Raw genomic sequence first — 112985 nt, forward strand, 5'->3', positions numbered from 1 at the left:
CAGTGCACCGGCCTGGCTCCGGTGTGCGCGAGGTCCGGGAGCGCGGAGGTCTGCACGCGGTGTGTCTCCTGTGGTCCTGGAGGCCTGGATGGGCGGTGCCGGCCGGGCTTCGGCGGGCGGGGGTGGCCAGCATCGTGCCACACCTCACACCCGAGGGGAACGGCGGGGTCGTCGAAAAGGCGCCGCCGCCGGCCTCCCGGGTCGGTCCGGGAACTCGGCGGCGGCGCCTGCGCGTTGCGGGAGGTCAGTCGCGGGCGGCGGACCCGCTCCGGCTGCCGGGGCCGTCGTAGTCCTCGCCGTAGGCCCCCTTGGACGGGCGACGACGGCGCAGCGGCGGCTCGACGCCGTCCGCGAGACGGCGGGCGGTGACGAGGAAGCCGGTGTGGCCGATCATCCGGTGGTCGGGCCGCACGGCCAGGCCCTCGACGTGCCAGTTGCGGATCATCGACTCCCAGGGCTGCGGCTCGGCGAAGCAGCCGATCTCGCGGATCGACTCGACGGTCCGCGAGAGCTGGGTCGTGGTCGCGACGTACGCGCAGAGGATGCCGCCGGGCACCAAGGCCTTGGAGACGGCCTCCAGGCACTCCCACGGAGCCAGCATGTCCAGGACGACGCGGTCGACGTCGGTGTCCGACAGGTTGTCCTGCAGGTCACCGACGGTCAGCTCCCAGGCGGGGTGCGGGGAGCCGAAGTAACGCTCCACGTTCTGCTGGGCGATCTCGGCGAAGTCCTCGCGGCGCTCGTAGGAGTGCAGCATGCCCTGCTCACCGATGGCGCGCAGCAGGAAGGTGCTGAGCGCCCCGGAGCCGACTCCCGCTTCGACGACGCGAGCGCCGGGGAAGATGTCGGCGAACGCCAGGATCTGCCCCGCGTCCTTGGGGTAGACCACGGCGGCACCGCGGGGCATGGACAGGACGTAGTCGGGGAGCAGGGGGCGCAGCGCGAGGTAGGCGACGTTTCCCGTGGTACGGACAACACTGCCCTCGGGAGCACCGATCAGCTCGTCGTGCGGGAAAGAACCCTTGTGGGTGTGGAAGTTCTTCCCGGCCTCGAGCGTGAAGGTGTAGTGGCGTCCCTTGGGGTCGGTGAGCTGGACCTGGTCCCCGACTTTGAATGGGCCGCGACGGCGGGCGGCACCGGTCGGTTCGGACATGTGACCAGCCTACCGGTATTTCGGGGGGCGTTTCCCGGGTGTCAGGCCGAGGGCCGGGCCATGGCCTTGATGAAGGCGCGCTCGACGTCGGCGGTGGAGAGGACGCCGTAGATCTCGCCGGTCTCCTCGACCACCAGGTACTCCGTGGCCGGGGTGGCCTTCAGCCGGTCCAGGAGAGCCTCGCCCGCGAGTTCGGCGGGCACCTTCATGCCGTCGGTGAGGTCCTGGGCGAGGCCGCTGACCGCCACCCAGGGCCGGCGGTGTTCGGGGACCCCCGCGATCGCCGCCTCCCGGACGACGCCCTTGGGGCTGCCCTGTCCGTCGACGACGACCAGGGCACGGGCACCCGCCTCGTTGGCGCGGCGCAGTGCCTCGGAGAGCGGGGTGGCGGACTCGACGGGCACGGCGCGCCGGGTGAGGGTGCGGGCTCGCAGTTCGGGGAGGTGTTCACGGAGCCGGGCCGTCCGCAGGCTGTTCCCCGCCCCGGTCCAGATGATCGCCGCGAGGATCGCCGCGAGGAGGGCGTCGGTGACGGTCTCGAACCCGCTGATCTCGCCGGTGGCGCTTCCGAGGGCGCCCGTGTGGGTGAGCAGGGGGAGGCCGACGAAGACGGTGATGGCCAGGCCCCGGCCGACCCATGCGGCGGCGACGGTGCCGCTCATCGGCTTGCCCGTGATCTTCCAGACGACCGCGCGGAGCATGCGTCCGCCGTCCAGCGGCAGTCCGGGCAGCAGGTTGAAGGCGGCGACGATGAGGTTGGAGATCATCAGTCCGGCCAGGAGCACGCCCGGAACGGTGCCTGCTTCGACGAACTGGAGCGGGAGGTAGAAGAGGCCGCCGAGGACGAGGGAGAGCAGGGGCCCCACGAAGGCGAGGACGAACTCACGGCCGGGGGTCTCGGTTTCCTTCTCGATCTCGGAGACGCCGCCGAAGAACTGGAGCTGGATGCGGCGCACCGGCAGTTTGTAGCGCAGGGCGGCGACGGTGTGGGCGAGCTCATGGACGAGCACGGACGCGTAGAAGGCGATCGCGAAGAAGAGCGCGACCAGGTAGCGGGCTCCGCCCAGCTCCGGCAGGACCCGGTCGAGCTGGCCGCCGAAGACCCAGGTGATCAGGGCCGCGACGACGAACCAGCTGGGCGCCACGTACACCGGCACACCGAAGGGGCGGCCCATGAGGAGGCCGCCGCCCGGATCTGCCGGGCGTCGCGGTCCGCCCTTGTCCGGCCCGGTGCCGGGGCCCGCGCCCCCTGCGCCGGGCTGCGGGCGCCCGCTGTCGCCGCTCTCGTCCACGGGGTCCCTTCGGTCGGTGGCTTCTGCCACGATCATGCTGTGTACGAGCTCTGCCGTCGATGGTATGCCGCTGGGTGTCGGTGGCGGGCCGTAGGGTCTGCGTCATGACGTCCGTACCGCGCCCGCCTCAGCCACCCTCGTCCCTGTCGCCGTCGCGCGCGAGCGATTTCATGCAGTGTCCCCTGCTGTACCGCTTCCGGGTCATCGACAAGCTCCCCGAGAAGCCCAGTGAAGCTGCTACCCGAGGCACGCTGGTGCATGCGGTGCTCGAGCGGTTGTTCGACGCCCCCGCGGTGGACCGTACGGCGCCGAGGGCCAAGGCGTTGGTCCCCGGCCAGTGGGACCGGCTGCTGGAGTCGAAGCCCGAGCTCGCGGAGCTGTTCGAGGGGGATCCCGGGGGAGAGCGGCTCGCGGGGTGGCTGGGCGAGGCGGAACGGCTCGTGGAGCGGTGGTTCTCGCTGGAGGACCCCACCCGCCTGGAGCCGGCCGAGCGGGAGCTGTTCGTCGAGACGGAGCTGGATTCGGGCCTGCGGCTGCGAGGAGTGATCGACCGCGTCGATGTGACCCCGACGGGCGAGGTCCGCATCGTGGACTACAAGACGGGTAAGGCCCCGCGGCCGGAATACGCGGAGGGCGCGCTGTTCCAGATGAAGTTCTACGCCCTGGTGGTGTGGCGTCTGAAGAACGTGGTGCCGCGCAGGCTCCAGCTGGTCTATCTCGGCAGCGGGGACGTGCTGACGTACGACCCCGTCCCGGCCGACCTCGAGCGGGTGGAACGCAAGCTGCTGGCACTGTGGGACGCGATCCGGCTGGCCACCGAGACGGGCGAGTGGCGGCCGAGGCCGACGAAGCTGTGCGGCTGGTGCGACCACCAGGCGGTCTGTCCGGAGTTCGGCGGGACTCCCCCGGTCTATCCGTTGTCCGTGCGCCCGGCGGAACCGGCGGATACTGCCCGGGGCAGAATGGAGCCGGCCCGGTCCGACGCCGGTCGGCCGGCGGCCCCCGAAGGCCCTTAAGGAGATTACGTGGCTATCCGCGTCCTGCTCGTCGATGACCAACCACTGCTGCGCACCGGTTTCCGGATGATTCTGGAGGCGGAGAGCGATCTCGCGGTGGTCGGTGAGGCCGGCGACGGTCTGCAGGCCATCGACCAGGTGCGGGCGCTGCAGCCCGATGTCGTGCTCATGGACATCCGGATGCCGCGGATGGACGGGGTCGAGGCGACCCGCCAGATCACGGGTCCCGGGCGGGACGGCCCGGCGAAGGTCCTGGTGCTGACGACGTTCGATCTCGACGAGTACGTGGTGGAGGCGCTGCGCGCCGGCGCCAGCGGCTTCCTGCTGAAGGACGCGCCGGCCAACGAGCTGGTGCAGGCCATCCGGGTGGTGGCCGCGGGAGAGGCGATGCTGGCGCCGAGCATCACCCGCCGCCTGCTCGACAAGTACGCGGACCATCTGCCCTCGGGTGAGGAGCCCGTCCCGGACGCCCTGCACACCCTCACCGACCGTGAGGTGGAGGTGCTGAAGCTGGTGGCGCGCGGTCTGTCCAACGCGGAGATCGCTGCCGACCTGTTCGTGAGCGAGACGACGGTCAAGACGCATGTGGGCCACGTGCTGACGAAGCTGGGCCTGCGCGACCGCGTGCAGGCGGCCGTCTACGCGTACGAGAGCGGGCTGGTGCGTCCCGGCGCCCAGTGAGGACGGGACGGGGACGAGACCGGCGCGGTCCGGGGCCGGCGGCCCCGGACCGCGCCGGTCTCCGCAGGGTGGCGCGTCAGGAGTCGCCGCGTCCGAGCTCCCAGAGCTGGAGGTCGGCCGAGGAGTTGACGGCCCACTCCACACCGGTCACCCCGTCGAGCGAGGCGACGTACTGCTTGCCCTGCCAGACCGGGAGCACGGGGACATCGCTGGCAACGATGTCCTGGAGCTTCTCGAAGGCCGGCGTCGCGGCGCTGCGGTCCGCCTCGCGGCGGGACTGCGGGATGAGCGTCTTCTGCGCCTCGGTCGACGCGTACGGCGAGTTGAGGAAGTTGTTCTCGTCGAGGAACGGCGCGATGTAGGTGTCCGGGTCCGGGAAGTCGGGGAACCAGCCCATGCCGTACACGGCGTAGTCGCCCTTCTTCTGGGCGGGGCGGAACTTGTCCCACGGCGTTCCCTGGACGTCGACCTCGAACATTTTCGAGTCGTTGAGCTGCTTCGCCAGCATCTCGTACTCGGCCTTGGTGGCGGGTCCGTAGTGGTCGGTCGTGTAGTGCAGCGTGAACTTCACCGGCGTGCTGATGCCGGCCTTCTCCAGGGTCGCGGCGGCCTTCGCGACGCTGGGCTCACCGTACTTGTTGAAGAACGAGTTGGTGTGGCTGGTGATGCCGGACGGGATCAGCGAGTAGAGCGGCTCGGCGGTGCTTCCGTACACCTTGCTCGCGATGGCCCCGCGGTCGATGATCTGCGCCATCGCCTGGCGTACGGCCTTGTCCTTCACCACGGGGTCCTCGGTGTCGAACGCGAGGTAGCTGATGGCGAGACCGGGCATCTCGGTGAGCTTGACGCCCTCCTTCGGCTCCGCCAGCATCTTCTGGGCCTGTTCGGGCGACATGTTGCGCGTCATCATGTCGATCTTCTTGTCGTCGAGCGCCTTCCCCATCGCCGCCGCGTCGGGGAACAGGTCCAGCTCGACCTTCTCGTTGTTGATCTTCAGGTCACCCTTGTACTTCGGGTTCCTGGTGAAGACCACCTTGACGATCTGGTTGTTCTTGACTTCCGGTTCCATGGTGTACGGGCCGGAACCGTCGACCTGGAAGCCCTTACGGGCGGCCTTCGCCGGGTACTTGTCCTTCTGGACGATGCCCGCGGGCGGTGTGGCGAGCTTGTAGGGGAAGGTCGCGTCCGGTGTCCCCAGGTGGAAGACGATCTCCTTCTCACCCTTGGTCTCGATCGTGTCGATGTTGGCGAACAGACCGACCGGGCCGCTCTCGTCCTTGATGTCGAGGACCCGCTGGATGGAGTACTTCACGTCCTCCGGAGTCACGGGGGTGCCGTCCGCGAAGGTGAGACCGTCGCGCAGCGTGCAGCGGTAGCTCTCGTTCTCCGTGTCCGTGAAGGTGCAGCTCTCGGCCGCCTCAGGCACCGGCTCTCCCCCGCCGCGAGGTATGCGGGTCAGGGTCTGCACGGTCTGGCGCAGCAGGTTCCACACGCCCGCCTCGTAGCCGATCGCCGGGTCGAGCGGGGCCGGGTTGTCCTTCGAGGCGATGAACTGGTCCGTTGTCCCGACCACGATGGCATCGCCCCCGTCGTCCGACCCGCCACAAGCGGCGAGCACGGGTGCGAGCAGGCCCACTACGGCCGGCAGCACCAGCGTCTTGCGGTTCATCTGGACGTTCTCCCTCATTCCGGCATGTGAGAAAACTGAGATTAGTAGGCGCCGAAGGAGGGCCTGACCGGTGCGGACCGGCTGCGTATTCACTCGGTGATCGCCGATGACGGGTTGTCCATGTCACGCTCGGGAATGATTCGTGCACGACTCCATGAATGCGGACGTATGGGGTCGCGAATCGGGCACTCGGATCTTCCTCCTGAAACCTGGAGCGCCCCATGAGGTGATGAACATCACGCCCGAACGGTATCGACCGCATTGACATGGACCTGATTCGAGCCGGAAAACGCGGACCGGCCGCATTTCGCGGCGGTCTCCCTGTCGCCTGCCGGCAGGCCACGTCAGGTGAGCCGGGGCTCACTCCTGGGCGACCAGGCCCCGCAGGAAGGCGAGGTCCACCTGCTCCAGGGAGGAGACGACGGCTCTCCCGGGCGCGGGGGCGATCGACGCCACGGACGGCACGGCGACGACGGGGCAGCCCGCCGCCTCCGCCGCGGCGACTCCCGTCGCCGTGTCCTCGATGACCGCGCAGCGCGACGGATCCGCCCCGAAACCCGCCGCCGCCGCGAGGTAGGGCTCGGGGTGGGGCTTCGTACGGCTCACCTCGTCCCCCGCGACCGTGAGCGCGAAGTGGTGACGGCCCACCGAGTCCAGGACACGGTCGATGATGCGTCGGTGCGAGGCGGAGACCAGGGCGGTGGGCACCTCGTGCACGGCGAGTTCGGAGAGCAGCCGGGCGGCACCCGGCATCAGCGGCACACCGCGGCCGATGCGCTTCTCGAAGCGGTCGTTGAGCAGCACGGTGAGTTCCTCGATGGCGATGTCGGCGCCGGTGACCTCGATGAGGTAGCCGGCGCTACGGGTCATCGGCCCGCCGACGACCACCTCGCGCCAGGCCGTCTCGAGCCGGTGACCGAGATCGGCGAAGACCTCGACCTCCACGTCCCACCAGAAGCCTTCGGTGTCGACCAGTGTGCCGTCCATGTCGAGAAGGACCGCTTGCAGCGCGGACCCTTCGGCCGTACGGATCAGGGACGCGGGGACCGTACTGGTCATCGGCACACCTCCATGAGGGACGAGAAGGCCGGCCGCCTTCCCGGTGGGAACGGCGACCGGCCTGCACTGGACCGACCAGTCTACGGCTCGTGGGCGTACGGCGCGCGGGATGGTTCCTTACCACGCGTCGAACGGCGTCCTACCGTGCGTTGAAGTATTTCGCTTCGGGGTGGTGGATGATGATGGCGTCGGTGGACTGTTCGGGGTGGAGCTGGAATTCCTCGGAGAGTGTGACGCCGATGCGTTCGGGTGCCAGGAGGTCGGCGATCTTCGCGCGGTCCTCCAGGTCGGGGCAGGCGCCGTAGCCCAGGGAGAAGCGGGCTCCGCGGTATTTCAGGGCGAACATGTCCTGGACGTCGGAGGGGTCCTCGCCGGCGAAGCCGAGTTCGCTGCGGACCCGGGCGTGCCAGTACTCGGCGAGTGCTTCGGCCAGTTGCACGGACAGTCCGTGCAGTTCCAGGTAGTCGCGGTAGGAGTTCGCTTCGAAGAGTTCGGCGGTGGCGCCGCCGATCTTCGAGCCGACCGTGACGACCTGGAGGCCGATCACGTCCCTCTCGCCCGATTCCTCGGGGCGGAAGAAGTCCGCGAGGCAGAGGCGGCGCCCGCGGCGCTGGCGCGGGAAGGTGAAGCGGGTGCGCTCGGAGCCGTCCTCGTGGAGCAGGATCAGGTCGTCGCCTTTGGAGACGCAGGGGAAGTAGCCGTAGACGACGGCGGCTTCCAGCAGGTTCTCGGTGTGGAGTTTGTCCAGCCAGCCGCGCAGGTGCGGACGGCCCTCACGCTCCACGAGTTCCTCGTAGGCCGGTCCGTCACCGGCGCGGGTCTGCTTGAGGCCCCACTGGCCCTTGAACAGGGCGCCCTCGTCCAGCCAGGAGGCGTACTCCTTGAGCTGGATGCCCTTGACGACCCGGGTGCCCCAGAAGGGCGGTTCGGGGACCGGGTTGGTGACCGAGACGTCCGAGCGCACGCCCTCTTCCGGCTCGTCGGCCTCGGCGAGCGGGGTGTCGCGTTTGGGGACCCGGCGTTGCTTGAGTTCGGGCAGCGCGGCGCCGGGGACGCCGCGCTTGAGCGCGATGAGGGCGTCCATGAGGCGCAGGCCCTCGAAGGCGTCGCGGGCGTAGCGGACCTCGCCCTCGTAGATCTCGTGCAGGTCCTGTTCGACGTAGGCCCGGGTCAGGGCGGCGCCGCCCAGGATGACGGGGTAGTCGGCCGCCAGCTTGCGCTGGTTGAGCTCCTGCAGGTTCTCCTTCATGATCACGGTGGACTTCACCAGCAGGCCCGACATGCCTATGACGTCGGCGCGGTGTTCCTGGGCGGCGTCCAGGATCGCCGAGACGGGCTGCTTGATGCCCAGGTTGACCACGTTGAAGCCGTTGTTGGACAGGATGATGTCGACGAGGTTCTTGCCGATGTCGTGGACGTCGCCGCGGACGGTGGCCAGCACGATGGTGCCCTTGCCCTGGTCGTCGGTCTTTTCCATGTGCGGTTCCAGGTGGGCCACCGCGCTCTTCATCACCTCGGCGGACTGCAGCACGAAGGGCAGCTGCATCTGGCCGGAGCCGAAGAGCTCGCCCACCACCTTCATGCCCGCCAGCAGGGTGTCGTTGACGATCTCGAGGGCGGGCCGGGTCCGCAGGGCCTGGTCGAGGTCGGCCTCCAGGCCGTTCTTCTCACCGTCGATGATGCGGCGCTGGAGCCGCTCGTCCAGCGGCAGGGCGAGGAGCTCCTCGGCCTTGCCCTGCTTCATCGACTTCATGTTGACGCCCTCGAAGAGCTCCATGAGCCGCTGGAGCGGGTCGTAGCCCTCCTGGCGGCGGTCGTGGATGAGGTCGAGGGCGACCTTGACCTGCTCCTCCTCCAGCCGGGCGATCGGCAGGATCTTGGAGGCGTGCACGATCGCGGAGTCCAGTCCGGCCTTCACGCACTCGTCCAGGAAGACGGAGTTCAGCACGAGGCGGGCGGCCGGGTTCAGCCCGAAGGAGATGTTGGACAGCCCCAGCGTGGTCTGCACCCCGGGACGGCGCCGCTTCAGCTCACGGATCGCCTCGATCGTGGCGATCCCGTCCTTGCGGGACTCCTCCTGGCCGGTGCAGATGGTGAAGGTCAGGCAGTCGATGAGGATGTCGGCCTCATGGATGCCCCAGTTGGTGGTGAGGTCCTCGATGAGCCGCTCGGCGATGGCGACCTTGTGCTCGACGGTGCGGGCCTGGCCCTCCTCGTCGATGGTCAGCGCGATCAGCGCGGCGCCGTGCTCGGCCGCCAGTGCGGCGACCTTGGCGAAGCGGGACTCGGGGCCGTCGCCGTCCTCGTAGTTGACGGAGTTCAACACCGCGCGGCCGCCCAGCTTCTCCAGGCCGGCGCGCAGGACGGGCACCTCGGTGGAGTCGAGCACGACCGGCAGGGTGGAGGCGGTGGCGAAACGCCCGGCCAGCTCCTCCATGTCCGCGACCCCGTCACGCCCCACGTAGTCGACACACAGGTCGAGCATGTGCGCGCCCTCACGGATCTGCTCGCGGGCCATCTCCACACAGTCGTCCCAGCGCGCCTCCAGCATCGCCTCACGGAACTTCCTGGACCCGTTGGCGTTCGTACGCTCACCGATCGCCAGATACGAGGCGTCCTGACGAAACGGCACACTCTGGTACAACGAGGCCGCACCCGGCTCCGGACGGGGCTCACGGGGGGTGAGCCCGGATCCGCGGACCCGCTCCACGAGCTGCCGCAGATGCTCCGGCGTCGTACCGCAGCAACCACCCACCAGCGAGAGCCCGTACTCCCGCACGAACGTCTCCTGCGCCTGGGCCAGGCCCTCGGCGTCCAGCGGGAAGTGCGCCCCGTCCTTGGTGAGGACCGGCAGGCCCGCGTTCGGCATGCAGAGCAGCGGGATACGCGAGTGACGGGTGAGATAACGCAGGTGCTCACTCATCTCCGCCGGACCGGTCGAGCAGTTCAGACCGATCATGTCGATACCCAACGGCTCCAGCGCGGTCAGCGCCGCACCGATCTCCGAGCCCAGCAGCATCGTCCCGGTCGTCTCGAACGCCAGGGAACACAGCACCAGGAGGTCGCTGCCCATCGCCTCCAGGGCCCGCCGGGCGCCCAGCACGGCCGCCTTGGTCTGCAAAAGGTCCTGCGTGGTCTCGATGATCAACGCATCGGCACCACCGGCGATCAACCCCTCCGCGTTCTGCTGGAACCCGTCACGCAACACCCCGTACGGGGCATGACCGAGCGTCGGCAGCTTGGTGCCCGGGCCCATGGAACCCAGCACCCAGCGCTGCTGCCCGCTCTCCGCGGTGAACCGGTCGGCCACCTCACGCGCGATACGCGCCCCCGCCTCGGACAGCTCATGAATCCTGCCGGCAATGTCGTACTCCCCCAGGGCGGAGGCGTTGGCCCCGAAGGTGTTGGTCTCCACGCAGTCCACACCGACCGCGAAATACTCCTCATGCACCGAACGCACGATGTCCGGACGGGTGACGTTCAAGACCTCGTTGCAACCCTCGAGATGCTCGAAGTCCTCGAGAGTCGGGTCCTGGGCCTGGAGCATGGTGCCCATGGCACCGTCGGCCACCACGACCCGGGTGGCGAGCGCCTCACGAAGCGCTGCGGCTCGGGTGCGGCTGTCAGCTGAGGGGGTCGGCAACGAGGCCATGGATGTTCTCCCTGGGATGCGACGGCTGTCGGCTTTGCGCCCTTCTGGCGGAGAGGGGCACGCGGCCAGCGTAGCCGGGAGGCGCACGGGCCGGTCGTCGTGTCCCACGGGGCGGACTGCATGCTGTGCGGGACCGGCTCCCTCACGGGATGACGCATAATCTTCGCGCCACCGGACAGAGGTCGGCATCGACCGATAGTGTTCAGCATTGTCGAACCGAGGTGGAGGAGTACGGCGCGATGGCGAAGAACATCCAGTCGCTCGAGCGGGCAGCGGCGATGCTGCGCCTGCTGGCAGGCGGCGAGCGCCGGCTCGGCCTGTCCGACATCTCGTCGTCACTGGGCCTGGCCAAAGGTACCGCGCACGGCATTCTGCGCACCCTCCAGCACGAGGGCTTCGTCGAGCAGGACACCGCGTCCGGCCGCTACCAGCTCGGTGCCGAGCTGCTGCGCCTGGGCAACAGCTATCTCGACGTGCACGAGCTGCGGGCCCGCGCGCTGGTGTGGACCGACGACCTGGCCCGGTCCAGCGGCGAGAGCGTCCACCTGGGAGTGCTGCACCAGCACGGAGTCCTGATCGTCCACCACGTCTTCCGGCCCGACGACAGCCGTCAGGTGCTGGAGGTCGGCGCCATGCAGCCGCTGCACTCCACGGCTCTGGGCAAGGTGCTCGCCGCTTACGACCCGGTCGCCCACAGCGAGGCCACCGAGGCGGAGCGGCGCTCCTTCACGCCGCGCACCGTCACCGGCGAGGAGGAGTTCGAGGCGCTGCTCGACCTGATCCGCGCGCAGGGCTGGGCCGCCGACGTCGAGGAGACCTGGGAGGGCGTGGCGGCCGTGGCCGCCCCCGTCCACGACCGGCGCAGGATGCCGGTCGGCGCCGTGGCCGTGACGGGCGCCGTGGAGCGCGTCTGCTCCGGCGGCGAGCTGCGGCCCGAGCTCGTCGCGGCCGTACGGGACTGCGCCCGTGCCGTCTCCCGGGATCTGGGCGCCGGACGCTTCTGAGCACCCTGCGGCGCCGGTAACGATCGAGTCGCGCGCCACAGACCTCTTGACGCACCCACCGACGGAGAGAAACATTGCCGCCTACCGGTCGGCATTGCCGAACACCTAACGGCAATACGCGTTAGAGTGTGACAGTGCCGAGGGCCGGTCAAGCCCTACAGGTGGTGTAGCCGTCCCTGACGGATACCCGCCTGGGGCGCGATCCACCGGAGGGACCCGGTGTTTCGCCTTCCCCTGGACGAAGGACAAAGGAGTCGCGGGTGTCCAGCTCCGACATCTTCATCGGCGAGACCATCGGTACCGCCGTACTCATACTGCTCGGCGGCGGTGTCTGTGCCGCCGTCACTCTCAAGCGCTCCAAGGCGCAGAACGCCGGCTGGCTCGCCATCACCTTCGGGTGGGGTTTCGCCGTGCTGACCGGCGCCTACATAGCCTCCGGCGTGTCCGGTGCCCACCTCAACCCGGCGGTCACGATCGGCCTCGCGATCCAGGGGGGCACCGCGTGGAGCGATGTGCCCCTGTACCTCGCCTCCGAACTGCTCGGCGCGATGATCGGTGCGGTGCTCGTCTGGGCCGTCTACTACGGACAGTTCCACGCGCATCTCACGGATCCCGGGATCGTGGAGGCGCAGCCGGCCGAGGAGGGCATGGTCGACCAGGCATCGGCGCCGAAGGCCGGCCCCGTGCTCGGTGTCTTCGCCACGGGCCCGGAGATCCGGCACGCGGTGCAGAACGTGGTCACCGAGGTCATCGCCACCTTCGTACTGGTCCTGGCGATCCTCACCCAGGGTCTCAACGACGAGGGCAACGGCCTCGGCGCACTCGGTGCCCTGATCACCTCACTGGTGGTCGTCGGTATCGGTCTGTCGCTCGGCGGCCCGACCGGTTACGCGATCAACCCGGTGCGCGACCTCGGTCCGCGGATCGTGCACGCGCTGCTGCCGCTTCCGAACAAGGGCGGGTCGGACTGGGGCTATGCCTGGGTACCGGTGGTAGGACCGCTCATCGGGGCCGCGCTGGCCGGCGGGCTCTACAACCTCGCCTTCGCCTGAGCCACACCTTGCACACCACACAGACTTCCGGGAGCCAACCGTGACCGACGCACACACCACCGGACCGTTCATCGCGGCCATCGACCAGGGCACCACGTCCAGCCGCTGCATCGTCTTCGACAAGGACGGCCGGATCGTCTCCGTCGACCAGAAGGAGCACGAGCAGATCTTCCCCAAGCCCGGCTGGGTCGAGCACGACGCGAAGGAGATCTGGGAGAACGTCCAGGAAGTCGTCGCCGGGGCGATCGTCAAGGCGGGCATCACCTCCGCCGACGTCAAGGCGATCGGCATCACCAACCAGCGCGAGACCACTCTGCTCTGGGACAGGCACACCGGTGAGCCGGTGTACAACGCCCTCGTCTGGCAGGACACCCGCACGGACGCGCTCTGCAAGGAGCTCGGCCGCAACGTCGGCCAGGACCGCTTCCGCCGCGAGACGGGACTGCCGCTCGCCTCGTACTTCGCCGGCCCGAAGGTCCGCTGGCTGCTCGACAACGTCGAAGGACTGCGCGAGCGCGCCGAACGGGGCGACATCCTCTTCGGGACCATGGACTCCTGGGTCATCTGGAACCTGACCGGCGGCACCGACGGCGGCGTCCACGTCACCGACGTCACCAACGCCTCGCGCACCCTCCTGATGAACCTGCACAAGATGCAGTGGGACGACAAGATCGTCCAGTCGATGGAGATCCCGTCCGCCGTCCTGCCGGAGATCCGGTCCTCCGCCGAGGTCTACGGCACCGCCAAGGGCGGCGTCCTCGACGGTGTCCCGGTGGCCTCCGCGCTCGGCGATCAGCAGGCCGCACTGTTCGGCCAGACCTGTTTCGCCCAGGGCGAGGCCAAGTCCACGTACGGCACCGGCACCTTCATGCTGATGAACACCGGTCACACCCCGGTGAACTCGTACAACGGGTTGCTGACGACCGTCGGGTACCGGATCGGCGACGAGAAGCCGGTGTACGCCCTCGAGGGTTCCATCGCCGTCACCGGTTCGCTGGTGCAGTGGATGCGTGACCAGATGGGCCTGATCAAGTCCGCGGCCGAGATCGAGACGCTCGCCTCGTCCGTCGAGGACAACGGCGGCGCGTACTTCGTGCCCGCGTTCTCCGGCCTGTTCGCGCCGTACTGGCGTCCCGACGCCCGCGGCGTCATCGCCGGTCTCACCCGCTACGTCACCAAGGCGCACATCGCCCGTGCCGTGCTCGAGGCCACCGCGTGGCAGACCCGCGAGATCAGCGACGCCATGACCAAGGACTCCGGCGTCGAACTGACCGCGCTCAAGGTCGACGGCGGGATGACCTCCAACAACCTGCTGATGCAGACCCTCTCCGACTTCCTGGACGCACCCGTGGTGCGCCCCATGGTCGCCGAGACCACCTGCCTCGGCGCCGCCTACGCCGCCGGTCTCGCCGTCGGCTTCTGGCCGGACACCGACGCGCTGCGCGCCAACTGGCGCCGGGCCGCCGAGTGGACACCCCGCATGGACGCGGCCACACGTGACCGCGAGTACAAGAGCTGGCTCAAGGCCGTCGAACGGACCATGGGCTGGATCGAGGACGAAGAGAGCTGAGGAGCAAACGACATGACCACCCTGCAGAGCGTCCCCGCCCTCGGGACGCATCCGGCCTCCGGCTCCCTCCCGAGCCGCGCCGAGACCCGGGAGCGGCTTTCCAAGGCGACGTACGACCTCCTGGTGATCGGCGGCGGCATCCTGGGCATCTCCACCGCCTGGCATGCGGCGCAGTCCGGACTGCGGGTGGCCCTGGTGGACGCCGGCGACTTCGCCGGCGCCACCTCGTCCGCCTCGTCCAAGCTGCTCCACGGCGGTCTGCGCTACCTGCAGACCGGCGCGGTGAAGCTGGTCGCGGAGAACCACTTCGAGCGGCGCGCCGTCTCGCGCCAGGTCGCCCCGCACCTGGCCAACCCGCTCACCTTCTACCTGCCGGTCTACAAGGGCGGCCCGCACGGCGCCGCGAAGCTCGGCGCGGGTGTCTTCGCCTACTCGGCGCTGTCCGCCTTCGGCGACGGTGTCGGCCACGTGATCAGCCCGGCCCGCGCCCAGCGTGACGTGCCGGAGCTGCGCACGGACAACCTGAAGGCCGTCGCCGTCTACGGCGACGACCAGATGAACGACGCCCGGATGGCGCTGATGACCGTCCGTGCGGCGGCCGACGCCGGCGCCGAGGTCCTCAACCACGCGGCCGTCACCGGGCTGCGCTTCACCAGGGGCCGGGTGACCGGCGCCGAGCTGAAGGACCGTCAGGACGGCACGGAGTTCGGCATCGACGCACGGCTGGTGCTCAACGCCACCGGGCCGTGGGTCGACCACCTGCGGAAGCTGGAGGACCCGGGCGCGGCGCCCTCCATACGCCTGTCCAAGGGTGCGCACCTGGTCCTCAAGCGCACCCGCCCGTGGAAGGCCGCGCTGGCGACCCCGATCGACAAGTACCGCATCACGTTCGCCCTGCCGTGGGAGGACATGCTGCTGCTCGGTACGACCGACGAGGAGTACGAGGGCGACCCGGCCGATGTGGCGGTCACCGAGAAGGACACGGCCCAGATCCTGGACGAGGCGGCGTTCTCCGTCCGGGACCAGCAGCTCTCCCGCGATCTGATCACGTACTCCTTCGCGGGGCTGCGGGTGCTCCCCGGCGGCCCGGGCGACACGTCCAAGGCCAAGCGCGAGACGGTCGTGACCGAGGGCAGGGGCGGGATGCTGTCGGTCGCGGGCGGCAAGTGGACGACGTTCCGCCACATCGGCCGCACGGTGATGAACAAGCTGGCCGAGCTGCCCGGGCGTCCCCTGGCCGAGGACATGGAACCGATGGCACGGCTGCCGAGGAAGATGCCGCTGCCCGGTATCGCCAACCCGAACGCGGTCGCGCACCGGCTGCTGGTCGACAGCGGTACGCCGGGGCCGCGGATGCCCGCCGACACGGCCCGGCACCTCGCCACCCACTACGGCTCGCTCTCCTTCGAGATCGCGCGGATGGCGGACGAGAACCCGGCGCTGGCCGAGCGCATCCACCCCGACGCCCCCGAGATCTGGGCGCAGGTGGCGTACGCCCGCGACCGCGAGTGGGCGGAGACGGCGGACGACGTGCTGCGCCGCCGGACGACGCTGACGATCCGTGGCCTGGCGACGGACGACATCCGGGCAGGGGTCGAGGACATGCTGGCCGACCGGCGCTGACGGCGGGCACACAGGGGCAGGGGGCGGTCTCCGGGTCGGAGGCCGCCCCCTGCCCCTGTGCGCTCCCTTCACGGGCCGGTGGGCCTCCCCCTCCCGCCATGACCGCATAATGACGGGATACATCGGATGTCTTGTGCGCGAGGAGGCCCTGCATGGCCGTCACCGACGAAGCGATCGAGAAGATCAAGGGGATGATCGTCTCGGGTGCCCTGGCCCCGGGAGACCGGCTTCCCAAGGAGAGCGAACTCGCGGCCGAGCTGGGCCTGTCACGGAACTCGCTGCGTGAGGCGGTGCGCGCTCTGTCGCTGATCCGGATCCTCGACGTCCGTCAGGGCGACGGCACCTATGTCACCAGTCTGGACCCGCAGCTGCTCCTGGAGGCGCTCAGCTTCGTGGTGGACTTCCACCGCGACGACACGGTGCTGGAGTTCCTCGCGGTCCGGCGGATCCTGGAGCCGGCGGCCACGGCGATGGCGGCTCTGCGCATCGGGGAGGAACAACTGGATTCGCTGAGCGCCCAGTTGGACGCACTGGGCCCCGATCCCTCGGTGGAGGCCCTGGTAGCCGGCGATCTGGAATTCCACCGCGGCATCGTCCAGGCCTCGGGCAATTCCGTGCTGTGCTCCCTGCTCGACGGTCTGTCCGGCCCGACCACCCGGGCCCGGGTGTGGCGCGGGCTGACCCAGCAGGACGCGGTCAGCCGTACGCTGCACGAGCACCACGCGATCCTTGCCGCGCTGCGGGACCGGGACGCGGAGGCGGCCCGGTCCTGGGCGACGGTGCACGTGGCGAGCGTGGAGCAGTGGCTGCGTTCAACCCTGTGAGGACGCGGCGGGGCGCAGACGCAGGCCCTGCATCCCGCCGTCGACGGCGAGCGCGGTGCCGGTGACGGACGCGGCGGCCGGGCTCGCCAGGTGGACGACCGCGGCGGCCACCTCGTCGGCGGACACCAGCCGCCCCAGTGGCTGACGGGCCTCGAGTGCGGCGCGCTCCGCGGCCGGGTCGTCGGCCTGCCCGAGCAGCCGGCCGATCCAGGGGGTGTCCACGGTTCCCGGATTGACGCAGTTGACCCTGATCCCCTCGCGGACGTGGTCGGCGGCCATCGCGAGGGTCAGGGAGAGCACGGCTCCCTTGCTCGCACTGTAGAGCGCGCGCTGCGGCAGCCCGGCGGTCGCGGCGACGGAACAGGTGTGGGTGACCGACACGGCCCCGGGCCGCCCGGCGGCGGCGCGGCGCAGATGGGGCAGCGCGTGGCGGGCGGAGCGGACCATGCCGAGCACATTGATGTCCAGTACGCGCGCCCATTCCGCGTCGGTGTTGTCCTCGACGGTGCCGATCGAGCCGGTTCCCGCGTTGGACACCAGGGTGTGGAGTCCGCCGAGCTCCGCGGCGGCCCGGTCGACCGCGTTCCGCACGGCGGCGTCGTCCGTCACGTCGGCCTGGAGAGCGAGTGTCCCCCCGGGAGCGCCCCCGGGGTCGAGGTCGAGCACCGCGACGCGTGCCCCGCGGGCGAGCAGCAGGGTGGCCACGGCGGCCCCGATGCCGGATGCGCCGCCCGTCACGAGGGCGGACAGTCCTTCGAAATCCTGCGTGAGGGTCATCGGCCGGTCTCCTCGGGGGTGCGGCGGGCCTGCCAGACAGGGCCCTGCGGGTAGCGGTGTCCGGCTATCGAGCCAGGGAGCATCCGGGCCGAGAAACCCGGTCCGCGGGGGGCGACGTAACGGCCGTCCTTGATGACGGCCGGGTCGGCGAAGTGCTCGTGGAGATGGTCGACGTACTCGATGACGCGGTCCTCCCAGCTGCCGGAGACGGCGACGTAGTCGAACATCGAGAGGTGCTGGACCAGCTCGCACAGTCCCACGCCCCCGGCGTGCGGGCAGACCGGGACGCCGTACTTGGCGGCGAGCAGCAGGACCGCGAGGTTCTCGTTCACTCCTGCGACGCGTGCGGCGTCGATCTGGACGAAGTCGACCGCTCCGGCCTGGAGCAGCTGTTTGAACACGACCCGGTTGGCGATGTGTTCGCCGGTGGCGACCTTGACCGGCTGGCCGGCGCGCACCGCGGCGTGCCCGAGCACGTCGTCGGGGCTGGTCGGCTCCTCGATCCAGTACGGGTCGTACGGGGCGAGCGCGTTCATCCACCGCACCGCCTCGGCCACGTCCCAGCGCTGGTTGGCGTCGACGGCGATCCGGATGCCGGGGCCCACGGCCCGGCGGGCCAGCGCGAGCCTGCGGATGTCGTCGTCCAGATCGGCGCCGACCTTCAGCTTGATCTGGGTGAAGCCGTCGGCCACGGCTTCCCCGGCCAGGCGCACGAGCTTGTCGTCGTCGTAGCCCAGCCAGCCCGGCGAGGTCGTGTATGCGGGATAGCCCTCGGCGAGGAGCCTCTCGGCGCGTCCGGCGCGTCCGGGCTCCGCGGCGCGGAGGATGCCGAGCGCGTCCTGCGGGGTGAGGGCGTCCGTGAGGTAGCGGAAGTCGACGAGGGAGACGAGCTCTTCCGGGGTCATCTCCGCGAGGAACCGCCAGACGGGCTTCCCCGCCAGTCGCGCCGCGAGGTCCCAGGCCGCGTTGACGACCGCTCCGGCCGCCATGTGCATCACGCCCTTCTCGGGGCCCAGCCAGCGCAGCTGGGAGTCATGCGTGAGCGCGCGGTACAGGGCGGCGAGGTCCGCGGCGGTGCGCGGAGCGGGACGGCCCGCCACGTAGGGCCGGAGCGTCTCGATGGCCGCGGCCATGACATCGTTGCCACGCCCGATGGTGAAGCAGAAGCCGTGTCCCTCCTCGCCGGCCCCGTCCGTACGCAGCACCACGTAGGCGGCGGAGTAGTCGGGGTCGGGGTTCATGGCGTCGGAGCCGTCCAGCTCTTCCGAGGTGGGGAACCGGATGTCGCCGACCTCGAAATCCACGACGGTCAGACTCATGTGCGCCCCCAGGCAAGAACATCGGATCTCTCATTGGTCATCCGATGTATAACCCCTCATGAGGCTCCCAGTCCAGGGCGAGGGCGAATTTCGATCAGTTCCGATCGGAACAGCTCGGATGAATCGGGCAGTGGCATGCTTCACCGCTCCGCGCAAACAAGCTGCTGCCCCACAGGGCGGAAGCCGTAAGGTTGGTCCGTAAACAAGGGAACTTCGGAAGGAGGCCTGGGTGATCGAGCTCGAGGGGGTACCCGAGCTGGTCGACCCGGTCATGGTGGCCGCGTTCGAGGGCTGGAACGACGCCGGTGACGCCGCCTCCACAGCGGTGGCACATCTGGACCGGGAGTGGAAGGGCGAGGTCTTCGCGGCGCTCGACGCCGAGGACTACTACGACTTCCAGGTCAACCGGCCCACGGTGTGGCTGGACGGTGGGACACGGAAGATCACCTGGCCCACCACACGGCTCTCCGTGGTCCGGGTGGGTGGCGAGAAGCCCCGTGACCTGGTGCTGATCCGTGGCATCGAACCCTCCATGCGCTGGCGTTCGTACTGCAACGAGATCCTGGGCTTCGCCCATGAGCTGGGCGTCGAGATGGTCGTCATCCTGGGAGCCCTGCTCGGTGACACCCCGCACACCAGGCCCGTGCCCGTCAGCGGGGTCACCTCGGATCCGGACCTGGCGAGAACCATGGACCTGGAGGAGACCCGGTACGAGGGGCCGACGGGCATCGTGGGCATCCTCCAGGAGGCCTGCGCGCACGCGGGGGTGCCCGCGGTGAGCCTGTGGGCGGCGGTGCCGCACTACGTGTCGCAGCCGCCGAACCCGAAGGCGACGCTGGCCCTCCTGAACCGGCTCGAGGATCTGCTCGGACTGCGGATCCCGTTGGGTGAGCTGCCCGAGGACGCCCGCGCCTGGCAGCTCGGGGTCGATCAGCTGGCCGCCGAGGACAGCGAGGTCGCGGAGTACGTGCAGACGCTGGAGGAGGCGCGGGACACCGCCGAGCTGCCCGAGGCGTCCGGGGAGGCCATCGCCCGGGAGTTCGAGCGGTACCTGCGGCGCAGGGACGGCGGCGGCCCGGGGCAGGCACCGGGCGGTCATGCCACCGAGAGCGGTGACGTGCCCTATCTCCGGGACACGTCCAGCGGGCGCACGAGGCCGCCGAAGCCGCAGCGTCCGGAGAAGGGCCGGCCGAAGGACGCCGACGGGGACCCGGCACCCGAGGACAAGCCGCCCGCCGGGCCGGACGAGGACGCCTCGGACGACTGACTTCTCGCCTCCGGCGTGGAACGGCCCCGGACCTCGTCGAGGTCCGGGGCCGTCCGGTGGTGTCCGCGGGTGCGGGTTACAGCGCGACGCCCAGCAGGGCGTCGACGGTGCGCGAAACGAGGCCGGGCGCGCCCTCGTCCGTGCCGCCGCCGGAGCTCTGCCGCGCGGCCCAGCGGTCCACGGCTGCGAGTGCGGCCGGGGCGTCCAGGTCGTCGGCCAGCGCCTCCCGGACCTCCTCGACCAGAGCGTCGGCGGAGAGCCCGTCGGGCCGGGAGACCGCGGCACGCCACCGGGCAAGGCGTTCGACGGCGTCGGCGAGCACCTGGTCGGTCCACTCCCAGTCGGACCGGTAGTGGTGCGCGAGCAGGGCGAGCCTGATCGCGGCGGGGTCCACGTCGTCCCGCCGCAATGCCGACACGAAGACGAGGTTGCCCTTGGACTTGGACATCTTCTCGCCGTTCAGGGCGACCATGCCGGCGTGCACGTAGGCGCGGGCGAAGGGATGTTCGCCCGTCAGCGCCTGAGCGTGCGAGGCGCCCATCTCGTGGTGCGGGAAGGCGAGGTCGGAGCCGCCCCCCTGGACGTCGAAGCCCATGCCGAGGTGGTCCAGCGCGATGGCGACGCACTCGATGTGCCAGCCGGGCCTGCCATGGCCGAGGGTGCCACCGTCCCAGCTCGGCTCGCCCTCACGGGCGGCCATCCAGAGCATCGGGTCGAGCGGGTTCTTCTTGCCGGGGCGCTCCGGGTCGCCACCGCGCTCGGCGGAGAGCAGCCGCATGGCCTCGGCGTCGAGGCCCGAGACCTCCCCGAAGTGCGGGTCGCACTCGACGGAGAAGTACACGTCACCGTCGAGTTCGTAGGCCGCGCCCGCGTCGCGCAGGCGTTCCACGAGCGGGACGATGCCGGGTATCGCCTCGACCGCCCCGATGTAGTGCTTCGGGGGGAGCATGCGCAGGGCGGTCATGTCCTCGCGGAAGAGGGCCGTCTCGCGCTCCGCGAGCTCGGTCCAGTCCTCGCCGTCGCGCACGGCCCGCTCCAGCAGCGGGTCATCCACGTCGGTCACGTTCTGGACGTAGTGGACCTGCCGCTTGGTGTCGAGCCACACGCGCTGGACGAGGTCGAACGCGTTGTAGGTCGCCGCATGACCCATGTGGGTCGCGTCGTACGGCGTGATGCCGCAGACGTATATGCGGGCGACGGGACCGGGGTCAAGGGTGATCCGTCCGCCGGTCGCGGTGTCGTGGATCCGAAGGTCGCGGCCCTTGCCAGGCAGGGCGGGGACCTCAGAAGCGGGCCAGGCATGCATGTCATGAGCGTAACCGGACGATGCTTCCGGATACGAACCGGATAGCAGATCGTGGCCGAAAGGGCGGTCTTTCGGCCGGGGAGGTGTTCCCCCCGCCCCTCCCCGGCCGGGGCAGGCAGGTCCCGGACCCCGGCCGGGGCCTGCGGCCAGGGGCGTCCCGGCCGCCGGACAGGTTCGGTTCACGGCCGGCAGGCCCTGAACGTCACACCGGCGGCCACGGGATCGGTGGCCATGCACCGCTCGGCTGTGGGTGCCGGCCGGACTTGCGGAGACTCTCCACCCGGCCGCGCAGGGCCTCGGTCTCCGCCGCGGTGATCAGTTCCCCCAACCGGGTGGCGAGCACCTCGCCCGGTTCCAGGCCGGCGGACAGCCGGTCGAGCACCTCGGTGGCCTCCGCCGGCAGCGGCTCACCCGCCCACCCCCAGAGGAGCGTCCGCAGCTTGTCGTCCGCGTTGAAGGTGACGCCGTGGTCGATGCCGTACAGCCGTCCGCCCGGTGCGGACAGCAGGTGACCGCCCTTGCGGTCACCGTTGTTGATCACCGCGTCCAGGACCGCGAGCCTGCGCAGCCGGGGGTCGTCGGCGTGCACGAGCAGGGCTGTCCTCCCCTCCCCCACCTCGGCGAGGCCCACGGCCTTCCAGCCGTCCCCCGGCTCCTCGTCCTCGACGAGAGCGAGCAGGGGCGGCAGTCCGCCGGCGGGCCGGTCACCGTCGGCGCCGTCCCGCTCCGTCTCGATCCACAGCTGGCACATCCCCTCGCCGTAGGGGCCGTCCCGCAGCACCGTGGGCGGCACGAGCCCCCAGCCGGTGGCCTCGGAGACCTCGTACGCCGCGACCTCGCGCTGGGCCAGGGTGCCGTCGGGGAAGTCCCACAGCGGCTGCTCACCGGCGACCGGCTTGTAGACGCAGGTGCGTTCCTCGCCCTCGTACGCGACCGTGCAGTGGAGCACGGCGTTCGACGCGCCCCGGACCCGGCCGAGGACCGTGAGTTCCCCCTCCGCGAGCAGGGCGCGCAGCCCGGCCTCCGTCAGGCCCCGCGACGGTATCCGTTCTGGCGCGGGCATACGTGTCCTTCCGGGTCGAGAGGGAGGCTGCACAGCGGGCAGGGCGGGCGGCCCGCGTTCACGACGTCCAGCGCGCGTTTGGCGAACGCCCGCGCCTGAGCTCCGCTCAGCCGGACACGCAGCATCGGAGGACCGTTCTCCTCGTCCTGCAGAAGCCTTTCCTCGGCCTCCGCGAGGTCGTCCTCGGAGTCGGCGTCCAGTTCGACGAGAGCCTGCGCCTCGATGATCATGCGCTGCTCCTCGCCGTCCCAGGCGAGTGCCATCGTGCCGACCCTGAACTCCTCCTCGACGGGGGCGTCCAGCGGCGCGGTGTCGGTGACGTCCATGGGGGCCACGGCGGGCACCGGTGAGTTGCCGCCGGTCCGCCGGACGACCTCGTCGAGGAGCTCGTCGATCCGTTCGGCCAGTGCGGAGACCTGGGCCTTCTCCAGGGCCACGCTCGTGACCCGTCCCCGCGAGGATGCCTGCAGGAAAAACGTACGGCGTCCAGGCAGCCCGACCGTACCGGCCACGAAACGGTCCGGTGGGTCGTAGAGGAACACCTGACGGGACACGTCCTGTCTCCCTTGAGAATGTGATGGCGGATGGGGGCGGCCCCGGGGCCCCGCGGGATGTCCCGCAAGGCCTCTACGGCGCGTCCACCCTACTGCGCGGAGCGATCACGGTGCCCCAGCGCCGCCCCCGACGGCCGCATCCGTCGCCGTGTCCCCCGCCGCGTCGGCGCCGATGGCCTGTTCGCGCGGGGCGAGGGACGCGAGGTCACCTGTGTCGCCGAGGCGGAGAAGGAAGGGACGGAGCCGGGTGTAACGGATCGCGGTGACGGAACACGGATCGGCCTGGATGCGCTGGAAGAGGTCGAGGTGCATCCCGAGCGCGTCGGCGACGAGGGCCTTGATGATGTCGCCGTGCGAGCACATCACATACGCGGCGTCCTCACCGTGGTCCGCCTCGATACGGGCGTTCCAGTCCCGCACCGCCTCGACGGCCCGCGCCTGCATGGCCCGCATGGACTCACCACCGGGGAAGGCGGCGGCCGAGGGGTGCTGCTGGACCACCTTCATCAGCGGTTCGTCGGAGAGTTCGGCGAGTTTGCGCCCCGACCAGTCGCCGTAGTCGCATTCACTGATCCGGTCCTCGATGTGCAGCGGGAGGTGCGGGCGGGCGTCGAGCAGCGGCTGGAGCGTCTCGCGGCAGCGCTGCAGCGGGCTGCTGACCGCCGCGGCCAGGGTGAGGGCGGACAGCCGGCCCGGCAGCGCGGCGGCCTGTCCGGCACCGCGTTCGTCGAGGGAGACGCCGGGGGTCCGGCCGGCGAGCACTCCGGAGGTGTTGGCGGTCGAGCGTCCGTGGCGTACGAGGATGAGCGTGGGCATACCTGTCAGCGTAGAGGTGCGTGAAGCCTTCGCGGCAGGGAAGAATGCGCGGGGTGATCGTCGACTGCGGAATTTACCGGGACGGGCGCCGGACCGAAGGCCCCGCCGACCTCTCCGATGCCCTCGACGAGGCGCGGGCCGCCGGGGACGCCTTCGTCTGGATCGGGCTGCACGAGCCGACGGAGAAGGAGTTCGACCTCGTCACGAGCGAGTTCTCCCTGCACCCGCTGGCGGTGGAGGACGCCCTGCGCGCCCACCAGCGCCCCAAGCTGGAGATCTACGACGACTCACTGTTCGTCGTCATCAAGCCGGTGGTCTACGAGCCGGAGAGCGACACCGTGAGCGCCGGCGAGCTGATGCTGTTCATAGGTGACTCCTTCGTGGTGACGGTGCGGCACGGCGAGGGCGCGCCCCTCGCCGCGGTGCGGCGCCGGCTCGAGGCCGAGCCCGAGGTCCTCAGGCACGGACCCACGTCGGTGCTCTACGCGGTCAGTGACGCGGTGGTGGACCACTACATCGAGGTCGCGGCGGAGCTCCAGGTCGACCTGGAGGAGCTGGAGGCCCAGGTGTTCGCCCCGACCGGATCCAGGGACACCACGAACACCGCCGCGAGCATCTACACCTTCAAACGGCAGGTGCTCGAATTCCGCCGGGCGACCAATCCGCTGAGCGCACCGATGACACGGCTGTCGAGCGCGGGCGTGCCGTTCGTCGACACGGAGTCGCAGCCGTTCTTCCGGGACGTGAACGACCATCTGACGCGTGCCGTCGAGCACGTGGAGGGGCTGGACCGGCTGCTCTCGGACATTCTGTCGGCACATCTGGCGCAGGTGGGCGTGCGGCAGAACGACGACATGCGGAAGATCTCGGCGTGGGCCGCCATGGCCGCCGTGCCCACCATGGTGGCCGGGATCTACGGCATGAACTTCGAGCACATGCCCGAGCTCGGCTGGGTGTGGACCTATCCTGCGGTGATCGTGCTGATGGGTGTCGCGGTCGCCGGGCTGTACCGCCTGTTCAAGCGCCGCGGCTGGATGTAGCGAGGCCGCCCTTCTCAGGCGTAACGGGTCTCCGGCACCGCCGGTCCGCCCAGCGCGTCGCGCAGGGCCGGGGCGGGCTGTTCGAGGCTGACCATGCGCCGCCAGCCCACCGTCCGCTCGTAGGCGTACACCGCGTGGACACCCGCGGCCAGTACGGCGGCCTTGGCGCGGGACCAGCGCAGCACGACTCCCATGTGGCTCATCACGGCGAGGCTGACATCGCGGTACACCCTGATCTCTGCCCGGGCGCACTCCCGCAGGACGGACTGGATCGTCCGGCCGTGGCCGGCCCGGGCCAGGCGGAGGAGTTCCTCGTGGCAGTACGCGAGGTGGTTGTCCTCGTCCCGCGAGATCATCTTCACGGCGCGGCCGAGGACGGGGTGCTCCGCGAAGTGCCTGAGCAGGAGCCGCATCTGCTCGGAGGCCCGCTGTTCGGTGACCCTGCTGTGGGCGAGGTACACGATGATGTCCCGCTCGGTGAGCGGTTCGTCACGGCTGAGCCGGTCGTGGGCGAGGCCGATGCCCTGGCGCTCCAGCAGGAGGGTGTAGTCGGTCTCGTACGGCACCGCGACGGGCTGGAGTCCGCGCTGCTTCAGCAGGGCGTCGAAGATCCGGCCGTGCTTGTCCTCGTCGGCGCCGTGCCGTGCCACCTTGGGTGCCAGGCCGGGCAGTCCCGGAGGCACGAGTGCGGCGATGCGCCCGTTCTCCCAGCCGCCCTGCGATTCCCCACCGGCGGCGATCGAGCAGAACAGCCGGAACGACTCGTCGTTGTCGAGGATCTCCTGGAACAGACTCTTCGCCGAGAGCATCACTGCCACCTTCCGCACCGGTGTACGCAGAGCACAGTCAAATTCGGTACGCCCCGGTAGGCAACACGAGCGGAGCCGGGCAGAGCCGAACGGGCACCGTACGGCCCTGGACCTGCCGGGGTGTCCCTGGTGGGGCACGGGCCGTGACCCGGGAGCCGTGCGGCGCGTTGTTCCGTACGACGGCCGTGGCGGGGAAGGCCCCGAGTCCCCCGCCACGGCCGTGGTGCTGCTCCCGTGCCTACGCGGCGAGGCCGGAGCGTTCCAGGGCCTCGGTGCCGGCGCGCAGGGCCGCGATCCGCTCGTCGAGCGTGAAGCCTGCCGGGGCGAGGGTCAGCGTCGTGACACCCGCGGCCGCGTACGCCTGCATCCGGTCCGCGATCCGGTCCACCGAGCCGAGCAGAGTGGTCTGGTCGATGAGCCGGTGCGGGACGGCGGCCGCCGCACCGGCCTTGTCGCCGGCCAGGTACTTGTCCTGGATCTCGGCGGCCTCCTTCTCGTAGCCCATGCGCTGGGCGAGCTGGTTGTAGAAGTTCTGCTTGCGGCTGCCCATGCCGCCCACGTAGAGCGCGGTGTACGGCCGGAACATGTCGGCGAGGCCGTTGATGTCGTCGCCGATCGCCAGCGGCAGGGTCGGGCAGACGTCGAAGCCCTCCATGGTCCTGCCGGCCTTCTCCCGCCCTGCCCGCAGGTGCCGCACCGCGGTCTCCTCGAGGTGGTCGGCGGACGGGAAGATCAGCAGGGCGCCGTCGGCGATCTCACCGGTCTGCTCGAGGTTCTTCGGACCGATCGCGGCGATGTACAGCGGGATGTGCTCGCGCTGCGGGTGGACGGTCAGCTTGATGGGCTTGCCGGGGCCGTCGGGCAGGGGCAGGGTCCAGTGCTCGCCCTCGTAGGACAGCCTCTCCCGGGACATCGCCCGGCGCACGATCTCGACGTACTCACGCGTGCGGGCCAGCGGCTTGTCGAACTTGACGCCGTACCAGCCCTCGGAGACCTGCGGTCCCGAGACGCCGAGGCCGAGGCGGAAGCGGCCCCCGGAGAGCGAGTCGAGGGTGGCCGCGGTCATGGCCGTCATGGCGGGCTGGCGGGCCGGGATCTGCATGATGGCGGAGCCCACGTCGATGGACTCGGTCCGGGACGCGACCCAGGCCAGCACCGTCGGCACGTCGGAGCCGTACGCCTCGGCCGCCCAGCAGACGTCGTAGCCGAGCCGGTCGGCCTCCTGGGCGACGGCGAGGTTGTCGCCGTCCATTCCCGCACCCCAGTAACCGAGATTGATGCCGAGCCGCATACCCACGCTCCTCTACTGATCAGTAACGTTCCTGTGCCCGGACTCTAGCGCGGGGCGCCGGAATCCGGCAGGCTCGCCCGGGGGCGGCGGTTGTCCACAGGCTTCCACCCTGTGGGGTCCTGGCCAGTAATCTCAGCGCCCATGGAGCAGAGGCATCTCGGCCGTACCGGCCTTCGCGTGTCCCGGATCGGCCTGGGGACCCTCACCTGGGGCCGGGACACCGACGAACACGACGCCGCCGACCAGCTCAAGGCCTTCTGGGACATGGGCGGAACCCTCGTCGACACCGCCGACGTCTACGCCGGCGGTGAGGCCGAACGCCTGCTGGGGCGCCTCCTGGGCAACCTGGTTCCACGGCAGGATCTGGTCATCTCGACCAAGGCCGGCTCCGTGCCCGACCCCTACCGCCGCTTCGACGGGTCGCGCGGGCATCTGCTCGCCGCTCTCGACGCGTCCCTGCGGCGGCTCGGGACGGACTACGTCGATCTGTGGCAGATCCACGCCTTCGATCCCGGCACACCGCTGGACGAGACCCTGCAGGCGCTGGACCTCGCTGTGTCCTCGGGGCGCGTCCGGTACGCCGGAGTGTCCAACTTCAGCGGGTGGCAGCTGGCCAAGGCCGCCACCTGGCAGCTCGCCGCGCCCGGGACGCGCACCCGGCTGGCGTGCACGCAGATGGAGTACTCGCTGCTGCAACGGGGGGTCGAGCGGGAGGTGCTGCCGGCGGCGCTGGACCTCGGAGTGGGGCTGCTGCCGTCGTCCCCGCTGGGCCGCGGGGTCCTGACCGGCAAGTACCGCACGGGCACGCCCTCCGGCTCCCGTGGCGCCTCCGAGCAGCTGGCTCCGTTCGTCGAGCCGTACCTCGACGACGCGGCGAGCAGCATCGTGGACGCGGTGGCCACGGCCGCCGACGGCCTCGCCACGACGCCCCTCCAGGTCGCTCTCGCGTGGGTGCGGGACCGGCCCGGAGTGGTGGCCCCGGTCGTCGGGGCGCGCAGCGCGCAGCAGCTGACCGAAGCGTTGTCAGTGGAGGCGCTTAGTCTTCCTGACGAGATCTGCCAGGCGCTCGACGACGTGTCGGCGCCCGTGCACCGCTATCCCGACCAGGACTGGAGCACGCTGTGACTGCGCATCCCCGGGGAGATTCCCCGGACCCCGCGGCCGAGGACCACGAGGCCGGCGAGGACGCCGGCAGCCAGGCCTCCGACGCACCCGGCACGCCCGACGAGGGCGGCGCGGGGAGCGTGGAGGGGGCGGAGGACGGCACAGGAGACGCACAGGGCGTTCGGGAGCCGGAGCAGACCTCTGAGGCGCCCGCTGCCCCCGCGCTGTCGGAAGCCGAGGCGGAGCTGGCCGCGCAGCGCGAGCTGCGCCGGCGGATCGAGCAGCGCAAGGCCGAGAAGGAAGCGCCCATCGTGGCCGGCACGAAGCTGAGCGGCTCGGCGGCGGATCTGCTCGCGGCGGTCCGCGCTGTGGAGAGCGGCGAGACACCGGCCACCTCCTTCTTCGACCGGCCCGCGCCGGCGCCCCGCCGGGCAGCTCCTGCCGCTCCGGTCACGCCCGCCGGCCCCTCCCGGGCAGCCGGGCAGCCGGCTCCGCGGGCCGCGTCACCCGGGTCCACGGCCTCGGTCGCAGCGGTGCTCGCCCAGGGCGGGGCCCCCGAAGCCCTGGCACACCCGGCGGCCACGACGCTCGGCGAAGGGGCCGCGCAGGTGCTCCGGGAGGACCCGTGGCGGCTGCTGTCCGTGCCGGGTGTACGGCCCGAGCAGGCGGACGGCTTCGCGCGGGCGCTGCTGGGCGGGGAGTGCGGGCCCGACGACGAGCGGCGTACGGCGGCGCTGGTGAGCTGGCTGCTGGAACGGGCCGCACTGCGGGGCCACACCGCGGTGGACGCCGGCGAGGTGCGCAGGGCGCTGGCCGGATTCGCGGTGGCCGATCCCGGGGAAGCCGTCCAGCACGCCGTCGCCGAGGGTGTCGTGCTGGTGTTCCAGGACGGCGCCGACGCCACGGGACCGGAGGGGACGGAGGAAAGTGACGAGACGTCCGAGGACGCGGCGCGGAGTGACGAGGAGCCCGTGCGGGTCCTGCTCGGCCTCGACCGCTACGCCCTGGCCGAGGAAAGCCTCGCGGACGGCCTGGCCCGGCTGGTCAATTCCTGCGAGAAGGGCGCCGACTGGACAGAGGCCGCTGCCGCCGCCCCGTCCCCTTCGGCGGGTGAGCTGATCCGGGCGGCCGCGACCGCGGGTCTGGTGGCCCACAGCGGCGGCGAGGCCGCCCGGGCCGAACCCGCCGCCCTGATCGCCGCCGCGCACGGCCTCGGTCTGCGGGCCCTGGGCACCACCCACAGTGCGGACGGGCAGCGCAGGCTGGCGGCGGCGGCCGGTGCCCCGGACGCCGCCGTCACGCTCTCCGCCCTGCTCTCCGGTGAGGACGGGCCGGGGCGGGACGCGGACGGCGCGTTCGCCCTCGACGTGCTGGTCGTGCTGGACGCCCCGCAGCTCGACGTGGAGACGGCCGCGATGCTGGTGGAGTCCCTCGCCGACGGGACACGGCTGATCCTGAGCGGCGACCCGGGAGTGCTCGGCTCGGCCGGTGCGGGCCGGGTGTTCGCCGACGTGATCGCGGCGCGCGCCTGCCCGCACGTGGTCTCGCGCACGCCCGATCCCGGACCGATCGGCGAGCTGGTCTCCGGCGTCGGCATCGGTGAGCTCACCCAGGTCGAGGCGCCCGGCAGGGAAGTGGTGATCGTGCCCGTCCGCGACGCGGGTGAGGCCGTCCACCGCACGGTGCAGCTGGTGGCCGATTCGGTGCCGCGCGCCATCGGCGTGGCCTCCGGCGACACCCAGGTGATCACGGTCGGGCACGGCGGTCCGGCGGGCACGACCGCACTGAACGCGGCGCTCAAGCAGCGGCTCAACCCCGGGCCGGGCCGGTTCGGCGGCTTCGACACCGGTGACCGCGTGGTCCATGTTCCCGCGCCCGGCAGGGCGGTGCCCGGCTCGGTCGTCTCGGCCGACGCCGAGGGGCTGCACCTGGACTGCGCGGGCACACCCGTCGTCGTGCCACCGGACCGGGTGGAGACCTCCGTACGCCATGGCTGGGCGCTCAGCGCCCACCAGGCGGCCGGGATGCGCTGGCCCGCAGCTGTCGTCGTCCTGCCCGGGGACGCCGCCCAGGCGCTCAGCAGGCCGTGGGTGTACACGGCGTTCAGCCGCGGCGAGCAGCACCTGTCCGTGGTGCACGGCGTAGATCAGGCCCTGCCGCGGGCGGTGGCCGAGGTCGCGGCCCAGGAGCGGACGACCCGGCTGCGCCCTCTGCTGGAGGCGCTGCCCACGCCGGGCGCCTCGTAGGTCCGGCTCCCGGTCCGGCCGGGAGCACGTCCGCCGTCCGACGGCCCCGGTACTCAGCGCACCGGGGCCGTCGGACGGCGCTCAGGAACGTTCCGGGAGCGTGCCCTCCGGGTCCCCGTCCGGCTCGTCCTCCTCGTCGAAGACCGAGCTGACGTCGAAGCGGCAGACCACCAGAGCGGGGTCCGCTTCGTCGAACGGCGCCCCGAGCCACTCCCCCGGGTCGGGAAGTTCGTCCACGGCGGCGACCCAGAGGGTGGAGTCCCCTTCCTCCAGCCCGAATTCCAGGTGCCGGGAGGCGATCTCGTCCGCCTCGTACTCACCGAACACCACGCCCAGAGCAGCGTGCACCCCGGCACCGGCGGCCGGCAGGGCGCCCCCGGCCTGCCCGTCCGGATCGAGGTCGGTGAGCCGCTGCGCCTGGGCGAGCAGCCGTGCGGGCTCGGCCACCGCGTAGTCGCGCCTGATCAGCACGCTGACGGCGTGCGGTTCCTCCGGACCTGCGTAAGGAGGGAGGGAGTCCTCCGCAGCGGGGATCTCGAAGGGGGTGACCTCGTCGTAGCGGTCGTAGAGCAGTTCGTCGTAGACCTCGGCAGCGGCGGCCAGTGCGTTGAACGCGTCGTAGACAGCGGGGTCGTCGTCCCCGGTACGGCGCTCGACTGCCTGGAGGTGGCGGTCGAGCGCGGTTTTGACTGCATCGGCGGCGGCGCGTACCTCGGCAGCGGTGGGCTGCGCAGCATCAGACATGGGACAGACGCTATCCGTACCGGGCCTCTGCCCGCACAATAGATGCGATGCCGGAATACGAATTCATCGACGTGTACGTGCCGCGCGGGGTCTCCCGGAAGGAGGCGGCCCGCCTGCTGACCGATCATGCCGAGTACGGACACTGGGAGTTGGACCGGCTGACACTGCGCCGTGACGGCAGCCGCCGGGTGCGGCTGCGCCGCCGCATCATCCGCCAGCTACGACCCACCTGGTAGGGCGGAGCGGGCCCCGTGTGCACGGAACCCGCTCGTCACCCTGTTGTCGCGCAACCGCTATGCGGCCCTGCGCGAACGCCGGTACAGGACCGTGCCCGCACCCGCGAACAGCAGGCCCGCGCTCGCCGGGACGAGCAGGTCGAGTCCGCCGCCGGTGTGCGCGAGCTGCTCTCCCGCCACGAGCTGGGTCTCGGGGGCCGGCGGCGCGTCCGGCGTGGCAGGCGTGGCCGGCTTCTCCGGAGTGTGCGGTGTCTGCGGCACGACGGGGGGCGGGACCGTCTCCGTGTCGTTCTCGCAGGTGTTGCCGAAGACCGGGTTGAGCAGTCCACCGACGGTGATGCTGTTGCCGCAGACGTTCAGGGGGATCTCCACCGGCACCTGCACCTGGTTCCCGGAGAGGATTCCCGGGGAACCGGTGGTCTCCGCCTGTGCCGAGGTGCCGGAAGCACGGTGCCTGCCGGTGCCCGCCCCGCTGTCGCGCACGTCCTCGTGCCCGGACGCCCGGCTCCCCGAGTCGCGGCCGGACGGGGAACCACCGTCCGGGGTGTACGCATGGCCGGAATCCGAAGATCCGTTTCCGCAGTCGTTTCCGCTCGTGGGGTTGAGCAGACCGCCGACGTCCACGGAGTTTCCGCACACGTTGACGGGTACGTCGATCGGGACCTGGATCGAGTTCCCCGAGAGCACTCCCGGTGAACTCGACGCGGCGCCGGCCGCACCCGCGTCGGCGTGCGCGTAACCGCCACCGAGCGCGAGCACTCCGCCCGCCGCCGCCATGGTGATCAGGCCTTTACGTGTGACCTGTCGCATAGGTTGTTTCCTGTCTTCTGCCTACTGAAATGCCCCGGCACAGCCGCGCGGGGGCTGAACGCCCAGCGGCCCCGGAGTGCATGGCGCGCACTCCGGGGCCGCCCGGACTCACACCCTTACGGGTTGACGCGCATCGTCACGCGTTGACGCAGGTGTTGCCGAAGGCGGGGTTCAGCAGACCGATCACGTTGACCGTGTTGCCGCACACGTTCACCGGAACGTGGATCGGGGCCTGAACAACGTTGCCCGAGAGCACGCCGGGGCTGCCGATGGCGGCACCCTGGGCACCGGCGTCGGCGGAAGCCATACCCGCACCCGCGAGCACGAGACCACCGGTAGCGGCCGCGATTGCGACGACCTTCTTGATCATTATTCCTCCTGATTGACAAGTGCGGTCCCAGCCGCGGACCGCATCACCTGTAACGAGGAGGAAGTGGGCAGGCTACGAGCGGGAGATCTCTTTCACCCATTCCGGTGAGATACGCACAAGCTGTCGATTCTGGCGGCCGGGCGGGTCAGGAGTGGTCGATGAACCGGTCGAGCACCCGGGCGCCGAAGGTCAGCCCCTCCACCGGAACCCGCTCGTCCACACCGTGGAACATGCCGGCGAAGTCGAGCTCCGGCGGCAGCTTCAACGGGGCGAAGCCGAAGCACCGGATGCCCAGGTCGTCGAAGGACTTCGCGTCGGTGCCGCCGGAGAGCATGTAGGGCACGGCGCGCGCGATCGGGTCCTCGGCCTTGAGCGCAAGCTGCATCGCGTCCACGAGGGAGCCGTCGAAGTCGGTCTCCAGGGCCTTGTCCCCGTGCACGTCCTCGCGCTTCACCCGCGGGCCGAGGATCCTGTCGAGGTCGGCCAGGAACTCTTTCTCGTAGCCGGGCAGGAAGCGTCCGTCCACATGCGCGGTGGCCTGCCCGGGGATCACGTTCACCTTGTAACCGGCACCGAGCATGGTGGGGGCGGCGGAGTTGCGCAGGGTGGCGCCGACCATCTTCGCGATCCCGCCGAGCTTGGCGAGCGTGGCCTCCATGTCCTCCGGGTCGAGCGGGGTGCCGAGCGCGTCGGAGAGCTCGTCCAGGAAGGACCGCACGGTCTTGGTCACCCTGACCGGCCATGTGTGGCGTCCCAGCCGGCCGACGGCCTCACAGAGTTCGGTGATCGCGTTGTCCGTGTTGGTCATCGAGCCGTGCCCGGCGGTGCCGTCCACAGTGAGCCGCATCCAGTGCATGCCCTTCTGCGCGGTCTCCACCAGGTAGAGGCGCAGGTTCTCGTTGACGGTGAAGGAGAAGCCGCCGACCTCGCCGATCGCCTCGGTGACACCGTCGAAGAGGTCCCGGTGGTGGTCGACGAGGTGACGCGCCCCGTACGTGCCGCCCGCCTCCTCGTCGGCCAGGAAGGCCAGCACGATGTCGCGCGGGGGCTTGCGGCCGCTGCGCATGCGGTCGCGCACGACCGCGAGGGTCATCGCGTCCATGTCCTTCATGTCGACCGCTCCGCGCCCCCACACACAGCCGTCCGCGATCTCGCCGGAGAACGGGTCGTGGGTCCAGTCCGCCGCGTTCGCCGGCACGACGTCGGTGTGCCCGTGGATCAGCAGCGCCGGCTTCGAGGGGTCCTCGCCCTCGATCCGGGCCACGGTGGAAGCGCGGCCCTTGTGGGACTCGATGATCTTCGGCTCCAGCCCGACCTCGGCGAGCTTCCCGGCGATGTACTCGGCGGCCGCCCGCTCCCCGGGGCCCGAGTGGTCGCCGTAGTTGCTGGTGTCGATCCGGATCAGGTCACGACAGAGGTCGACGACCTCTTTCTCGGCGGCCCCGCCGATGCCGGCCGGGGCCGTGTTGGTCTCGCTCACGCTGCTTCCTTCCACTGACGCGGTGGTGCTCCCCCCTCATCCTCGCGCGCCCGCCCCCGCGCACCCAAGACCGCCCGGGCCCCGTCATGCTCCTTTCACATGGCCGGGGACCGGGGGCGTGATCGAGCACCCCTGAATGTTTGCTATGGTTTTCCACGTCGGAACGGGCAGGGCCCGAGCGACACACCCGGTCCGGGTGGCGGAATGGCAGACGCGCTAGCTTGAGGTGCTAGTGCCCTTTATCGGGCGTGGGGGTTCAAGTCCCCCCTCGGACACCAGCAGAAAACCCCCAGGTCATCCTGGGGGTTTTCGCTTTTCCCGCATTACTCCTTGATGCGCAGGAAGGTCACGGAGTGCGCCGGGAAGGTGTGGGTGAGCAGGCGCCCGTCGATACGCAGGGCCGATCTCCGTGGCGCCACCTGACGGTCCTCGGCGGTGTTCACCGCCTCCGGGGCCGCCTGGATCGTGGTCAGCCGGGCGGTGCGTGAGGCCGGCCTCGCCCCGAGGTCGATCCGGGTCCTGGCGTCCGACGCCTGGGCGTTCACGACCTTGACGACGAGCTCACCGGTGGCGTCGTCCCGGGTGACCACCTGCCGGAAGGGTTCGGCGGGCTTGTCGTCGGTGAAAGCGCCCCACTGCTCACCGTCGAGGAAGAGGGTGACCTGCCGGCCGCGTACCTGGACGTGGATGTCGTAGGCGCGTCCCGTCTCGACCGTGGTGGCGTCCTCGGTCATCGTCTGCTTGGCGCCGTCCACCGACTTCTCCACGGCGGAACGGGTGTTGCCCCAGCCGCCGAGGTTCCACCAGTAGGTGTTACCGGTGTCCTTGACCCCGAAGGCGACGAGGAAGCCCTCCTTGCCGGCCTTCTTGGTGGCCTTCACCCGCAGGTCGTAGTTCTGCCAGCCGGTGTCCCCCGCCGTGACCAGGGTGTTCTCGGCACTTTCGTCGGACTGGACGTACGCCCCGTCCTCGACGGCCCAGGTTCCTCGGCCCGCCGCCCTCGTCCACTGCCCGTCGCCGGCGGAGAAGTCGTCGCTCAGCAGCTCGGCGCCGTCCGCCCCGGTGACCCGGACATCGTCGTACGCGGCGCCGGTCGCCCAGGTCGACAGCCCGACGGCGCCGGTGATCGGTGCGGTGGTGGCGGGTGTCGGGGAGGCGGTGCTCGGTACGACGCGGTCACCGGTGTTGTTCATGAAGAGCTTCTGCACCTCGTAGTTCGCCGACCCCCACGACTTCTCGTTGTCGAACCAGATCATGTCCGGGCGCCACTGCGCGTCGTTCGCGTCGGCGAGGAGCGGGGCGTAGGAGGCGAGCTCGACGACGTCGGCGTTCCGCTCCAGGCCCGTCATGAAGGCCGCTTCGGCCAGGGCGTTGGAGAAGCGGTTGTCGAGTGAGGCGTACTCACCGAGGAACACCTTCGGGCCCTGACGGTCGTAGGTGTCGTAGCGTCCGTTGTTCTCCAGGAACCACTGCGGGCTGTTGTAGTAGTGCTCGTCGACCATGGCGACGCCGGCGTCCCGGTTCAGCTGCCAGGCGCGGTCGAAGGTCGTGCCCGTGTCGTCGGGGCCCGAGTTGCTGATCACGGTGATGTCGGGGTACCGGGCCTCGACGGCCTTGCGGAACTCGGTGAAGCGGGCGAAGAACTCGTCCGGCAGGTTCTCCTCGTTGCCGACCGCCAGGTGCGTGAGGCCGAACGGCGCGGGGTGGCCCATCGCGGCGCGCTTCGCGCCCCAGGTGGAGCCGGCCGGGCCGTTGGCGAACTCGATCAGGTCGAGGGTGTCCTGGATGTGGCGTCGCAGCAGGGCGGGGTCGTCGGTCGCCTTGTTCTGGCCGCAGCCGGTGACGAGGGCGGGCACGACGGGGAGGGCCGTGGCTCCGATGTCCTCGGCGAACTGGAAGTACTCGTAGTACCCCAGGCCGTACGTCTGGTTGTAGCCCCAGAAGTTGGCGTTGACGGGGCGCTGCTCGACCGGGCCGATGGTGTCCTTCCACTGGTAGCTGCGCTTCCGCTCCCAGTCGGGCGCCTCGTAGGCCTCATGGCTCCCGGTGTTGACGATGCAGCCTCCGGGGAAGCGCAGGAAGCCCGGATCCAGTGCGGCGGTCTTCTCCGCGAGGTCCTTGCGCAGACCGTTCGCCCGGCCCTTGTAGGTGTCGCGGGGGAAGAGCGAGATCATGTCGAGCCGTACGGTTCCGCTGCCGCCCGCCGTGACGGTGAGCCTGCCGTCCGCCGCCGGGGTATGGGCGGTGAGGACGCCGGTGTACTTCGTCCAGCGGTCGCCGCGGACCGTGATGCGCCGGGGTGCGCTGATCGCGGTGCCGTCCGCAGTGGTGGCTCCGACGGTCAGCACGGTTCCCGCGGGACGGTCGGTGCGGGCCCAGACGGAGAAGTCGTAGCGCTCACCCTTGCGCAGGGTCAGGCCCTGGTTGTAGCCGGAGTTGGTGACTCCGAAGCCGGCTCCCCGGTCCCCTGTGCCGTCGAGGTCGAGGCGCAGGTAGCGGCGGTTGCGCTCGTGGAGCCGCTGGTCGTCGTCCACGGTCTCCGCGCGTCCCGTGCCGCCGGCCACCGAGGCCGTGGTCCAGGCGGTCATGGGTGAGTAGGCGGCGTTGTCGGCGCGGTCGTACTCGAAGGAGCGGTTCTGGACGAGTTCGGCGTACAGACCGCCGTCGGCAGCGTGGTTGATGTCCTCGTAGAAGACTCCGTACATCGAGTCGCTGAGGGCGGGGCCCGGGCGCTCGGGGTGGACGGTGAGGGAGTAGTCGGTCGTCTCCGCCACGGACGGACCGTCCTCGGCGCGGGTGGGGGCGGCCGCCAGCGTGCCGAGCAGGAGGGCGATGACCGGGACGGTGAGTCTCGGCCACAGGTGCGGGTGCGGCATGGATGCTCCAGAGATCACTGTTCGACATGTCGGATGTTGGTCGGAAGTTCGAACGCAGGACAGGCAGGGCGCGGCAGCGGGTCAACACCCCTGCCCGAACCGGCCGGGACAGGACCTCAGGAGCGCACGGGGATCCCGAAGTCCGGGGTGCCGTCCGCACGCCAGCCGAACCGCTGGACACGGGTGTGCCGGTTGGGGTCGCGCAGCGGGTCTCCGGTGATCTCCTTGTAGGGCCTGGCGTGGTAGACCAGCACGTCCGTGCGACCGTCCTCGGCGACGGTGAACGAGTTGTGGCCGGGGCCGTACTGACCCGTCTCCTCACTGCTGGTGAAGACGGGCTCCGGGGACTTGGCCCAGGACGCCGGGTCCATCAGGTCACTGCGGGCGTCGGCGGTGAGCAGGCCCATGCAGTAGTTCGCGTCCGTCGCGCTCGCGGAGTACGTCATGAAGACGCGGCCGTTGCGCTTGATGACCGCGGCCCCCTCGTTGACCTTGAAGCCGACGCACTCCCAGTCGTACTCGGGCGTGCTGAGCCGGATCTGGGGTCCGGTCAGTGTCCAGGGGTCGGCCATCCGCGAGAGGAAGAGCCCGGTGTTGTTGTCCAGGCCGGGTTCGTGCTGGGCCCAGGCGAGGTAGCGGTCGCCGCGGTGGGTGAAGGTGTGGGCGTCGAGGGAGAAGGTGTCCCAGGCCGTGGTGACCTGCCCCTTCTCGGTCCACGGACCGCGGTGGGGGTCGGAGTTCGCGTTCTCCAGCACCCAGATCCGGATGTTCCAGATGTCGTCCGCCGGGGCCGCCGCGAAGTAGACGTACCACTTGCCGCCGATGTGGTGGAGTTCCGGGGCCCAGATGTGGGCGGCCATGTCCCCGGTGGTGTGCCTGGTCCAGATCACCGCCTCCTCGGCGGTGCTCAGACCGCGCAGGGTGCGGGAGGAGCGCAGGACGATCCGGTCGTACCCGGGGGCGCTGGCGGTGAAGTGGTAGCGGCCGTCGGTGTGCCGGGTGATGTGCGGATCGGCTCGCTGCTCGACCAGCGGATTGCGGTACGGAGCCCGCGATTCCGCGGCATGGGCGATGCCGGGCGCGGCGGTGAGGGCCCCTGCGGCCAGGGCTCCCGTCAGCATGGTCCTGCGGCTGGGAACTTCGGCTCGGCTCATGGGTATCGCCTTTCACGTGGGAGTTCGGCCTGGAGACTCGGCAGCACGCTTCGTGCGGGAGACGGGTTCACCGGACCGCGCGTGACGGGACCAGCTTCTGCGCCCGCAGTTCACCGAGGACGAGCTCGGCGTACTCGGCGGCTCCGCGTGCCGAGGTGTGGGTGTTGTCGCGCTTCTCGTCGTGGAGGTAGAGGGCCTTGGACTCCTCGGGCCCGAGCCCCTCGACCCGCTCCTTGGTGAGGGCGGTGAGGTCGACGAGCGGGACGGCCCGCTCGGCGGCGAGGGCCCGCACCTCGGCGGGCAGGTCGACGCCCAGCTCGTTGACGAGCAGGGCGGTGCCGTTGTCGAGGGTGCCGTCGGTACCGAACCAGCGGCGCACGACAGGGGTGACGAGTACGGGCCGGCCTCCCTCGGCGCGCACGTCCTCGATCATCGCGGTGAGGTTGGCCCGGTAGGTGTCGCGGTCCGTCCGCTTGTCGTTGTGGGCGAGCTGGACGAGGACGAGGTCGCCGTGGCGGATACGGGCCCGGAGGGCGGGGAAGAGGGCCGGGTTGTCCCGGAAGGACTGTGAACCCTCGCCGGAGTCGGCGTAGTTGGCTACGGCCAACCGTTCGGTGAGGTACTGCGGGAGCTGCTGGCCCCAGCCCGTGTAGGGCTCGCCGGCCTGGTCGCAGACGGTGGAGTCGCCTGCGAGCAGGATCTGCGGCGTCCGGACGCGTTCGACGTGGAGCGAGGCGAGCCGCGGTGCCGCTCCGCCGAAGGCGAGGTCGAGACCCGGGCTGCCGGTGGCACCGGTGGGTTCGCCCTCCGGGTCGCGCACGTCCACGGTGAAGGTGCGGCGGACGGTCTCGCCGGGGTCGTTCGGGGTCTCGGCGAGCATGGCCCTGCGGGACTCCGCGGTGACCGCCGTGGAGCCGGCTCCGGCGCCACCCCCGAGGAGGGCCCGGACGCGGTACGTGCCGGGGGCGACGTCGAAGTGACAGACGACGGGCGCTGTGCCGCTGCAGTGGCCCCGCACCGCGCCGGCACGGTCCCGGGCCGCGGCGGGAGCGACCGTGAGGGCGGACAGGGCGGCAGCGGCCGTACAGGCGGCCAGTAGCACGGTTCTGGCTCGGCGCATGGCGGGCTCCTGGGTTGAATGGATTCAGCGGGGCCAGACCCTACGCGCATCAACAAGCGCTTTCTACGGTGCGGACGGTTTTGCCCGCCCCTCTTGACGAGGGTGGCCGACGGTCTCGCGTCGGCCCGATCCGGCGAACATTGGCCGATATTTCGAACCAACCGTCGGGAGAGTCATGCGTTCCCGCCTCACGGGAAGATCCTCCGTCCCTTTGCCGCCCTTGCTGTCCCTGGTCACCGGCCTGTTCGCGTTCCCCCCGCGGGTCCGCTCCGGCCCGGTCGGCGTCAGGGCCGCCATCGCGCAGACCGCCGCCCTGCTCACGGTCCATGGCCCGGGCGGCGTACGCGGCAATCCGACGCTGCCGACGACCGGGGCGCCTCCGTCACATGGGCGTCCCGACAGCCCCGGGCCGTCGACGCGACGGGCATCGCGCACCACCCGGAGCCCGGTGCAGGGCCCGAGCGGATGGAGCTCCCGGCGGTCGTCACGCGCGGCAGGCCGCCACACGCCGCACCTTCGGCGGGCCGGCCGCCCGGTACGACCCCGGCCACTCGCTGATCGACTCGACGGCCGTCCGGCACGACGGGAGCCGCTACCGATTCACCAAGGACGAACGGGACCCGCCGCCGGACACCCCCGGCTCGAAGTTCGTCACCGCGGAGAAGTCCCGGGACCGGTCTCCGGCGCCTACGGTTTCGCCGCCGGCCGCGTCGGCAGGAGGGTGGTCGGGCGCGGCGGGGCCCCGCGGTTTCCAGGTCCGGCACCGGGGCGAAGTGGTACCTGCTCGTCGACGAGGTCGGCGGCCGGGGCGACGCCCCCTTCGAGAGCACCGCTCTTGATCCGGGGCGGCGGACCGTGTCCACCGGCTACGCCCTCCCGGCGGGCGCCCGGCACTGCGCGGTGCCGCCGGTCACGCAGCAGGAGTACGAGCGGCTGCCGGGGACTCGTGCGATGGGATGATGGAGGGACCCTGCCCGTCCGTGCCGGGCCCCTCCGGTGACAAGGACCGTATCGATGAGAGGACGGGCGAAGCCCCCCGCCGCCCCGCTGCCCCAGCGGGACGGTGTCGACCCGGTGCGGGTCAGGCTCCCGGAGGACCCCGGTGGCGCCTGCGAGGACGTCCGCGACCACCTGCTGGACCGGTTCGCGGGGGCGATCGGCGCCGGGCGGGTGGAGGCGATGCTCGCCGAAGGCCGGTTCGTCGGAGCCGACGGCGGCCCGATGAGCGGTGACGAACCGTACGCGGCGGGCCTGTACCTCTGGTTCCACCGGGATTTCGCACCGGAGGAGCCGGTGCCCTTCCCGGTCGGCGTGGTGTACCGCGACGAGCACCTCGTGATCGCCGACAAGCCGCACTTCCTCGCGACCACCCCGCGCGGCCGGCACGTCACCGAGACCGCGGTGGCCCGGCTGCGCAGGGAGCTGGACCTCCCGGAGCTGCAGCCCGCGCACCGGCTGGACCGGCTGACGGCGGGCCTGGTGCTCTGTGTCGTACGGGCCGGGGACCGGGGCGCATACCAGACGCTGTTCCGGGACCGGCTGGTGCGTAAGGAGTACGAGGCGGTGGCACCGTACGATCCGGAGCTCACGCTCCCCCGCACCGTGCGGAGCCGGATCGTCAAGGAGCGCGGGGTCATCGCGGCCCGCGAGGAGCCGGGGGCCCCGAACAGCGAGAGCCGGATCGAACTGCTGGAGCACCGGGGCGCCCTGGGGCGCTACCGGCTGCGGCCCGCGACCGGACGCACCCACCAGCTGCGGGTCCACATGAACGCGCTGGGGCTGCCGCTGGTGCACGATCCGGTCTATCCGGTGGTGGAGCCCGAGCCGGAACACGAGGACTACGCACGCCCGTTGCAACTGCTCGCGAAAGTACTGGAGTTCACCGATCCGGTCACGGGCGGGCGGCACCGCTTCGAGAGCGGGCTGCGGCTCTCCGCGTGGCCGGACCGGTGAACCCCGTCGCGGTCAGTGGCCGCGGTTGATCCAGTCCTGCAGCTGCGGGGCCTCCGCGCCGATGGTGGTGGGATCCCCGTGCCCGGTGCGGACGGCGGTCTCCGGCGGAAGCGTGAGCAGCCGGTCCCTGATCGAGTCGATGATCGTCGGGAAGTGCGAGAAGGAACGCCCGGTGGCGCCGGGTCCGCCCTGGAAGAGGGTGTCGCCGGTGAAGACGGTGCCCAGCCCGGGGGCGTGGAGGCAGACGGCACCGGGGGCGTGGCCCGGGGTGTGCAGCACCATCAGGCGCGTCCCGGCGATCTCCAGTTCCTGACCGTCGGTGAGTTCGGCGTCGGGCCTCCGGTGCGGGTGGGTCTGTTCCCAGAGCGGCAGGTCGTCGGGGTGCAGCAGGATCGGTGCCCCGGTCGCGTCGGCGAGGGCGGGGGCCGCGTCGATGTGGTCGTTGTGCGCGTGGGTGCAGATGATCGCGCGCAGTGCACGGCCGCCGAGCGCGGCTGTGATCGCGGCGGCGTCGTGGGCGGCGTCGATGACGACGGCCTCGGTGTCGTCGCCGACGATCCAGACGTTGTTGTCGACGTCCCACTCACCGCCGTCGAGGGCGAAGGTGCCGGAGGTGACCAGGTGGTCGATGCGGGCGGCCATCAGAGGACCACCACCGAGCGCAGGACGTCACCGTCGTGCATCCGGGCGAAGGCCTGCTCGACCTCGTCGAGCTGGATGGTCTCGGTGACGAAGGCGCCCAGGTCCAAGCGCCCCTGCTGGTGCAGGTCGATGAGCATCGGGAAGTCACGCGAGGGCAGGCAGTCGCCGTACCAGGAGGACTTGAGCGATCCGCCGCGGCCGAACACGTCGAGGAGCGGGAGTTCGAGCCGCATCTCGGGGGTGGGGACGCCGACGAGGACGACGGTGCCGGCGAGGTCCCGGGCGTAGAAGGCCTGCTTGTACGTCTCCGGGCGGCCGACCGCCTCGATCACGATGTCGGCGCCGTTGCCGCCGGTCAGGGCGCGGATCGCTTCGACGGGGTCGTCGGAGCGGGAGTTGACGGTGTGGGTGGCACCCATCTTCTTCGCCGTCTCCAGCTTGCGGTCGTCGATGTCGACCGCGATGATCCTCGCCGCTCCGGCGAGCCTGGCACCGGCGATCGCGGCGTCGCCGACACCGCCGCAGCCGATGACGGCCACGGAGTCCCCACGGCCGACCTGGCCGGTGTTGATGGCGGCGCCGATGCCCGCCATGACACCGCAGCCGAGCAGTCCGGCGACGGCCGGGGAGACCCCCGGGTCGACCTTGGTGCACTGGCCGGCGGCGACGAGGGTCTTCTCCGCGAAGGCGCCGATGCCGAGCGCCGGGGAGAGCTCGGTGCCGTCCAGGAGGGTCATCTTCTGCCCGGCGTTGTGGGTGTCGAAGCAGTACCAGGGGCGGCCGCGCAGGCAGGCCCGGCACTGGCCGCACACCGCACGCCAGTTGAGGACGACGAAGTCGCCCGGCTCGACGTCGGTGACGCCTTCGCCGACGGACTCCACGACGCCCGCGGCCTCGTGGCCGAGCAGGAACGGGAAGTCGTCGTTGATGCCGCCCTGCTTGTAGTGCAGGTCGGTGTGGCACACGCCGCACGCCTGGATCTTGACCACGGCCTCACCGGGGCCGGGGTCCGGCACCAGGATCGTCTCCACGCGAACGGGCTCGTTCTTCCCTGGTGCGATGACCCCTCGTACCTGCTGCGCCATGCCGTGGTCTCCCATCCCGACTGTCCTGTCGTCCCGTCGTCCCGAAGATCGAACCAGCCCACCGTACCCGGGCGGGGGGCCGCTCACGGGGCGAGCACGTCCAGTTCGTGCAGCGCGCCGACCGCGATCTCCCTGGTCAGCCGTTCGGCTCCCTCGGCGTCCCCCTCGCGTACGGTTTCTGCGAGCCGGACGTGGAGCGTGACGGCGGCGGGATCGGGGTCCTCGAACATCACCTGGTGGTGGGTGCGGCCGGCGAGGACCTCCGCGACGACGTCGCCGAGCCGCGCGAACATCTCGTTGCCGGAGGCGTTGAGCACGATGCGGTGGAAGGCGATGTCGTGCCGGAGGTAGCCCTCCAGCTGCTGGCCCCGCGAGGTGGCGACCATGCCGAGGGCGCATTCGGTGAGTGCGGCGCACTGCTCGGCGGTGGCATGGCGGGCCGCGAGGCCCGCGGCGACGGGTTCGACGGCGGACCGCAGCACGGTGAGGGAGCGCAGCTGGCGGGGCCGGTCGGAGCCCGCGAGCCGCCAGCGGATGACCTGGGGGTCGTAGACGTTCCACTCCTCGGGAGGCCGCACGGTCACTCCGACCCGGCGCCGGGACTCGACCAGGTGCATGGACTCCAGGACACGGATCACTTCGCGTACGACCGTGCGTGACACGTCGAAGCGCTGGGCGAGCTCATCGGTGCGCAGGACCAGGCCGGGGGGGCAGTCACCCGCTGCGATCTCCAGGCCCAGGGCGTCCAGCACATGCGTATGGAGCCCCTGGGCAGGTGTGGTCATGCGCACAAGCCTACGGGGCGGCTTACAGGAGATAAAAGTACGACGTTTACGTCACAGCCTCTTGAATAAGTCGTACGTAATGAGTTTCAGTAGCGCGACGGACCGATGTCGAAGAAGACAGCGAGGCACCAATGAGCACCCCCCACGTCGTCGTGGTGATGGGCGTAGCAGGGACCGGCAAGACCACGATCGGCCCCCTGCTCGCCGACGCCCTCGGCGTCCCCTACGCCGAGGGCGACGACTTCCACCCGCCGGCCAACATCGCCAAGATGTCCGCCGGTACGCCCCTGGACGACGACGACCGCCGGCCCTGGCTGGACGCGATCGGGCAGTGGGCACACGGCCGGGCCGGGCTCGGCGGCGTCGTCAGCAGTTCGGCTCTCAAGCGCGTCTACCGTGACCGGCTGCGGGAGGGGGCCCCCGGTGCCGTCTTCCTGCACCTGACGGGCGACCGCGCTCTCATAGAGCGCCGTATGGCGGACCGCAAGGGTCACTTCATGCCGACCGCACTGCTCGACTCCCAGTTCGCGACCCTGCAACCGCTGCAGGAGGACGAAGCGGGCGTCGCCGTGGACGTGTCCGGCACTCCTGAGGAAATCACCGACCGGGCCGTCGCCGCGCTGCGCCGGCTCGCGAACTAAGGATCACCACCGTGACCGGTCTCAGCGTCGAGATGCTGGCAGCGGACGCCGTCGAACCCATCACTTCGGCCGGCAACGCACAGCTGGGCATCGCCGTCCTGGCGGGCATCGCCGTCATCGTCCTGCTCATCACCCAGTTCAAGATGCACGCGTTCCTCGCGTTGACCATCGGCTCGCTCGCCCTCGGCTCGTTCGCCGGCGCCAACCCGGCGAAGACGATCGACAGCTTCACCGCGGGCCTCGGTTCCACCGTCGCGGGTGTCGGTGTCCTCATCGCCCTCGGCGCCGTCCTCGGCAAGCTGCTCGCCGATTCCGGCGGCGCCGACCAGATCGTCGACACCATCCTCGCGAAGGCGAGCGGACGCGCGATGCCGTGGGCGATGGTCCTCATCGCCTCGATCATCGGTCTTCCGCTGTTCTTCGAGGTCGGGATCGTGCTGATGATCCCGGTGGTACTGCTGGTCGCCAAGCGCGGCAACTACTCCCTGATGCGGATCGGTGTCCCCGCGCTCGCCGGTCTCTCGGTGATGCACGGGCTGATCCCCCCGCACCCCGGCCCGCTGGCGGCGATCGACGCCCTCGACGCCAACCTGGGCGTCACGCTGGCCCTCGGTGTGCTGGTCGCCATCCCGACCGTGATCATCGCGGGTCCGGTCTTCTCGCGTTACGCCGCCCGCTGGGTGGACATCCAGGCGCCGGAGAAGATGATCCCGCAGCGCCCGTCCGAAGAACTGGACCGCCGCCCCAGCTTCGGCGCGACCCTGGCGACGATCATGCTGCCCGTCGTGCTGATGCTGGTCAAGGCGCTCGTCGACATCGTGGTGGACGACCCCGAGAACCATGTGCAGCGGGTCACCGATGTCATCGGCTCACCGCTGATCGCGCTTCTCGCCGCCGTGATCGTCGGCATGTTCACCCTGGGCCGTGCGGCCGGCTTCACCAAGGGGCGCCTCTCCGGCACCGTCGAGAAGTCACTCGCCCCGATCGCGGGCATCCTCCTGATCGTGGGCGCCGGTGGCGGGTTCAAGCAGACCCTCATCGACGCCGGTGTGGGCCAGATGATCCTGGAGTTCTCCGAGAACTGGTCGGTCCCCGCCCTGCTGCTCGGCTGGCTGATCGCCGTCGCGATCCGGCTGGCGACGGGCTCGGCGACGGTCGCCACCATCTCGGCGGCCGGCCTGGTCGCCCCTCTCGCCGCCGACCTGCCGACGTCGCACGTCGCGCTGCTCGTCCTCGCCGTGGGAGCGGGTTCGCTCTTCTTCAGCCACGTGAACGACGCGGGGTTCTGGCTGGTGAAGGAGTACTTCGGCATGGACGTCCCGCAGACGATCAAGACCTGGTCGGTGATGGAGACGATCATCTCCGTCGTCTCGCTGGCCTTCATCCTGCTTCTGTCACTGGTGCTGTAGCCGGCCGGATCCCCCTCACCCGGCAGAACACCCGCGGACCCCGATGACGGGGTCCGCGGGTGTTCTGCCGGGTGAGGGGGGTTCAGCGCGGAGCGGCCGCGCCCTTCGCCGCCTTCTCCAGCTGGAACGCCTCGTTCCCGAGACCGATCCTCGCGTGCACCTCGGGCCTGGTGCGGCGCAGCACCGCCCCGTAGGCCAGGCCTGCGGCCAGGGCCAGGACGATCACGCCGGGCAGCAGCCAGTTCAGTGCCGAGCCGGGACCGGACCCGGCCAGGACGCCGAAGTCCCGGACGGTGAGGACGGCGATGCCCAGCAGCGCGAGGCCCGCGAGTCCGGAGGCGACGAGCCGGGGCGCCTGCGCCCGGCCGGCGCCGCGCCGCACGAAGAACGCGATGACGGCGAAGGAGGCCGCGGCCATCAGCACGATGACGCCGAGCGCTCCGGCATCGCCCATCCAGGTGAACAGGTGCAGGACGGGTGCGGTGGGGTCGCCGGCCGGGTGGCCGTCGGTGACGGCGAAGGCGAGCACGATCACGACGGATACGGCGGACTGCGGCATCGAGCCGGTGGCGGGAGCTCCGCTCGCCTTGCTGGTGCGGCCGAAGCCTGCGGGCAGCAGTCCTTCGCGACCCATGGCGAACGCGTAGCGGGCGACCACGTTGTGGAAGCTGAGCAGTGCGGCGAACATGCCGGTGACGAACAGGACGTGCAGTACGTCGGGTCGCGGCGTCGGAGTTGTCCGGTTCGGCGAGCAGCCAGTCGCGCGCCCAGCCGGTGGCGGACGGGACGGCGACGAGGAGCCGGTGGCCGCGGCGGTCCCAGTCGGTGCCGGTCGCGACGAGCAGGGCGCGGGCCCGGGTCCAGCGCCCTTGGGCGAACTGCCCCCGTACTTCGATGGGTTCATCGTCGTCGAGCGCCGGGGCGAAGGCGCGGTCCGGGCGTCCGGACCTACGGCGGGACCGGTCCAGGGGCGGCGGAGACATCCGCAGGCTTCCTCTTCGGCTTCGACAGGACACCAGCACCTTTCGACGCGGTGTGCGATCAGGCGGTCGCGCACCGCAAAGCGGTAGGCAACGCTTCCCTCGAGACAGACTTCGCCCCAACTGCGGTCATTTAGCGCCTAGTTGACTGCGAACGAGGATCGGGCCGAACCCTTCACGCAGCTCGCGAGCAGCCTGTGGTGATGACGGACGAAGGAGGAGTGACGCGTGCCACACTTCGGCCATGGAGATCTCCGAGCCCCTCAAGCCCTTCCTCCTGGCCTTTCCCGGGCCGCTGCGCGACCGGCTGGTGGCGGCCGTCCTGTCGGGGGAGAAGGTCCTCACCTCCGGACTGCTCGTGGAGTACGAGGCGGAGGGCGAGGAACTCCCGCCCGTGGGCGAGCGGTCCGCGCTCATCGACTCCGGCGGCCGGGAGGTCGCCGTGGTCGAGCTGACAGAGGTACGGGTGCTGCCGCTGGGGTCGGTGGGGCTGCGGCACGCGATCGACGAGGGCGAGGGGTACGCGTCCGTGGCGGAGTGGCGGGCGGGGCACGAGGCGTTCTGGCACAGCGAGGAGATGCGGGAGGCCCTGGGGGACCCGTCGTTCACCGTGGACGACGGCACGATGATCGTGGCGGAGCGCTTCCGGGTGGTGGAGCGGCTGCCGTGACGGGCCGCCGCCTGCCCGGCGAGCGCGCGGGATCTTTCGAGCGGCCGCCGTGACCGGCGCCGCTCCCCGACGGCCGCCCGGTGTCCTCAGCCGATCGCCCTCGCCGCCGCACGGCCCGCCGTCCGGCCGGAGAAGATGCAGCCCCCGAGGAACGTGCCCTCCAGGGAGCGGTAACCGTGGACCCCGCCGCCGCCGAAGCCCGCCGCCTCCCCCGCCGCGTACACGCCGGGCAGCGGGCTGCCGTCCTCGGCCAGGACGCGGGAGGACAGGTCCGTCTCCAGCCCTCCGAGGGACTTGCGGGTCAGGATGTTCAGCCGTACGGCGATGAGCGGGCCCGCGGCCGGGTCGAGGATGCGGTGTGGCTTCGCCGTGCGTATCAGCCTGTCGCCCAGATAGGCGCGGGCGCCGTTGATCGCCGTGATCTGGAGGTCCTTGGTGAAGGGGTTGGCGATCTCACGGTCGCGGGCCGTTATCTCACGGCGCAGGGCGTCCTCGTCGATGAGCGGTTCGCCGGTGAGCGCGTTCATCCCCCGGACGAGCGCGCCGAGATCCTTCTCGACCACGAAGTCCACGCCCTTGTCCATGAACGCCCTCACGGGCCCGGGGACCTCGGCCCGCGCCCGGCCGATCACATCGCGCACCGACTTCCCCGTCAGGTCCGGGTTCTGCTCGGAACCGGAGAGTGCGAACTCCTTGCCGATGATCTTCTGATCGAGGACGAACCAGGTGTAGCCGTGACCGGACTTCATGATGTGTTCGAGGGTGCCCAGCGTGTCGAAGCCCGGGAAGAGCGGGACCGGCAGCCGTTTGCCGCGGGCGTCCAGCCAGAGGGAGGACGGGCCGGGCAGGATCCGGATGCCGTGCCTGGCCCAGACCGGGTTCCAGTTCTCGATGCCCTCGGTGTAGTGCCACATGCGGTCGCGGTTGATGTGACGGGCGCCCGCCTTCTCGGTGATGCCCAGCATCAGTCCGTCGACGTGGGCGGGGACCCCGGAGAGCATCTTCTCCGGCGGCGTGCCCAGTCGCTCGGGCCACTGGGAGCGTACGAGGTCGTGGTTGCCTCCGATGCCCCCGGAGGTGACGATCACGGCCTGCGCCCTGAGCTCGAAGGCGCCCGTGACCTCGCGGCTGCTCGCGGTGCCCCGCTCGGCGCCGCTCTCCTCGAGGATCTCGCCGGTCACCGTGTCGACCGCTCCGGCCGAGCGCGCCAGGCCGGTCACCCGGTGCCGGAAGCGCGCCCGGACGAGACCCTTCGCCATCCCTTCGCGGACCCGCCGCTCGAAGGGGGCGACGACGCCGGGGCCGGTGCCCCAGGTGATGTGGAAGCGGGGGACGGAGTTGCCGTGGCCGTTCGCGTCGTAGCCGCCGCGTTCGGCCCAGCCGACGACGGGGAAGAGCCGCAGCCCCTGGGCGTGCAGCCAGGACCGCTTCTCCCCTGCCGCGAAGTCGACGTACGCCTCGGCCCACTGCCGCGGCCAGTGGTCCTCGTCGCGGTCGAAGCCCGCCGTGCCGTACCAGTCCTGGAGGGCCAGGTCGTGGCTGTCCTTGATCCGCATACGGCGCTGCTCGGGCGAGTCGACCAGGAAGAGCCCGCCGAAGGACCAGTACGCCTGGCCGCCGACGGACTGCTCGGGTTCCTGGTCCAGGAGGATCACCGTGCGGCCCGCGTCGACGAGTTCGGCGGTCGCCACCAGCCCTGCGAGTCCTGCCCCGATCACGATCACGTCAGCGTCGTACGCCATGGGTTCCATCCTTCGGGGCGGTGCGGGCAGCGGCCGGCGGGAGCGGGCGAAGTTACTTGTGGGTCAGATCTTCGGTACCGGCCACGCCCACGTCAACCGTCCGGTCGGTGGCGCCCTCACCGGTCCCGCGCGGCTGCCGGGCTATCGTCGGACCGTGTCGGTGCTGGTACTGCTGCTGTCCGTGGGTGCCGCCTGCTGCCTGGGCTTCGGATTCGTCCTCCAGCAGGACGCCGCCCGCCGCGCACCCCTGAGCGATTTCCTCTCGCCCCGGCTGCTGCTCGACCTGGTGCGGGTCCCGAGCTGGCTGGCCGGGCTCGGCCTGATGGTCTGCGGCATGGCCCTCGGGGCCCTGGCGCTCGGTGAGGGCGAGGTCTCCGTCGTGGAGCCGCTCCTGGCGACCAACCTCCTGTTCGCGATGGCGCTCTCGCGCCACCGCACGGGGCAGCGCCTGGGCCGGCAGGGCTGGGGAGGCCTCTGTCTGCTGGCGGGCGGCGTCACGGCGTTCCTGCTGGCCGGCGAGCCTCGCGGAGGTGAGACGGTGACGGCTCCGCTGCGGCACTGGCTGGTGATCGGGGTGGTGGCAGGGCTCGCCGTGGTCCTGACCGCCTTCGCCAGGCACCCGCGGACCCCGGGGACCCCCGTCCTGCTCGGCCTGGCGGCGGGGCTGCTCTACGGGCTGCAGGACGCCCTGACCCGGCTCAGCGGGGAGCGGCTGGCCGGCGGCGGCTGGGCGGCGCTGATGACCACCTGGCAGCCCTACGCCGTCCTGGTCCTGGGCGTGACCGGGCTGCTCCTGGTCCAGAGCGCCTTCGAGGCGGGGCCGCTGCGGATGTCCCTGCCGGCGCTGACCGCCGCGCAGCCGCTGGCGGGGATCGTCTGCGGGATCGGATTCCTCGGCGACCAGGTGCGCACCGACACGGGCGCCCTGGCCTGGCAGACCGCGGGGCTGGTGGCGATCGTGGCCGGGATCGTGCTGCTGGGGCTGCACCCGGCGATGCCGGAGGGGAAGGAGAGGCACGGCTCCACGGCCGCCGACCGGTTGATGTTGGATGGGCCCCATGACTCCGGCTGACGAGATCCTGGACATTGTCGACGAGAACGACGCGGTCGTGGGGCAGGCGCCCCGTGGCGAGGCGACCGCGCGCGGCCTGCGTCACCGCTGCGTCTTCATCGAGGCCAGGGATGCGGCGGGCCGGGTCTTCGTGCACCGCAGGACGGCCACGAAGCTGGTCTTCCCCTCGCATCACGACATGTTCGTCGGCGGGGTCGTGGGCGCGGGCGAGTCGTACGACGAGGCGGCGCTGCGGGAGGCCGAGGAGGAGCTGGGGGTCTCCGGTCTCCCCCGCCCGGCCCCGCTCTTCAAGTACCTCTACGAGAGTCCGCGGCACAGCTGGTGGTCGTACGTGTACGAGGTGCGCTGCGAGCTGCCCGTGCGGCCGCAGGCGGAGGAGGTCGCCTGGCACACCTTCCTGACGGACGCGGAGCTGGAAGGGCGCCTGGGTGAGTGGACATGGGTGCCTGACGGGCTGGAGGCGTACCACCGGCTGCGGGCCTTCCGGGCCGGCGGCGTCGCGGGGGCGGGTGCGTGAGTGATTTCGTGCGGGGACTGCGGCTGTGGTTCGCCCCGGAGCGGATACGCGAGGAGGGCGACACACCCGACTACCGCTTCTCCCTCGCCAACGAGCGCACCTTCCTGGCCTGGATCCGGACCTCCCTCGCGCTCATCGGCGGCGGTTTCGCCGTCGACCAGTTCCTGCCGGGGCTGGCCTGGGGCATCCGTGCCGGTCTCGCTCTCGGACTGCTGGCCGCGGGCGTCCTCTGCGCGCTGCGGGCCGTCAATCACTGGGTGCGGTGCGAGCGCGCGATGCGGCGAGGGAAGGACCTGCCGGTCTCGCGCTTCCCCGCGGTGCTCAGCCTCGTGGTCGCCGTGGTGGCGGTCGCGATGGTGGTGGTGGTCCTCTTCGGCTGGGAGGGCCGGTGACCGCCGCCGAGCGTGATCCCGGCCTCCAGCCCGAGCGGACCCGGCTGGCCTGGCGCCGCACCACCCTGGCGTGCACGGTGGTGGCTCTGCTGGCGGTCCGGCAGGCGCTGTACGGCGGGGTGACCGCGGCCGGGGTGCTCGCGGTGGCCCTGAGCCTGCTGGCCTGGCTGGGTCTCCTCGCGGTGGCCCACCGCCGGGTGGCGGTCATGGAGGCCGCCCGGCCCGCTCCGCTGCCGCCGCGCCACGCCCTGACGGCGGCCGCGTGCACGGTCGCGCTCGCGGTGTTCGCCGCCGCGGCACTGTTCTGACCGGTCGCGGGACCTCAGTCCTCCTGGCCCACGGTGACGACGATCTTGCCCCGGGTGCGTCCCTCCTGGTTGAGCCGGTAGGCGTCGGCGGCCTGTTCCAGCGGGAAGACCCGGTCCACGTGGACGGAGACGACGCCCTGCTCGGCGAGTTCGGCGAGGTGCGCGAGATCGGCGGCGTCGGGCCGCACGAAGGCGTAGCGCCCGCCGTAGGAGAAGACCTCGGCGTCGGCGACGGACGCGAGCCGGCCCCCGGGTGCGAGGGTCTCGGCGGAGACCCGGAGCGCTTCCCCGCCGACGGTGTCGAACGCCGCGTCGAAACCGTCGGGGACGAGGGCCCGGAGCCGGGCGGCCAGTCCGTCGCCGTACTCCACGGGTTCGCCGCCCAGCCGGCGTACGTAGTCGTGGTTGTGGGGCCCGGCCGTCCCGACGACCCGGCAGCCCGCGTGCCGGGCGAGCTGGACGGCGAGCGAACCGACCCCTCCGGCGGCCGCGTGGACCAGGACGGTCTCGCCCTCCCGGACCTTCAGGGTGCGGTGCAGCACCTGGTGGGCGGTGAGGCCGCACAGCGGAAGGCCGGCCGCCTCCTCGAAACCGAGGCCCGGGGGTTTGCGGGCGAGGGTGCGCACGGGTGCGGCGACGTACTCGGCGAAGGTGCCGCGCGAGAGGAAGTCCTCGCGTACGTAACCGATGACCTCGTCCCCCACCGCGAACTCGTCCACGGCGGCGCCGGGCTGGACCACGACGCCGGAGACGTCCCAGCCCGGGACGACGGGGAACACGGCTTCCAGTCCCGCCCGGAGGTAGCCCTCGCGGGCCTTCCAGTCGACGGGGTTCACGGCTGCGGCCCGCACCTTCACCAGGACCGAGTCCGGCCCGACCTTCGGGTCGGGCCGCTCGCCGTACTCCAGTACGTCGGCCGAGCCGTACCTGCTGTAGCTGATCGCCTTCATCCTCCGACGATCGGGGCGGGCCCGGGTCCCCGCAACTCAGGCGGTGACCGCGGCGCCGCGAGCGCCTGCCCGGTACGGCGGGGCGGGGACCCGGGATCACCGTGTGGATTCCGGGAGGGCACTGGACGACATACCGACTGGTCGGCATCATGGTCCCGAACGTTCGACCACCCCCGGAGGTGCGCCCCATGAGCCCAGTCCACCCGCCAGGTCTCGATCTCGACCTGCTACGCGGCCACCTCGACCGTGAGCGGCCGGGGCTGGTGAACGGACCGCTCGACGCCCGGGTCGTCGAGGGCGGCCGTTCGAACCTCACCTACATCGTCACCGACGGTTCAGGACAGTGGGTCGTGCGCAGGCCTCCGCTGGGCCACGTGCTCGCCACCGCGCACGACATGAAGCGCGAGCACCGGGTGATCAGCGCCCTGCACCCCACGGCGGTCCCGGTGCCGGAGACCCTCCTGCTCTGCGAGGACGACGCGGTCATCGGCTCGCCGTTCTACGTCATGGAGTACGTCGAGGGGACCCCCTACCGCACCGCCGAGCAGCTCGCCCCGCTCGGCGCCGAGCGCACCAGGGCGGTCGTCCTGGGCCTCGTGGACACCCTGGTGGACCTGCACGCCGTGGACCCCGCGACCGTCGGCCTCGGTGACTTCGGGCGCCCGGACGGCTTCCTGGACCGGCAGCTGCGGCGCTGGGGCAAGCAGCTGGAGGCCTCCCGCAACCGTGCGCTCGCCGGCATCGACGAGCTGCACGCCGCGCTCGGCCGGCAGCTCCCCGTCTCCCCCGCGCCCGCCGTCGTGCACGGCGACTACCGCCTGGACAACGTGCTGATCGGCCGGGACGACCGGATCAAGGCGGTCCTGGACTGGGAGATGTCCACGCTCGGTGACCCGCTCACGGACCTCGGTCTGCTCGTGATGTACAGCTCCGACCTGGACCTGCCCGAGTCACCCGTCTCCACGACCAGCGGCGCCCCGGGCCACCCCGGCCCCACCGAGCTGATCGAGCGTTACGCCGCCCGCTCCGGCCGCGACACCTCCGCCATCTCCTGGTACACGGCCTTCGCGTGGTTCAAGCTCGCCGTGATCCTCGAGGGCATCCACTACCGCTACACCCTGGGCCAGACCGTCGGCGCCGGCTTCGACCGCATCGGCGACCTGGTCCCCGTCTTCATCTCGCACGGCCTCACCACCCTCCAGGAAGGCTGATCACCCCGTGGACTTCGCATTCGACGCCCGTACCGAAGAGCTGCGCACCAGGCTGCTCACGTTCATGGACGAGCACGTGTACCCCGCCGAGGCGGTCGCCGAGGAGCAGCGCGCGCAGCTGGCCTCCCCCTGGGACACCCCGCAGATCGTGGAGGACCTCAAGGCCGAGGCACGCAGGCAGGGGCTGTGGAACCTCTTCCTCCCCGACGCGGAGTACGGCGCCGGGCTGACGAACCTGCAGTACGCCCCGCTGGCCGAGATCACCGGCCGCAGCCCGCACCTGGCGCCGACCGCGCTGAACTGCGCGGCTCCGGACACCGGGAACATGGAGGTGCTCTCGCAGTTCGGGTCGCACGAGCAGAAGAAGCAGTGGCTGGAGCCGCTGCTCGCCGGGGAGATCCGTTCGGCCTTCGCCATGACGGAGCCCGAGGTGGCCTCGTCGGACGCGACGAACATCGAGACCCGGATCACGAAGGACGGCGACTCCTACGTCGTCAACGGGCGCAAGTGGTACATCTCCGGGGCGATGAACCCGGACTGTGCGGTCTTCATCGTGATGGGCAAGACGGACCCGGACGGCGAGGACATCCGCCGCCAGCAGTCCATGATCCTCGTCCCGCGTGACACCCCCGGCGTCGAGGTGCGCCGCGCGATGCAGGTGTACGGCTACGAGGACCACTCCCACGGCGGCCACGCCGAGGTCGTCTTCACCGACGTACGCGTGCCCGCCACCGGCCTGATCGGCGAGGAGGGCGGTGGCTTCGCCATCGCGCAGGCGCGGCTGGGGCCGGGCCGGATCCACCACTGCATGCGGCTGATCGGGATGGCGGAGCGCGCGATCGAGCTGATGTGCAGGCGGGCCGTGGCCCGTACGGCCTTCGGTAAGCCGCTGGCCCAGCAGGGTGTCGTCCAGAACTGGATCGCGGACGCCCGGGTGACGGTGGAGCAGCTGCGGCTGCTGGTGCTGAAGACCGCCTGGCTCATGGACACGGTGGGCAACCGGGGCGCGCACACCGAGATCCAGTCGATCAAGATCGCGACCCCGCGCGCGGTCGTCGGGATCCTCGACCAGGCGGTGCAGCTGTACGGTGCCGGCGGCGTCAGCCAGGACTTCCCGCTGGCCGAGCTGTGGTCGTCGGCCCGGACGCTGCGGCTGGCGGACGGGCCGGACGAGGTGCACCAGCGTTCGCTGGCGCGGCGGGAGATCAAGAAGTACCTCTGAACCCGTTGCGGGGAGGCGCCCGGCGACCGCCTCCCCGGCGGGTCAGAAGGTGAGCTGCCAGCTGTCGATGTAGCCGGTGTCCCGCGCGGCGACGTCCCGCACCTGGAGCCTCCAGGTGCCGTTGGCGGACTCGCTCGACGCGTTCACCGTGTACGTCGCGATCACGTTGTCCGCGGAGTCGCTGCTGCTGGAGTTCTTCAGGCGATAGGCGGTGCCGTCGGGGGCGAGCAGGTCGACGACGAGGTCACCGCGGTAGGTGTGCTTGATGTCGACGCCCACCTCGAGCGCGGACGGGGCGTTGCCCGTACGGCCGGTGACCGGGACCGATGACGTCACCGCGGCGCCGGCGTCGGGTACGGAGACGTCGGCGGCGTTGCTGAAGACGGTTCCGGGCGGCGGAGTGGCCGACCCCTCGGACAGGGTCCAGACGGCGTGGGCGATCGCGTCGCTGTTGCGGTCCAGGGCCGTGTCGTTGATGTTGGCGGTGGTGTCGCACGACGAGTGGTAGCAGCGGTCGAAGGACTGGCCCGCCGTGCCGCCCCACTTCTGGGCCTGGGCGCTGGACTTGGTGTTGCTCGCCCCGGTGAACAGGCCTCCGACGGGCACGCCCGCGCTCTTGAAGGGCGCGTGGTCGGAACGGCCGTCGCCCTCGGTCTCTATCTCGGTGGGTACCGACAGGCCCGCGAAGTAGCTCTTGAAGGTCTGCTCGATGACGGGGTCGTCGTCGTAGACGAAGTAGCCGGCGTTGGGCGACCCGATCATGTCGAAGTTGAGGTACCCGTCGAGCTTGGAACGCTCGGCCGCGCCCAGGTTGTTGACGTAGTACTTCGAGCCGACGAGGCCCAGCTCCTCTGCTCCCCACCAGGCGAAGCGCAGGTGCTTGTCCGGTGCGAGCCGCGCCCGTGAGACGGCCAGCGCGGTCTCCAGCACGGCGGCCGATCCGGAGCCGTTGTCGTTGATGCCCGCGCCGGAGCCCACCGAGTCGAGGTGGGAGCCGGCCATGAGGACCTGGTCCGGGTCGCCGCCCGGCCAGTCGGCGATCAGGTTGTACCCGGTGGCGCCGCCGGAGGTGAACTGCTGGAGTGCGGTGGTGTATCCGGCCGCGTCCAGCTTGGCCTTCACGTAGTCGATGGAGGCCTTGTAACCGGGCCTGCCGTGGGCCCGGTTGCCGCCGTTGGCGGTGGCGATCGACTGGAGCTGGGCGAGATGCGCCTTGACGTTGGCGAGCGGGATGTCGGGGGCGGCGGCGACGGTCACGGGCGCCGCCTGGACGGCCGGGGCGGCGGTCGCCAGCAGGGCCGTGAGGGCGAGTGCGGCGGCGGGCAGGAATCTGCGTCGGACAGGTCTCATCGAGGGGCTCCGGATTCCGTTCGGGGACTGACGGAACGTGCGGGGGTCCCGAGGGCCGTGCACGGCCCTGGGTCTGGAGCGGTGGGGCGGGAAGCGCGCCCCCGATGCTCGGGCAAATGACGGAGCACCGTCAAGGGTGGAATCCGGACAGACGTGTTCGCTGAGCGGACAGCAGGACGGGGGCGCGAGGTCCGGGGCCGCCCCCTCCGCCCAGCACGCGGGCCCGCCCCGTCCGGCGGCCTCTCCGCGTGACGGAGCACACGGTGGGCCGCTACGCGCCGGGGGTTCTCTCCCTGCTCGGCGCGCCTCGCGCTGCGGCCCGGCCCCTCGGCGGGGGGCCGGGGCCCGCACACTCCGAATGGGTTTCCCGGCCCGGAGCCCCGGCCCCGGCGTCGCGTGAACCGGGAGGCCCCCATGCGCCCGCTCCACCTGTCCGCCGCGGCTCTGCTGCTGGCCGCCGCCCCCGCTTCGGCCGGTACGCACGGCACGACGCACACCACACCCGGGGACATCGCCGGCGGAGGTTTCGAGACGCCGGCCGTACCGGCCCCGCCCCTCTTCGCCACCTACCTCGGCGGACAGGCCGCGGGCCCCTGGGCGGCCGGCGGTCACAGCGTCGACCTGACCTCCGGCCGACTGTGGGACGCCGCCGAGGGCAGCCAGTCGCTGGACCTCAACGGCAGTACGTCCGGCAGTGTCTCGCAGACGCTACCGACGCACCCGCTGACCTCGTACGTCGTCAGCTTCGGACTGGCCGGCAACCCGGCGTGGGCCCCCGCCCTGAAGACGGGTGAACTCAGAGTCGACGGTGTCCCCGTGAGGACGTTCAGCTTCGACGTCACGGGCCACGGTTTCCGGAACAGGGGCTACGCCCGGCAGACAGCCGTCTTCAGCAGCCTGCCGAAGAACTCCGCCACCCTCACCTTCGCCAGTACCAGCCCCGGCCCCGGAGGCCCGGTCATCGACGGCGTCCGGGTCCGGAGCTGCCCGCTGGCCCTCTGCCCGCCGGCCTCCTGAGCAGGCGGCCCGGCTCCTTCAGGGGCGCAGGGCCCTCAGCAACAGATCGGCCAGGTGGTCCGCGACCTCCTGCTGGCTGAGCGGGCCTTCCGGGCTGTACCACGTGGACAGGTGGTGGACCGAGCCGAAGTGGTAGTCGACGACCAGGTCGGCCGGGGTCGCCGAGGAGAACACCCCGGCCCGCTGGCCCTCCTCGACCAGTGCCCGGAAGCGCTCGTGGTACCGCCGCCGCTCGATGCGCACCTGCTTGTTCTTCTCCGGGCTCAGATGGTGCATGGAGCGGAAGAAGATCGAGGCGTCGTCGAGGTTCTCGATGGTCGTGACGACGACGTCCGCCGCCGCTTCACGCAGCCGCTGCTCGATCGGCGCCCGGGCGTTCGCGAAGGCGTCGAGCCGCTCCTGCTGGAGCCTCAGCACCCGGGCGTAGACCTCCTGGAGGAGGTCCTCCTTGGAGCCGAAGTAGTGGTAGAGCGCGCCTTTGGTGACGCCCGCCGCCTCGACGATCTCCTGCACGGAGGTGCGGTCGTAGCCGCGCTCCGCGAAGAGCCGGGTGGCGGCGGCCAGCAGCCTCTGGGGGACGGGCGTACCGTTCCCGTCCGTCGCCTTGGCCATTGCCGCCACCTGCCCTCTCGTACCGCGCGTGCACTGTTCTAACGGGGGGAACGCAGTTCCCGCCTGAGGATCTTCCCACTCGCCGTCTTCGGGAGCTCGGTCAGGATCTCCACCTCGCGCGGGTACTTGTAGGCGGCCAGCCGTTCCTTGCAGTACGCGCTGAGCTCACCCGGTTCCGTCCCGGCGCCCGGCCGCAGGCTGACATAGGCCCGGACCGTCTCTCCCCGGTAGGCGTCGGGGACGCCCACGACGGCCGCCTCGCGGACCGCCGGGTGGGTGTGGAGGACGTCCTCGACCTCACGGGGCCAGACCTTGAAGCCGGAGGCGTTGATCATGTCCTTCTTGCGGTCCACGACGTACAGCCAGCCCGCCGTGTCCATGAAGCCGATGTCCCCGGTGCGCAGTTCCCCGTCCGGGAAGGCGGCCTCGGTGGCCTCGGGCAGATTCCAGTAACCGGAGACGACCTGCGGTCCGCGCACGGCGATCTCGCCCTGCTCGCCGAAGGGGACGTCGTCACCCTTCTCGTCGATGATCCGGACCACCGTGTCCGGCCCGGGAACACCGACGGACAGGGTCCCTGAGGCGGGGTCGACCGGCGCCTCGTGTTCCGGCGGCACGGCGGCACAGGGCGCGGTGCACTCGGTGAGTCCGTAGCCGTTGCGGATGTACGGGCCGAAACGGTCACGGAACTCCTCGACCAGCGCGGGCGGCAGAGGCGCGCCACCGGAGGAGATCACCTTGAAGGAGGCGAAGTGCTCCCGGGTGGCCTCCGGGTGCGCGGCGAGCGCCATGAAGGCGGTCGACGGGCCCACGGTGTAGGAGGGGCGGTGCTCCGCGAAGGCTTCCAGGACGACGCTCGCCTCGAAGCGGTAGGCGAGGACCAGGGTGCCCGCGTTGGCGATACAGGCGGCGAGCTGGCACACCATGCCGGTGATGTGGAAGAGCGGGGCGAGCGCGAAGTAGGCCGATCCCTCGTCGACGGGGTGGCCGGCCCGTTGGCGCTCCGCGTTGATCATGATGTTGCCCTGGGAGTTCATGGCGCCCTTGGGGGTGCCGCTCGTCCCGGAGGTGTAGCTGATCAGGGCGGTGTCCGAAGCGGTGAGCTCCCGTCCCTCGGGGGCCGCGAGACCGCGGCGGGCCACCTCCACCAGATCAAACGCCCGGTCCTCGGGGCCGGGCGCGGGAAGCCGCTCGAAGCCGAGCACGCGCGGGTCGCCGGCCGACTGGAGGTCGAGCTCACAGGCCGTGACGGCGGTCCTCACGCTCGGGGCCGCCTCTGCGGTGGCCCGCAGACAGGACTCCCAGGCCCGGTCGGAGCAGATGACCGCGCTCACTTCCGCGTCCTTCAGTACGTGGCCGACCTCGCCGGACTTGTACATCGGGTTGAGCGGGACGACGGTCGCGCCGGCCTTCCACGCGCCGAGCAGCGCGAGGACGAAGTGCGGGGTGTTCTGCAGCATGATCGCGACCCGGTCGCCGCGTCGCAGTCCCTCGGCGGCGAGGTGTCCTGCCACGGAGTCGGACAGTTCGTCCGTCTCGCGGTAGCTGAGGCGTCCGTCGAAATAGGCGAGCGCGGTGTGGTCGGGGGCCCGCCCGACGGCCGCGCGGAAGGCGTGCACCATGGTCTCGGCCGGCTGGACGGGGGCGAGCTGGGCCTCGCTGAGCAGGGCTGTCCAGGGCTTCGCCGCGTAGATCGAGCCGGTCATGCGCCGGCCCCCTCCCACTTCTGCTGCAGGTGGTTCATGTTGCCGATCCACTTGTCGGGGTCCTTGGCGCGGGCACTGTAGTAGCCGGCCACCTCGGGGTGCGGCAGGACCAGGAAACGGTCCTGTTCCATCGCGTCGAACAGGGCGTCGGCGACGGCCTCCGGCTCGATCGCGGTGGGCGCGAGCACGAGGTCGCCCGCGGAACCGGACGCCGTGAGCATGTCCGTACGCACACCCTGGGGGCAGATCGTGTGGACCTTGATGCCACGGTGCCGGTAGGTCAGCGAGAGCCACTCCGCGAAGGCGACGGCGCCGTGTTTGGTCACGCTGTACGGGGCGGCGCCGATCATCGTCAGCAGGCCGGCCGCCGAGGCGGTGGAGACGAAGCGGCCACTGCCGCGCTCCAGCCAGTCCGGCAGCAGTGCCTTCGCCGCGCGGACGTGCGCCATCACGTTGACGTCCCAGGCCGCGGCCCAGACGTCCTCCTCGGCGAAGGCGTCCCCACCCGACGCGAGTCCGGCGTTGGCGCAGTAGACGTCCACCGTGCCGTCGAGCGCGTCACGCGCGGCGTCCACGATGCCTGAGGCGTCGCCGGCCACGACGATGCCGCCGATCTCCTCGGCGAGTGCCTCGATCCGGCCGGCGTCGAGGTCGTTGACGACCACCCGCGCGCCCCCTGCGGCGAATCTCCGGGCGAGGGCGGCTCCGATGCCTCCTCCTGCTCCCGTCACCACTACACCAGCGCCCTGCACCGTGCTCATCGGTTCCGCCTCTCTCAGCCGTATTCCCCGGCAGACTAACCAGTCGGTATGTGATCGGGGAAGGGGGTGCGGAGCAGGACCGGGAAACTGCCCGGTCACGGCCGTTCCGTGCGGACCGCACCCGCGCTAGCGTGCGTGACCATGGCAGTCGACGTGATCACGGAGGTAGCACGATGACCCTGTCCAGGCGTGGTTTGCTGGCTGTCGGCGGTGCGGTGGGAACCCTCGCGGCGACCGCCGCCGGGCCGGGGACGGCCGTCGCGGCCGGCCGGGAGCACGGGGCCGGACGCGCCCGGGTGCGTACCGGCTTCGAACGGCTGACCGCCGACGGCTACCGGCTGCTCGCCGGGCAGAAGGTCGGCATCGTCACCAATCCCACCGGGATCACCTCGGACGTCGGGCACATCGTCGATGTGATGCACCCCGACGACCGGGTGGACCTGACAGCCGTCTTCGGCCCCGAGCACGGCTTCCGGGGCACCGCGCAGGCGGGCGGCTCGGAGGGGCGCTACGACGACCCGGCGACCGGGCTGCCGGTCTACGACACGTATCTGAAGAGCGGACGGCCGCTGGCCGACGTCTTCACCGCGTCGGGTGTCGACACGGTGGTCTTCGACATCCAGGACGCGGGCGCCCGCTTCTACACGTACATCTGGACCCTGTACGACTGCATGGAGGCCGCCGCGCTCGCGGGCAAGCGGTTCGTCGTCCTGGACCGGCCGAACCCGGTCACCGGCCGGGCGGCGCTGGGGCCCGTGCTCGACCCGGCCTTCGCGACCTTCGTGGGACGCCGGGAGATCGCGCAGGCGCACGGCATGACGGTGGCGGAGCTCGCGCTGCTCTTCAACGCGGAGTTCCTGGCGGACCGGCCGGCGGAGCTGGACGTGGTGAAGATGTCCGGATGGCGCCGCAAGGACTTCTTCGACGAGACGGGCCTGCCGTGGGTGCCGCCGAGCCCCAACATGCCGACGCCGGAGACAGCGCTGGTCTACCCGGGGACGTGCCTGTTCGAGGGAACCAACCTCTCCGAGGGCCGGGGCACGACACGGCCGTTCGAACTGCTCGGCGCGGAGGGTGTCGACCACCGGTGGGCGGCGGCCGCGAACGCCCTGGAGCTGCCCGGGGTCGCCTTCCGCGAGGCGTACTTCGCGCCGACGTTCTCCAAGTTCCAGGGGAAGACGGTGGGCGGGGTCCAGGTGCACGTCCAGGACCGGGGGGCCTTCGACCCCGTACGCACCGGGATCGCGCTGCTGGTCACGGCGAAGCGGACGTGGAGCGGGTTCGCGTGGCGGGCGGACAACTGGATCGACAAGCTCACGGGCAACACCCGGGTCCGCACGATGATCGACGCCGGGGCGGACACGGACGAGGTCGTGGGCGCCTGGGCTGCCGACCTCGCCGCGTTCCGCAGGACGCGGCGGGAGTACCTGTTGTACCGGTGAGTGCCGGTGGGTCTGTTTCCCCCGTCCGGCCGGACGGGGGAAACAGACCCACCACGATGTGCCGACGGCTTCAGCGGTGCGAGGGGAACTCCACGACCAGCTGGTAGGTCGGCCGGTTCTGCCAGTGGATCGGCTTCTGCGAGATCCCGCCCAGCGGACGGTGGATGATCGCGTCGGTGCACCACTGCTCACCGGCCTTGCAGCTGTCGTCACCCGGGTAGACCTCCCCGGCCGGCGCCGCGGCTGCCTCCTTCAGCGTGCCGAGCAGCGCGGACCGGCAGGCGCTCAGGTCGCCGCCGCCGCAGTACGTCCTGGCCAGCGGCCCCTTGACGGGCTGTCCGAGGACCTGGCGCAGGTCCTTGTCGACGAAGCCCCACCAGCCGTACTGGAAGGCGCTGCCGCTGTGCGCCCCGCTCGGCCCGTGGCTGGCGGCCGGGGACTCGTCCGTGGCCAGGCTCGCGGTCAGCGCCGTGTAGAGACCGTCGCCCAGCCCGGGACGGAACTCCGCCTCGACCAGCTTCGGCCACCACGCGTCCATGATCCGTACGGCGTCGGCGTGCGTGTACGCGTGCGAGCCCGGGGCGGTCTCCTTGCGCTGTGCGCCCGACGCCCGCCAGGAGTCCAGCTGCTGGACCACCGAGTTGAGCGCCGGGTCCGTGACCGGCTGGGAGCGCAGCACCTTCAGGAGTTCGGGCAGCAGTTGCTCGCCCCGCAGGTCGGTGAGGGCCGCCTCCTCCATGGCGCGGGTGAGGGAGGCGCGGGTCACGCCGCCCTCCTCGACGAGTCCGGACACCCGGTCGTCGAGCAGATCGCCCCGGTGCACCGCGCCGAAGCCGAACGCCGCGGTGGAGTAGTCCCGGGCCTGCCGGTTGTTCCAGGAGATGTAGTAGTCCTGGCCGCTGGAGTGCGGGTGCTCGGCGAACGGGGTGTAGTCGGCGGTGTTGGCCGCCGGGTCGTAGCCCTGCCACTGGTACGCCTTCTCGGCCTTGACCGGGAACGCCGCGTCCACCCCCGGTGCGCGCACCGGGTTCATCCCGCTGTTGTAGTAGGCCGTGGTGCGTGAGTCCGCGTAGAACCAGTTGAAGGCGTAGTCGATGTGGCTCGCCGCCTGCTGGAAGGAGGCTGCGTCCGTCACGTACGCCGGATCGTTGAGCAGCTGGAAGCCGATGATCGAGTCGGCCTCGTGCCGGTAGGTGGTGCGCAGCGAGGTGTAGGCGACGGGTTCGCCGTCCACCGTGGCGCGGTGGGTGACGATGCCGTGGTCCGTACGCCACACCTGCATCCGGTAGGAGCCCTTGGCGGTGGAGTCGGCGACGGTGGGTTTCCAGGAGTTGGTGCGCTCCAGCTTCTCCATGGCGGTGCAGGCGCCGTCGTTGCGGTAGTGCGTGGAGTCCTTGGAGGGCGCGGAGCCGTCGGGTTCGCAGAGCTCGACGGCGTAGGTGTCGGTGATGTCCTGGGCCGCCGAGGTGGCACTCCACGCGTAGTCCTGGCCACGGCCCATCTGGATGTACATGCCGACTCCGGCGAAGGAGACACCGCGGGCGCTGATGCCGGGGCCCTGGAGTTCCTGGAGCATCATCAGCTGCGGGGCGAAGTAGCCGGTCTGGGGGCCCATGACGGCGACCGGGTTGCCGCTCGCGGTGTGCTCGCCGGACACGAGGAGCGCGTTGGACATCCCGCGCTTCTGCGCGCCGTCGCCGGACCCGGGCAGCGAGCCCCCGGGGACGACCCCGTCGTCGTACATGCCCTGCAGGGACTCGAGCGCGGCCGGCGCGTCCACCGGGGCCTTCCTGTTCGTGCCCGCCGAACCGGTGCGGTCGTAGACCAGGGGTTCCGGGGTGACGGAGCCCGGATCGGGAAGGGCGGCGCCCCGGGCCTTGTCGGGCTTGCCCGCGTACGGGAACGAGGTGCCGTCGTGGACGGTGAGGACCGCCTCGGGGTCGTTGCGCTGGCGGAAGGACTCCCAGACGCGGGTGCCCTCCTCGACGCCGTACTTCTGCTGGGCGGCGAGCAGGGACAGCGCGGCCTGGACCTCACCGCCGCCTCCCCCGCCGAACTGCCCGCCGACGACCGAGGCGATCGAGATCAGGTCGGTCAGCTCGAACGGCTGGATCTCGCCGATGTTCGTGATGGAGTCGATCTTCCCGGTGAGGACGTACTCGCCCGGGAAGTAGCGGCCCTTCTTGGACTTCACCCGGTAGGCGTTGATCCCGTCGACATAGGCCTGGGCGTCGGCCATGGCCTGTTCGCCGCGCGCGCCCTCGGTGGTCCTGATGCGTTCGACCTGGGCCTCGAGATCCGCCTCGGTGTACGGGGCCTGCGGCCAGAACTGCTGCTCCAGACCCTGGTTGGCCAGTGCTCCCCCGGCGAAGGAGGTCAACTCGCCTCGTCCGATGTGACGGAAGAGGTCCATCAACCACAACCGGTCCTGTCCGGCGGCGAACCCGGCGCCGAACTCGGTGCCGTAGCGGGTGGTGCCCTTGATGTGGGGAACACCGCTCTTCTTGTCCCGGGTGATCGTGACGTCCTCGCGCGGCTTCGTCACGGACTCGACCTGGTCGGCGGCGACCCCGAAGGAGGCGTCGTTGAAGAAGTCGGTCAGCTTCCGGTCGGTGAGGCTCGTATGCCCCGCGACCAGGCCGTTGTAGCGGTCGAGCTGGTCGTCGCTGTGCGCCGGGTGTGTGCCGAACGCCTTGTTGCCGAGGATCTCGACGAGCGTGGCGTTGCCGTTCTCCCCGGGCGGCAGGATGTCGGCGCACTGATTTCCGCAGTGGTCGGTGACGGCGGGGGGCTCCGGCTCCGCCGCTCCGGCGCCGGGCGCGGTGGCGAGCAGGGACGTACCGAGAGCGAGGACGGCCGCGACTGTGGCGGCTCCGAGCGTGCGGGTGCGTGGGGGCATGCGTGCTCCTCCGGGTGGCCGATGCGCCGGAGGTTACTGGCGGTACACCCCGCCCGTAAGGTGAACATCGGTCACTTTTTCCGAATCACCACACGCCGGCACACGGCCCCACACGGCCCGTCTCGTTCCGTGGACACATTTCACCTTTGGATGGAGCCGAATCGGGCAGTCGTACGTCCATCCCTTGACGCCGAAGTACGAGTGACGGAGGTGGCAGTGTCATGGCCGGTTTCCGAAGTCTTGCGAGACAGGTCCGCGATCCGCGGGGCGATCTGGCTCTGCGCAGGTACTCGCTGCGCAAATGCCTGGAGCGGTTCGCCCCGTACGGTCACCGGGCGACCTGGGATCATCTGTGCGCCCGGCACGGGATCGAGCCCGAGGACAGGGCCCCCGAACCGGTGCGTCTGATCCGCGCACTGGAGGAACTGGAGGAGGCGCGGACCGTGTGGCTCGCGTACGAGACGGGCTTCGCCGAACGGCGGCGCCGCGAGAAGCACGACGGGCTGCGCCGGCCCGGCACATTCGACGACTGGCACCGGCGGACGTGGGGAGGCAACGGCATCGCGCACTGCGACGACCCGGAAATCCATCCGAGCGCCCCTCTGGCGGAGGTCCTGCGGCGGCTGATCTCGGCCCTGGGCGCGAAACCCGGTGCCGCCTGCCCGGTCTGCGCGGCGACCGGGATCGTCTGGCGGCAGGACCTGGACCGGGAACCGTGGGCCGGTCCGGTCTGCACAGGGTGCGGCATCGTCGTCCCCCGGCCCGTCCTCACGGCGGGCGCGCTGGCCAGGGCCAGGGGAGCCGCACGGACACGGGATCTGACGGCGTCGGCCGCCTGAGGCGGACGGGTCACCGAGGAGACGGCCGGAGCCGGGGCGCGCTCAGGAACGGCCGGCCGCGCCCCGCTCGGGCATCAGCCGCGAACCGGCCATGCGTGCGCCGAAGGCGTCGTCGGGGTTGGACAGCACACAGGTCTCCAGCGACAGGCAGCCGCAGCCGATGCAGTCGGTGAGGTGGTCGCGCAACCGCTCCAGCTGCTTGATGCGGTCGTCGAGTTCCGAGCGCCACGCCAGGGAGAGCCGGCCCCAGTCCTCGTGGTTCGGCGTGCGCTCCTCCGGCAGTTCGGCCAGCGCCTCCCTGATGGTGGCGAGCGGGATGCCCACCCGCTGTGCCGCCCGGATGAACGCCACCCGGCGTAGCGCGTCCCTGGTGTAACGGCGCTGGTTTCCACTGGTGCGGCTGCTGCTGATCAGGCCCTTGGACTCGTAGAAGTGCAGGGCGGACACCGCGGCGCCGCTGCGGGCGGAGAGCTGACCGACGGTGAGTTCCTGGAATGACTGCGGGATCTGTGGCACTCCTCCGACCCTAACGGTCACACCTCGGACTCTGCCGCCACTTCGAGAACCCGGCCGGTCCGTCGTTGACAGGGACGCGCGGCCCAACCATGCTGAGCAAGCGCTTAGACATTGCCCCGGAGGGGGCGGCCGACAGCTGGAAGGCAGGGACCAGGAACATGGCAGAGCCGAAGATCTTCACGTCCGCACAGGAGCTGCGGGACGCCGTGGGCGAGGAGCTCGGGCACAGCGACTGGCTGGAGGTCGAGCAGAAGCGGATCGACCAGTTCGCCGAGGCCACGGGCGATCACCAGTGGATCCATGTGGACCCGGAGCGCTCCGCGAACGGCCCCTTCGGCACGACGATCGCGCACGGCTACCTCACGCTGTCGCTGCTGCCGGTGCTCGTGCCGCAGATCCTTCGGGTCGAGGGCGCCAGGATGGGCATCAACTACGGGACCAACAAGGTCCGCTTCCCCTCCACCGTCCCGGTGGGCTCGCGGCTGCGCGCCACCGCCGTGCTCAAGAGCGTCGAGGAGGCGGGCGGCGGTGTGCAGGTGACCGCCCTCGTCACGGTCGAGCGCGAGGGCGGCGACAAGCCCGCCTGCGTCGCGGAGTCGGTGTCGCGCTACTACTTCTGAGCCGAGGCACCGCTTCGGAGTGCGGGGTGCGCCGGGCCCGCGGGGGTGCCCGGCGTCACTTCCGGGCGCCCACCATGCGCAGGACGAGATCCGCGTAGAGGCTGCCGACCTCATCGGGCGTCCGGCTGCCCTGCGCGTTGAACCAGCGCGCCACGTCGATGCAGAGGGACAGCACGGCGAGCGTGGTGCCCGGGACGTCGGGGACGTCGAACTCCCCGGCCCGGACACCGTCAGCGATGATCCGGCGGACCGCGGCGTCGCTCCGCCTGCGCAGGGCGACGATCTCGGCGCGGTGCTCGTCACCGAGCGCCTCCAGCTCGTACTGCACGACCCGGGCCGTGGTGTGCCGCTCGGCGTGCCAGCTGACGAAGGACCGGACCGCGTCGGCGAGCCGCTCGGCCGCCGTGCCGTCCCTGTCGGCCGCCGTCTCCAGGAGGAGCAGGGCCCTGTCGTGGCCGATCCTGCTGATCCGGTGGAGCAGCTCTTCCTTCGTCTTGTAGTGGATGTAGAGCGCGGCCGGGCTCATCCCCGCCCGGCCGGCGATGTCACGGGTGGTGGTCGCGTGGTAGCCGCGCTCGGCGAAGGCCTCGACGGCCGCGAGGAGCAGCCGCCTCGCCGCTTCGGGCGTGACCTCGCTCCACGGCGTGCTGTCGCCGTCGGTCTCCTCCGCCGTGCTCATCGCCACATGCCCCTTTCCGCTGGCAGGACGAACACCATACCGCGAACCTGAGCAAGCGCTTAGAGCGCTCGTGCGGTGAGATCGTCAGAGCTTCTGGAAGGGGTCGTGCTCGGCGAGGATCTTCTCCAGCCTGGCCTGGTCGACCCGGCTGACGATCTGCCCCGCCTCCTGCCGGTCCCTGATGACCTTGGCGAGGGTGAAGCACGAGGTGACGAGATAGAGGACGCCGATGGCGAGGAAGGCCCGCACCCAGGCGTCGGCGTCCAGGAAGAAGACACCGAGGGCCACCGCGCCCGTCGCGACCCCGAAGGAAAGGACGGCCTGCCCGTAGAAGGCGCTGGTGCTCTGCTGCTTGACCGATGTCGTCTCACTCATACCGCACAGCATCCGGCCCGGTGGAGTACGCCCGCATCCGCCGGCGTACTCATTTCGGTACCCAGAAAACGGCCCCGGCCGGTCAGAAGGCGGAGACGCCCGTCAGCGCCCGGCCGATGATCAGCTTCTGGATCTGGCTGGTGCCCTCGTACAGGGTCATCACCCGCGCGTCCCTGACCAGCTTGCCCACGGGGTACTCGTCGATGTAGCCGTAACCGCCGAACACCTGCAGGGCGTTGTTCGCCGCACGGACCGCGGCCTCGGAGGCGAAGAGCTTCGCCGTCGACGCGGCGGTGGCGAAGTCCTGGCCGCGGTCGATGAGATCGGCGACGCGCCAGGTCAGCATGCGGGCGGCGTCCACGTCCACGGAGATGTCGCTGATGAGCTCCTGGACGAGCTGGTAGCTCGCGATGGACTTGCCGAACTGTTCGCGCTCGCCCGCGTAGCGCACCGCGGCGTCCAGGGCGGCCTGCGCGATGCCGACGCAGCCGGCGGCGACCGACATCCGGCCCTTGGCCAGGGCGGACATGGCGATGGAGAAGCCCTTGCCCTCGGGACCCAGGAGGGTGGAGGCGGGCACCCGGACGTCCTCCAGCACCAGCTCGGCCGTGGCCTGGCCGCGCAGCCCGAGCTTGCCGTGAATGGTGCGCCGGGTCAGGCCGGGGGTGTCGGCGGGCACCAGGAAGGCGGAGACACCCCGGTGCCCCGGCGTGTCTCCCGTACGGGCGAACAGCAGGACCACATCGGCCCAGGTGCCGTTGGTGATGAACATCTTGGAGCCGTTGATGACGTAGTCCCCGCCGTCCCGCACGGCCCGGGTGGCCAGGTTCCCGGCGTCGGAGCCGGTGCCCGGCTCGGTGAGACCGAAGCAGCCGACCGCCTCGCCCGCGGTGAGCTTCGGCAGCCACTGCCGCTTCTGCTCCTCGCCGCCCCAGGAGGCGATCGTCTTGGCGACCAGGCCGAGCGAGACGGACACGATGCCGCGCACCGAGGAGTCACCGCGGCCGAGCTCCTCGGTCACCAGGCAGTACGCGAGGTGGTCCCCACCGGAACCTCCGTACTCCTCCGGGACCGTGAGTCCGAGGAAGCCGAGGGCGCCCAGTTTCTTCACGATCGACTTGTCGACACTCTCGGCACGGTCCCACTCGACGGCATGCGGAGCGATCTCCCGCGCGACGAAGTCCTCGGCGAGCTGCCGGACGGCGTCCTGCTCCTCGCTCAGCTCCAGGTTCATCCTGCACACCCCACTTTTAATTAGCACTGCTAGTTTTATGTTCGCAGGCCCTACTATGTGCCGCATGGCCCGACCGCGCAAGCCCCTCCTCAGCAGAGACCGCATCGTCGAGGCGGCGGGCGCGCTCGTCGACGCCGAAGGACTGGACGCCGTCTCGACCCGTCGGCTCGCCGCCGAGCTGGGGGTGAGCGGTCCCTCGCTCTACAACCACTTCCGGAACAAGGACGAGATCCTCGACGCGGTCGCCGACGCCGTGTCCGCCCAGGTCGACCTGTCGATGTTCGAGGAGTCCGATCCGCGCGACTGGGCCGCCGCCCTGCACGACTGGGCCGTCTCCTACCGGGCGGCGCTCGCCGCGCACCCCCACATCGTCCCGGTGCTGGCCCAGGGACCCGGCCGCCGCCCGGCCGGCCTGCGGGTCGCCGACGCGGTCTTCGGCGCCATGGTCCGGGCCGGCTGGCCGCCCGCCCAGGCCACCTACATCGGCGCACTGATGCGCTACTTCATCACCGGGTCGGCGCTCGGCTCCTTCGCCCGCGGATTCGTCGACGACGAGACGGCGTACGACCCCGCCGACTACCCGCACCTCGGCCAGGCCCACCTGCTGGCCGACCGCCGCCAGCAGGTCGACGAGGGAGCCTTCGAGGCGGGGCTGCGTGCCCTGCTGGACGGCCTCGCGCTCCAGTACGAGCAGGCGGCCGCCAAACGCACCGTTCGGCCCGCGCCGAACGGTGCGTGACGCATCCTGGCCGCATGGTCCGTACGACACCGCATGATCCTGCCGCGCCCCGGCTCGCCGCGCCGGCGTCCCTGCTCGCCGACGAGACCCGCGCCTCCTTCTGCCTGGCCCTGCTCGACGGCCGGGCCTGGACCGCGGGTGAGCTGGCCCGCAGCGCGGGGGTGGCCGCCTCGACGGCCAGTGAACACCTGGGCAAGCTGGTCGCGGGCGGGCTGCTCGCCGAGGAGCGCCAAGGCCGCCATCGCTATCCGCGGCTCACCGACGGGCGCGTCGCGCAGCTGATCGAGGAGCTGGCCGCTCACGCCCACCCCGGTGCCCGGACGCCCCCGCGCACGCTGCGCGAGGCGAGCCTCCAGCACGCGCCGGCCCGGGGGCGCACCTGCTACGACCATCTCGCCGGGCGGCTCGGCATCCGCATCACCGATGCGATGACCGAGCGCGGACTCCTGCGGCAGGACACCGGTTTCGCACTGACCGGGGACGGCGTGGAGTGGTTCGGCGCACTCGGCGTCCCCCTCGGCACCACGTCGCACAGGCCCCTGGCACGCGGCTGTCTCGACTGGACCGAGCGGCGCCCGCACCTGGCGGGTGCCGCCCCGTACTGGACGCCGGATGGTGCGAACGGGTCGGGACGGGCAGAGCGGTCCGGGCGACCTCCGCCGGGCTGCGTGCCCTGTCGGAGCATCTGGGCATCGAACCCGCGGCCGTCGACGCGAGCTGACAGTTCGGCGGGTCCCGAAGGATTTCCGGCTTACCGTCGTGGTCATGACGACGACACCACCGGCACAGGCCGCCGCGCCGGCCACCTCCGGACACGACTGGCGCGCCCCGGCCGCAGCCTGCGTCACGGTCCTCCTGTGGGCCTCCGCATTCGTCTCCATCCGCAGCGCGGGCGAGGCGTACTCACCGGGGGCGCTGGCGCTGGGCCGGCTCCTCGCGGGCACGCTGACGCTCGGCGCACTCCTGCTCGTACGCCGCGAAGGGCTGCCGTCCCGGGCGGCCTGGCCGGGTGTCGTCGGGTCCGGGCTCCTCTGGTTCGGGCTCTACATGGTCGTGCTCAACTGGGGTGAGCAGCAGGTCGACGCGGGCACGGCGGCCATGATCGTGAACGTCGGGCCGATCCTGATGGCGCTGCTGGGCGCCAGGCTGCTCGGGGAGGCGCTGCCGCGCCGGCTCGTGACGGGCATGGCGGTCTCGTTCGCGGGCGCCGTCGTCGTCGGTCTCTCCATGTCCGGCCACGGGAGTTCCTCGGTGCTCGGCGTGGTCCTGTGCCTGCTGGCCGCCCTGTCGTACGCGGGCGGGGTGGTCATCCAGAAGCCGGCACTGCGGCACGGATCCCCGCTCCAGATCACCACGTTCGGCTGTCTGGTCGGCACGGTCGCCTGCCTGCCCTTCACCGGCGTCCTGGTCTCCGAAGCGGCGGACGCCCCCGTGTCCGCCACGCTGAACATGGTCTACCTCGGGGTGTTCCCGACAGCGCTGGCCTTCACCACCTGGGCCTATGCGCTGGCCCGGACCACCGCGGGCCGGATGGGCGCGACGACGTACGCGGTGCCCGCCCTGGTGGTGGTGATGTCCTGGCTGCTGCTCGACGAGGTACCCGCACTGCTCACCGTCGCGGGCGGGCTGCTCTGCCTGGCGGGGGTCGCGGTCTCACGGACCCGGGCTCGGAACCGCGGCGCGTCGGACGGTCCGGCGGTGGCGGCGGATCCACCGGCGGAGGCCGGGCAGGGGACGGCCGGACGGATCTGAGCACCACCGCCGGGCGGGCCGGGCGTCCTTCCGGCGAGTGGCCGAGGCCCCTCCCGCCCACCGCGCCGGAGCCGCACGCCGGGAGATGCGCCACATCCGTGCGGAGGCCCGCCCTCGCGCGGGGCCGGGCACCCGGAAGATCACCGAGTCGTGCGGCCCACCGGCCGCACCACGCCCCGGAGAGCGCGCACGAGGCCCCGCTCCCGGATCGCCGACGGCCAGACACGGCGGAGGCTCCCGCCGGACACCACGGGTGTCCCCGGATGGTGCTGCGGACGGGATACGCGACGGCACGGCCCCGGCCTCACCGCGCGCAGGCCGTCGGACGAGGTGGTCCGCACCGTGAGGGGCTGAGGCCGCCTGGAGGGGCGGCGGTCCGGCCTCCCGTGCCCCCGCTCCGGTCAGAACACGACCAGCGCGCGTCCTCCCTTGCCCGCGATCATGTTCTCGAAGGCCGCCGGGATGCCGTCCAGCGAGATCCGTTCCGTCACCAGCATGGAGAGGTCGAACCGTCCGGCGCGGATGTGCTCGGCGAGCACCGGCAGGTCGCGTGCGGGGTCGCTGTTGCCGTAGACGCAGCCGGTGAGCGAGCGGCCCCAGTGGAAGATTTCCAGGGCGTTGAAGGTCACCTGCTGGTCCTTGCCGCCGATGCCGACGACCGTGGTGCGGCCGCCTCGGCGGGTCGACTCCCAGGCGCCGCGGATCGTGGCGGGGCGGCCCACGCACTCCACGGCGACGTCCGCGCCCTGGCCGCCGGTGAGCTTGCGGATCGCGCGCGGTGTGGTGTCGGAGGCGACGACGTAGTCGGTGGCACCGGCCCGGCGTGCGAGTTCCTCCTTCTCCGGTGACACGTCCACGGCGATGATCTTCGACGCTCCGGCGATGCGGGCGGCCTGCAGGACGGCGAGGCCGACTCCGCCGATCCCGAGGACGACGACGCTCTCGCCCTCGCGGACCCGGGCGGAGTGGTGCACCGCCCCGTATCCGGTCAGGACCGCGCAGCCGAGCAGCGCGGCGTCGGTGAGCGGGACACCGGCCGGGGCGGGCAGTACGCAGTTCGCGGCGACCACGGTCTCCTGCGCGAAGGCGGCGACGTTCAGCCCGGGGTGGAGCTCGGTGCCGTCGGCCGTACGGGCATGGACGGCGGCGGCGCCCTTCAGCGCGTCGGCGCAGAGCCAGACCTCGCCGATCCCGCAGTGGAAGCAGGCTCCGCAGGACGGCGCCCAGTTGAGGACGACCCGGTCACCGGCGGCGACATGGGTGACGCCCTCGCCGACGGCGAGCACCGTGCCCGCTCCCTCATGACCGAGGACGGCGGGGACGGGCAGCCGCATGGTGCCGTTGGACAGGGACAGGTCGGAGTGGCAGACCCCGGCAGCGGCGAGCGTGATGCTCACCTGGCCGGGACCGGGCTCCGGGAGTTCGATGTCGGTGATCTCCAGGGGAGCTCCGACGGCGGGCAGTACGGCGGCGCGGACCACGAACAGACTCCTCGGTGGGTCGGTGGATCGGCGGGGGTCAGAACTGGAGGGACTTGGTCTGGAGGTACTCGGAGAGGCCGTGCGGGCCGAGCTCGCGGCCCACCCCCGACTGCTTGTAACCGCCGAAGGGCGCCAGCGGGTTGAAGCGTCCGCCGTTGATGTCGACCTGGCCGGTGTCCATGCGGCGGGCGAAGGCCACGGCCTCGTCGTCGTCCGCGCCCCAGACGGCGCCGGCCAGCCCGTACACGGTGTCGTTGGCGATCCGCAGGGCGTCGTCCACGTCCTCGTACCGCAGGATCGACAGGACCGGGCCGAAGATCTCCTCCCGCGCGATGGTCATGCCGGGCGTCACGTCGGCGAACACGGTGGGGCTGACGTAGTAGCCCTGGTCCCTGGGCGCCTCGGGGCCTCCCGCGACGAGGCGGGCGCCCTCCTCGATGCCCTTCTCGATGTAACCCCGCACCCGCGCCTGCTGCTTGGCGTTGACGACGGGGCCGACCCGCTCCCCGGGAACGTACTTGGCGACGGCTGTGGCGGCGAGGCTCACCGCCTCCTCGTACCGCTCGGCGTCGACCAGCATCCGGGTCCAGGCGCTGCACGTCTGGCCGGAGTTGGACATCACGTTGGCCACGCCGACGTTGACGGCCCTGGCGAGGTCGGCGCCGGGCAGGATCACGTTGGCGGACTTGCCGCCGAGCTCCAGCGCGACGCGCTTGACCGCCGCTCCGGCGGTGGCGCCGATCTGCTTGCCGACGGCCGTTGATCCGGTGAACGAGACCAGGTCGACGTCCTCGTGCCCGGCGAGCGCCTGGCCGGCGACCGCCCCGATGCCGGTGACGAGGTTGAACACGCCGGCCGGCAGGCCGGCCTCCTGGGTCGCCTCGGCGAAGAGCTGGGCGGTGAGGGGGGTGTCCTCGGCGGGCTTCAGGACGACGGTGCAGCCCGCGGCCAGCGCCGGGGCCACCTTGGCGACGATCTGGTGGAGCGGGTAGTTCCAGGGCGTGATCGCGCCGACGACGCCGACGGGCTCCAGCAGGACGGTGGAGTTGCCGAGTTTCTCCTCGAAGGGGTACGAGGCGGCCAGCTCGGCGTACGAGCCGGCGACCAGCACCGGCACACCCGCGTGCACCGTCTGCGACAACGGCAGCGGTGAGCCGAGCTCGGCGGTGACGGTCTCGGCGATCTCGTCCTTGCGGGCCGCGAGCACGTCACGCAGCGCGCCGATCCGCGCGGCGCGCTCTGCGGGCGGGGTGGCCGCCCAGCCGGGGAAGGCGGCGCGTGCGGCGCGTACCGCGGCGTCGACGTCCTCGGCGGTGCCCGCCGGGACATGGCCGATGACCTGCTCGTCCGCCGGGTTCACGACCGCGATCGTGTCCTGCCCGGAGGCGGGCCGCCATTCCCCGCCGATGTACATCCCGTCATGCGCCTTCATGGCTGCCCCTCCCGGGCTCGCTGTGCCTGCCGCCGAAGCCGTGCGTCGTACGGACGGATGCCGTCCCGGCCCCAAACTAGCGCTGTTAGTTTTCTGGCGCCAGGGAACCACCGGAGACACAGGTCACGCCCCTGCCGGGGCGACAGGGGCCGGACCCGCCGGGGCAGCACCGTCGGGCCGTGTCAGTGCCTGGACTTCCCGCGCCGGTCCGGGTCACGGTGGTCGTGAGGTGGTCCGGTGCGGGGAGCCGGCTCGGCGGAACGGTGGTCCGGGACCGGATCCGCCTCCCCGGTCCGGCCGCCCCGCAGGCCGAGCCCCGCCGCCCCGACGAGCAGGGCGCCGAGCATCACGAACGGCGCGGCCGCGCCCACGGCTCCGGCGATCAGCCCGGCCGAGGCGGGAGCCGCGACCTGGCCGAGCCGGTTACCGGTCAGCCTGAGGGCGAGGGCGGTGGAGCGGGCCGCCGCCGGGGCCGCCTGGACGACGGTGGTCATCGAGAGCGGCTGGCCGGCCCCCAGGCAGAAGCCCAGGACCGCGAGCATCACGGCGAGTCCCCACACCGGGACGGGCAGGGCGACGGCCGCACAGAGGAGGCCGCCGAGCAGACAGGTCGTGGAGAGCAGGGTGGTCCTGCCGACCGTGCGCAGCATCGGTGTCATCACGAGCCTGCAGGCGATGGTCGCGGCGGCGCGCAGGCTGAGCAGCAGGCCGACGGTGGCGGGTGCGATACCGCGGTGCTCACCGACCACCGGCAGATAGGCGGTGAGGATGTCGGTGGCGCTGAGCACGGCGAGGCTGATGAAGATGCCGGCCGGGACCCCTCGGGTGCGCAGGATGCTGCCCACCGGCACTTTCCGGGCCGTCTGCCGGGACGGGCCGGCGGCCCCGCGGTGCTCGATGCGCCACAGCGAGGTGAGGGAGACCGCGGCGACGACCGCCGAGACGAGCAGGGCGAGGGCGCTCGTACGGGCCATCTCGCCGTCCTGCCCGGAGATGAGGCGGCCCGCGGCGATCGGCCCGGCGAGCTGGCCGAGGGAGGCACCGATGGTGAAGTGGCCGAAGTTGCGGTCCTGTTCGGCGGGGGCCGACTGCCGGGCGACGAGCGACTGGGCGCCGATCACGAAGCAGAGGTGGCCGAGCCCCATGACTCCGCTCCACGCGGCCAGTTCCGGGAGGGAACCCGAGGTGCCGCTGAGCGCGCAACCGCCGCCGATCAGGAGGATCCCGACGGGCAGCAGCGGCGCGCAGCGGCCCTGGTCGGTCCGCCGGCCCAGCGGTACGGCGGCGAAGAGCGGCAGGAGCGCGTACACACCGGCGATGACGCCGATCGCACGTTCGTCGGCACCCAGCGAGAGGGCCCGGTAGGAGACGGCGGGCCGCGCCATCGACACCGCCCCCTGCGCGAAGGCGAAGGCGATGACGAGGCGCAGCAGCCAGCCCCTGCCGGACGGTGGTTCCGGAGGCATCAGATGATTCCGAAGAGAATCCCGGCGCCGAGGACCACGAGCGAGGTGAGCACGGCCCACTTGACCGTGAACCTGGTGTGGTCGCCGAACTCGACCTTGGCCATGCCGACCAGGACGTAGACGGCGGGCACGAGCGGGGAGGACATGTGCAGCGGCTGTCCCACGATGGAGGCGCGGGCGACCTCCAGGGGGGAGACGCCGTGGGCGGCGCCGGCCTCGGCGAGCACGGGCAGGACTCCGAAGTAGAAGCCGTCGTTGGACATGAAGTAGGTGAGGGGGAGGCTCAGCACACCGGTGACGACGGCCATGTGGGGGCCCATCGCGTCGGGGATCGCCCCGACGAGCCAGTCCGCCATGTGTTCGACCATACCGGTGCCGGTGAGTACGCCGGTGAAGACGGCGGCGGCGAAGACCATGCCGGAGACGTTGAGCACGTTGTCGGCGTGGGCCGCGATCCTGGCCCGCTGGTCGGGCATGTGGGGGAAGTTGACGGTGAGGGCGAGGGCCGCGCCGAGCAGGAAGAGCACCGGGATCGGCATGAGCTCCAGGATCATCGCGGCCAGCAGGGCGACGGTGAGGCCGGCGTTGAACCAGTAGAGCTTGGGACGGAGCGTGGACCTGTCGGGGTCGAGCCCCTTGAACTCCTCGTCATCGTCCTCGTCGTCGGCTCCGGCGGCGTCCGCACCACCCGTACCACCGGTGACGCCGCTCTTCGGGGCCTTCGTGAGCCGGTCTCCGCCGCCCGTGCCGACGAGGACGGTCTCGGGCTCGGTCACCAGCGCCTCGTCGAGTGTGAGCACGCCGAGCCGCTTACGCTCGCGGCGGCCCAGGACACAGGCGAGGAGGATGACGGCGAGGAGGCCGACGGCGAGGGCCGGGATCATCGGGACGAAGATGTCGGCCGCGTCGACCTTGAGCGCGGTGGCCGCGCGGGCGGTGGGGCCGCCCCAGGGCAGGGTGTTCATGACCCCGTTCGCGGTGGCGGCGACACCGGTCATCACGACCAGGCTCATCTTCAGCCGTTTGTAGAGCGGGTACATCGCCGAGACCGTGATCATGAAGGTGGTGGACCCGTCGCCGTCCAGCGAGACGATCGCGGCGAGGAGCGCCGTGCCGACGACGATCCGCATCGGGTCGGCCTTGCAGAAGCGCAAAATGCCCCGGACGATCGGGTCGAAGAGACCGACGTCGATCATCACGCCGAAGTAGACGATGGCGAACATCAGCATCGCCGCGGTCGGCGCGAGGGTGCCGACCCCCTCGATGACGTAGTCACCGAGCTTCGCGCCCTGTCCGACGAGCACGCAGAACAGGGCGGGAATCAGGACCAGCGCCGCGATCGGCGACATCTTCTTCATCATGATCAGGACCAGGAAGGTCGCGATCATGGCAAAGCCGAGGATTGTCAACATATGGGATACCTAACGTTCACCTTTGAACTTCACCGGTGCGGCGGTCCGGATGACGTTAGGGGCCCTGAAGCAGCGTTAACAAGATGTCGACGTGTGAGCAATACGAGCAAAACCGCAGGTCAGTGAGTTGGCGTGACGGAGACGGGAACAGCGTTGAGCACCGCGGTGCCGGACAGCGGGTCCAGGAGGGTGCCGTCGAGGAGCTGGTTCACGTTGACACCGGGGTCGGCCCCGGCGACCGACATGCGGGTGCCCGGGCGGCTGTGGCCCCATCCGTGCGGAAGGCTCACGACCCCGGTCCGCACCGAGTCGGTGATCTCGACGGGCGCCTCCACCTCGCCGCCCGCCGCGGTGATGCGGGCCGTGTCGCCTTCGGCGAGTCCGATCCGGGCCGCGTCGTCGGGGTGGATCTGCAGGGTGCAGACGTTCGAGCCGCCGCGCAGCGAGGCGACGTTGTGCATCCAGCTGTTGTTGGACCGCAGATGGCGGCGGCCGACGAGGACGAGTCCGTCGGGCCGCGCGCCGAGCGAGGCGCGGAGCCGGGGCAGGTCGGCGGCGATCGGCGCCGGGAACAGCTCGATGCGGCCGCTGCGGGTCTTCAGCACCTGCGGGATGCGCGGCTCCAGCGGGCCGAGGTCGATCCCGTGCGGATGCTCCAGGAGCCGCTCCAGCGTGAGCGCGTAAGGGCCGAGGCGCAGCATCAGATCGAGACGGCGTTCGGCGCCGGTGAGTCCGGTCAGGTCCCCGGCGAGCGACTCGGGGGCCCCGGCCCTGGCGAGCGTCGCGGTGATGACCAGGTCGTCGACGGCCTCGGGGGGCGCACCGTGATTGCCGCCGACGGCGAGGACGAGCCGCGCGAGGATCTCGTTCTCGTCCATCCGCCCCTCCTCCAGCGGCACGGCGGGGCGGCTGTAGCGGACCTGGTTGCGCACGGCGAAGGAGTTGAACGCGAAGTCGAAGTGGGCGCTCTGCGAGGGCGGCGGCGGTGGCAGCACCACGTCCGCGTGGCGCGTGGTCTCGTTGAGGTACGGATCCACACCGACCATGAAGTCGAGGCCGCCGGCGAGTGCCCGGTCGAGGCGGTCCCCGTCGGGGGCGGAGAGCACCGGGTTGCCCGCGATGACGATCAGGGCCCGGATCCGCCCCTCCCCCGGCGTCTCGATCTCCTCGGCGAGCGCGGCGGCGGGCAGTTCTCCCTTGGCCTCGGGGTGTCCGGAGACCCGGCTCCTCCAGCGGCCGAGGGCGAAGCCCTTCCCCGGCGCGGCGGCCCGCGGGGCGCGGGCGGTGGCGGAGAGCGGGAAGAGCGCACCGCCGGGGCGGTCGAGGTTGCCGGTCAGGATGTTGAGCACGTCGACGAGCCAGCTGGCCAGGGTCCCGTGTTCGACGGTGCAGCTGCCGATGCGTCCGTAGACGGCGGCGGCGGGGGCGGCGGCCAGTTCCCGGGCGATGTCCCGGATGGTGCCCGCGTCGAGGTCACAGGCGGCGGCGACCGCCTCGGGAGTGAAGTCCGCGACGGCTTGGGCCAGTTCGTCGTACCCGTCCAGGTGTCCGGCGAGTGCGCCGGGGTCGGTGAGCTTCTCCTCGACGAGGACCTGGGTGAGTGCGGCGAGCAGCAGGGCGTCGGTGCCGGGCCTGATGGCGGCGTGCCGGTCGGCCAGGCGCGCGGTGCGGGTACGGCGCGGGTCGATGACGGTGAGCGTGCCGCCCCGCCGGCGGAGTGCCTTGAGCTTGCCCGGGAAGTCGGGGGCGGTGCAGAGGCTGCCGTTGGACTCCAGCGGGTTGGCGCCGATCAGCAGCAGATGTGCGGTGCGGTCGAGGTCGGGTACGGGAATGGCGTGGGCGTCGCCGAAGAGCAGTCCGCTGGAGACGTGTTTGGGCATCTGGTCCAGGGTGCTGGCGGTGAAGACGTTGCGGGTGCCGAGCGCGGACAGCAGCAGCGGCGGGTAGAGCCCACCCGCCGTCGTGTGCACGTTCGGGTTGCCGAGGAAGACCCCGACGGCCTGCTCGCCGTGTTCCTCGACCAGAGCCGGGATCTTCGCGGCGATCACGTCGAACGCCTCGCTCCAGGTCGCCTCGCGCAGCACGCCGTCCCTGCGGACGAGGGGGGCGCGCAGCCGGTCGGGGTCGGCGTCGAGGCCTCCGAAGGAGGCGCCCTTGGGGCAGATGAAGCCCTGGCTGAAGACGTCCTCGCGGTCGCCCCGGGCACCGGTGACCGTGGTCCCCTCGATGGTGAGGGTGAGTCCGCAGGTGGCTTCGCAGAGCGGGCAGATGCGCAGGGCGGTACGGGTTTCGTGGGACATGGGCCCTCCCCGGGGCGGCAGCGGTGGCGCGGGCACGGTCCGGTGCCCCACAGCGTGTTCGGCGGGTGCGGGCTCCCGGCGGACCGAGCATACCGACCGGTACGGATGGTGGCGAGACGCTGGAGCCACCGGTTGTCCCGCCGTCCGGGGTGACCGCGTGAGGACCGCTTGTCCGAGTTATTCGAGTACGCGCGCGAGGTAGGCCTGGAGCAGGAGCCTGGTCTCCGCTATCAGGTCCGGGTCGCCCGCCGGGTCGGCGCGGAAGGCGAGCTGGAGCAGGGCGTCGGCGGCCTGCACGCAGACCAGGACCGTGCGGAGCAGAACGGCATCGGAGACCGCCCCGTCACGCCCCCGGCCGAGATGGCCGGAGACCAGCTCCGCCAGGCGCCCCGCCACGAGCCGGTTCACGTCCGCGTCGAGCGGGCCGGCGACGGGCACGGGAGGGCCGAAGTCGACGAGGGCGAAGCCGGGGACGGAGCGCTTCATCGCCAGGTACTCGTCGAGCACCGCGTCGATGGCCGCACGCCACTCCCGCTCCGGTATCGGTTCGAGCCTGGCGACGACCCGCTGGGCGTAGACCTCCAGATTGCGTTCGGCCAGGGCGTCGACCAGTGCCCTCTTGTTGGGGAAGAAGCGGTAGACGGAGCCGATGGGCACGCCGGCCCGGTCGGCCACCGCCCGGGTGGAGAGCTGTTCGTAACCGGTCTCGTCGAGCAGCGCGGCGCCGGCGTCGAGGATGCGGGCGAGACGGTCGGCGCTGCGCTGCTGCACGGGGACGCGTCGGAGGTTCGTATGAGCGTGGGACACGGCTCCATGATGCCTGCATGCCGTTGACGGGCCACGTTTCGATTCCTACGGTGATGCATAGGATTCCTCGTCAGGGGGTCCATGGGATTCCTCATCCACCGGGAGCACATGATGAGCGGCATCGAACAGGCGAGGAAAGCGGCGGAGGATCTCGGTCACAGCTCCGGCTTCGGCAACGAGCACAGCTCGGAAGCTGTCCCCGGCGCCCTGCCGCACGGCCGCAATTCGCCCCAGCGCGCCCCCCTCGGGCTGTACGCGGAGCAGCTCAGCGGTTCCGCCTTCACCGAGCCCCGGGCCCGCAACCGCCGGTCCTGGCTCTACCGGATCCGGCCCTCGGCCGCCCACCCCGCCTTCGTCCGCATCGACAACGGCGCCCTGCGCACCGCCCCTTTCACCGAGACCGTCCCCGACCCCAACCGGCTCCGCTGGGACCCGCTCCCCGATCCCGGCCCCGGCACCGATTTCCTGGACGGCCTGTGGACGCTGGGGGGCAACGGGGACGCCACGCAGCGCACCGGTATGGCCGTGCATCTGTACAGCGCGAACTCCTCCATGACGGACCGGGTGTTCAGCGACTCCGACGGCGAGCTCCTGATCGTCCCCGAGCGCGGCGGCCTGCTGTTCCGCACCGAACTGGGCCTGCTGGCGGCCGGACCGGGCCAGGTCGCGCTGATCCCGCGGGGCATCCGCTTCCGTGTCGAACTGCTGGACCCCGCGGCCCGGGGATACGTCTGCGAGAACTACGGCCAGCCCTTCGTCCTGCCCGACCTGGGTCCGATCGGCGCCAACGGCCTGGCGAACGCCCGTGACTTCCTGGCACCGGTAGCCGCGTTCGAGGACCACGAGGGCCCGGTCGAGGTGGTCAACAAGTTCTGCGGGAACCTCTGGTCGGCGACGTACGGACACTCGCCGCTCGACGTGGTCGCCTGGCACGGCAACCACACGCCGTACGTCTACGACCTGCGCCGCTTCAACGTCCTCGGCACGATCAGCTACGACCACCCGGACCCGTCGATCTTCACCGTGCTGACCTCGCCGTCCGACACCCCGGGGCTCGCGGGCGTCGACTTCGTCGTCTTCGCCCCGCGCTGGCTGGTCGGCGAGGACACCTTCCGCCCGCCGTACTTCCACCGCAACGTGATGAGTGAGTACATGGGCCTGATCGAGGGCGCCTACGACGCCAAGGCGGGCGGATTCGTGCCGGGCGGCGGCTCGCTGCACAACATGATGTCGGCACACGGGCCGGACCGTGAGACCTTCGACCGGGCGAGCGCGGCGGAGCTGGAACCGCAGAAGATCGACGACGGCCTGGCGTTCATGTTCGAGACCCGCTGGCCGGTCACGACGACCGCGCAGGCCGCGGGCGCGGACCGTCTCCAGCGCGGGTACGACGACGTGTGGCAGGGTCTGAGCCGCAACTTCCGGCCGTGAGACCCCTCCGCCGGCCGCGCCGCAGAGAGATCGGGTGAATCCGTTGAATCAGGTGAACGAGGCGGACCGGACGCCCGGGTTCGCCCCCGACTCCGTGGTGCTGAACCGGAAGCTGCCCCTGTGGTACCAGGTCTCGCAGTCCCTGCGTGCCTCCATACTGGGCCGCCCCCGGGACGCCCCGGCACGGCTGCCCACCGAGGAACAGCTCGCCGTGCACTACGGCGTCAGCGTCCTCACCATGCGCCAGGCCCTCAAGGAGCTGGAGAGCGAAGGGCTGATCAGCAGGCACCGGCGGCGCGGCACGTTCATCGAGCCGCGCGCCCGGCGGGTGTCGCCGGTCCGGCTGCTCGGCTCGATCGACGCGATCGTCGCCCAGCAGTCGGGCGAGCGGACGACCGTGCTCGGCCACGGCCGGGCGCCGGTCCCCGGTGACCTCGCGGAGTTCTTCCCGGACTGCTCCGAAGTGGTCGGCTACCGGCGGCTGCGCTGCGACGAAGGGACGGGCGAGCCCACCAACTGGGCGGAGAACGCGGTCCGTCCGGAGATCGCGGCCCGCCTCGACGTGGCCGATCTGGAGCGCTGGCCGATGACCAAGGTCCTGCGTGACGCGGTCGGCGTACGGATCTCCCGGATCACGGACACCGTCGAGGCGCGCCTCGCCGACCCCGGCACGGCCGAGCTGCTCCAGGTCCCGCTGCTCAGCCCGATCCTGCACTACACCGGCGTGACCTACGACGAGGACGGCACGGTGGTCGACGTGGCGCGCATCCGCTACCGGGGAGACCGCTTCTCCTTCTCCGTGACCGTCGACGCGCACTGACCGCGGAACCGGTGACGGGCGGGTCGTTACGATGCCGGGAGCGGCGGACGTGGCGACGGGGAGGACGACACGGTGGCAGCACGGGTGGCGGCCGGAGCCGGCGGGAGTGGCGAGCTCCCGCTGCTGGACGACCTCATGCCCTGGTCGGTGCGGCCCCTGCGCACGGGGCGCCCCTGGGTGAGGGCCCCCGACGCCTCCTCGCTCCGGGCCCGGTGGGACCTTCTGGTACGGGCCGAAGGCGCCGAGCAGGCACGGCTGTTCCACCCCAGCCGCTCCCGTACGCCGCTCACTCCTGCCGCCGCGCTGCCGGGCAGGTCCACCGGAACGAGCGCGTTCGCCCGGGACCCGGGCCCGTACCCCGAACCGGTCCGCATCCTGCACGGCCCCTTCGACGCGCAGTGGCTGATCCCTGACCACCGGCTGCTCGACGCGGCCCGCCCGGAGCTGTGGCGGGTCGCCGACGGACACCAGCTCTTCGCCGTCGAACACGGATACGTACCCCAGGACGGCGGCCCCGCCCTGTCCGCGACCGCACTGCTGCCCGACGGGCACTCCCCCGCCGGGCGGCCCGGCCGGATACGGCCGCTCTACCGGCGGCCGGGCGGACAGGAGCCCAATCTCGCACCGGGTCTGGCCGCCGCGCTGACCGCCCGGTACGGGACGCGGGTCACCGCCGGCTCCGTCCTCGCCTGGGCTCTCGCCGCCGCCTCCCCCTCCCCCGCCGGGCCACTCGTCCCGCTGCCCGCCGACGGCTCCGTGTGGACGCAGGGCGTGGAGTTGGGCCGGGAGCTGCTGCGGGTCCAGCTGCGCGGGGCACGCGGCGGGGAGCGCCCGCGCCTGCCCGGCGGCCGCCGCCCGTATGTGCGCGCCGCGATCCCGCCCCGGCCGGACAGCCTGCGTTATGACGCCGACGAGGAGGCGGTCGCTCTCGGCGAGGGACGCGTTGCTCCCGTTCCCGCCGGAGCCTGGGACTTCCGGGTCAGCGGGGTACGGATGCTGGAGCTCTGGTTCGAGCGCCGCACTGCGACGGCGGAGGGGCTGGCGGCGGTCGGGCCGCACGGCTGGCCGCAGGAGCGGACATCGGAGCTGCTGGAACTGATCACCGTCCTGGCGTTGCTCGCCGGACTGCGGACCCGGCAGCAGGCGCTGCGGAAGAGGCTGGAGCAGGTGGGCACTCTGACCCGGCACGGACTGCGCGCGGCCGGGGTGCTGCCCGTGCCCGCGTCGGCCCGGCTTCCCGCGTCCGTGCTGGATCACCAGGAGGAAGGCCCGGAGGGACAGTTCGCGCTGCTGTGAGGCGGGGGCCGGCACGCGGTCAACGGCGTGGGGAGGAAGCCCGGTGGGTGAGCGGGGCGCCGATGGGTGCCGTACCGGCGCTGGGGAACACACCGACGCAACGCTGCCGGCCCCGGGGATGACGGACGGGCGGACAGCAGCACTGCGCCGGACGGAGTGATCGTGGCGCGGCCCTGAGCGGAGGGCCGGACCGGTCGTGACAGCCGTCGGTCAGCGGCGGCTACCGAAGAGCGAGCGCCGCAGTCGCCGCAGGGGGGCGAAGAGCGAGACACGCGCGCTCCTGCTCCTGCGGGTGTGCGCGGCGTCGCGCGAGGTGAGCTCGAGCATCAGCAGCGTCGCTTCCGCCGACTCACGCTGCGGAACGGCGGGACCGCCCAGCACTGCGAGATGGCGGTCGAGGCGCGAACTGGTCGCTCCGCTCCCACATGTAATGGCAGGCACACGCGGCCTGCTGCGCACCGTTATCTGTTCCATGTCACTCCCCACCCGTACGAGGGCACCCGGCCCGGGCAGGTTAACCCTATCGTCCCGCGGTCACACTCGTGTATCCCGGCCGCAGGATTGCACACCTGTACACGGGTGTTGACGTGCCGTTACCGGATTTTTCCGGTTCCCTGGAGGGGTGAGCCGGCCCGGGGGGCCCGTGCGCACCGCGCACCGCTGCCGAGGGAGGCACCGGCGAGAGGGGCGCGGCACGCACGTCGGTGGACGTGCCGACGGGTGCGGGGAGACCCGCCGCGGGGCGTACGCCCCGTGGATCTCGTGGATCTCTCGTGACGCGCGGGAAGGGGGTCCCGCAGGACGGGACCCCCTTCCGGTGGACGGCTGGGCCGGCGAACCGCGCCGGAGCGGCGCGGCTCGGTCAGACCTTCGAACTGAGGACGGGCAGATAGCCGCCGGACTGCCCGGCGACGTTCGGGTGGTACGACTCGCCGATGTTCAGCCAGTTCACGCTGTGCAGCCAGGCACTCCCCGAACAGATCTCGTGTCCGGTGAAGGCCGGGGCGACGTCACCGAAGGTGAAGCCGTGATCGGCCGCACGCTTGGCGGTGGCGGCGTTGAGGTGGTCGGCGGCGCCGTTGATGGCGGAGCGTTCCTTCTCGCTCAGGCCGGCGAGACAGCCGCCGCCGAGCTTGTAGAAGCGGGGGTAACCGAGGACGACGACGTGGGCCGAGGGTGCTTTGGCACTGATCGCCGCGTACACGGAATCCAGTCTGCCGGGCAGGGTCGAGTCGACGTAGGCGCGGGCGGTGGTGATCCGGTTCAGACAGGTGGCCTCGGACTGCAGGACACAGGTGGTCATGACATCGGCGAAGCCGGCGTCGTTACCCCCGACGGAGATCGAGACGAGGTCGGTCGCGGAGCTGAGAGGGCCGAGCTGACCGGCTGTGACGTCCCCGGTCCTCGCCCCCGAGCACGCGGTGAAGGCGAACGAGGCGGGATCGTTGGCCGCCTTCCAGAGGGCGGGGTACGCGCGGGTGCTGCGCTTGCAGGCACCGCTCGCACTGTCGTAACTGCCGGCGCCGACTCCCGACGAGTACGAGTCACCCAGGGCGACGTAGTCGACGGCTTCGGCGGCCGGTGCGGATTCCTGGGCCTGGGCGACGCTCGCGCCGGTCAGGGCGAGAACGGTACCGAGCAGGAGAGAGGACGAGAACGCCACGAGTCCGGACATTTTCATGGGACCTCCTTGGGCAGGATCTCTGCCTGCTCCGTGGTAGCAGTACCGAGGGGCATTTCGGAAGTGTGCATGCCAAAAATGACTCGACAGGACGGTTCTGAAGCAGTCTTGACGGCCAGTCATACCGACAACCCGGAATCCGGTGCTCCGGAGGGAAGGAACCGACGCGGACCATCGATCACGGGGCGGGGACGGCCGCGGTGGGCCGGGAGCTCAGGAGCTCACCCAGGGGTTCGCCGTCGTGCGCGGCGCACGACGGGTGCGCCGCGGGCCCGGCGGGCCCTGACCGGCCACCGGGCCGGCCCCGGTGGCCGGGCGGATGCCCCGGCCGCGCCGCCCGGAGGCAGCCGATGAAACCCGGGTGCGTGTGACGCCGCCGTGCCGGATCATGGGCGCATGTCTGCCAACCCCGAGTCCGCCCTGCCGATCCGGCTCAATGTCGACGACAGCGATTCGCCGTCCGACGTCGTGGACGCGCTGTTCCTGGGCCGCTTCGCGACGGGCGAGCAGCCGTACTCGCGCAGTTCCTCCCTCGACCGGGTCAAGTCGGGGGCTTCCCTGCTGCCCCCGGCGGCCAAGGTGCTGAGGGCCGCCGGCGACGACGACCGCAGCGCGACCCTCGCCGAGGGTGACGGATGGACGCTGCTGGTCTCACGGTGGAACCGGGGCGCCGACGTCACGGTCACCGCCACCACGGCCGAGCTGGCCCAGAAGATCCTGTCCGAGGCGACCGACGGGACCCAGGACGAACCGGAGCCGCAGCCGGAGAACGTGACCATGGGCTTCTGGTACGTCTCCCCCCGCCGCGGCCCGCACCGCACCACCCGGCGGATCTCCGCGGGCACCTGGGACGAGGTCCGGTCCAACTACACGGCCCCGGTGGCCGGTGCGATGGACCGGTTGATGAAGGTCACCCCCGACGACATCTCCGGCCGGCTGCTCCTGCTGCACGGCCCCCCGGGCACCGGCAAGACGTCCGCGCTGCGCACCCTCGCCCGGTCCTGGCGCGACTGGTGCCAGGTCGACTGCGTACTGGATCCGGAGCGGCTCTTCAACGACGTCGGCTACCTGATGGACATCGCCATCGGTGAGGACGACGATTCGGCGAAGGGGCGCTGGCGGCTGCTGCTGCTGGAGGACTGCGACGAGCTGATCCGCGGTGAGGCGAAGCACACGGCGGGCCAGGCGCTGTCCCGGCTCCTCAATCTGACGGACGGTCTGCTGGGCCAGGGCCGCAATGTACTGGTGGGGGTGACGACCAACGAGGACCTGGAGCGGCTGCACCCGGCGGTCGTCAGGCCGGGCCGCTGTCTGGCGCGCATCGAGGTGGGCCCGCTGACCCGTGCGGAGTCGGTGTCCTGGCTGGGCACGGAGGAAGGGCTCGGCCGCGAGGGCGCGACCCTCGCCGAGCTGTACGCCCTGCGGCGCGGTGGCGGCCCCGCGTCCGTGCCGGAGCAGGACGCGGGGGCCGACGCGGGGCTGTATCTCTGAGCCGGCACCTGCCCGGCCCCATGACCGCCGGCCCGGGGCCCGAGACCGCCCGGCCCGGGCCCGCTCCGGCCCTCGTCGGCGGACCGGGCCTCGCGCTAACGCGCGTACACCGCCCGCACCGCGTCCTCGGCCAGGGCCAGCGCGTCGGCCCGGGACACGCCGAGGCGCCGGGTGTGCTCGGCGTACTCCTGGGCAGCGCTCGCGGCGTGGCGGGCCGCCGCGTCACCCGCTGCGGCGACGAACGTGCCGTTACGCCCCCGGGTCTCGATCACCCCGTCGGTCTCCAGCGCACGGTAGGCCTTGGCGACGGTGTTGGCGGCGAGGCCCAGCTCCCCGGCGAGGCCGCGTACGGTCGGGAGCCGGTAGCCGGCGGGCAGGGCGCCGGAACGGGCCTGTTCGGACAGCTGGGCACGCAGCTGCTCGTACGGGGCGGTGGCGGAGTCCGGGTCAACGGCGATCTTCAGGGTCACACGCCGATTCTCTCCCACCGGGGGCCCCGTCCCCGGCCCGCCGCCGGAAATTCGGAGGCGGCCCGCCGGTGTGCCGCGTTACCGTCCGCGCATGACGGTACTCGTGCGTGACTTCCGGCCTGGCGACGCGGAGGCCTGGGTACGGGTGCGGCGTGCCGCACTCCCGTACATGGTGACGACTCCCGAACAGGTCCTGAGCGACCTGGCCGACGCCCATCCCGCCCGGCGGTACCGGCTGCTGGTCGCCGAGGAGGACGGCGAGGTCATCGGGACCGCGCAGGTGGGCATCTCCCACGAGAATCCGAAGCCGGGCCAGGGGTTCTGCAACCCGTACGTACATCCGGACAGGAGGGGGCGTGGCGCGGGCTCGCTGCTGATGCGGGCCGGCGAGGAGCATCTGGCCGGTGCCGGGGCGACGGCCGTCTACACCTGGGTGCTCGACGAGCCGGCCGATCGCGCGTTCGCCGGCAAACGCGGTTATACGGCGCGCCGGCCGGCCCATTTCCTCCACCTCGGCCTGACGGACGGCTCCCTGCCGCCGCTGCGGGAACTCCCGTCCGGGGTCGGACTGCTCACCGCGGCCGACTTCGAGGACGATCCGCGCCCGCTGTTCGAGGCGGACGCGGAGACGACCGCGGACGAGCCGAGCGACACCCCGGTGGAGTTCTCCGACTACGAGAACTGGCTGGCCACGACCTGGCGGCGGCCCGGCTTCGATCACGCCCTCACCACGGTCGTGACGGTGGACGGAAAGGTCGCGGCGTTCAGCGCGGCGGAGACCGACGGACTGACCCGCTACTGGTCGGCCATGACCGGCACCCTGCGGGCCTTCCGTGGCAAGGGGCTGGCGAAGCTCGCCAAGAACGACTCCCTGCACCGGGCGCGGGCCGCCGGGTACACGGACGCCTACACCGGGAACGACGCCGGCAACGGCCCGATGCTGGCGGTCAACCGCTGGTTCGGCTACGACATCTGCGCCACGGAGGTGCGTCATGTCCGCGAGATCGGCTGATGCGGGGACCACGCTGACGGTGGCCCTGGTCAAGGCGGGCCGCACGAAGATCCGTTACCCCGCCGAGCCGGTCGGCGACGACGGGACCCGCATCACCGTCCGGGCCCCGTGGGCCGCCCCGGGGGTCCGGGACTTCGGCTTCGTACGGTTCGAACCGGGCGATGTCTTCACCGAGCACTACTGGCGTGACCGGTGGTACGCGGTGAAGGAGGTCCGCACCGGAGACGGCCGGCTGAAGGGCTGGTACTGCGACATCACCCGGCCGGCCGTGCTGCGGGGCGACGAGCTGCTGGTGGAGGACCTGGACCTGGATCTGTGGGTGTCGGCGGACGGCTCGTCCGTACTGCGGCTGGACGAGGACGAGTTCGAGGAGAGCGACCTCGCCGGGCGTGACTCGTCGGCGGCGAAGGCGGCGGTCCGCGCCCTGGACGAGCTGGAGCGTCTGGCCCGCACCGGGGGCCTGGCGGGATTGACCGGGTGAGGAGGGCCTGCGCGTCACGCGGCGCGCGGGGCGCCCAGGATGCCGGTCATCACCGCGTGGGCCGGCTCACCGCCGAGGAGCCGGCCGAGCTCCTGGACGTCGTGCAGCCGTTGTGACGGGGTGAGCGAGACGTAGTGCTCGATACGTTCGTTGAACGTCCGCCGGTATCTGGCGTAGAGCCCGTCGTCCTCCCGGATACGGCCGGCCAGTCCGACGAGCGACGCCGTTCCGGCGAAGTCGTCCTCCGGCAGCGTATGGTCCGGCACCACGTCCGTGAACCGGCCCCCGCTCCGCCCGAACCCCGTGCCGTCCAGGGCGCGCATGGTGAACACATGGGCGTAGTGCTGCTCATGGATCGCCATGGGCAGCCGCCCGAGGGCGATCGCTTCGTGGAGTGCCGTGAGGCCGGGAGCCATCAGGTGGTCCGGGGTGCTCGCCACCACCCGGTGCAGCTCGCGCTGGCGCAGAAGACGGCAGTCGGCCGTGCCGCCGGCGGCCGAGACCGTCCGCTCCCGGCCCTCACCGAACGGACCTCCGCAGACGAGGACGCGACGGAACCGGGGCCAGTCGCGGAGCAGGTCCGGAAGCCACCGGTGGAGCAGACGCATGTAGTCGTCGTTGACGTCGAAGTCCAGGAGGAAGTTCTTGAACCCCCCGACGTCGATGAGCAGGTCGTGTTCCGGTCCCGTGGCGGGCGCGGCGCTCCGCAGCCCTTCGACGTCGACGATCGGGCCCGTCCGGTGCATCCGGAGGCCGCTGTCCAGAGCGGCGAACTCCGCCGCGCGCTCGGCGACGCCGGGGAAGTTCTGGACGACGCTGTGGGTGGCGAGCAGATGGGCCGCGACGACCCTCTCGTGCGGTGAGAGGCCCGTCAGGTGTTCCTCGGCGGCCATGAGGCCGGAGCGTGGCATGGTCACGCAGCGTTCGTGGATCCTGGCCAGCGGTCGTGCGAGCCGCCAGAAGCTGAAGAGGCTGTCCACCATGGTCACCGGCCGCCGGGCCACGACGGACCGGATCACCAGCTCGGCGTCCATGACGGAGATCACGTGATCGCTGCCTCGCAGCAGTTCGCCGGTCATCTCCGCCGCGGCCTCGCCGGTCATGCCTCCGGTGTCGTGGACCGTGTCGAAGGCGTCGGGGTTGCGCCGGGCGAACACAGCGGCGACACCGTCACCGACGAACACCCGCTCGTGGCCGAGGAGCGGCCGGGAGACCGCTACGAGCTCGGAGACGGGGCCGAAACCGCAGTTCTGTGCCCCCATCACGATCCGCATGTCACCACCCTCCCCCGGCCGTCTCCCGGGGGTGGTACGTCTCGCCGGGTGCGGTGGTGAGGACGTCGACGAGCCGCTGCGCGAAGTCGGCGGGATATCTCGCGTATCCGACGTGCCCGCCCGGAAACAGTTCCACCGCACGGCCGAGCCGTTCGGCGAGGGCGAGCACGGGCCGGTGCACGAGGTCCCCGCGTGAGGCGTGGCCGCCGGCCCACACCACCTTGTCCGAGACCTCGGCGAGCGCGGTGAGGTCCGGTACGAAGCGGGTGAACGGCAGGACGAAGTGACTCAGGAAGAAGTCGGTGTTGTTGTGCTCCTCGGGGAGGGCAGGAGCGGGCCGGCCGCCGTGCAGGGCCTGCAGCTTGACGAGGGCCGGCGCCATGCCCTCGCTGCGGTACGTCCGGCAGACGTCGTCGAGGAGCGCCATGTGGAGCCCCGCGTCCGGGAGGATGCCGAGCACGGGTGGTTCGTGGGCGACGGCCAGCCGGATCCTGTCCGGGTGCCGGATCGTGAGTTCCAGTGCGATGAGCCCGCCCGAGCAGCTCCCGAAGACGTGCACGGGCTCGTCGGGAGCGGCGAGGTGCTGGATCAGGCGGTGCGCGTCGTCGGCGTGCTCCTCGACCCTCTGGTCCACCGGGGGGCCGTCGAGCACGCTGCGTGAATTCCCGCGGGGATCGTAGGTGACGACGCGGTGGCCGGCCGCCAGGACCGCGGCCAGGCGCTTGAACACGGTCGCATCGGAGTTCCCTCCTCCGATGAGCAGCAGCAGAGGTCCTTCGCCCCGTACTTCGAAGTAGATCCGCGCGCCCGGAACCGCGAGTGTTCCGCTGGTGGTTGGGTTCATCTCACTCCCGTGCCGAAACCGGTGTGATTCCACAGCGTCACACGGAAATCACGGATGGTGCAGGGCGTGCATGATCCGGTGCCGGCCACTTCGAACGCCTCCCTGGGGGCGTGTGCTTCCTCCTGCTTCCGCGCGCCGGTCTCCCACCACCACGTGCCGGGCATACCGTCCGCATGACGGGCATCGAAGAAGTGCGCAGAATCCTCCGTGACCTGGGAATCGGTGAAGAACTGCAGCACGAGGACGCGCGGTTGCGCGCAGACCTCGCGCTCGACTCCGTCGACCTCACGCAGATCCAGGTGGAGTTGGCCGACCGGTTCGCCACCCGCATCGACCTCTGGACCGAGCACGACTACACCGTGCGACAGCTCGCCGTCGTCCTGGACGGGCGCGAACCGGACGCCGACACCGCCAAGGACGCCCGTGGGGAGTACCGGGACCGCGGCTGGTGGCGCCCGGAGTTCCTGGACGACCTGGTGCTCAGTCCCCGTGTCCACGCGGGTCATCGCGTGGCACTGGCCTGTGCCGGCCGCGCCTTCACCAGGGCCGAGCTCGACGCGGCGGTCTCGGGGTGTGCGGCCCGGCTGGCGCGGTCCGGCATCCGGACCGGCGAAACCGTGCTCGTACAGCTGCCGAACCAGGTCCAGTTCGTCGTACTCGTACTCGCTCTGATCAGGATCGGTGTGCGCCCCGCTCTCGCCCTCCCCGCCCTCCGTGAACACGAACTGGAGGCTGTCGTCACCGCGTTGGCACCGACGGCACTCGCCGTCCCGGCCCGGCACCAGCGCTTCGACCACCTGCGGCTCGCCGAGCGGCTCCGCGCGCGGCACCCGTCCGTGCGGACGCTCCTCGTCTCGGGCCTCCCGGGCCCGGCCGGGGAACACCTGGACCTCGACCGTCTCGTCGAGGCCGGTGAAACACTCCGCGCGCCCGCCGGCCGGTGCCCCTCTGACACCGCCCTCTTCCTGCTGTCGAGCGGAACCACCGGCACACCCAAGCCCATCGCCCGCACCCACGAGGCTCTCGGCCACGTGATCCGCGCCGCGGCGGCGGTCTCGGGCCTGACGCCGGAATCGGTGTTCCTCGCGGTCCTGCCCGTGACCCACGGTTTCGCCTTCTCCGCCCCCGGGATACTCGGCACGCTCGCCCACGGCGGAAAGGTCGTGCTCGGCGCACCGGACGACGTGGCGGCAGCCCTGGCGCTGATCGAGCGTGAACGCGTCACCCATTGCGCGCTCACTCCCGCGCTCGCCCTGCAGTGGCTCACCGCCCGTGCCGCGCACGGCGGCCATGACCTGTCGAGCCTGCGGGTCCTGCAGGTGGGCGGGGCGCGCCTGGACGCGTCCACGGCCGCCCGGCTGGCCGAGGTCTTCGACTGCCGGATCCAGCAGGTGTACGGCATGAGCGAGGGCCAGCTGAACTTCACCCGGCTCGACGACCCGCCCGAGGTCGCGTTCACCACGCAGGGGCGGCCGTCCTCGCCGGGTGACGAGACCCTCGTGGTGGACGGGGAGGGCCGGCGCGTCACCGAGGGCGACCTCGGCGAACTACTGGTCAGGGGCCCGGGGGTCATCACGTGCTACCACGGCGACGCGGGGGCCGCGTCGTTCACCCCCGACGGCTTCTACCGCACCGGCGACCTCGTCCGCCGTCACCCGTCCGGGAACTTCGTGGTCGCCGGGCGCCTGAAGGACGTGATCAACCGCGGAGGGGAGAAGATCGCGGCGGACGAGATGGAGGCACTGGTCCTGACACATCCGGGTGTGCGGGCCGCCGCGGCCGTCGCGATGCCGCATCGTGTGCTGGGCGAGGCCGTCTGCCTGTACGTCGTGGGCGCCGGCGAAGGCGCGCCGTCGCTGCGGGAGATCCGCGGGCACCTGGAGGCCGGCGGGCTGGCCCGGTTCAAGCTGCCGGAGCGTCTCGTCGAGGTTCCGGCGCTCCCGTCGACCGCGGTCGGCAAGACGGACAAGGTACGGCTGCGCGAGGACATCGCCGCCCGGCTGGAGGCCGAGGGCTGACGCATCCGGCCCCGGCCGCGGCGGCCACGGGGCGCGTCCGGCGGCTCAGGGAGCGACCAGCTCCACCTCGAACCCGGCGGTGTTGGCCAGGCGGGCCGTGCGGGGCCCGCTGCCGTCGGTGTACGGAAGGAGGCCGGTCGCCGGCGGCTGCCAGCCGTGCCCCGGGGCGTCCGCCGTCAGGGCGTCGAGCGTGGCGCGGTCGCGGACGTGGAACGCCAGGCGGCCGACGCCGGGGCGCAGCGTGTCGTGCCCACCGCCGGCCGGGCCGGGTGCGTGTTCCACCACGACATAGCTGTCACCTCGCCGCCAGCTCCGGCCGTGTGCCCAGCGCTGGTACGGGACGTGACCGAGCCGGCCGAGCAGCCAGCCCCACTGCGCGTCGGCCTCGGCCAGGTCGGTCACCGGCAGCTCGATGTGGTGCAGCCGGCCGGTGGGACCCGCCGCCACCGGCAGCGGGACGGCGCGCCGCGTCCCCTGCGGTGCGTAGGCGACGGTGTCGGTGTCCTCGTGCCAGTGGAGCAGGAAGCGCTGCCCGGCACGGTACCCGTCGAGGCCCGCACGGCAGTACGCCACCATGTCGTCGGGCAGCCCGTCCAGGGGGAACCAGCCGAGCTCGGAGCACTTGTCCGGTTCCGCGTTGCGGGGCGGGCGCGCGGGATCGTGGTCCGCCTCGAAGAACCAGCCCATCCTGGGGTTGCCGCCCGGGCCCCTGTGCTGCATGACCAGGGCCACCCGGAGCTCGTCCGGGTCCAGCTTGACGCCGATCTCCTCGGCGGTCTCCCGGATCACCGCCGCCAGGACGTCCTCGCCGTCCTCCGCGTGTCCGGAGGGGGCGTGGAGCAGTCCGTCCGCATAGCCCGTGCCGGCCCGCCGGGCGAGCAGCACGTCGGAGCCCCTGCGCAGGATCAGATGGACGTCGACGACCTCGGTGTGCCGGTGCGGCGGCTCGGCGCGGGCCACCAGGGCGTACCTCTCGTCGGCGACCTCCTTGCCCCAGAGCCGGGAGTCCCCCGAGAGCGGCTCGTGGTGGACCCGCTCGGTGTGCTCGGCGAGGAGTGCGGTGAGGTGGGCGGCGGAGAGGCCGGTGCCGTCCCACACGCCTTCGATCAGCACCAGACGGCCGCCGGGCCGCAGCAGGGAGAACCAGCGCCGCAGGGCGGCCTCGGGGTCGGGCAGCAGCCACACCGTGTGCCGGACGAGGATCACGTCGAAGCGCTGCTCGCCCACCGGGGGGTGCCCGGCGTCGCCGAGGAGCACCTCGGTCCCGGTTCCGGCCAGCTTGGCGCGTGCCCGTTCCACCATGCGCGGCGACCGGTCGACGGCGGTGACCCGGTGCCCCTGGCCGGCGACGAGCAGCGCCAGGCTGCCCGTGCCGCAGCCGAGGTCGAGGACCGCGGAGCGCACGGCGGGCAGCCAGGTCTCCATCCGCCGCGCCCAGGCGCTGCGGACCACCGGGTCGTGGAGCCCGTGATCGGGTTCCTCGTCGAAGGAGTCGGCGGCGGCGTCCCAGTCGATCGTGGTCATGTCCGCGATTCTCCCAGCCGCCGCCGACAGTCCCTCACGGCCTGGTTCGGCGCAGCAGCTTCTTCGTCAGCGGCCACACCAGGATCAGCGCGACGATGACGTACACGGTGACGGAGAACGGCGTGTCGACCAGTCCCGTGACGCTGCCGTCGCTGATCTGGAGGGCGCGCCGCAACTGCTGTTCGGCGGAGGGGCCGAGGATGACCGCGATGACCGCGGGCAGGATCGGCAGCCCGTACCGCCGCATGCCGAAGCCGATCAGACCGATCACCAGCAGGATCACCAGGTCGACGGCCTCCCCGCCGACCGCGTAGGCGCCGACGGCGGCGAAGAAGAGGATGCCCGCGTAGAGGTAGGGGCGCGGGATCCGCAGCAGCTTCGCCCAGAACGGCGCGAGGGGCAGGTTCAGTGCGAGCAGCAGCACCATGCCGACGAAGAGCGAGGCGATCAGGCCCCAGACCAGTTCGGGTTCACGCTCGAACAGGAGCGGCCCGGGCTGGATGCCGTACTGCTGGAAGGCGGCCAGCATGACGGCGGCGACGGCCGTGGTGGGCAGGCCGAGCGTGAGCATGGAGACCAGGGTCCCCGCGGCGGAGGCGGAGGCCGCGGACTCCGGCCCGGCGACACCCTCGATGGCGCCCTTGCCGAACTCGTCGCGGTGCTTGGAGAGCCGCTTCTCGGTGACGTACGAGAGGAAAGTGGGGATCTCCGCGCCGCCCGCGGGGATCGCCCCGAACGGGAAGCCGATGAAGGGCCCGCGCAGCCAGGACTTCCAGGTGCGCCGGACGTCGTCCCCGCCCAGCCAGGGACGGCCGACGGGGATCGGCTTCCCGGCGGAGCGGCGCAGGTGCGCGGCGACCCAGAGGGCCTCCCCGATGGCGAAGAGCCCGACCGCCACGATCACCACGTCGATGCCGTCGGCCAGTTGGAGCGAGCCGAAGGTGAGGCGCTGCTGGCCCGTCATCTGGTCCAGGCCGACGAGGCCGATGGTGAGACCGATGAGGAGCGAGGCCAGGCCGCGGATCCGTGAGGAGCCCAGGACGGAGGTGACGGCGATGAAGGCCAGCACCATGATGGCGAAGTAGTCGGGAGCGCCGATGTCCACGGCGAGCGAGGCGACGGTCGGGGCGAGGACGACCAGCAGGATCGTGCCGATCATGCCGCCCGCGAAGTGCCCGATGGCGGCGGCGGCGAGCGCCTGCGCTCCGCGCCCGGCCTTCGCCATCGGGTTGCCTTCGATCGCGGCGACGACGGCCGCGCTCTCCCCCGGGGTGTTGAGGAGGATCGAGGTCGTGGAGCCGCCGAACATCGCACCGTAGTAGATCCCGGCGAACATGATGAACGCACCGGTCGGTTCGAGCCCGTACGTCACCGGCAGCAGCAGGGCGACGGCCATGGCGGGGCCGATGCCGGGGAGCACACCGATCGCCGTGCCGAGCAGGACGCCGAGTGCGGCCCAGAGCAGGTTGACCGGCGTGAGCGCCGTGCCGAAGCCGTCGATGAGGGAGTTGAGGGAATCCACCGGTCAGAGCACCCCCATCAGCGGGCCGCCCGGGAGGGGAACCCCGAGCAGGTTGTCGAAGACGAAGTAGGTCACGAGGGAGAGCCCGGCCGCGATGAGCGGATCGCGGTCGTGGTGGCGGCTGCCCAGGGCGTAGGCCGAGCCCCAGAAGAGGAGGGCGCCGGAGACGGGGAAGCCGAGCGGACCGATGAGGACGGCGAAGGCGAGGAAGACCCCGGTGAGCAGGGCGACGGTGCGCCGGTCGGTGGGTCCGTCCAGGTCGACGTCCTCGCCGCCCTCCGCCTCGCCGCGGCCGCCGCGCAGGACGTCGACGGCCAGCAGCACCGCGACGGCCAGCAGCCCGATGCCGACGGCGACCGGGACGGTCCTGGGTCCGACGGGTCCGCGCTGGGTGATGTCCACGCTCATCGTCAGGGCGTCGGTCAGGACGAGGACGCCCAGCACGAGCAGCAGGACACCGACGCCGAGTTCGGAGTGCTCGCGCAGCCAGGAACGCGCGGTCGCGGGCCGGGAGGGTGTGGGCTCGGGCCGGGAGGGTGCGGGCTCGTCCGTCACAGTCCCAGCTCCTCGAGGACGGTGGCGACACGCCGGTCCTGGGCGTCCAGGAAGTCGCCGAAGTCGTCGCCGGTGAGGAAGGCGTCGTCCCAGCCGTTCCTCTCCATGGAATCGCGCCACTGCTTCGAGTCGTGCAGTTCGCTCACCAGCCCGATGAGCTTGTCGCGTTCGGCGCCGGAGAGCCCGGGCGGAGCGACGATGCCGCGCCAGTTGGTGAAGTCGGTGTCGAGACCGGCCTCACGGAGGGTCGGCGCGTCGAGGCCCGGGACCCGCTTCGGGCCGGTGACGGCGAGGAGCCGCAGCTCACCGGCCTCGATCTGGTCGAGGTACTCGCCGACACCGGAGACGCCGAACCCGACCTTGTTGCCGAGGATCGAGGCGAGCAGCTCGCCACCGCCGTCGAAGGGGATGTAGTTGACCTGTTCGGGGGCGATCCCGGCGGCCTTCGCCATCAGCATCGGCGCCAGGTGGTCGGGCCCGCCGGGCGAGGAACCGCCGCCGACCGGGATCTTCCCCGGGTCCTTCTTCCAGGCGGTGAGCAGCTGGCCGATCGTCCTGTACGGGGAGTCCTTGGCGACGACGACGATGTCCTGCTCCTCGGTGAGCCGGGCGATCGGGGTGGTGTCGGCCAGGGTCGTGGGCGACTTGTTGGTGTGTACGGCGCCCACGACACCGAGGCCCATGGACATGGCGAGCTTGCCGTTGCCGTGCTCGGCGGCCAGCCGGGTCACACCGACCGTGCCGCCGGCGCCGGGCAGGTTGAACACCTCGATGCCGTGGGTGAGCCCGGCGTCCTCGGCGTTCTTCGCCGCGGTGCGGGCCGTGATGTCGTAACCACCGCCGGGTGTGTTGGGAACCATGAAGCGCAGTCCGGGGATCTGCGTGCCGGTGTCGGAGCCGCTGCCGGTGGAGAGCAGCGGCGGCCCGACGACCACCAGCAGCGCGGCCCCGAACAGGGCGAGTGGAGTGCGCAGTCGCACCGGATGCCGCCTTTCGAGCCATTCGTCGTGCGTGTGTGAGGTGGCCCACATGTTGCCTGCGCGTTAACGAGCTGTCGCCGTTCCGGAATCAATGGACGTTGTGGTCGTTGTGGTCGCGCCCTACGGTGTCGGCGTGACGAAAGTGCTGGTGGTGGACGACGACTTCATGGTCGCGAAGCTGCACAGCCGCTATGTGTCCGCGCTGGACGGTTTCACGGTCGTCGGCGTGGCCCACACCGGCGCCGAGGCCCTGCGCGCGGCCCGCCGGCTGCGTCCCGACCTGGTCCTGCTCGACATCTTCCTTCCCGACATGGACGGGATCCAGGTACTGCGGGAGCTGCGCGCGGCGGAGGAGCGGGACGGGGAGACCCGCAGCGCGGACGCGCTCTTCATCACAGCGGCGCGCGACGCCGGTGTGGTCAGGGCCGCCCTGCGGGCGGGCGCCCTGCACTACTTGATCAAACCGTTCCACCGCTCGGCGCTGCAGGAGCAGCTGCAGCACGTGGCCTCGCTGCGCAACCGCCTGGACGCGCTGGACGAGTCCCGCCGGGAAGCCCGTCAGGAGGACGTGGACCGTATCTTCGGCACCCGCCCCCCGGGTTCCCGCGAACTCCCCAAGGGCCTGGCGGCCCGTACCGCGGACCTGGTCGAACGCGTCCTGCGCGACCACCCGGCCGGCCTGTCGGCCTCCGAATGCGCCGAGGCGGGTGCCCTCTCCCGGGTCAGCGCGCGTCGCTACCTCGAGTACTTCGCGGAGACGGGACGGGCCGAGGTGACACTGCGGTACGGCGGGACGGGCCGGCCGGAGCGCCGCTACCGCGCGGTGTCCTGAGCCGTTCGCCGTAGGGCTGCCCTGTTCACGTACCGCTCGGCCCCCGGCCATGCGCTGCGCGTGAGCATGACATCAATTCCCGGCAGCGTGTCCGAGGTCGGCGCAGATCGACCGAGGAGGACCCGTGGTGGCGAATTCCGTGTCCCGCAGGCAGATGTTCGGATTCGGCGGGACGGCAGCCGCCGCACTGATGCTCGGGACGGGGGCGTGGGAGACGCAGTCGGTGTTCGCCGCACCCGCCCTGAAGGATGACCCGTTCACCCTCGGTGTCGCCTCGGGCGACCCGACGTCGGACGGTGTCGTGCTCTGGACACGCCTGGCTCCCGATCCCTTCGCCCAGGACGGCCTCGGCGGTATGCCGGCGAAACCCGTCCGTGTCCACTACGAGGTGGCGGCCGACGAGCGCTTCCGCCGGGTGGTGCGCCGCGGCAGCGTCGTCGCGACTCCCGAGCTGGCGCACTCGGTCCACCCCGAGGTGCACGGGCTCGCCCCCGGCCGCACGTACTGGTTCCGTTTCAAGGCCGGCTCCGCGATCTCCCCGGCGGGACGCACGCGCACCACCCCGGCGCCCTCGGACTCCCCGCGCGGGCTGAGGTTCGCCTTCGCGTCCTGCCAGGCCTGGCAGGACGGTTACTTCACGGCGTACCACCACATGGCGCAGGAGGACCTGGACCTGGTGGTGCACCTCGGCGACTACCTCTACGAATCCGGTGTGAAGACGAACAAGCGCGGCGTGAGCACCGACCCCAGGTTCCACACGGAGACCCTCGACCTGGCCCGCTACCGGCTTCAGTACGGCCTCTACAAGTCCGAGGCGCCGCTGCGCGAGGCGCACGCCGCCTTTCCGTGGATCATGACGTTCGACGACCACGAGGTGGAGAACAACTGGGCGGACGAGACCTCCGAGAACGACGAGAACCCGGAGACCTTCCTGCAGCGCCGGGCCGCCGCCTTCCAGGCCCTGTACGAGCACGCGCCGCTGCGCCGCGCGCAACTGCCGAACGGTCCCGACGTACAGATGTACCGAAGGCTCTCCTACGGCAGGCTCGCCGGCTTCACCATGCTCGACACCCGTCAGTACCGTGACGACCAGCCGTGCGGCGACGGCACTTCGGCCGACTGCGCCGACCGCTTCGACACGGACCGCACCCTGCTCGGGCCCCGGCAGCGCGACTGGGTCCTCAAGGGCTTCAGCCGTTCCCGGGTCCGCTGGCAGATCCTCGGCAACCAGGCCCCGATGGGCCAGACCGACCAGGACCCGGGGCCGGGCACCACGGTCTGGACGGACCCGTGGGACGGTTACGTCGCCGAGCGCAACCGGCTGCTCGCGGAGGCGGGCACCCGGGGAGTGCGCAATCTGGTCGTCATCACGGGTGACCGGCACCAGAACTACGCATGGGACCTCAAGCGCGACTACGCCGATCCGGAATCGGCCACCGTCGGCTCGGAGTTCGTGGGCACCTCGGTCACGAGCGGCGGCGACGGCGCCGACATGACGGCCCAGGGCGAGACGTTCCTGGCGGCGAACCCGCACATGAAGTTCTTCAACGGCCAACGCGGCTACGTGCGCGTCACGGTGGACCGCGAGCGGTGGACGAGCGACTTTCGCGTCCTGCCCTTCGTGACGGAGCCGGACGCCCCGATCAGCACACGCGCGAGCGTGGTCGTGGAGGACGGGACACCGGGCGTCCAGGTCTGACACCCTGCCGGGCCCCCACCACACCTGGGCCCGAACAGCGCCTGGAACACGGGAGGTCCGGGGAAGAACGCGCCGAAGGAGCGGTAGGCCGGGGCGTGGGGGCTCGAGGCCGGACCGCGGACCGAACCGTGCAAGTGGTGCGGACGTCCCGTCAGGCGACGCGGCCGGTGGCGGCCGAAGCGGTACCGCGGTCACCGGCACCGTGTGAAAGCCGGCGCCACGGGCCTCGTCGGCAATGTGCTGGACAGTTTCCGTGCATCCGGTGGCGTCGGAACCACCCCTGCGCCGAAGCCGCACGGACGGAGTTCCTCAGCCCTCTCCTAACCCTCCCTTAAGCGCGCCATAACGATCGCCACCTGCGCCTTCTCCCGCCCGGATCCGCTCCGGCGGCGGCTAGCTTGCTGATCACCAGACCTGGTCAACAGCCGTGTCGCCGAAGGAGAACCACCATGGCCGTCATCACCACCGCCCGTCGCAGGCTCGCCGCCACCGTCGCCGTCCTCGGCGTCGCGCCGCTCGTCCTGGCCGGGCTGTCCGCCGCCCCCGCCACCGCGCACGGTTCGCTGAGCGACCCGGCCAGCCGGGTCTCGGCCTGTTTCGCGGAGGGGCCGGAGAGCCCGCGGTCCGCGGCCTGCAAGGCAGCGGTGGCAGCGGGCGGGACGCAGGCACTGTACGACTGGAACGGGGTGAACATCGCCAACGCGGCGGGCAAGCACCGCGAGCTGATCCCGGACGGCCAGCTGTGCAGCGCGGGCAACGACAAGTTCAAGGGGCTCGACCTGCCGCGCGCCGACTGGCCGTCCACGCCCATGGAGGCGGGCAGCCACACCTTCCGTTTCCGGGCGACCGCTCCGCACAAGGGCTCGTTCGAGCTGTACCTGACCAGGGCGAGCTATGACCCGGCGCAGCCCCTGAAGTGGTCGGACCTTCAGGAGGAGCCGTTCGCCACGGTCACCGACCCGGCGCTGGAGAACGGGTCGTACGTCTTCGACGGCACCGTGCCGCGGGCGTCGGGGCGGCAGTTGATCTACACGGTCTGGCAGCGGTCGGACTCCCCCGAGGCCTTCTACGCCTGCTCGGACGTGGTCTTCGGCGGTGAGGCCGGCGGAGGCGGTGCCGCCGGGGCCACCCCGGCGCCGACGGCCTCCGCCCCGACCGAGGCGGAGATCGACGAGGGTGCCGGCAAGTCGTCGGTCGAGCACGACGGCCACGGTGACGACGACGCGGCGACCGGCGCGGAGGTGACCGAGGCGGCCCCGGCCGGGGCGGCCGAGTCCGGCGGTGCCGGGGCGAATGCTCCGGAGCCGAACAACGTCGCCGCCTCCCCCGTCGGCGAGGTGCTCGCCGAGACGGGTGGCAGCAGAAGCTCCTCGTATCTCGCGATCGGCGGCGGCGCCGCGCTGGCCGTCGGTGCGAGCGTCCTGTTCGTCTCGGTCCGCCGCCGGGCCGCGGGTGGCGCACACCGCGCCTGACCCGGTGACTGCGGGGCCTCGCGGTCACCGGGGCACGGCACGTACGCGTCCACCGGGATCAGGTCCTGAACCCGCCCCGGCTCCTCCGCCTGCGGACCGGACCCGGCCCGCCGCCTGCCGGACACCGCCCGGATCCGCCGCGCCCGCTCCTCCACCGGGTCGAAGATCAGCCGGTGGGTGGCGCCCTCCGCGTCGCGGAGCTCCTCCGCGCACAGCCCGGTCCCCGTGTCCACGCCCGTCGCGGAGCGGACGAATCCTGGATCCGGTGGGCGGTCCCGCTGATGCCGTGGACGTCCGGGAGGGCTAGCCGGGTATGCGGAGTGCGTGGACCCGGGCGTCCGCGCCTTCCGGACCGGGCCGTGCTCACCGCCCCCGCTCTCCGCCCGGATCAGTTCCCGGGCCTGGTCCGACGACTGGGAGGGGGGCGTCCTCCGCCATTCGGCCCGCCCCGCCTGCGCGAGGAGCACCCTGCCCGGACCGTGGGGAGCATGACTTTCGCTGACGAGGTGAAGAACGCCGTCACCGCACGGGCCGCCCTGCTGGTCGTCGGCGTGCTGGCGCTGCAGCTGCTGTTCGTCGCCTCCTACGTCGGCGCGCTGCACAGGCCCGACCCCACCGATGTGCCCTTCGGGGTCGTCGCCCCGCAGCAGGTGTCCGGACAGCTCGTCACCCAGCTGGACGGCCTGCCGGGCGGCCCGCTCGATCCGCGTGCGGTCCCCGGCGAGGCCGAGGCCCGCCGGCAGATCCAGAACCGCGACATCGACGGTGCCCTGATCGTCAGTCCCACCGGGGCGGCCGACACCGTGCTCGTCGCCTCCGGCGGCGGCACCGTGCTGGCCACCTCGCTGACCAGGATCATCGAGGAGGCGGAGGGGCCCCGGCAGCGCACGGTACGGACCGTGGACGTGGCCCCCGCCTCCCCGGACGACTTCGACGGCCTCTCGTCGTTCTACCTGGTCGTGGGCTGGTGTGTCGGCGGCTACCTCTGCGCCTCGATCCTGGCGATCAGCGCGGGCACCAAACCCGCCAACCGGCAGCGCGCGGTGATCCGCACCGCGGTCATGGCGCTGTACTCGATCGCGGGCGGCATCGGCGGCGCGGTCATCATCGGCCCGGCCCTCGGCGCGCTTCCCGGCAGTGTGTGGGCCCTGGCCGGTCTGGGCGCCCTGGTCGTCTTCGCGGTCGGCATGGTCACGCTCGCCCTGGAGGCGCTCACCGGCGTCGTCGGTATCGGTCTGGCGGTCCTGCTCATCGTGATCGCGGGCAACCCGAGCGCGGGCGGCGCCTTCCCGCTGCCGATGCTGCCGGACTTCTGGCGGGCGATCGGCCCCGCCCTGCCTCCTGGCGCGGGAACCTGGGTGGCGCGCTCGATCGCGTACTTCAAGGGCAACGCGGTCACCGGCCCCCTGCTGGTGCTCTCCGCCTGGGCGGTCGCCGGCACGGTCCTGACCCTGCTCCTGTCGATGCGCCGCCGGGCCTCTGACGAGATCTCCCGCACGACGGCGTCCACCGGCGGATCGAATCCTGCTTGAGCGGTGCTGCCGGCACCACGGCGCCGGTGAACCCACAGGAGCCGGGCAGCCTGCAGATCCACACGGCGGAATCCGCGGACGAGTCCGGAGGCGTCTGCCTCGTGCGGTGCGTCGGTGGCGTGACGCGCGCCGGGCAGACGTTCCTGCCCCGGAGGCGGCGGCCAGGGCGGCCCGTCCCCAGGTCTCCGCCCCGCGCTCACCCGCGTCGAGCGCTACGGCAGGAGCCGCCGCATACTTCGATCCGCCTCACACCGCCCGGGTCACCCTCACGGGCCGGGGAGGCCGGCACCGGGCCACGGGCCGGTCATCTCCTGTACGCCCTGGGCCGGTGCGGAGGAACGCGCGGGCCCTCTCCTCCGCACCGGGCCGAGGATCAGCCCAGCATCTCCTCGATGAGACCGGCCGCCCGCTCCGTGCCGCCCTCGGCCCGGGCCTCGGCACGGAGCCGCGCCGAACGCCGGGCGACATCGGGGTCAAAGACGAGCTCGGTGAGCGCGGTGCGCAGGGCCTCGGCGGTGGCGTCCGCCGTGTCGATGCGGCGGGCCACACCCAGGCCGACGAGCCGGTCCGCGTTCATGAACTGCTCGGCGCCCTGCGGGACGGCGATCATGGGAACACCGGTGTACAGCCCTTCGCTGCTGCCGCCCATCCCCGCGTGGGTGACGAACGCGTCGGCCTGCTCCAGGATCGCCAACTGGGGCACCCAGGAGTGCACCTCGACATTGCCCGGGATGTCGCCGAGTTCGCCGGGATCCGTGTGCTTCCCGATCTGGAGCACGACGTGCCAGCCGGGCAGATCACCGTAGGCCTCCAGACATCGGCGGTAGAACTCCGGCTGCTTCGTGTACGCCGAACCCAGGGAGACCAGCAGCACGCTCCCGGCGTCGGCGGGCCGGGTCCAGGTCTCCCGGTCCGCCCGTGAGCCGAAGCAGGGGCCGACGAACGTCACCACGTCGGGGTCGACCTGGTCCGCATGCGGCTGCATGGCCCTCGGGATCATCGCCAGGGCCCTCGCGGGCCGGCCGGAGAAGGCCTCCATGTCCGTGGTGGACGCCCCCGACACGGCGAGCCACCGCGCGAACTTCGCCCGGTACGCGTCCGCACCCGGCAGCGCCCGCACCTGTGCGGCCATCTCCTGGTGTTCGTAGCCCTCCCAGGCGACGAAGGTCGGGGAGAGCTGGAGGACGGGCCGGCCCTGCGACTCGGCGAGGGCACGCGCGGCGTAGGCACCGATGTCGTACAGATACAGATCCGCCGGGTCCCGGTCGTACGCGGCGCGCAGTTGCGGCAGGGCCTGGACGGCGTCGTCGAGGAAGACGTCCATCGCGGCGATCGGGTCGTCCGGCCAGTCGTTGTCGGCGACCGGCAGCACCGAACGGTAGGGGACGAACTCGGCGCCGGTGGCCGTGACCAGACCGGCGACGACCGGGTCGTTGGCGTACGTCACCCGATGGCCGCGGGCCACCAGCTCACGCAGGATCTCGAGGCTCGGCAGGATATGGCTGACGGCGGGAATGCCGATCATCGCGATATGGGTACGGCGACGGGACATACGGGATCACTCGTTTCAGGTCTACGGCGATAAGGACACACCGGGCCCGCGCGCCGCCGTTCGGCAACAGCCTGCCGGGGAGCGCGCACGGGTCGCGGTACGGGAGGGGGACGCCGCCCCGTCCGTGTCAGCCGTAGATCTGGTGGAAGTACATGAGCAGCATCCTAGGCACGTCCCCGTGGCGCGCAAGGCGTTTTCGGGGCGGCACGGCACGATCGCCGAACCGGCCGCCTGCCGCAGCCAGTTGCAGGAGCATCGGCCGGACGCCGTGCCCGGGGCGACCGCGGTCCTCGATTTCCGGCGTCACCAGGGCGGCTGTCTCGGCCACGGGTGCACGAGGAGACGAGTCGCTTCCCCGTGCTCGCCGCCGGCACCAGCACCCGCCCACGCCTGATAGGGCCGTTCGGCCTCTATCCGGTCAGCGGAACCGTCGAGGTCCTCTTCCGGTACTTCGAGGACCGTGCCCCGTTCGACGACCGGAACAGTGCCACGAGCTGCTCCGCCGGCTCGACGAGGCCGACGGGCATCGATCTGCCCGGAGCCGAGCCGGAACCGCGCCCCCCGTGGGGCAGCACTCCCGGGCGCCGCCTGTGCATCAAGTCCGGCAGTCGGGGCAGGAGACCTCACCACGGACCGACCAGCAACTGTGGAGGAAACATGCCCGGGCTGATCGCACGCATCAAGGACTTCAGTCGTAGCCCGCAAGGGCGCAGGGCCATCGCCTCGGCTCGACGGGCCGGCGCCGACCCAAGGAAGCGGGCGCAGGCCCGCCAGATGTTCGGCCGACTGCGCGGGCGGCGCTGAGCGGCGCGCGGCCGGGTGGGGAAGCAGGTCCCCCGCTCCCCCACCCGGTGCGGGCAGCACCGTCACCCTTCACACCTGGGTGACACCCACGGCATCACTGCCACCGACGAGACGGACGGCGTGGGCGACGGCGTCACCGAGCGGCTTCCACGGTTCGGCCGCGATCGCCCGTACGGCGTGCGGACCGGCCTCGCGCACGGTGTCCGGGCAGGGCAGCGCGGGGGCGGGAGGAACGGGACGGCGAACGCCATGATCCCGGCCGGCTCGGGGCAGCCGGCGGCCAGCTCCTCGACGTGCCGGTCACCGCAACCGGACAGGAGCGCCTCCAGGCGGTCCTGTCCGGTGTACGGACACGGGCCGGGGGCATGGGCCGGGTCACCGAGGACGGCCGTCGAACCGCCCCACTCGCCCTTTCGCTCCCGCTCGTCCTGTACGTCCGCCGTGTCCGCCTCGGCCGCCCCCTCGGACAAACCACAGGCCCTCAGCTCCTGGACCCAGACGAGCGCCTCCAGCTACAACGCCTGGGTCTGCGCCCGTAACAACCAGGGCGCCTGGGCCGCGTACGACTTCGACTGGACGACGGACCACTGCAGCACCTCCCCCGACAATCCGTTCGGCTTTCCCTTCCGAACGGCCTGCGTCCGCCACGCCTTCGGCTATCGCAACCACAAGGCCGCCGACGCGTTCTCCGCCGGCAAATCACGCATCGGCTCCTCCTTCTACGAGGACCTCAAGCGCGTGTGCGCCGCCTGCTCAGGCGCGACGCGGACTTCGTGCGACGGCACGGCATGGACGTACTACCACGCCGTGGACATCTTCGGCGTCGCACCGGTCAGGCAGGGCTGACCGAAACCTGACAAACGTCATTCCTTCCTGTGCGCGAGGTCGTTCCTGGGGAGGATGGACGCCGGGTGTGACGCGCAGAGGATGAGGAGCTCAGCCACGCACACCTGATGAGACGGAACCCTTACATGCCCAGCACGACCCACCCACACCCTCGTCCCTCCCACCGGAGAGTGCGTCTGGCCGCCGTGGCATCGGCGGCCCTGTTGTCGCTCGCGGCCGGCACGCTTCCTGCCGGGGCCGCCGCTCCGTCGCCGGCCTCCGCCACCGCGTCCGCCGTCTCCACCACGTCCGGTCTCGACCGGAAGGCGCTGCGGGCCTCCCTCGACGCGTTCCACCGGGCGGGGATGTACGGCGCCTACTCATCGGTCAGGGACGGCTCCGAGCAGTGGCGCGGGGCTGCGGGCGTCGCCGACATCGACAGCGGGCGGCCGATGCGCCCGGACTACGAGCACCGCATCGGCAGCATCACCAAGACCTTCACCTCGGTGGCCGTTCTCCAGCAGGTGGCCAAGGGCCGAATAGACCTCGACGCCCCGATCGGTGACCACCTTCCGGAGCTGGTGCCGGGTGAGCGGGGCCGTGAGGTGACGGTGCGGATGCTGCTCAACCACACGAGCGGCATCGCGGACTACGTACTGCCCGCCTTCCCCGGGCTGGTGACGGACCCGGGACAGGCCCTGGACGAGGGCCGGTTCCGCAGGATGGCCCCCGAGGAGCTGGCCCGCCTCGGCCTGGCGGCCGAGCCGCAGGCGCCGCGTGGCACGCACTCGTACGCCAACACCAACTACGTCATCGCCGGTCTGCTGCTGGAGAAGGTCACGGGCCAGGACCCGGAGTCCTACATCACCAGGAACGTCATTCGCAAGGCCGGGCTGCGACACACGTACTTCCCGCGCTCCGCCCGCATATCGGGGCCGCACGCCAAGATGTACGAGTCCTTCTACGGAACCATCGAACCGGCGCGCGACTACAGCGTCTACGACATGTCCTGGGCCGGAACGGCCGGTGCGATGGTCTCCACGATGAGCGACCTCAACGACTTCTACCGCCTGCTCCTGAGCGGGAAGCTGCTCGGCGCGGCGGAGCTGCGGGAGATGAAGACGACGGTTCCCGCCTACGAGCCGGCTCCGGGACAGGAGGTGGCGATGCGGTACGGCCTCGGCCTCTACACGCTCAAGATGCCCAGCGGCGGCTGGTACTGGGGCCACGACGGTGGCGTGTTCGGGGCGGGGACCTGGGCACTGTCCACGGAGGACGGACGCCGCCAGGCCGCCATCGGCTACAACCTGATGAAGTACGAGCGGTTCGGCGAGGACGGCACGCCGTTGCCCGACCCGATCGGCAACGCCCTGTTCGGATACATGGACGGCGCACTCAGCGGAGCTCCCGCCGAGCGGGTCACCGGCACGTCGCCGGTTCCTCAGCGTCTGCTCGGTCCCGAGCAGCTGCGATAGCTGCGATGACGGCGTTCCTCCCGCCACGGGGGCGCCCGTAGACGGCCAGGGCCTGGGGACCGCGCGGCGTGGACTCCGCGCCGCACGCTTCGCCCGACGGCAGGCGAGCCCGCCCCCTCGCGTGAGGGAGCGGGCTCGCCGGTGTACCGATGACCGGAGATCAGCCGATCTCGGCGCCGTACGCCGCCAGCGCCTCGGGCACCGGCTGGAAGAACGTCTCGCCGCCCGAGGAGCAGTCGCCGCTGCCGCCCGAGGTCAGGCCGATCGCGGTGTCGCCCGAGAAGAGCGAGCCGCCGCTGTCGCCCGGCTCGGCGCAGACCGTGGTCTGGATCAGGCCGTTGACGATGTCACCGTTGCCGTAGTTGACCGTGGCGTCCAGGGCGGTGACCTCGCCGTCGTGGACCTGGGTGGTGGAGCCGCTGCGGGTCACCGACATGCCGACGGTCGCGTCGCCCGCCTTGGTGATCGCCTGGGTGGAGCCGTTGTAGAGGTCGACCTCGCTGGGGTGCTCCACGTCGGACGTGTACTTGACCAGGCCGTAGTCGTTGTCCGGGAAGCTGGAGCCCTCGTTGGCGCCGATCTCCGCGCCGCCCTGCGAGTCGGACCAGCTGGTGATCCCCTCGGTGCAGTGGCCGGCGGTCAGGAAGTACGGCTCGCCGTCCTTGACCACGTTGAAGCCGAGCGAGCAGCGTCCGGAGCCGCCCCAGATGGCTTCCCCTCCCGCGATGAGGGGTTTGAACTCCCCGGCTGACTTCTTCAGTTCGGCCGTGGACCCGAGGCCGTCGACCACCTTGCTGAGCTTGTCCCAGGCCGCGCCCTTGACCGTGCGGTCGGCGGTGACGACCACCTTGTTGCTGACCGGGTCGACCGCCCAGGAGGTGCCGGGGATGGTCGCCTTGTCGGCGAGGGTCTGCCGGGTGTCCGTCAGCTCGGCGAGCGTGTGCTGTACGAGTCTGGCCTTGCCGCCCGCCTGGCGGACCCGCTCGGCCGCCGCCTCGTCGATGACGTTGACGACGAGGTTCTTGGCCTTGGCGTCGTAGTACGCGCCCGCCGTGTCGCCGCCCAGGGCCTTGTCCAGTGTGGCCGCGAGACTTCCGGCCGACTGGGCGTTGAGGGTCTTCGCCGTGAACTGCGGTACGTGGTCACTGGCGTTCGCAGTCTGGAACGTCATGCCTGCCGCGACCAGGCCGAGGACGGCCGATCCGGTCAGGGCCGCACGCTTCCTGGATATGCGTCGGTGCTTCAACTTCGACCTCCTGTGGGGCCGTGCACGGACAAGTGGGGTGTCCGGAACACGGAGGATGGGGCGCCCACTATTCCGACGCGGCCGATAGCGCACAAGGTCGACTTCCGGACGCACACATGACACCGACGATTCACCCGCCATCCGTCCACAAGCCGGGCTTCGCTCCCCATCGGTTCCGTTTGCGAACACCCGGCGCAATCGGCCGCGGGCAACGGGTGAGGACTAGTCCTGTCCTGTAATGGTCCCTGCAGTCCGGATGCCGTGGAGGGCACTCCTGAAGCCGAACACCACCGAGTGCTTCCGAACGTCCCGGACACCACCGGAGCGTTCCGGCAAGGAGTGCCGGTATCGCCTCCGATAGGTCATCATCGAACAGGCGGTACACGCCGGGCACTTGGTGCCCGGACCGAGCGGGGTGACCGAGCGGAGGGGCGACGTGCGGAGTCGGGTGCGCGTGTCGGACGGACGGCATCTGATGGTCGAGCGTCAGGGGGATCCCCGAGGCAGACCGGTGTTCCTCCTGCACGGAATGCCGGGCAGCCGGCTGGGTCCCGCTCCCCGCGGGATGGTCCTCTACCAGCGGAAGATGCAGCTGATCACCTACGACCGGCCGGGATACGGCGGCTCCGACCGGCTGGCGGGACGCAGGGTGATGGACGTCGCCGAGGACGTACGCACGATCGCCGACTCGCTCGGCCTGGAGCGTTTCGCCGTGGTCGGCCGCTCGGGTGGCGCCCCGCATGCTCTGGCCTGCGCCGCGCTGATGCCGGACCGGGTCACCCGCACCGCCGCCCTGGTCAGCCTGGCTCCCCGGGACGCCGAGGGCCTCGACTGGTTCGAAGGGATGGCCGCTTCGAACGTGCTCGCGTACACCACGGCGGCGGCGGATCCGGACGGGCTGGCGGAATCCTTCATCAGCCGCTCGGCGGAGATCCGGCAGAACCCGGCCCGGCTCCTGGACGACCTGCGCCGGGAACTGACCGACTCCGACCGCACCGTGGTCAACGACGCCGGCATCCGCACCATGCTGCTCGCCAACTACCGCGAGGGGCTGCGCACATCGGCGTACGGCTGGATCGACGACGCCCTCGCCTTCTCCCAGCCGTGGGGGTTCGATCCCGCCGGCATCACGTGTCCCGTGATGCTGTGGCACGGTGTGAAGGACGTGTTCTCCCCGGTGGGGCACTCGCGCTGGCTGGCCGGGCAGATCCCGGGCGCCACCGCCGTACTGGAACCGGCGGCCGCCCACTTCGACGCGCTGTCCGTGCTTCCCGGTGTGCTCAACTGGCTGCTCGACGAGCGGGAGGCCGAAGCCGCGGTCTGCTGATCCCGGAGGGCGCCGGGCTTCCGGAGCCCGGCGCCCTCCGGCTCACACCGACATCGGCTCCAGCTCGCGCCGGAACCTCCGCTCGTCCCGCGCTATCCGGGTCATCGGGTGATCGTCACCGAGCTGCCGTGCCAGTTCGTCGCCCGTCTCCGCCCGGACTCTCAGCGCCTCGTCCTTGCGTCCCATCGCGTCGAGCGTGACCGCGAGGTTCGACGTCATGGCGAGGGTCTCCGGATGGTGCACCCCGAGGACCTCCCTGAGCTGACCGGCCACCGTGCGCTCCGTCTCCAGGACGATCTCGAGCTCACCGCGGTCGGCCGTGGCATTGGCCAGGTTCATCACGGAGAACAGCGTGTTCGGATGCTCCCGTCCGAACACCTCACGCATGGAGGCGACCACCCGTGTCAGCAGCTTCTCCGCCTCCTGGGGCGCTCCCGCCCCCGAGAGGTAGACGCCGAGGTTGTTCTGCGCGGCCAGGGTGTACGGATGCTTCTCCCCCGGCACCTTCATGTACTGGTCCACCACCTCCTGAGCGGTGTCCCTGGCCTCGGCGGCCTCTCCCGCCGCGAACAGGTCGGCCGCCATGTTGAGGTCGCAGGCGAGCGAGTCGGGGTTGGCCGAGGTGTACTTGGCCCGGTACCTGGCCCGGGTCGCCACCGTGAGCCGGCGCGCGTCCTCCAGCTGCCCCGCCCTGCGCAGGGAGACCGCCAGGCTCTTGGCGGCGCTGAGCGTGGTGGGGTAGGTCCGGCCGAGCGTCGCCTTGTAGGTGTCGTACGTCCGGCTGAGCAGCCCCACCGAGTCCTCGTACCGCCCCACCTCACGCAGGTCGCGCGCCAGCGACATGGCCGAGGACAGGCTGTACGGGTGCTCCGGTCCCAGGACCTCGGACCGCAGGTCGTAGACGTCCTGGTCGATCTCCCTGGCGCGTGCGTACTGCCCGACGCTCCGCAGGTTCAGCGCCAGGTTGTTGGCCGCGGCCAGCGTGCGGGGGTGCCTTTCGTGGAAGATCTGGCTGAACCCCTCGTGCGCCGCGGTCGCCAGCTCGATGGCCTTGCCGTAGTCACCGAGCAGCCCCAGGTCGATCGCCAGGCTGCTGGTGGTCATGTACGTGTGCGGATGCTCCGGCCCCAGCACCGCTCGCTGCCTGCCGAGGGTCACCTCGTCGAGTTCCTTGGCCTCCACGTACCGGCCCCGGGTACGCAGGATGTTGGAGAGGTGGAAGCAGAGGTAGAGGTACTGCAGATCCTGGTTGCCCAGCATCTCCCGCCACGTTTCCCGCAGCTCGTCCCCGAGCCGGCCCGCCGTCCGGACGTCTCCCCGCTTCCACAGGTAGCGCACCCGGTCGATCAGCAGCCTGCGGGTCTCAGGTTCCCTGCAGTTGCGTGCGTCCGAGGGCCCGAGGTGCGGCCAGATCGTGGCGAAGCGCGGCCAGGTCTCCGGGTTGTCGATCGGCTCGTCGTCGTCGGGCCGGGCGCCTGCCAGGATGCGGTGCACGACGTGCCTGGCCTCGCGCTGCTCCTCCTCGTCGAGCTGGGCCCTGATCACCGCCTGTACGAGACGGTGCACCTGGATGGAGTTCGACACCTGGTCGACCTTGGCGAGGGCGAAGCGGCCGATCTCCCGGATCACCCTGCCCAGCACCAGCTTCTCCTGGAGCGAGGCGTCGTACGGCTTGAGTGCCTCGATCATCTCCTTGCTGTAGAGGAGGTTGGCGGAGATCGGTTCGGGGGCGAAGAACGCGCAGAGCTGCAGCAGCCGTACCGCGGCGGGCGACCGCTCCTTGAGGCGCTCGATGGAGATGTTCCAGGTGGCCGCGACCGGCTGCGGATACCCGGCCGGCTGGTTCAGGGCCAGGACCTCCGGCGCCTGCTGGGCCAGCTGTTCCAGATAGGTGTCGATGGGAGTGGCCGTCTCCGCGATCCACGCCGCCGCCTGTTCGACCGCGAGCGGCAGATCTCCGACGGCGGTGGCCACCTGGGTGGCGTCCTCGTCGCTCAGTCCCGGCGCCCGGCGCTTGAGGTGCTCGATCGACTCCTCCCGGAGGAACACGTCGACGGGCAGCGCGTCACCGTGCTGGGACCAGGCCTGGTTCCTGGACGTGACGAGGATGTGGCCCGAGCCTCCCTGCGGGAAATAGCGGCTGAGGCGTTCGGGGTCGTCGGCGTTGTCGAAGACCAGCAGCCAGCGTTCCGAGGGCACGCCCCGTCGCAGCAGGTCCACCGCCTCCTGCGACGCGGCTGCCATGTCGTCGCCACCCTGGGCGCCCAGCCGTACCGCGAGTTCGGCGAGGCTGGCCACCACGTCGTCGATCTGCTCGGAGGATATCCACCACACCAGGTCGTAGTCGGCCATGAAGCGGTGCACGTACTCCAGGGCCACCTGGGTCTTTCCGACGCCGCCGAGGCCGTACAGGGCCTGCGGCTGCGGCAGCACGACGGCCATGCCGCCGCCCAGCTGGTCACGCATCCGCTCCAGGACCAGGGAGCGGCCGGTGAAGCCGGGGTTGCGGGGAGGCGCGTTCCAGATCCGGGGCACGGTGCCGGGGAACCGGGGGCCGGGCGACATCCCGTCGCCGAGCTGCACCGGCCGGTCCAGGGCGCGCATCAGGGCCGTGGTGGCGTGCACCTCGTCCAGCCGGAACAGATCGACCGGATTGCGGTCGATGTACGGCGCGGAGAGCCGGACGTCACTGACCCTGAGCGGCAGCAGCTGACGCCGGCTCCCGCCGGGATCCTCGTTGACCGCCCTGTCCCACAGGGCCACGGCCCGCTGTGACTTGAGGTAGGCGCTGGAGAGCAGGACGACCGTACGGGCCGCGGTCTCGGCC

General features: G+C 71.4%; 96 protein-coding genes, 1 tRNA gene and 4 pseudogenes (2 of these 101 running past the window's edge). 45 read left to right on the top strand and 56 right to left on the bottom strand.

Features of this window, described 5'->3' with window-relative positions:
* The 3 genes from ACF1FZ_RS09845 to ACF1FZ_RS09855 all read right to left on the bottom strand — a co-directional run.
* On the bottom strand, positions 1–56 hold the beginning of the coding sequence (locus ACF1FZ_RS09845) for a hypothetical protein (RefSeq protein ID WP_391772833.1). Its footprint begins 541 nt before the window's first position; only the first 56 of its 597 coding nucleotides appear in the window; it begins with the start codon at positions 54–56; its stop codon lies off the left edge, out of view.
* A gap of 188 nt (positions 57–244) precedes the next feature.
* Positions 245–1153 carry a tRNA (adenine-N1)-methyltransferase gene (locus ACF1FZ_RS09850; RefSeq protein WP_145806550.1) on the bottom strand — a complete coding sequence of 303 codons (909 nt, stop codon included), beginning with the start codon at positions 1151–1153 and terminating at the stop codon, positions 245–247.
* A gap of 41 nt (positions 1154–1194) precedes the next feature.
* On the bottom strand, positions 1195–2445 hold the full coding sequence (locus tag ACF1FZ_RS09855) for a site-2 protease family protein (protein WP_391772981.1): 1251 nt from the start codon (positions 2443–2445) through the stop codon (positions 1195–1197).
* A 170-nt stretch (positions 2446–2615) separates the two neighbouring features.
* Between ACF1FZ_RS09855 and ACF1FZ_RS09860 the strand changes: the two genes are divergently transcribed.
* Positions 2616–3461, top strand: a complete 846-nt coding sequence (locus ACF1FZ_RS09860) for a RecB family exonuclease (protein ID WP_391772982.1) — start codon at positions 2616–2618, stop codon at positions 3459–3461.
* 9 nt (positions 3462–3470) lie between these two features.
* Positions 3471–4142 (top strand): response regulator, encoded by a 672-nt coding sequence (locus ACF1FZ_RS09865; RefSeq protein WP_391772834.1) that lies wholly within the window; start codon positions 3471–3473, stop codon positions 4140–4142.
* A 76-nt stretch (positions 4143–4218) separates the two neighbouring features.
* Here the strand turns inward: ACF1FZ_RS09865 and ACF1FZ_RS09870 are convergent, their stop codons facing one another.
* The 3 genes from ACF1FZ_RS09870 to metH form a co-directional block, all read right to left on the bottom strand.
* On the bottom strand, positions 4219–5811 hold the full coding sequence (locus ACF1FZ_RS09870; protein WP_391772983.1) for an ABC transporter substrate-binding protein: 1593 nt from the start codon (positions 5809–5811) through the stop codon (positions 4219–4221).
* Between the two features lie 360 nt (positions 5812–6171).
* Positions 6172–6870 (bottom strand): HAD family hydrolase, encoded by a 699-nt coding sequence (locus tag ACF1FZ_RS09875; protein ID WP_391772835.1) that lies wholly within the window; start codon positions 6868–6870, stop codon positions 6172–6174.
* A gap of 139 nt (positions 6871–7009) precedes the next feature.
* Positions 7010–10522: a methionine synthase gene (gene metH, locus ACF1FZ_RS09880; protein WP_391772836.1), complete on the bottom strand. Its 3513-nt coding sequence runs from the start codon at positions 10520–10522 to the stop codon at positions 7010–7012.
* Between the two features lie 239 nt (positions 10523–10761).
* Here metH and ACF1FZ_RS09885 point away from each other — a divergent pair, with 239 nt between their 5' ends.
* From ACF1FZ_RS09885 to ACF1FZ_RS09905, 5 genes are all read left to right on the top strand, one after another.
* On the top strand, positions 10762–11526 hold the full coding sequence (locus ACF1FZ_RS09885; RefSeq protein WP_391772837.1) for an IclR family transcriptional regulator: 765 nt from the start codon (positions 10762–10764) through the stop codon (positions 11524–11526).
* A gap of 260 nt (positions 11527–11786) precedes the next feature.
* Positions 11787–12578 carry an MIP/aquaporin family protein gene (locus tag ACF1FZ_RS09890; RefSeq protein WP_391772838.1) on the top strand — a complete coding sequence of 264 codons (792 nt, stop codon included), beginning with the start codon at positions 11787–11789 and terminating at the stop codon, positions 12576–12578.
* A gap of 40 nt (positions 12579–12618) precedes the next feature.
* Positions 12619–14148 carry a glycerol kinase GlpK gene (gene glpK, locus ACF1FZ_RS09895; protein WP_391772839.1) on the top strand — a complete coding sequence of 510 codons (1530 nt, stop codon included), beginning with the start codon at positions 12619–12621 and terminating at the stop codon, positions 14146–14148.
* Between the two features lie 12 nt (positions 14149–14160).
* Positions 14161–15771 carry an FAD-dependent oxidoreductase gene (locus ACF1FZ_RS09900; RefSeq protein ID WP_391772840.1) on the top strand — a complete coding sequence of 537 codons (1611 nt, stop codon included), beginning with the start codon at positions 14161–14163 and terminating at the stop codon, positions 15769–15771.
* A gap of 152 nt (positions 15772–15923) precedes the next feature.
* Entirely contained in the window at positions 15924–16595 is a 672-nt protein-coding gene (locus tag ACF1FZ_RS09905) for a FadR/GntR family transcriptional regulator (RefSeq protein WP_391772841.1), read from the top strand.
* Here the strand turns inward: ACF1FZ_RS09905 and ACF1FZ_RS09910 are convergent.
* Positions 16584–17372, bottom strand: a complete 789-nt coding sequence (locus ACF1FZ_RS09910; protein ID WP_391772842.1) for an SDR family NAD(P)-dependent oxidoreductase — start codon at positions 17370–17372, stop codon at positions 16584–16586. The two genes, ACF1FZ_RS09905 and ACF1FZ_RS09910, sit on opposite strands and share 12 nt — an antisense overlap.
* Positions 17369–18691, bottom strand: coding sequence for an L-fuconate dehydratase (locus ACF1FZ_RS09915; protein WP_391772843.1), 1323 nt, complete (start codon positions 18689–18691; stop codon positions 17369–17371). The genes ACF1FZ_RS09910 and ACF1FZ_RS09915 overlap by 4 nt, the downstream gene beginning before the upstream one ends.
* A 229-nt stretch (positions 18692–18920) precedes the next feature.
* Here ACF1FZ_RS09915 and ACF1FZ_RS09920 point away from each other — a divergent pair, with 229 nt between their 5' ends.
* The gene (locus ACF1FZ_RS09920) at positions 18921–19958 is read left to right on the top strand and encodes a PAC2 family protein (protein WP_391772844.1); all 1038 of its coding nucleotides are present in this window, start codon (positions 18921–18923) and stop codon (positions 19956–19958) included.
* A 76-nt stretch (positions 19959–20034) separates the two neighbouring features.
* Here ACF1FZ_RS09920 and mshC read toward each other — a convergent pair whose 3' ends face one another.
* From mshC to ACF1FZ_RS09940, 4 genes are all read right to left on the bottom strand, one after another.
* Entirely contained in the window at positions 20035–21264 is a 1230-nt protein-coding gene (gene mshC, locus ACF1FZ_RS09925; protein WP_391772845.1) for a cysteine--1-D-myo-inosityl 2-amino-2-deoxy-alpha-D-glucopyranoside ligase, read from the bottom strand.
* 202 nt (positions 21265–21466) lie between these two features.
* Positions 21467–22327: an SCO1664 family protein gene (locus tag ACF1FZ_RS09930; RefSeq protein ID WP_391772846.1), complete on the bottom strand. Its 861-nt coding sequence runs from the start codon at positions 22325–22327 to the stop codon at positions 21467–21469.
* On the bottom strand, positions 22291–22881 hold the full coding sequence (locus ACF1FZ_RS09935; protein WP_391772847.1) for a DUF3090 domain-containing protein: 591 nt from the start codon (positions 22879–22881) through the stop codon (positions 22291–22293). Before ACF1FZ_RS09935 ends, ACF1FZ_RS09930 begins: the two co-directional genes overlap by 37 nt.
* 105 nt (positions 22882–22986) lie before the next feature.
* A complete protein-coding gene (locus ACF1FZ_RS09940; protein ID WP_391772848.1) occupies positions 22987–23697 on the bottom strand; it encodes a histidine phosphatase family protein in 711 nt (236 codons plus the stop codon).
* 44 nt (positions 23698–23741) lie between these two features.
* Here ACF1FZ_RS09940 and corA point away from each other — a divergent pair, with 44 nt between their 5' ends.
* A complete protein-coding gene (gene corA / locus ACF1FZ_RS09945) occupies positions 23742–24737 on the top strand; it encodes a magnesium/cobalt transporter CorA (protein WP_391772849.1) in 996 nt (331 codons plus the stop codon).
* Between the two features lie 14 nt (positions 24738–24751).
* On the opposite strand, the gene ACF1FZ_RS09950 is transcribed toward corA, so the two are convergent.
* Positions 24752–25546 carry a ferritin-like domain-containing protein gene (locus ACF1FZ_RS09950; protein WP_391772850.1) on the bottom strand — a complete coding sequence of 265 codons (795 nt, stop codon included), beginning with the start codon at positions 25544–25546 and terminating at the stop codon, positions 24752–24754.
* 238 nt (positions 25547–25784) lie between these two features.
* Entirely contained in the window at positions 25785–26837 is a 1053-nt protein-coding gene (locus ACF1FZ_RS09955; protein ID WP_391772851.1) for an LLM class F420-dependent oxidoreductase, read from the bottom strand.
* 141 nt (positions 26838–26978) lie between these two features.
* Here ACF1FZ_RS09955 and ACF1FZ_RS09960 point away from each other — a divergent pair, with 141 nt between their 5' ends.
* Positions 26979–27962, top strand: coding sequence for an aldo/keto reductase (locus tag ACF1FZ_RS09960; protein WP_391772852.1), 984 nt, complete (start codon positions 26979–26981; stop codon positions 27960–27962).
* Complete coding sequence (locus tag ACF1FZ_RS09965) at positions 27959–30187, top strand: helix-hairpin-helix domain-containing protein (protein WP_391772853.1); 2229 nt, start codon at positions 27959–27961, stop codon at positions 30185–30187. The genes ACF1FZ_RS09960 and ACF1FZ_RS09965 overlap by 4 nt, the downstream gene beginning before the upstream one ends.
* An 81-nt stretch (positions 30188–30268) precedes the next feature.
* Here the strand turns inward: ACF1FZ_RS09965 and ACF1FZ_RS09970 are convergent, their stop codons facing one another.
* Positions 30269–30931 (bottom strand): hypothetical protein, encoded by a 663-nt coding sequence (locus ACF1FZ_RS09970; protein WP_391772854.1) that lies wholly within the window; start codon positions 30929–30931, stop codon positions 30269–30271.
* A 47-nt stretch (positions 30932–30978) separates the two neighbouring features.
* Between ACF1FZ_RS09970 and ACF1FZ_RS09975 the strand changes: the two genes are divergently transcribed.
* Positions 30979–31167, top strand: a complete 189-nt coding sequence (locus ACF1FZ_RS09975; protein ID WP_053930948.1) for a DUF5703 family protein — start codon at positions 30979–30981, stop codon at positions 31165–31167.
* 57 nt (positions 31168–31224) lie between these two features.
* Here the strand turns inward: ACF1FZ_RS09975 and ACF1FZ_RS09980 are convergent, their stop codons facing one another.
* The 3 genes from ACF1FZ_RS09980 to ACF1FZ_RS09990 form a co-directional block, all read right to left on the bottom strand.
* A complete protein-coding gene (locus ACF1FZ_RS09980) occupies positions 31225–31977 on the bottom strand; it encodes a chaplin (protein WP_391772855.1) in 753 nt (250 codons plus the stop codon).
* A 136-nt stretch (positions 31978–32113) separates the two neighbouring features.
* On the bottom strand, positions 32114–32347 hold the full coding sequence (locus tag ACF1FZ_RS09985; protein WP_391772856.1) for a chaplin: 234 nt from the start codon (positions 32345–32347) through the stop codon (positions 32114–32116).
* Positions 32348–32492: 145 nt separating this feature from the next.
* The gene (locus ACF1FZ_RS09990) at positions 32493–33827 is read right to left on the bottom strand and encodes a M20/M25/M40 family metallo-hydrolase (protein WP_391772857.1); all 1335 of its coding nucleotides are present in this window, start codon (positions 33825–33827) and stop codon (positions 32493–32495) included.
* Positions 33828–34017: 190 nt separating this feature from the next.
* Here ACF1FZ_RS09990 and ACF1FZ_RS09995 point away from each other — a divergent pair.
* Positions 34018–34105, top strand: a tRNA-Leu gene (locus tag ACF1FZ_RS09995).
* 45 nt (positions 34106–34150) lie between these two features.
* Here the strand turns inward: ACF1FZ_RS09995 and ACF1FZ_RS10000 are convergent.
* The 3 genes from ACF1FZ_RS10000 to ACF1FZ_RS10010 form a co-directional block, all read right to left on the bottom strand.
* Positions 34151–36703 carry an alpha-L-arabinofuranosidase C-terminal domain-containing protein gene (locus ACF1FZ_RS10000; RefSeq protein WP_391772858.1) on the bottom strand — a complete coding sequence of 851 codons (2553 nt, stop codon included), beginning with the start codon at positions 36701–36703 and terminating at the stop codon, positions 34151–34153.
* A 116-nt stretch (positions 36704–36819) separates the two neighbouring features.
* Entirely contained in the window at positions 36820–37857 is a 1038-nt protein-coding gene (locus ACF1FZ_RS10005) for a family 43 glycosylhydrolase (protein ID WP_391772859.1), read from the bottom strand.
* A gap of 67 nt (positions 37858–37924) precedes the next feature.
* Complete coding sequence (locus ACF1FZ_RS10010; RefSeq protein WP_391772860.1) at positions 37925–38977, bottom strand: rhamnogalacturonan acetylesterase; 1053 nt, start codon at positions 38975–38977, stop codon at positions 37925–37927.
* Positions 38978–39991: 1014 nt separating this feature from the next.
* Between ACF1FZ_RS10010 and ACF1FZ_RS10015 the strand changes: the two genes are divergently transcribed.
* A complete protein-coding gene (locus ACF1FZ_RS10015; RefSeq protein ID WP_391772861.1) occupies positions 39992–40930 on the top strand; it encodes a pseudouridine synthase in 939 nt (312 codons plus the stop codon).
* Between the two features lie 12 nt (positions 40931–40942).
* Here the strand turns inward: ACF1FZ_RS10015 and ACF1FZ_RS10020 are convergent, their stop codons facing one another.
* The 3 genes from ACF1FZ_RS10020 to ACF1FZ_RS10030 all read right to left on the bottom strand — a co-directional run bounded on the left by ACF1FZ_RS10020 (position 40943) and on the right by ACF1FZ_RS10030 (position 43442).
* Positions 40943–41572, bottom strand: a complete 630-nt coding sequence (locus ACF1FZ_RS10020; RefSeq protein WP_391772862.1) for an MBL fold metallo-hydrolase — start codon at positions 41570–41572, stop codon at positions 40943–40945.
* Positions 41572–42657 (bottom strand): S-(hydroxymethyl)mycothiol dehydrogenase, encoded by a 1086-nt coding sequence (locus ACF1FZ_RS10025; RefSeq protein WP_391772984.1) that lies wholly within the window; start codon positions 42655–42657, stop codon positions 41572–41574. The genes ACF1FZ_RS10020 and ACF1FZ_RS10025 overlap by 1 nt, the downstream gene beginning before the upstream one ends.
* A gap of 83 nt (positions 42658–42740) precedes the next feature.
* Positions 42741–43442 carry a FadR/GntR family transcriptional regulator gene (locus ACF1FZ_RS10030; RefSeq protein ID WP_391772863.1) on the bottom strand — a complete coding sequence of 234 codons (702 nt, stop codon included), beginning with the start codon at positions 43440–43442 and terminating at the stop codon, positions 42741–42743.
* Positions 43443–43573: 131 nt separating this feature from the next.
* Between ACF1FZ_RS10030 and ACF1FZ_RS10035 the strand changes: the two genes are divergently transcribed.
* Together ACF1FZ_RS10035 and ACF1FZ_RS10040 are read left to right on the top strand one after the other, a co-directional pair.
* The gene (locus ACF1FZ_RS10035; protein ID WP_391772864.1) at positions 43574–44083 is read left to right on the top strand and encodes a gluconokinase; all 510 of its coding nucleotides are present in this window, start codon (positions 43574–43576) and stop codon (positions 44081–44083) included.
* A gap of 11 nt (positions 44084–44094) precedes the next feature.
* A complete protein-coding gene (locus ACF1FZ_RS10040; RefSeq protein ID WP_391772865.1) occupies positions 44095–45492 on the top strand; it encodes a GntP family permease in 1398 nt (465 codons plus the stop codon).
* Between the two features lie 82 nt (positions 45493–45574).
* Here ACF1FZ_RS10040 and ACF1FZ_RS10045 read toward each other — a convergent pair.
* Positions 45575–46210, bottom strand: a pseudogene (locus tag ACF1FZ_RS10045) (amino acid permease); the annotation flags it as partial.
* Between the two features lie 506 nt (positions 46211–46716).
* Here ACF1FZ_RS10045 and ACF1FZ_RS10050 point away from each other — a divergent pair.
* The gene (locus ACF1FZ_RS10050) at positions 46717–47142 is read left to right on the top strand and encodes an ASCH domain-containing protein (RefSeq protein WP_391772866.1); all 426 of its coding nucleotides are present in this window, start codon (positions 46717–46719) and stop codon (positions 47140–47142) included.
* An 86-nt stretch (positions 47143–47228) separates the two neighbouring features.
* On the opposite strand, the gene ACF1FZ_RS10055 is transcribed toward ACF1FZ_RS10050, so the two are convergent.
* Complete coding sequence (locus tag ACF1FZ_RS10055) at positions 47229–48884, bottom strand: FAD-binding dehydrogenase (protein WP_391772867.1); 1656 nt, start codon at positions 48882–48884, stop codon at positions 47229–47231.
* A gap of 154 nt (positions 48885–49038) precedes the next feature.
* On the opposite strand from ACF1FZ_RS10055, the gene ACF1FZ_RS10060 reads away from it, so the two are divergent.
* Genes ACF1FZ_RS10060 through ACF1FZ_RS10075 form a run of 4 tightly spaced genes read left to right on the top strand, consistent with a single transcriptional unit; the run spans position 49039 to position 51173 of the window.
* A complete protein-coding gene (locus ACF1FZ_RS10060; RefSeq protein ID WP_391772985.1) occupies positions 49039–49956 on the top strand; it encodes a DMT family transporter in 918 nt (305 codons plus the stop codon).
* Positions 49943–50473, top strand: a complete 531-nt coding sequence (locus tag ACF1FZ_RS10065) for an NUDIX hydrolase (protein WP_391772868.1) — start codon at positions 49943–49945, stop codon at positions 50471–50473. The genes ACF1FZ_RS10060 and ACF1FZ_RS10065 overlap by 14 nt, the downstream gene beginning before the upstream one ends.
* Entirely contained in the window at positions 50470–50865 is a 396-nt protein-coding gene (locus ACF1FZ_RS10070; protein ID WP_391772869.1) for a YidH family protein, read from the top strand. The genes ACF1FZ_RS10065 and ACF1FZ_RS10070 overlap by 4 nt, the downstream gene beginning before the upstream one ends.
* Positions 50862–51173 carry a DUF202 domain-containing protein gene (locus ACF1FZ_RS10075; RefSeq protein WP_391772870.1) on the top strand — a complete coding sequence of 104 codons (312 nt, stop codon included), beginning with the start codon at positions 50862–50864 and terminating at the stop codon, positions 51171–51173. Before ACF1FZ_RS10070 ends, ACF1FZ_RS10075 begins: the two co-directional genes overlap by 4 nt.
* Before the next feature lie 14 nt (positions 51174–51187).
* Here the strand turns inward: ACF1FZ_RS10075 and ACF1FZ_RS10080 are convergent, their stop codons facing one another.
* Positions 51188–52123: an NADP-dependent oxidoreductase gene (locus tag ACF1FZ_RS10080; protein WP_391772871.1), complete on the bottom strand. Its 936-nt coding sequence runs from the start codon at positions 52121–52123 to the stop codon at positions 51188–51190.
* A 188-nt stretch (positions 52124–52311) separates the two neighbouring features.
* Here ACF1FZ_RS10080 and ACF1FZ_RS10085 point away from each other — a divergent pair, with 188 nt between their 5' ends.
* Both ACF1FZ_RS10085 and ACF1FZ_RS10090 read left to right on the top strand, forming a co-directional pair.
* Positions 52312–53334: a phosphotransferase family protein gene (locus ACF1FZ_RS10085; RefSeq protein WP_391772872.1), complete on the top strand. Its 1023-nt coding sequence runs from the start codon at positions 52312–52314 to the stop codon at positions 53332–53334.
* Positions 53335–53341: 7 nt separating this feature from the next.
* Positions 53342–54556 carry an acyl-CoA dehydrogenase family protein gene (locus ACF1FZ_RS10090; RefSeq protein ID WP_391772873.1) on the top strand — a complete coding sequence of 405 codons (1215 nt, stop codon included), beginning with the start codon at positions 53342–53344 and terminating at the stop codon, positions 54554–54556.
* Between the two features lie 42 nt (positions 54557–54598).
* On the opposite strand, the gene ACF1FZ_RS10095 is transcribed toward ACF1FZ_RS10090, so the two are convergent.
* Positions 54599–55906 carry a M28 family metallopeptidase gene (locus ACF1FZ_RS10095; protein WP_391772874.1) on the bottom strand — a complete coding sequence of 436 codons (1308 nt, stop codon included), beginning with the start codon at positions 55904–55906 and terminating at the stop codon, positions 54599–54601.
* A gap of 414 nt (positions 55907–56320) precedes the next feature.
* Between ACF1FZ_RS10095 and ACF1FZ_RS10100 the strand changes: the two genes are divergently transcribed.
* On the top strand, positions 56321–56923 hold the full coding sequence (locus ACF1FZ_RS10100; protein WP_391772875.1) for a DUF642 domain-containing protein: 603 nt from the start codon (positions 56321–56323) through the stop codon (positions 56921–56923).
* A gap of 18 nt (positions 56924–56941) precedes the next feature.
* On the opposite strand, the gene ACF1FZ_RS10105 is transcribed toward ACF1FZ_RS10100, so the two are convergent.
* Genes ACF1FZ_RS10105 through ACF1FZ_RS10115 form a run of 3 tightly spaced genes read right to left on the bottom strand, consistent with a single transcriptional unit; the run spans position 56942 to position 60002 of the window.
* Complete coding sequence (locus ACF1FZ_RS10105; protein ID WP_391772876.1) at positions 56942–57535, bottom strand: TetR/AcrR family transcriptional regulator; 594 nt, start codon at positions 57533–57535, stop codon at positions 56942–56944.
* Positions 57536–57573: 38 nt separating this feature from the next.
* The gene (locus ACF1FZ_RS10110; protein ID WP_391772877.1) at positions 57574–59241 is read right to left on the bottom strand and encodes an AMP-binding protein; all 1668 of its coding nucleotides are present in this window, start codon (positions 59239–59241) and stop codon (positions 57574–57576) included.
* On the bottom strand, positions 59238–60002 hold the full coding sequence (locus tag ACF1FZ_RS10115) for an SDR family oxidoreductase (protein ID WP_391772878.1): 765 nt from the start codon (positions 60000–60002) through the stop codon (positions 59238–59240). The genes ACF1FZ_RS10110 and ACF1FZ_RS10115 overlap by 4 nt, the downstream gene beginning before the upstream one ends.
* A 173-nt stretch (positions 60003–60175) precedes the next feature.
* Here ACF1FZ_RS10115 and ACF1FZ_RS10120 point away from each other — a divergent pair, with 173 nt between their 5' ends.
* Positions 60176–61444 carry an exo-beta-N-acetylmuramidase NamZ domain-containing protein gene (locus ACF1FZ_RS10120; protein WP_391772879.1) on the top strand — a complete coding sequence of 423 codons (1269 nt, stop codon included), beginning with the start codon at positions 60176–60178 and terminating at the stop codon, positions 61442–61444.
* A 70-nt stretch (positions 61445–61514) separates the two neighbouring features.
* Here ACF1FZ_RS10120 and ACF1FZ_RS10125 read toward each other — a convergent pair whose 3' ends face one another.
* Positions 61515–64343, bottom strand: a complete 2829-nt coding sequence (locus ACF1FZ_RS10125) for a penicillin acylase family protein (protein ID WP_391772880.1) — start codon at positions 64341–64343, stop codon at positions 61515–61517.
* Between the two features lie 221 nt (positions 64344–64564).
* On the opposite strand from ACF1FZ_RS10125, the gene ACF1FZ_RS10130 reads away from it, so the two are divergent.
* On the top strand, positions 64565–65182 hold the full coding sequence (locus ACF1FZ_RS10130; RefSeq protein WP_391772881.1) for a hypothetical protein: 618 nt from the start codon (positions 64565–64567) through the stop codon (positions 65180–65182).
* A 42-nt stretch (positions 65183–65224) separates the two neighbouring features.
* Here ACF1FZ_RS10130 and soxR read toward each other — a convergent pair whose 3' ends face one another.
* Positions 65225–65698: a redox-sensitive transcriptional activator SoxR gene (gene soxR / locus ACF1FZ_RS10135; protein WP_391772882.1), complete on the bottom strand. Its 474-nt coding sequence runs from the start codon at positions 65696–65698 to the stop codon at positions 65225–65227.
* A gap of 158 nt (positions 65699–65856) precedes the next feature.
* Here soxR and ACF1FZ_RS10140 point away from each other — a divergent pair, with 158 nt between their 5' ends.
* Positions 65857–66318: a MaoC family dehydratase gene (locus ACF1FZ_RS10140; protein ID WP_391772883.1), complete on the top strand. Its 462-nt coding sequence runs from the start codon at positions 65857–65859 to the stop codon at positions 66316–66318.
* A gap of 55 nt (positions 66319–66373) precedes the next feature.
* Here ACF1FZ_RS10140 and ACF1FZ_RS10145 read toward each other — a convergent pair whose 3' ends face one another.
* The 3 genes from ACF1FZ_RS10145 to ACF1FZ_RS10155 form a co-directional block, all read right to left on the bottom strand.
* Positions 66374–66997, bottom strand: a complete 624-nt coding sequence (locus ACF1FZ_RS10145) for a TetR/AcrR family transcriptional regulator (protein ID WP_391772884.1) — start codon at positions 66995–66997, stop codon at positions 66374–66376.
* Between the two features lie 84 nt (positions 66998–67081).
* Entirely contained in the window at positions 67082–67372 is a 291-nt protein-coding gene (locus ACF1FZ_RS10150) for a YiaA/YiaB family inner membrane protein (protein WP_391772885.1), read from the bottom strand.
* A gap of 82 nt (positions 67373–67454) precedes the next feature.
* Positions 67455–68606 (bottom strand): acyl-CoA dehydrogenase family protein, encoded by a 1152-nt coding sequence (locus tag ACF1FZ_RS10155; RefSeq protein ID WP_391772886.1) that lies wholly within the window; start codon positions 68604–68606, stop codon positions 67455–67457.
* Positions 68607–68670: 64 nt separating this feature from the next.
* Between ACF1FZ_RS10155 and ACF1FZ_RS10160 the strand changes: the two genes are divergently transcribed.
* The 3 genes and pseudogenes from ACF1FZ_RS10160 (at position 68671) to ACF1FZ_RS10170 (ending at position 71097) form a co-directional block, all read left to right on the top strand.
* Positions 68671–69345, top strand: a complete 675-nt coding sequence (locus ACF1FZ_RS10160) for a TetR/AcrR family transcriptional regulator (protein WP_391772887.1) — start codon at positions 68671–68673, stop codon at positions 69343–69345.
* Between the two features lie 14 nt (positions 69346–69359).
* Positions 69360–70066, top strand: a pseudogene (locus ACF1FZ_RS10165) (ArsR/SmtB family transcription factor).
* A gap of 44 nt (positions 70067–70110) precedes the next feature.
* Entirely contained in the window at positions 70111–71097 is a 987-nt protein-coding gene (locus ACF1FZ_RS10170) for a DMT family transporter (protein ID WP_391772888.1), read from the top strand.
* A gap of 401 nt (positions 71098–71498) precedes the next feature.
* On the opposite strand, the gene ACF1FZ_RS10175 is transcribed toward ACF1FZ_RS10170, so the two are convergent.
* From ACF1FZ_RS10175 to ACF1FZ_RS10200, 6 genes are all read right to left on the bottom strand, one after another.
* A complete protein-coding gene (locus ACF1FZ_RS10175; protein WP_391772889.1) occupies positions 71499–72578 on the bottom strand; it encodes a Zn-dependent alcohol dehydrogenase in 1080 nt (359 codons plus the stop codon).
* A 37-nt stretch (positions 72579–72615) separates the two neighbouring features.
* On the bottom strand, positions 72616–74010 hold the full coding sequence (locus tag ACF1FZ_RS10180) for an aldehyde dehydrogenase family protein (RefSeq protein WP_391772890.1): 1395 nt from the start codon (positions 74008–74010) through the stop codon (positions 72616–72618).
* Positions 74011–74192: 182 nt separating this feature from the next.
* On the bottom strand, positions 74193–75476 hold the full coding sequence (locus ACF1FZ_RS10185) for an MFS transporter (RefSeq protein WP_391772891.1): 1284 nt from the start codon (positions 75474–75476) through the stop codon (positions 74193–74195).
* Positions 75476–76888, bottom strand: coding sequence for a CitMHS family transporter (locus ACF1FZ_RS10190; protein ID WP_391772892.1), 1413 nt, complete (start codon positions 76886–76888; stop codon positions 75476–75478). Before ACF1FZ_RS10190 ends, ACF1FZ_RS10185 begins: the two co-directional genes overlap by 1 nt.
* A gap of 119 nt (positions 76889–77007) precedes the next feature.
* Positions 77008–79188 (bottom strand): molybdopterin oxidoreductase family protein, encoded by a 2181-nt coding sequence (locus ACF1FZ_RS10195; RefSeq protein ID WP_391772893.1) that lies wholly within the window; start codon positions 79186–79188, stop codon positions 77008–77010.
* A gap of 177 nt (positions 79189–79365) precedes the next feature.
* Positions 79366–79995, bottom strand: coding sequence for a TetR/AcrR family transcriptional regulator (locus ACF1FZ_RS10200; protein WP_391772894.1), 630 nt, complete (start codon positions 79993–79995; stop codon positions 79366–79368).
* A gap of 111 nt (positions 79996–80106) precedes the next feature.
* On the opposite strand from ACF1FZ_RS10200, the gene hmgA reads away from it, so the two are divergent.
* The 3 genes from hmgA (at position 80107) to ACF1FZ_RS10215 (ending at position 83542) form a co-directional block, all read left to right on the top strand.
* On the top strand, positions 80107–81426 hold the full coding sequence (gene hmgA / locus ACF1FZ_RS10205) for a homogentisate 1,2-dioxygenase (protein WP_391772986.1): 1320 nt from the start codon (positions 80107–80109) through the stop codon (positions 81424–81426).
* 34 nt (positions 81427–81460) lie between these two features.
* Positions 81461–82246, top strand: coding sequence for a GntR family transcriptional regulator (locus ACF1FZ_RS10210; protein ID WP_391772895.1), 786 nt, complete (start codon positions 81461–81463; stop codon positions 82244–82246).
* 72 nt (positions 82247–82318) lie between these two features.
* Positions 82319–83542 carry a type ISP restriction/modification enzyme gene (locus ACF1FZ_RS10215; protein WP_391772896.1) on the top strand — a complete coding sequence of 408 codons (1224 nt, stop codon included), beginning with the start codon at positions 82319–82321 and terminating at the stop codon, positions 83540–83542.
* Positions 83543–83752: 210 nt separating this feature from the next.
* Here ACF1FZ_RS10215 and ACF1FZ_RS10220 read toward each other — a convergent pair whose 3' ends face one another.
* Both ACF1FZ_RS10220 and ACF1FZ_RS10225 read right to left on the bottom strand, forming a co-directional pair.
* Positions 83753–84016, bottom strand: coding sequence for a hypothetical protein (locus ACF1FZ_RS10220; protein WP_104790182.1), 264 nt, complete (start codon positions 84014–84016; stop codon positions 83753–83755).
* 388 nt (positions 84017–84404) lie between these two features.
* Positions 84405–85223: an SGNH/GDSL hydrolase family protein gene (locus ACF1FZ_RS10225; protein WP_391772897.1), complete on the bottom strand. Its 819-nt coding sequence runs from the start codon at positions 85221–85223 to the stop codon at positions 84405–84407.
* Positions 85224–85542: 319 nt separating this feature from the next.
* On the opposite strand from ACF1FZ_RS10225, the pseudogene ACF1FZ_RS10230 reads away from it, so the two are divergent.
* A pseudogene (locus tag ACF1FZ_RS10230) lies at positions 85543–86714 on the top strand (DUF5925 domain-containing protein).
* Positions 86715–86809: 95 nt separating this feature from the next.
* Here ACF1FZ_RS10230 and ACF1FZ_RS10235 read toward each other — a convergent pair.
* Positions 86810–87184 (bottom strand): GntR family transcriptional regulator, encoded by a 375-nt coding sequence (locus ACF1FZ_RS10235; RefSeq protein WP_391772898.1) that lies wholly within the window; start codon positions 87182–87184, stop codon positions 86810–86812.
* Between the two features lie 91 nt (positions 87185–87275).
* Between ACF1FZ_RS10235 and ACF1FZ_RS10240 the strand changes: the two genes are divergently transcribed.
* Together ACF1FZ_RS10240 and ACF1FZ_RS10245 are read left to right on the top strand one after the other, a co-directional pair.
* Complete coding sequence (locus tag ACF1FZ_RS10240) at positions 87276–88196, top strand: GNAT family N-acetyltransferase (RefSeq protein WP_391772899.1); 921 nt, start codon at positions 87276–87278, stop codon at positions 88194–88196.
* Positions 88177–88677, top strand: a complete 501-nt coding sequence (locus tag ACF1FZ_RS10245; protein ID WP_391772900.1) for a DUF402 domain-containing protein — start codon at positions 88177–88179, stop codon at positions 88675–88677. Before ACF1FZ_RS10240 ends, ACF1FZ_RS10245 begins: the two co-directional genes overlap by 20 nt.
* A gap of 14 nt (positions 88678–88691) precedes the next feature.
* On the opposite strand, the gene ACF1FZ_RS10250 is transcribed toward ACF1FZ_RS10245, so the two are convergent.
* Positions 88692–89951 (bottom strand): hypothetical protein, encoded by a 1260-nt coding sequence (locus tag ACF1FZ_RS10250; protein ID WP_391772901.1) that lies wholly within the window; start codon positions 89949–89951, stop codon positions 88692–88694.
* A 1-nt stretch (position 89952) separates the two neighbouring features.
* On the bottom strand, positions 89953–90795 hold the full coding sequence (locus ACF1FZ_RS10255; protein ID WP_391772902.1) for an alpha/beta fold hydrolase: 843 nt from the start codon (positions 90793–90795) through the stop codon (positions 89953–89955).
* Positions 90796–90968: 173 nt separating this feature from the next.
* On the opposite strand from ACF1FZ_RS10255, the gene ACF1FZ_RS10260 reads away from it, so the two are divergent.
* Positions 90969–92813 (top strand): AMP-binding protein, encoded by a 1845-nt coding sequence (locus tag ACF1FZ_RS10260; RefSeq protein ID WP_391772903.1) that lies wholly within the window; start codon positions 90969–90971, stop codon positions 92811–92813.
* 45 nt (positions 92814–92858) lie between these two features.
* On the opposite strand, the gene ACF1FZ_RS10265 is transcribed toward ACF1FZ_RS10260, so the two are convergent.
* Genes ACF1FZ_RS10265 through ACF1FZ_RS10280 form a run of 4 tightly spaced genes read right to left on the bottom strand, consistent with a single transcriptional unit; the run spans position 92859 to position 97394 of the window.
* The gene (locus ACF1FZ_RS10265) at positions 92859–94337 is read right to left on the bottom strand and encodes a trifunctional class I SAM-dependent methyltransferase/NUDIX hydrolase/VOC family protein (RefSeq protein ID WP_391772904.1); all 1479 of its coding nucleotides are present in this window, start codon (positions 94335–94337) and stop codon (positions 92859–92861) included.
* Between the two features lie 34 nt (positions 94338–94371).
* On the bottom strand, positions 94372–95859 hold the full coding sequence (locus ACF1FZ_RS10270) for a tripartite tricarboxylate transporter permease (RefSeq protein ID WP_391772905.1): 1488 nt from the start codon (positions 95857–95859) through the stop codon (positions 94372–94374).
* A 3-nt stretch (positions 95860–95862) separates the two neighbouring features.
* The gene (locus ACF1FZ_RS10275) at positions 95863–96414 is read right to left on the bottom strand and encodes a tripartite tricarboxylate transporter TctB family protein (protein WP_391772906.1); all 552 of its coding nucleotides are present in this window, start codon (positions 96412–96414) and stop codon (positions 95863–95865) included.
* A complete protein-coding gene (locus tag ACF1FZ_RS10280) occupies positions 96411–97394 on the bottom strand; it encodes a Bug family tripartite tricarboxylate transporter substrate binding protein (protein ID WP_391772907.1) in 984 nt (327 codons plus the stop codon). Before ACF1FZ_RS10280 ends, ACF1FZ_RS10275 begins: the two co-directional genes overlap by 4 nt.
* A gap of 133 nt (positions 97395–97527) precedes the next feature.
* Between ACF1FZ_RS10280 and ACF1FZ_RS10285 the strand changes: the two genes are divergently transcribed.
* The 4 genes from ACF1FZ_RS10285 (at position 97528) to ACF1FZ_RS10300 (ending at position 102929) form a co-directional block, all read left to right on the top strand.
* The gene (locus ACF1FZ_RS10285) at positions 97528–98226 is read left to right on the top strand and encodes a response regulator (protein ID WP_391772908.1); all 699 of its coding nucleotides are present in this window, start codon (positions 97528–97530) and stop codon (positions 98224–98226) included.
* Positions 98227–98350: 124 nt separating this feature from the next.
* Positions 98351–99925 carry an alkaline phosphatase D family protein gene (locus ACF1FZ_RS10290; RefSeq protein ID WP_391772909.1) on the top strand — a complete coding sequence of 525 codons (1575 nt, stop codon included), beginning with the start codon at positions 98351–98353 and terminating at the stop codon, positions 99923–99925.
* A gap of 449 nt (positions 99926–100374) precedes the next feature.
* The gene (locus ACF1FZ_RS10295; RefSeq protein WP_391772910.1) at positions 100375–101397 is read left to right on the top strand and encodes a lytic polysaccharide monooxygenase; all 1023 of its coding nucleotides are present in this window, start codon (positions 100375–100377) and stop codon (positions 101395–101397) included.
* A 488-nt stretch (positions 101398–101885) separates the two neighbouring features.
* Entirely contained in the window at positions 101886–102929 is a 1044-nt protein-coding gene (locus ACF1FZ_RS10300) for a DUF3533 domain-containing protein (RefSeq protein ID WP_391772911.1), read from the top strand.
* Between the two features lie 373 nt (positions 102930–103302).
* Here the strand turns inward: ACF1FZ_RS10300 and ACF1FZ_RS10305 are convergent, their stop codons facing one another.
* Together ACF1FZ_RS10305 and ACF1FZ_RS10310 are read right to left on the bottom strand one after the other, a co-directional pair.
* Positions 103303–104481: a macrolide family glycosyltransferase gene (locus ACF1FZ_RS10305; protein ID WP_391772912.1), complete on the bottom strand. Its 1179-nt coding sequence runs from the start codon at positions 104479–104481 to the stop codon at positions 103303–103305.
* Between the two features lie 127 nt (positions 104482–104608).
* Positions 104609–104809 (bottom strand): hypothetical protein, encoded by a 201-nt coding sequence (locus ACF1FZ_RS10310; RefSeq protein WP_391772913.1) that lies wholly within the window; start codon positions 104807–104809, stop codon positions 104609–104611.
* 329 nt (positions 104810–105138) lie between these two features.
* Here ACF1FZ_RS10310 and ACF1FZ_RS10315 point away from each other — a divergent pair, with 329 nt between their 5' ends.
* Positions 105139–105285, top strand: coding sequence for a hypothetical protein (locus ACF1FZ_RS10315; RefSeq protein ID WP_391772914.1), 147 nt, complete (start codon positions 105139–105141; stop codon positions 105283–105285).
* 69 nt (positions 105286–105354) lie between these two features.
* On the opposite strand, the gene ACF1FZ_RS10320 is transcribed toward ACF1FZ_RS10315, so the two are convergent.
* A complete protein-coding gene (locus ACF1FZ_RS10320) occupies positions 105355–105483 on the bottom strand; it encodes a hypothetical protein (protein WP_391772915.1) in 129 nt (42 codons plus the stop codon).
* A gap of 167 nt (positions 105484–105650) precedes the next feature.
* Here ACF1FZ_RS10320 and ACF1FZ_RS10325 point away from each other — a divergent pair.
* Both ACF1FZ_RS10325 and ACF1FZ_RS10330 read left to right on the top strand, forming a co-directional pair.
* Positions 105651–106131 (top strand): annotated as a pseudogene (locus tag ACF1FZ_RS10325) (phospholipase).
* A 125-nt stretch (positions 106132–106256) separates the two neighbouring features.
* The gene (locus tag ACF1FZ_RS10330; RefSeq protein ID WP_391772916.1) at positions 106257–107585 is read left to right on the top strand and encodes a serine hydrolase domain-containing protein; all 1329 of its coding nucleotides are present in this window, start codon (positions 106257–106259) and stop codon (positions 107583–107585) included.
* 160 nt (positions 107586–107745) lie between these two features.
* Here ACF1FZ_RS10330 and ACF1FZ_RS10335 read toward each other — a convergent pair whose 3' ends face one another.
* The gene (locus ACF1FZ_RS10335) at positions 107746–108831 is read right to left on the bottom strand and encodes a S1 family peptidase (RefSeq protein ID WP_391772917.1); all 1086 of its coding nucleotides are present in this window, start codon (positions 108829–108831) and stop codon (positions 107746–107748) included.
* Between the two features lie 436 nt (positions 108832–109267).
* Between ACF1FZ_RS10335 and ACF1FZ_RS10340 the strand changes: the two genes are divergently transcribed.
* Positions 109268–110158 carry an alpha/beta fold hydrolase gene (locus tag ACF1FZ_RS10340; protein WP_391772918.1) on the top strand — a complete coding sequence of 297 codons (891 nt, stop codon included), beginning with the start codon at positions 109268–109270 and terminating at the stop codon, positions 110156–110158.
* Positions 110159–110200: 42 nt separating this feature from the next.
* On the opposite strand, the gene fxsT is transcribed toward ACF1FZ_RS10340, so the two are convergent.
* Positions 110201–112985, bottom strand: partial view of an FxSxx-COOH system tetratricopeptide repeat protein gene (fxsT, locus tag ACF1FZ_RS10345; RefSeq protein ID WP_391772919.1) — the 3' portion only. 1148 nt of this gene lie beyond the right edge of the window; 2785 of the gene's 3933 nt are visible here — the last part of the coding sequence; its start codon lies beyond the right edge, outside the window; its stop codon occupies positions 110201–110203.

The organism is Streptomyces sp. NPDC014623, assembly GCF_043088245.1.
Classification (GTDB): Bacteria; Actinomycetota; Actinomycetes; order Streptomycetales; family Streptomycetaceae; genus Streptomyces.

Bases quoted from the DNA above. Each gene is read 5' to 3' on its own strand.
- ACF1FZ_RS09850 (WP_145806550.1), bottom strand. From the start codon at position 1,153: ATGTCCGAACCGACCGGTGCCGCCCGCCGTCGCGGCCCATTCAAAGTC.
- ACF1FZ_RS09860 (WP_391772982.1), top strand. From the start codon at position 2,616: ATGCAGTGTCCCCTGCTGTACCGCTTCCGGGTCATCGACAAGCTCCCC.
- ACF1FZ_RS09870 (WP_391772983.1), bottom strand. From the start codon at position 5,811: ATGAACCGCAAGACGCTGGTGCTGCCGGCCGTAGTGGGCCTGCTCGCA.
- ACF1FZ_RS09875 (WP_391772835.1), bottom strand. From the start codon at position 6,870: ATGACCAGTACGGTCCCCGCGTCCCTGATCCGTACGGCCGAAGGGTCC.
- metH (WP_391772836.1), bottom strand. From the start codon at position 10,522: ATGGCCTCGTTGCCGACCCCCTCAGCTGACAGCCGCACCCGAGCCGCA.
- ACF1FZ_RS09885 (WP_391772837.1), top strand. From the start codon at position 10,762: ATGGCGAAGAACATCCAGTCGCTCGAGCGGGCAGCGGCGATGCTGCGC.
- ACF1FZ_RS09900 (WP_391772840.1), top strand. From the start codon at position 14,161: ATGACCACCCTGCAGAGCGTCCCCGCCCTCGGGACGCATCCGGCCTCC.
- ACF1FZ_RS09905 (WP_391772841.1), top strand. From the start codon at position 15,924: ATGGCCGTCACCGACGAAGCGATCGAGAAGATCAAGGGGATGATCGTC.
- ACF1FZ_RS09910 (WP_391772842.1), bottom strand. From the start codon at position 17,372: ATGACCCTCACGCAGGATTTCGAAGGACTGTCCGCCCTCGTGACGGGC.
- ACF1FZ_RS09915 (WP_391772843.1), bottom strand. From the start codon at position 18,691: ATGAGTCTGACCGTCGTGGATTTCGAGGTCGGCGACATCCGGTTCCCC.
- mshC (WP_391772845.1), bottom strand. From the start codon at position 21,264: ATGCATGCCTGGCCCGCTTCTGAGGTCCCCGCCCTGCCTGGCAAGGGC.
- ACF1FZ_RS09930 (WP_391772846.1), bottom strand. From the start codon at position 22,327: ATGCCCGCGCCAGAACGGATACCGTCGCGGGGCCTGACGGAGGCCGGG.
- ACF1FZ_RS09940 (WP_391772848.1), bottom strand. From the start codon at position 23,697: ATGCCCACGCTCATCCTCGTACGCCACGGACGCTCGACCGCCAACACC.
- corA (WP_391772849.1), top strand. From the start codon at position 23,742: ATGCGCGGGGTGATCGTCGACTGCGGAATTTACCGGGACGGGCGCCGG.
- ACF1FZ_RS09950 (WP_391772850.1), bottom strand. From the start codon at position 25,546: ATGCTCTCGGCGAAGAGTCTGTTCCAGGAGATCCTCGACAACGACGAG.
- ACF1FZ_RS09955 (WP_391772851.1), bottom strand. From the start codon at position 26,837: ATGCGGCTCGGCATCAATCTCGGTTACTGGGGTGCGGGAATGGACGGC.
- ACF1FZ_RS09960 (WP_391772852.1), top strand. From the start codon at position 26,979: ATGGAGCAGAGGCATCTCGGCCGTACCGGCCTTCGCGTGTCCCGGATC.
- ACF1FZ_RS09970 (WP_391772854.1), bottom strand. From the start codon at position 30,931: ATGTCTGATGCTGCGCAGCCCACCGCTGCCGAGGTACGCGCCGCCGCC.
- ACF1FZ_RS09975 (WP_053930948.1), top strand. From the start codon at position 30,979: ATGCCGGAATACGAATTCATCGACGTGTACGTGCCGCGCGGGGTCTCC.
- ACF1FZ_RS09980 (WP_391772855.1), bottom strand. From the start codon at position 31,977: ATGCGACAGGTCACACGTAAAGGCCTGATCACCATGGCGGCGGCGGGC.
- ACF1FZ_RS09985 (WP_391772856.1), bottom strand. From the start codon at position 32,347: ATGATCAAGAAGGTCGTCGCAATCGCGGCCGCTACCGGTGGTCTCGTG.
- ACF1FZ_RS10000 (WP_391772858.1), bottom strand. From the start codon at position 36,703: ATGCCGCACCCGCACCTGTGGCCGAGACTCACCGTCCCGGTCATCGCC.
- ACF1FZ_RS10005 (WP_391772859.1), bottom strand. From the start codon at position 37,857: ATGAGCCGAGCCGAAGTTCCCAGCCGCAGGACCATGCTGACGGGAGCC.
- ACF1FZ_RS10010 (WP_391772860.1), bottom strand. From the start codon at position 38,977: ATGCGCCGAGCCAGAACCGTGCTACTGGCCGCCTGTACGGCCGCTGCC.
- ACF1FZ_RS10015 (WP_391772861.1), top strand. From the start codon at position 39,992: ATGAGAGGACGGGCGAAGCCCCCCGCCGCCCCGCTGCCCCAGCGGGAC.
- ACF1FZ_RS10020 (WP_391772862.1), bottom strand. From the start codon at position 41,572: ATGGCCGCCCGCATCGACCACCTGGTCACCTCCGGCACCTTCGCCCTC.
- ACF1FZ_RS10025 (WP_391772984.1), bottom strand. From the start codon at position 42,657: ATGGCGCAGCAGGTACGAGGGGTCATCGCACCAGGGAAGAACGAGCCC.
- ACF1FZ_RS10030 (WP_391772863.1), bottom strand. From the start codon at position 43,442: ATGACCACACCTGCCCAGGGGCTCCATACGCATGTGCTGGACGCCCTG.
- ACF1FZ_RS10035 (WP_391772864.1), top strand. From the start codon at position 43,574: ATGAGCACCCCCCACGTCGTCGTGGTGATGGGCGTAGCAGGGACCGGC.
- ACF1FZ_RS10050 (WP_391772866.1), top strand. From the start codon at position 46,717: ATGGAGATCTCCGAGCCCCTCAAGCCCTTCCTCCTGGCCTTTCCCGGG.
- ACF1FZ_RS10055 (WP_391772867.1), bottom strand. From the start codon at position 48,884: ATGGCGTACGACGCTGACGTGATCGTGATCGGGGCAGGACTCGCAGGG.
- ACF1FZ_RS10065 (WP_391772868.1), top strand. From the start codon at position 49,943: ATGACTCCGGCTGACGAGATCCTGGACATTGTCGACGAGAACGACGCG.
- ACF1FZ_RS10080 (WP_391772871.1), bottom strand. From the start codon at position 52,123: ATGAAGGCGATCAGCTACAGCAGGTACGGCTCGGCCGACGTACTGGAG.
- ACF1FZ_RS10085 (WP_391772872.1), top strand. From the start codon at position 52,312: ATGAGCCCAGTCCACCCGCCAGGTCTCGATCTCGACCTGCTACGCGGC.
- ACF1FZ_RS10095 (WP_391772874.1), bottom strand. From the start codon at position 55,906: ATGAGACCTGTCCGACGCAGATTCCTGCCCGCCGCCGCACTCGCCCTC.
- ACF1FZ_RS10100 (WP_391772875.1), top strand. From the start codon at position 56,321: ATGCGCCCGCTCCACCTGTCCGCCGCGGCTCTGCTGCTGGCCGCCGCC.
- ACF1FZ_RS10105 (WP_391772876.1), bottom strand. From the start codon at position 57,535: ATGGCCAAGGCGACGGACGGGAACGGTACGCCCGTCCCCCAGAGGCTG.
- ACF1FZ_RS10110 (WP_391772877.1), bottom strand. From the start codon at position 59,241: ATGACCGGCTCGATCTACGCGGCGAAGCCCTGGACAGCCCTGCTCAGC.
- ACF1FZ_RS10115 (WP_391772878.1), bottom strand. From the start codon at position 60,002: ATGAGCACGGTGCAGGGCGCTGGTGTAGTGGTGACGGGAGCAGGAGGA.
- ACF1FZ_RS10120 (WP_391772879.1), top strand. From the start codon at position 60,176: ATGACCCTGTCCAGGCGTGGTTTGCTGGCTGTCGGCGGTGCGGTGGGA.
- ACF1FZ_RS10125 (WP_391772880.1), bottom strand. From the start codon at position 64,343: ATGCCCCCACGCACCCGCACGCTCGGAGCCGCCACAGTCGCGGCCGTC.
- ACF1FZ_RS10130 (WP_391772881.1), top strand. From the start codon at position 64,565: ATGGCCGGTTTCCGAAGTCTTGCGAGACAGGTCCGCGATCCGCGGGGC.
- ACF1FZ_RS10140 (WP_391772883.1), top strand. From the start codon at position 65,857: ATGGCAGAGCCGAAGATCTTCACGTCCGCACAGGAGCTGCGGGACGCC.
- ACF1FZ_RS10145 (WP_391772884.1), bottom strand. From the start codon at position 66,997: ATGAGCACGGCGGAGGAGACCGACGGCGACAGCACGCCGTGGAGCGAG.
- ACF1FZ_RS10150 (WP_391772885.1), bottom strand. From the start codon at position 67,372: ATGAGTGAGACGACATCGGTCAAGCAGCAGAGCACCAGCGCCTTCTAC.
- ACF1FZ_RS10155 (WP_391772886.1), bottom strand. From the start codon at position 68,606: ATGAACCTGGAGCTGAGCGAGGAGCAGGACGCCGTCCGGCAGCTCGCC.
- ACF1FZ_RS10160 (WP_391772887.1), top strand. From the start codon at position 68,671: ATGGCCCGACCGCGCAAGCCCCTCCTCAGCAGAGACCGCATCGTCGAG.
- ACF1FZ_RS10170 (WP_391772888.1), top strand. From the start codon at position 70,111: ATGACGACGACACCACCGGCACAGGCCGCCGCGCCGGCCACCTCCGGA.
- ACF1FZ_RS10180 (WP_391772890.1), bottom strand. From the start codon at position 74,010: ATGAAGGCGCATGACGGGATGTACATCGGCGGGGAATGGCGGCCCGCC.
- ACF1FZ_RS10185 (WP_391772891.1), bottom strand. From the start codon at position 75,476: ATGCCTCCGGAACCACCGTCCGGCAGGGGCTGGCTGCTGCGCCTCGTC.
- ACF1FZ_RS10190 (WP_391772892.1), bottom strand. From the start codon at position 76,888: ATGTTGACAATCCTCGGCTTTGCCATGATCGCGACCTTCCTGGTCCTG.
- ACF1FZ_RS10195 (WP_391772893.1), bottom strand. From the start codon at position 79,188: ATGTCCCACGAAACCCGTACCGCCCTGCGCATCTGCCCGCTCTGCGAA.
- hmgA (WP_391772986.1), top strand. From the start codon at position 80,107: ATGAGCGGCATCGAACAGGCGAGGAAAGCGGCGGAGGATCTCGGTCAC.
- ACF1FZ_RS10220 (WP_104790182.1), bottom strand. From the start codon at position 84,016: ATGGAACAGATAACGGTGCGCAGCAGGCCGCGTGTGCCTGCCATTACA.
- ACF1FZ_RS10225 (WP_391772897.1), bottom strand. From the start codon at position 85,223: ATGAAAATGTCCGGACTCGTGGCGTTCTCGTCCTCTCTCCTGCTCGGT.
- ACF1FZ_RS10240 (WP_391772899.1), top strand. From the start codon at position 87,276: ATGACGGTACTCGTGCGTGACTTCCGGCCTGGCGACGCGGAGGCCTGG.
- ACF1FZ_RS10245 (WP_391772900.1), top strand. From the start codon at position 88,177: ATGTCCGCGAGATCGGCTGATGCGGGGACCACGCTGACGGTGGCCCTG.
- ACF1FZ_RS10250 (WP_391772901.1), bottom strand. From the start codon at position 89,951: ATGCGGATCGTGATGGGGGCACAGAACTGCGGTTTCGGCCCCGTCTCC.
- ACF1FZ_RS10255 (WP_391772902.1), bottom strand. From the start codon at position 90,795: ATGAACCCAACCACCAGCGGAACACTCGCGGTTCCGGGCGCGCGGATC.
- ACF1FZ_RS10260 (WP_391772903.1), top strand. From the start codon at position 90,969: ATGACGGGCATCGAAGAAGTGCGCAGAATCCTCCGTGACCTGGGAATC.
- ACF1FZ_RS10265 (WP_391772904.1), bottom strand. From the start codon at position 94,337: ATGACCACGATCGACTGGGACGCCGCCGCCGACTCCTTCGACGAGGAA.
- ACF1FZ_RS10295 (WP_391772910.1), top strand. From the start codon at position 100,375: ATGGCCGTCATCACCACCGCCCGTCGCAGGCTCGCCGCCACCGTCGCC.
- ACF1FZ_RS10300 (WP_391772911.1), top strand. From the start codon at position 101,886: ATGACTTTCGCTGACGAGGTGAAGAACGCCGTCACCGCACGGGCCGCC.
- ACF1FZ_RS10305 (WP_391772912.1), bottom strand. From the start codon at position 104,481: ATGTCCCGTCGCCGTACCCATATCGCGATGATCGGCATTCCCGCCGTC.
- ACF1FZ_RS10315 (WP_391772914.1), top strand. From the start codon at position 105,139: ATGCCCGGGCTGATCGCACGCATCAAGGACTTCAGTCGTAGCCCGCAA.
- ACF1FZ_RS10330 (WP_391772916.1), top strand. From the start codon at position 106,257: ATGCCCAGCACGACCCACCCACACCCTCGTCCCTCCCACCGGAGAGTG.